This window comes from Vibrio sp. T9 (assembly GCF_003123985.1).
GTDB classification, from domain to species: Bacteria; Pseudomonadota; Gammaproteobacteria; order Enterobacterales; family Vibrionaceae; genus Vibrio; species Vibrio diabolicus.
In genome coordinates this window covers 115,344-230,686 of record NZ_NIGY01000002.1, presented here as the reverse complement: position 1 = coordinate 230,686, position 115,343 = coordinate 115,344, and the positions used below count along the sequence as shown (strand labels likewise).

Genomic DNA, 115,343 nt, shown 5'->3' with positions numbered 1-115,343 from the left:
ATAAAGCCGCGGGGATCATCATTGGTACGCGCTCAGCCCTACTGACACCTTTTGCTGATTTGGGGATTATTATCGTTGATGAAGAGCATGACTCCTCTTATAAGCAACAAGACAGCTTGCGTTACCACGCTCGTGATGTTGCTGTCATGCGCGCCCATAAAGAGCAAGTGCCGATTGTCCTTGGCTCAGCGACGCCAGCGTTAGAAACCCTACATAATGCGCTGTCTGGTAAATATCACCATTTAACACTCACCCAACGAGCTGGCTCTGCCGTGCCAACCACCAATAAAGTGTTAGATGTAAAAGGTCAGTATTTAGAAAGTGGCTTATCCGCCCAACTGATTGCCGAAATGCGCAAACACTTAAAAATGGGCAATCAGGTTATGTTGTTTCTTAACCGCCGAGGTTTCTCGCCCGCTTTGATGTGCCATGAATGTGGTTGGATTGCAGAATGTAAACGCTGTGATGCGTACTATACGTTCCACCATTACAGCAACGAAATACGCTGCCATCACTGCGGCTCACAACAACCTGTCATTCATCAGTGTCAGGGATGTGGTTCAACTCAACTGGTTACCGTCGGCGTAGGAACGGAACAGCTCGAACAACAATTGGCTCAGTTGTTTCCAGAATACAAAGCCATTCGCATCGACAGAGACAGCACACGTCGCAAAGGTAGCTTGGAAGATGCCCTTGAGTCGATTCGTAAAGGTGAATACCAAATACTGATAGGCACTCAAATGCTGGCTAAGGGGCACCACTTTCCAAATGTAACGCTCGTTGCTCTTTTGGATGTTGATGGCTCTCTATATAGTAGTGACTTCCGCGCTTCGGAGCGATTAGCTCAGCTGTTTATTCAGGTCGCAGGTCGTGCTGGCCGAGCAAGTAAACCTGGCGAAGTGATCCTGCAAACTCACCATCCTGAGCACAGCTTGCTGCAAGCCCTACTTCAAAAAGACTATCGTCACTTTGCTATGACAGCTCTGGAAGAACGTAAGCTCGCCCAGCTTCCGCCTTATAGTTTCTTGACTCTGTTTAAAGCAGAAGCAAACCAAAGTGAAGTGGTTGAAGACTTCTTACGTCAGGTTCGCTTTACCTTAGAATCGCATCCTTTATTTGACGACACTTGCATGGTGCTGGGTCCAACACCATCACCTCTCGCCAAACGTGCAGGCAAATACCGCTGGCAGCTGTTACTTCAAACCCAGCATCGTTCATTGATGCAAAAGTTATTAACCAGTGCCAAACCTGCTATTGAGTTGTTGCCAAATGCCAAGAAAGTTCGCTGGAATTTAGACATAGAGCCACAAGATCTCAGCTAGCAAACGTTTAACTATGTAATGAATTACCATTTAATGTGACAAACATCACAACGGGATTGCAATTTTTGTTAAACAGACCGTAACTTTCACTTTAGAAATGAATAGACTATCCAAATTAGAAAAGTCTAAAGTGACTTGTTCGCACAGGCTTAGATTAAAACAATGACTATTCCCACAAATTGATGTCGCAGTGAAGAATCCATTTTTCCACTTGTTAACACGAACTGAGCGAAGAGCAAACGATGCTCTAACTCAGCGTGATTATTATGATTTCAAACAGGAATAACGTCATCTTGGCAAAAAAATAAACGAGAGGTTAAAAACTATGGCGACAATGAAGGATGTTGCCCAGCTTGCGGGAGTGTCTACGGCTACGGTATCTCGAGCATTAATGAACCCAGAGAAGGTCTCTTCTTCAACGAGAAAAAGAGTAGAAGATGCCGTACTTGAAGCGGGTTATTCTCCAAACTCATTAGCGCGTAACTTACGTAGAAACGAATCAAAAACCATTGTCACTATCGTTCCCGACATCTGTGATCCTTATTTTTCTGAAATTATTCGCGGTATTGAAGATGCTGCCATGGAACATGGCTATCTAGTCCTGCTGGGCGATAGCGGACAACAGAAGAAACGTGAAAGTTCTTTCGTTAACCTCGTATTTACTAAGCAGGCAGATGGAATGCTACTGCTTGGCACAGATCTACCGTTCGATGTCAGTAAGCCAGAGCAAAAGAACTTACCTCCGATGGTAATGGCGTGTGAATTTGCGCCTGAACTCGAGCTTCCGACAGTACATATTGATAACCTGACCTCAGCATTTGAAGCGGTGAATTACCTAACCCAATTAGGTCATAAACGCATTGCTCAAATCTCTGGACCAGATACAGCAATATTGTGTCAGTTCCGCCAGCAAGGCTACCAACAAGCCCTGCGCCGTGCCGGCATCAATAAAGATCCACAATATAGTGTCATTACTGAGTTCTCTTTTGATGGCGGAGCAAAAGCCGTTCGTAAACTGCTCGAATTGCCAGAGCCACCAACGGCTATTTTCTGCCACTGTGACACAATGGCCATCGGCGCAATTCAAGAAGCGAAAAAGCTTGGCTTACGAGTACCGCAAGATCTCTCTGTTGTGGGCTTTGATGACATTAACTTCGCTCAGTACTGCGATCCACCGTTGACCACTATCTCTCAGCCTCGCTATGAGATTGGTCGACAAGCGATGCTAATGATGCTTGAGATGTTAAAAGGACACGACGTGCATTCAGGCTCGCGCCTACTTGAAACTAACCTCGTCATTCGCGGAAGTGCAGCGCCACCACAGCGCCCTTAACCTAAAAATTAGGTATTCATACCCAAAGCGGTGCTAAGGCGCCGCTTTTTATTTGCCCCTCCTGCTTTTTGTGTATCCCCGAATAAATATAAGCAAGAACGGAAACACACTCCTACACTCGGGCGTTGTCGCGCTTTAGCTATCAAGATTCTATCAATAGGGTGTTTTCTCAACTCGTTCTGGATTAACATATTTGCAAGAATCCTTGATGACCAGAAATAACCGTGGCAAATAGAGATTATGTAAGACGGGGGCGAGGCGCCCCAAAAAAGTCGACAAAAAAACAGCCGCCGAGAAGAAAAAAACCTTGGCGTAGTGGCCTGCTCGCTATCTTGCTCGTGGGTGGTTTTGGCTATGGTCTTTACCTTTTGAGTAGCGACCCAGAACCCAAACAACCTGTCGTGAAGCAGCCAACAACCACTGTAAGCAAACCAAAGCCGAAAAAAGACTTGCCGCCACCACCAGAAGAAAAGTGGGAATATGTTGAGTCACTACCGAAACGTGAAGTTGAAGTTGTGGCCAAAGAAATTGAAGTTTCTAAAATTCCTTACATCATGCAGTGTGGCGCGTACAAAACCCAGGCACAAGCGGAAGAGCGCAAGCTTGCAATCGCGTTCCAAGGGATGTCGAGCAAGATTCGTAAGAAAGAAGGCAGTTCATGGTATCGCGTGGTGCTAGGTCCGTATAAGTTCAAACGTGATGCAGAACGTGACCGTCATAAACTGCAACGCGCGAAAATCGAGCCATGTGCGATTTGGAAAGAAAATCTTTAAACTCAGGCCCTAGGAGCTAAGATCCTAGGGCCTTTCTTTTTGCCCCCTTGAATCCCTATTTCCCCTCCCCCATATACTGAATTAAATCCAAAGAGAAATAATCAAGAGGTCGACTGTGACTACCATTGTATCTGTACGTCGAAATAATAAAGTCGTCATCGCGGGTGATGGCCAAGTATCTCTAGGCAATACCGTAATGAAAGGTAATGCGCGCAAAGTTCGCCGCTTATATAACAACCAAGTACTAGCGGGCTTTGCTGGCGGCACTGCGGATGCCTTCACCCTTTTTGAGCGCTTCGAAAGCAAGCTGCAAATGCACCAAGGCCACCTAACTAAGGCTGCGGTTGAGCTAGCCAAAGACTGGCGTAGCGATCGTGCTCTGCGCAAGCTCGAAGCCTTGCTTGCCGTTGCCGACGAAACCGCATCGTTAATCATTACCGGTAATGGTGATGTCGTACAGCCAGAACACGACCTGATTGCGATTGGCTCTGGTGGTGCTTACGCACAAGCTGCAGCAACCGCCCTACTAGAAAACACAGATCTAGATGCTCGTGAGATCGCGGAAAAAGCCCTCAACATCGCGGGTGATATTTGTGTCTTCACCAACCACCACCACACAGTAGAAGAGCTAGACTCAACGGTAGAGCCTGAAAAACCAACCGCGTAATCGTAACGAAGTAAGGAAAGAATATGTCTGAAATGACGCCTCGCGAAATCGTTCATGAATTGAACCGCCACATTATCGGTCAAGAAAAAGCCAAGCGTTCGGTTGCGATTGCACTTCGTAACCGCTGGCGCCGTATGCAGCTTGAAGAAAGTTTGCGTGCCGAAGTGACGCCAAAAAACATTTTGATGATTGGTCCTACTGGTGTTGGTAAGACTGAAATAGCACGCCGCCTCGCAAAACTGGCAAATGCACCATTCATCAAAGTTGAAGCGACGAAATTCACCGAAGTGGGTTACGTTGGTAAAGAAGTTGAAACCATCATCCGTGACCTGACTGATGTCGCGGTAAAAATGACGCATCAACAAGCGATGGAAAAAGTAAAATTCCGCGCTGAAGAGCAAGCGGAAGAACGCATTCTTGATGCGCTACTGCCACCAGCACGTGATAGCTGGGGTCAAGCAGAGCAAACGGAAGAGTCTTCTCACACTCGCCAGATCTTCCGTAAGAAACTGCGTGAAGGCCAACTAGACGATAAAGAAATTGAAATCGACGTAGCCACACCACAAATGGGCGTAGAGATCATGGCGCCCCCAGGTATGGAAGAGATGACTAACCAGCTGCAAGGCATGTTCCAAAACCTGGCAGGCGACACTAAGAAAAAGCGTAAGCTGAAAATCAAAGACGCAATGAAAGCGTTAGCGGAAGAAGAAGCGGCGAAACTGGTAAACCAAGAAGAGCTAAAAGAAGCTGCGATTTTCAACGTTGAAAACAACGGCATCGTATTTATCGATGAGATCGACAAGATCTGTAAACGCGGTGAGAGCTCAGGCCCAGACGTTTCACGCGAAGGTGTTCAGCGCGATCTACTTCCATTGATTGAAGGCAGCACGGTATCAACCAAGCACGGCATGGTAAAAACAGACCACATTCTGTTTGTTGCATCTGGTGCATTCCAAGTGGCAAAACCATCTGACTTGATCCCAGAATTGCAAGGTCGTCTACCAATTCGTGTTGAGCTAGAAGCACTAAGCAGCAACGACTTCAAACGCATTCTGACAGAGCCAAAAGCCTCTCTAACAGAGCAGTACGTTGCGTTGATGAAAACGGAAGATGTGGACATCGAGTTCACAGAAGATGGCATCACGCAAATCGCGGAAGCGGCATGGACGGTCAACGAAAGCACAGAAAACATCGGTGCTCGTCGCTTACACACCGTTATGGAACGCTTAATGGATGAAATCTCTTACGACGCGGCGGAGCAATCTGGCGCGAAGTTTGTTATCGATGCCGCTTATGTGAAAGAGCGCCTAGGCGACACGATTGAAGATGAAGATCTAAGCCGCTTTATTCTTTAATCGCAATCTATCCCACCAAAGCCCAGAACCTTGTTTCTGGGCTTTTTGTTTAGAATGACGATTACTGTGACAACACCTAAATCAAAAGATCTGGTCATTCTAGCGAGCTCAAGCGAGACTAGAATCTGCTAACAGCAGACGCCTACTCTTCATCTCTCACCTTAACCACCGCACAACCAGACGATAGATTCTGAATCACACTCGTTCCTCGTTATTCAGAATGGCGGTGACTTTGACAACATCTAAATCAAAAGATCTCGTCATTCTAGCGAGCTCAAGCGAGACTAAGAATCTAATAGCGGCGTTATCCGTATCCTTCACTTTCCAAAAAGAGGGCTATTTTATCGCCTCAAATATCGAAACTGTTTTCCTTCTTCATCACCCTTTGACTTTTAGTTGAGTTGTTTTAGGTCAATAGCGTATCTGCCTCTTTGTGCTTATACTGGGCACATTGGTTACTAGCACGAAATTTCCATGAAACAATCTTTACAGATCTGGCTTGAAGCCGCTCGCCCAAAAACACTACCTCTGGCGTTAGTCTCTATCTTAACGGGTAGCGTACTCGCCTACTCGGCGGGTCATTTTTCACTGACAATTGCTATCATGGCTTTCGTAACCGCGACGTTGCTGCAAATTCTATCCAACCTTGCGAACGACTATGGCGATGCCGTTCAAGGTACAGATAACGACAAACGCCTTGGCCCATTACGAGCGATGCAGTCTGGCGCGGTAAGTGCGAAACAGATGAAACAGGCGATTATCTTTAACATCGTTCTGACCGCTATTTCAGGCTTGGTGTTAGTTTTCTATTCACTAAGTTCACTGGAAAGCATCGTGACGTTTATCGGGCTGGGAATTTTAGCCATCCTCGCGGCGATTGCTTACACCATGGGTAGCAAACCATACGGTTACGTGGGGCTTGGCGATATTTCAGTTTTCTTGTTTTTTGGTTTACTCGGCGTATCCGGTACCTATTTCTTGCATACTGGTCACGTAGATACCACGCTATTCTTACCTGCTCTAGGCTGCGGTTTACTCGCCGTTGCAGTACTCAACATCAACAATATGCGTGATATCGAAAACGACCGAGAGTGTGGTAAACGCACGGTCGCAGTGCGTTTGGGTCAACGCAAAGCCAAGCAGTACCACTTTGTTTTACTTGGCGGTGCTATTCTTGCCTTTGCGGCTTACTTGTTAATTCAAGACAAACCCGTTTGGATTAGCTTGCCATTTTTACTTAGTATTTATTTCGTGGCCGATCATGGTAAAGCGGTTTGGCATACACAAAAGCCCGCTCAGATAGCACCAATGATGCCAGTCATCGTGAAATGCTCTTTAGTCACCAACGTTTTGTTTGCAACAATTGTGGTAGCTCAAACTCTAGTAAGTTAAAAAAGGATTGTCATTGCATTGACTTAATGCCTAGATATACTCAAAGACAACCAATTTCTGTTTAGAAAGGTACGCTATGGAATACAATACCTCAGCACTCTGTGATATCTACCTCGATCAGGTAGATGTGGTTGAACCAATGTTCAGTAATTTTGGCGGTCGCGCTTCATTTGCCGGGCAAATCACCACCATCAAGTGTTTTGAAGATAATTCGTTGATCCGCGAGACATTAGAGCAAGATGGACTTGGTCGCGTTTTGTTAATTGACGGTGGCGGTTCCCTACGTAAAGCCCTTATCGATGCAGAAATCGCAACCATTGCGGAAGAAAACGAGTGGGAAGGCATTGTCGTTTACGGCTGTGTTCGTGAAGTAGATGAACTCGAAGATATGAACTTAGGCATTCAAGCCCTCGCCTCTATTCCTGTTGGAGCGACCAGCCAGGGTATCGGCGAATTAGATGTACCAGTCAACTTTGGCGGCGTCAGCTTTCTACCTGAAGATTATATTTATGCCGATAGCACCGGAATTATCCTGTCGCCTGAGCCATTGAATATTGATTTAGAGTTGGATGAAGAATAACGAGTCTTAGGTACCTAAGTTATAGGACCTTCTCTTGGCTATCAGAATCGAGCTTGTCCTAACGATTTTCAACTTGCCCAAAACACAAACACCCGCTTAACGCGGGTGTTTTTAATTTGGAATGAAGAAGCCGAATTATTCCACTTCGTCCATTTTGCCAAGTAGTGCACGAATGCGCTCTTGCCATTGTGCGTGCTCTTGTTGTGCTTGCTGTGCTTTTTGCTCTAGCTCTTCACGTTGAGAGCGAAGCTCGTTCGCTTCTTCCGCAAGTTTTGCTTTATCTTCTTTCAGCTCTTCGACTTCCATCTGAAGAAGAGTGATTGTGTCAACTGCAGTTTGAATTTTAGATTCTAGTTGTTCTAGTACTTCAAAAGACATCTTGGCCTACCTATGTTATTCCGTTGGGACGATGTGCGAGATTGATGCACACCTAACCTATATAAGGTTCATTCTACTCAGCGTCGCGATGAGAAACACTCACTATATTCGATATTTCGCATCATTCGGTCAAAAAATCGGCGCAATCTCACTAAACACTGACTTTTCTTATCGCCGAAGCATTTTTGAGCAAGGATTTTGCCTCCCGCCACGCTGAAAATCGCCCTAAGTATTGATCAAATTCAAGTTAGATAAAGTAAAAGCTCCGCAAAAAGGCAAACGTTTACCCTACGTTGTGATAGAATCGCCGCGCAAATTCTTCTTCCCTCTTGCTTACTTGGAGACATCATGAAACGCGATTTAGCAATGGCATTTTCCCGTGTGACTGAAGGTGCAGCTTTGGCTGGTTACAAATGGCTTGGCCGTGGCGATAAAAATGCAGCCGATGGCGCAGCTGTTGAAGTTATGCGCACCCTACTGAACAAAACAGATATCAGTGGTGAAATTGTCATTGGTGAGGGTGAAATCGATGATGCGCCAATGCTATACATTGGTGAGCAAGTGGGTATTGGTGGTGATGAAGTAGATATTGCAGTCGACCCGATTGAAGGGACGCGCATGACGGCAATGGGGCAATCTAACGCACTAGCCGTACTTGCCGCAGGTGAGAAAGGCAGCTTTCTTAAAGCGCCAGATATGTACATGGAAAAACTGGTTGTTGGCCCTGGTGCAAAAGGCGTGATTGACTTAGAAAAGCCGTTAAAAGAGAACCTAGAAAACGTAGCAAAAGCTCTGAGCAAACCACTTGATACCCTCGTCGTTATTACCCTTGCGAAACCTCGCCACGATGACGTTATTGCAGAAATGCAAGCAATGGGCGTACGTGTCTTTGCGGTGCCTGATGGTGACGTGGCTGCCTCTATTCTGACTTGTATGCCAGACAGTGAAGTGGACATGATGTACTGTATTGGCGGCGCGCCAGAAGGGGTCGTCTCAGCCGCGGTGATTCGAGCGCTAGACGGTGACATGCACGGTCGTCTACTTCCGCGTCACGAAGTAAAAGGCGATACTGAAGAAAACCGCATTTACGGCGCAGACGAACTAAAACGCTGCGATGAAATGGGCGTAAAAGCGAATGTTGTCCTCAAAATGGAAGACATGGCTCGTAGCGACAATGTGGTATTTTCAGCTACAGGCATCACTAAAGGTGACTTGCTGGAAGGCATCTCTCGCCAAGGCAATATCGCAACCACAGAAACGCTGCTCGTGCGTGGTCGATGCCGTACTATTCGTCGCATTAAGTCGACTCACTACCTAGATCGTAAAGATCCAGAAGTGCGTGATATTATTCTTTAAGCATTTCTCGAGGCTCTCGTTCAATCTGAGTGTGAGCCTTTCTTTCCGCACAACCAAGCAATAGATTCTGAAGCACACTCGTCCCTCGCTGTTCAGAATGACGACGTATATTGGCTCATATGAACATAGCCCCTACAAATCCACACTCAAATTAAGTCAACACTTTTCTTTACTAACCCTATCGCGCATAATATGTACTGACGTATAAATGGTGGGTATATGAAGACCGTAGATAGGATATTGCAAATCGTTAAGCGTGATGGTTCCGTCACTGCAAAACAACTCTCTTCTGAGCTGGGTATGACAACTATGGGAGCGCGTCAGCACCTGCAGAGTTTAGAAGATGATGGCATCCTGTCTATTCATGACGTCAAAGTAAAAGTTGGTCGCCCTGCTCGTCATTGGTCTCTCACTCAAAAAGGTCATGAGCAATTTGCTGACCGTCACGGTGAGTTGACCATTCAGTTTATAGAAGCTGTCGAACATATTTTTGGCAAAGATGGACTGGAAAAAGTCACATCAGAAAGGGAAAAACTCACGTTACAAAGTTATCGTCAGCATCTTGAGCAATGTAACTCTCTGCAAAGCAAACTAGAAACTCTTGTGACACTAAGAGAACAAGAAGGCTATATGGCCGAGCTTGAGCAAGATGAGAACGGATTTATCTTGATCGAAAATCACTGCCCGATTTGTAAAGCCGCAACTCGCTGCCCAAGCTTGTGCCAATCGGAATTGAGCGTCTTTCAGTCTTTGCTTGGACGTGACACCAAAATAGAGCGCACCGAGCATATCATCAGCGGTCAAAGACGCTGTGTGTACCGCATCCAACAACTGCAGTAACCACCACAACCAAACATCGACATGCCGCACTTATTCAATCTCAAGCTTAAAAGCTTCTCTTATAAGTGAGACGGCTGAAGAATTCATCCTCTCTCCTCTTTCTAGTGGTATAGGCTTTTAGTAACTAAAGGCAATTTCCATAAGGATTTGGAGAGCATCAATGTCTACTCTACGTCACTACTCTTCTCAAACGCTTCCGCCATTCGATGAAATGGTTCGAATGGCAGAGCGAGACCCAGAAGCTTTTGAGCAATTTCGTCATGAAATGGCAAAAGAGATGATCGAAAGCGCATCAGAAAACATGCAAGAAAGACTGTGGGCTCAGCAAAGCCACATCGATAGGGTCATCAGCACGTGTAAAAACCCTCATCACACCAATGTGGTATTGATGAACGAATTACAAAAACAGGTCGTGAAGTTCAGAGCGGCGCTACAAGGGGAAACGGCACCGACTAAAAAAGCGGATGTGGTTAGTTTAGAGGCATTTAAAGGTAGGGATGATTTTTACTGATACTCAGTAGATAGATCGAGAAAGTTAGGGTTCGTTTCTCTTACCAAGGCTAACTTCCACTCACGCTTCCACTGCTTGAGCTGCTTTTCTCGGTTTATAGCAGTAGCCATATCGTCGAATAACTCAACGTAAACGAGCTTATGAACGTTGGTTGTATTTCTTGGTAAATCCCTCAACTACTCCGTTTTTATGCTGCCATATTCTTTGAGGCAGCTGACTGGTAACACCAATGTAAAGAACGGCGTTGTTGTTTGACGTTAGGATATAAACGCAAGGTGTCCTATCGATGATTCATTCTCCTTCATGATTCGCTGTTACTTTTCCATTGTAATTCAATCGCTCAGTTCAAACTCGGAGCGCTCTGTGCGTAGATTCTGAATCACACTCGTTCCTCGTTGTTCAGAATGACAGTGGCTTTAACAGTCTCTAAATCAAAAGAGTTCGTCATTCTAGCGAGCTTTAGCGAGACTAAGAATCTGGTAACAGCAAGCTCCTATTCTCTCCCGCTCACCTTAGCCACAGCTCAAGCGGACGATAGATTCTGAATCACACTCGTCCCTCGCTGTTCAGAATGACGGTGAGTTTAACAGCCTCTAAATCAAAAGAGCTCGTCACTCTATCGAGCCTTAGCGAGACTAAGAATCTGGTAACAGCAAGCTCCTATTCTCTCCCGCCCACCTTAGCCACAGCTCAAGCGGACGATAGATTCTGAATCATGCTCGTCCCTCACTGTTCAGAATGACGGTTAAAATAGCAAGCTCTAGATCAAAAAAGCTCGTCATTCTAGCGAGCCTCAGCGAGACTAAGAATCTACTTTCAGCGCGCACGTTACTTAAAGCGATTACTCCGGCTCAGGGCCATATTGGTTTGGTCCTGATGTCCCCTTTAAGAAGCCACATTCAATTAGAATCCATAAACCACAAATTAGAGAAATGGAAGCAACGAACATTTGCGGTGTCGACGGCTCTTGTGCGACAGGGCTGGTCATTGGCGTGGCGATTCGCCCGATAATCAACGGAATATTAAGTGCTAGCCAATAGATTGATTTGTTGCGGTCATGCCAACGCTTGGTGGTGATCGCCAAATCAGGGATTAACAAAATCACCAAGAAAATGGGGAGAAGTAAATAGGAGAAAGTAGGAAATAGCTTACTGATTCCAGCACCAAAACCTAGAATAGAGACATAGTAAATGACGTTCCAAATCCAGTAGGTTTTACGGTTTATACGTCCTTGAAAAGAAAACAGTAACTCTTTAGTCGACATCAAATTTTACCCCAAAATAGAAAGGTTATAGATTAGCCGAGTCGATATGGTTTGGAAAGTACACCTGCAGTGTAAGCGCCAATAGTGCCGTTATAACAAGCAGAGCGAGACTAAGCTGAAGCAACGATAAACGCTCGATAAGGCCTATTAGCTTTCAGTTCCCTTGTACCTCACGATGCGTAACCCTGCTCACTGCTCTCAAGAAACTCTGTTCAACCTAATTCACTACCTTCTGGAAGCTTTCTACGTCCATGTCTCGGATATTGATCGTTAAGCTGTACACGTGACTGGCTTGCTCTTGAAGTGTCGCCATCAAGGCTCGTGACAGTTCTCGCTTCTGCTCTTGGGAACGGCCAGATAGCAAATCAAAGTTGATATGGATAAAGTCGAGGCTATCGCCCTCTTCTCCAATTAACCAATTGTGGCACCGGAGCGTTCTAGATTTCACTGACGCGAGCTCAAAAAGGCCACTCTCTAACGCCGTTTTATGTAAATCCTCCAGCAACCCCTGAACATTGACACGTTCTTCAACCGAGTTTGAATACTCTAAAACGAGATTTGGCATTTTGATTCCTTTCTACAACAATTAATTCCAGCGCGTAGTAATACCAATCTCAGCAGCAATTTCCGAGGAATGAACTATCATTCTGTCTACGTGATCACCAATCGATTGCTTTTGACAAAAATAACAGGATCGCTGCTTGGTCGAATCAGTAAAGAAAGCCGGACAAGACATGACGCCAATCATGATCTGTTTACATTATTCTGTTATATTCCTACGTAGATTTTTTACATTAATTGACTATTTACATTAAAGATAAGGGAGATATTCCTATGCGTCGTCCTGTAGTGATGGGTAACTGGAAACTAAACGGCAGCAAAGCAATGGTAACTGAGCTGCTAACTGGTCTTAACGCTGAGCTTGAAGGCGTTGAAGGTGTTGACGTAGCCGTCGCTCCACCAGCACTTTACATCGACCTAGCAGAGCGCGTAATCGCTGAAGGCGGTAACAAGATCATCCTAGGTGCTCAAAACACTGACCTAAACAACAGCGGTGCGTTCACTGGCGATATGTCTCCAGAAATGCTGAAAGATTTCGGTGCTACTCACATCATCATCGGTCACTCAGAGCGTCGTGAATACCACAACGAATCTGACGAGTTTATCGCTAAGAAATTCAACTTCCTAAAAGAAAACGGCCTAACACCTGTTTTCTGTATCGGTGAATCTGAAGCGCAAAACGAAGCTGGCGAAACTGAAGCTGTATGTGCACGTCAAATCAACGCAGTTATCGACACTTACGGTGTTGAAGCTCTAAACGGCGCAATCATCGCTTACGAACCAATCTGGGCTATCGGTACTGGTAAAGCAGCAACCGCTGAAGATGCACAACGCATCCACGCTTCTATCCGCGCACTTATCGCTGCGAAAGACGAAGCAGTTGCAGCACAAGTAATCATCCAATACGGTGGTTCTGTTAAGCCAGAAAACGCTGAAGCTTACTTCTCACAACCAGACATCGACGGTGCTCTAGTTGGCGGCGCTTCTCTAGACGCGAAAAGCTTCGCGGCAATCGCTAAAGCAGCGGCAAAAGCAAAAGCTTAATCTCGTTTTTACTCAGAGTCGAAATAACAAAGGGATGCATCATGCATCCCTTTTTGTTTGCGTGTTATCCACTCGGAGTACACCGATAGGAAGTTCTGAATTATGCTGGCTCGGCAATTTTCACGGTTGGTTTTTTCGCGAGCTCCGCACTGGAATCCTTCTTATAAAGGTTCTCGTAGCAGTAATTTGTTGCTTCAATATAGCCTTCTACACTACCGCAATCAAAGCGCTGACCTTTAAATTTGTATGCCAAAACACAACCAGATTGAGCTTGTTGCATCAGCGCATCGGTGATTTGAATCTCGCCACCTTTGCCCGGCTCTGTATTTTCAATCAGTTCAAAGATATCAGGTGTCAGAATGTAGCGACCAATAATCGCTAGATTGCTAGGTGCAGTGCCTGGCTCTGGCTTTTCAACCATGTTATCAATGCGGAAGATATCATCTTTGATCATCTCGCCAGCAATCACACCGTATTTATGCGTTTCTGATTCCGGAACTTCTTGTACCGCAACGATTGAACAGCGGAACTGTTTGTACAGCTCAACCATTTGCGCTAGAACGCCTTTGTCCTCATTCACACAAAGGTCATCCGCAAGCACTACAGCAAACGGTTCATCACCGACCAATTCACGTCCCGTAAGAATAGCGTGACCTAAGCCTTTCATTTCACGCTGACGGATGTAAGTGTAACTCGCAGAATCAATCAAAGAACGAATATCATCAAGCAGCGCTTCTTTACTTGTACCGCTAATTTGATGCTCTAGCTCGTAGTTTTTATCAAAGTGATCCATTAACGAGTGCTTACCACGACCAGTGACGATGCACATACCGTCCATACCGGCTTCAATCGCTTCTTCAACACCGTATTCAATTAATGGTTTGTTCACCACTGGCATCATTTCTTTCGGCATCGACTTGGTTGCAGGAAGGAAACGTGTACCGTAACCCGCCGCCGGGAATAAACATTTTTTAATCATAACCATTACCAACTAAAAAAGGCTCCTCTGTGGGAGCCTATTACATTATTTGAATATAAAGACTAATTAATCGCTACCAAACAGGTCACGGGTGTAAACTTTATCAGCCACATCAGCAAGTTCTTCAACCATGCGGTTAGAAACAATGACATCAGACATTTGTTTGAACTCTTCAATATCGCGGATAACAGCAGAATGGAAGAACTCTTCTTCCTGAAGTACTGGCTCATACACCACGACTTCGATGCCTTTTGCCTTTATACGCTTCATAATACCTTGAATAGACGAAGCGCGGAAGTTGTCGGAGCCAGCCTTCATAATTAAGCGGTAAATGCCCACAACTTTTGGTTCTCGCTTGAGAATAGACTCTGCGACAAAATCTTTACGAGTGCGGTTTGCATCAACAATAGCTCCGATAATGTTATTTGGAACATCTTGGTAGTTTGCTAGCAATTGCTTTGTATCTTTCGGTAAGCAGTAACCACCATAACCGAATGAAGGGTTGTTGTAGTGATTGCCAATACGAGGGTCTAAGCCGACACCTTCAATAATTTGGCGAGCATCAAGGTTATGTGCTTCAGCATAAGAATCTAATTCATTGAAATAAGCCACGCGCATCGCAAGATACGTGTTTGAAAACAGCTTAACCGCTTCCGCTTCTGTAGAGTCAGTAAACAGAACCGAGATTTCTTCTTTTACCGCGCCTTCAACCAAAAGGTTAGCGAACTTCTCTGCACGTTCGCTGCGTTCCCCAACGATGATGCGAGACGGGTGTAGGTTATCGTAAAGTGCTTTACCTTCGCGAAGAAACTCTGGAGAGAACATGACATTCTGACAACCGAGTTCTTCTTTAATACGCGCTGTGTAACCTACTGGTACAGTCGACTTAATAACCATAACCGCATCTGGGTTAATTGACATCACATCTTTAATCACTGCTTCAACTGAAGAAGTATTAAAGTAGTTCGTTTGAGGGTCATAATCCGTTGGTGTGGCAATAACAACAAACTCTGCGCCTTTGTAAGCCAGCTCTTTATCTAGAGTCGCGACAAAGTTGAGCTCTTTGTTTGCAAGGAAATGTTCGATTTCCGCATCAACAATTGGAGACTTCTTGTCGTTCAACAAGTCCACTTTTTCTTGGATAATATCAACCGCCACAACCTCATGGTTTTGTGACAATAACATGGCATTGGACAAACCGACGTAGCCCGTGCCTGCTACAGCAATTTTCATTTTTGTTTCCTATTATTTAACTGACGCTAGCATATCAAAACACCTGCACTCTCGGTAGAGTACAGTGATTAACTCAAAGCCTAACTAGCAACACAACTTAATTCAATTGAGTACCCAAGTAACGCAAATAAGCGTTGCGGATGCGCTGCCTGTTCTGCTCAAAGTACTCTTGACCATAACGGCCTCGGTTAAAGTAGCGACGAAGCATGCTATTATCCATCACAAGTTCATCCCCTTGGCCTGCCGCTAAGTAATTATAATCATTGCCAACTCGTGTCGTAACGTTGAAATCATAAGCCTCGTTACCACGAACTTGTATCACACTCGGCGACATATCACGCCATGGCGTTAATGGCAGCTTTACCGACACTGTGACAAACTGCTCTTCGTCTGTATCGTTAAACTTCGTCACCTGATAACTTGCGGATACTTCTATATCTTCAAACCAATGTGATGTCGTGAATTTTGCGCCAACATCCCCTTTCCAAAACTCGCCAGCAGTTGCGTTAAACTGCCAATCCCACTCTGGCATAGAGAATGTGTAACGAGTTAAAAAGGTTTGGCGATCTGGGTTCGCATAACCATTTTTGTCTTTTTCGTCTTGATGTTGGAAATAGCTCATCTCTAATCCCAACCAATGGTTGCCCGATTGAGAGAACCAAGCTGATTCACTACGCGCACCGATATAGTCCGATTTAACCAAGCCTAGAGATACTTGGTTGGCTATATCGACATATGGCAAACGGAAGAACTGATGTACCATTGCACGCTCAATCTCGTTCTCGTATACGCTGTCTTCGAAATACCCACCCTCTTCAAAATCATCACTTTCTGCTAAAGGTAAAATATGACGAACATCTATTGCCGCGCCAGACCATAGGTAGGTGTATAAGTTGCTGGACATGGCAAAAGAGTAATCATACACACCGTACTCGGTTGCTACGCCATGCCTTACCATAGGGGAAAATACGATCTGCGAATCTAAAGTGCCTGAATTGACTCGTTCCGTTTTCCAATCAACCATGTCTAATCTTTCCGACAAGTCGCGCGTGATAAACTGAATGTCATCACAAGATGCGCTACCATTGACAAAACTTTGATAACAGTTAGCGTCAGACAAAACGCTGACCACTGGTTTTTGGTTGGCAAGCATCACAAGTTCAAATTGATCCGATACAGCGCCAATATCTTGCGCTGCATTTTGACCAAAATGACTCGATACAATCCCCAGAGCTACACCTAATCCATCTGCTTGATTATGGTTGTATCGACGGTTCTCTAAAGCCACCACGACTCTACCATTGACTAACCCCACTTGAACATTAACGAAACCTTCGTTTTTTAACGCACTCACCAAAGTTGAGATCGAAGCATCTTGAAACTTCTTCTGTTCTACAAAAAGCTTATCTCTCAAAGACATATCGTTTTGAGAAAAGCTAACTGAGCGTGTGTAATCAGATATCAGAGGGATTGAAAAAGCGGCATTCCATACATTTTTAGTATCAGTGTCATGGCCTGAATAGACCTGATAACTAAGAGAAGCTGTTATATCATACGGGAGCAGCTCTTTTGGCGTAAAAATTTTTACTGAAGAATTAAACTCTTCTGAGTCGTACTCACCTACCAACTGAATAAAATTAAATGGTTGGTACTCAACACCACCAAATGGGCCATCCATAACACCAAGCGGAATATCTGACTGACCATACCCCAACGACATTCGAACTGGAGCAAAATCGAAAGAGTAGTCAGCAACTATATAATTCGTATTAAAGTAGTTTAACTCTCCTCCAAGATCTTGCACGCCAACTGCCAACTTGAGTTTATTAAAATCTTTAAAAAAAGGAAGTTGATACTTAAAAGAGGCTGATAGGTCTCTAACACTCCCCACAACAAACCCATTAGAACTATAGTCTTCAGTCACGATTCGGCCTTGTGCCTCTAACCCTTCGATTAGTCCGAGAGAAAACGTTAAAGACTCTATATCAGAGACGTTATTCCTAAGCGGTAACCCATGTGCAAAGTCAAAGCCAAAGCTCCCGTAGTTTTGAACTTGGGCATTGGGTATAAAAGTCAAACCAGTAAAACTTTGGTTAGAAGGTAATTCTTTTACTAAGATAGCTGGAGTTTCTGCATATGCACATTGAGAGAAAGAAAATAAAGTCCCACTTACCAATGTAGCTGCTATAATTTTATTTATCATTGTTTCATTCAAATATTTCACGTTTTCACTTAAGTAAAGTTACAATTTCAATAGCTTATCTTACTTTTAGCATGTGGTACTTCCAAATCACTTTAATAAAATACCGAGTAGAGCACTAAGCAAGTTCATCGTCCATAATGAGTATCTTTATAAGTTTTAGTTAATAGCAATATCTAAGCACTTATAATTTTGGTTAAATCATTAGCCATATATAAACACTGGCATCACCATATGATATGCTTTAATGATACATCTTAGTTGGAATTGTCTTCGTTATTAGTTAACCCCTTATAATAACTAAAGCCTAATAAAGCCCAAAAATAATAAAATATAGGTAAACTATATACCACATTAGCAGAGAGCATGGCGATTAGACTAGCACACAATGAGTAAAAAACACCCTTCGATAGAGGATCTTTATTAGAAAGATAAAATGTAAACTGTAGTAATCTCCATAAGAAATAAATAAAAAATAGAAAACCCAAAAAGCCGAACTCCAACAAAAATTTAATCCAATCATTATGAGGATCAAAAGTAATACCAGATTGAGTTGTTAAAGCATCCAAAACCACATAATGCCCTAAACCAGTTCCAAACCAGAAATGTTCATTAAACCAGTCAGACAATAGCAACCGCCAATGCATCAACCTCCAGTTAAAAGAGTTCCCTACTTTTTCTCCTTGTTCAATATTAATACTTATTCCTGTTTCCACAAATTCAGACACTCTAGCGGAGATAGAAGTATGTTGAAATATATATATACCGATAGGGACAATAATAATAAAAAATAAAGGAATGATAATGATTTTTCGATTAGACTTTACCAAAGACAAGTAACTTATAAATAATATAAGAATAATAGCATTCTTTACTGTTCCTGTAACGAACACAACAAAAACAGACAATAAGAATGCTAACAGGGTCAAATTACTTTTTGATGAATCATAATAAACATAAAATAAAACAGCAAAAAATAGAGCAAAATTGGCCAAAATATTTATTTTCCCAGCCAACCCGGAATACCTTACCACACCATCAATTTCTTCTGCTCCTAGAGCAAGTACAGGCCCAAGAGCACCAGCAATTAAGTGTATAAATACTGATAAAAAAACGACTACAAAAAACCATTTTCTAACTCTGGGAATAGAGTATGATAGGCAACCGAATATAAATATACATTGACAAGTAACAAGCCTAATATAAGTAGAAACAGACGTAAGTAAAGAATATCCTTGAATAACACCAATAGCAGTAGAAAAAATCAAAAAAATGTTTACACAAATTAAAACCTTAAAAATCCCACCTTTATTTAACGTGTTTCTAAAATGGTCACCTCCAACCAAAAACAATATCACAAGAATATCAATTATTAATGGAACAATAATACCAATCGCAACAGAATCATATGATACTAATATAGTTTTTAATAACCATAAAAGAGAGAGCAAACCCCATAAAACTGTTGTCATTTTAACTTCTGCCTTTCTATATACTTAAGGTAAATGAAGTTACAAAACACATCAACAATCCCAGAAAAACTCTGCCGCTGAGCTTTTGAATATATTTCATCATATTTTTTTGGTGCCGACAATATATCAAAATATTCATTAAATATATTTTGATAGAAAAATCTCTCTTTATTAAAATCAGACTTCGTAAATAAATTAGATATCTTGGTCAATGCTTCTGACTCAGAGAGGGTTGAAACAGATCTTTCAGAGAAATTCTTTTCAAATAAAGAACCAAAAGTATTGTCATCAACAAAAATTGGTATATCCAAGTTGGAGACTGGAGCTAGTGTGAGAACACCTAAGCACATGGCTTCCATAGCACCTCGTCCTGTACCAATTGAAAAGTCAAAATCAGGTAACCAGCGTACAGCATCCGTCGTAACTTTTTTATCAGTATGGAAAAATATTCGATCTTGTATAGATAAATAATTACACAAGTCTTTTAATTCACTTAAGACATGCCCATCCTCCAATACACCAACAACATCTACACTAAGATCATGTCCTAATTTTTTCAGTTTATAACTTAGATTAATTGCCGATAATATTTTTTTACGATACTTTCTTCCAACTCGGGCAATGCATATTGCTCTTCTTTCAAAGGAACGCTCGAAAAACAAATTATCCTTCGTTCTTCCATTTACAAGAGCCATAATTTCGTTTCTATTGATTCTATTAGGTATCAAATAACTTGAAACGTTCTTATTATGAAAATGCTCTTGGTCTTCTTTTGAAAACACTGATATAGAATAGCACCTTGGATAGTAACGTAAAGGTTTACCTCCACACTTAGTAAGGACTAAAGGATTATTTTTAAAGATAGATACGACTCTAGCAAAGCTAAATGAATGCTCATCAAAACAATGTAATGTATCGTTTACATTTATTATTTTATATAATAAACTAAAGGCACCACAATATCCATTATCTCTTATTGATATAAAAGTAAGATTATCATATTTCACCCTTGGTTTTGTATGACCAATAATTACTACCTTTGAGTCAACATACTGTTCAGAAAGAGCTTTTAAACTATAATAGTGTCCTCCAATTCCCTGGTCCATAGTGAAAGCTAAAAATGTCAACATTGTTTATATAACTCCATTATTTTTCCAGATATTATCTTATTTGAATAAGTGTTTAAAAATACACTTTCTGTCTCATCACTTTTCATGCCTTCCAATTCATAAGCTTTTAATACTTCGCCAACCTTAATTATCATTTCTTCTTTTGAATTAACCACATAAACTCCTGTACAAATATGGCTTAACCTCTCGACATCACCTACATTTCGGCTAATTACAGGCAATCCGGATGCATAGGCCTCCTTAACAACTTGTGGTGAGCCTTCTCTATCCGATGTGAGAAGCATTAAAGATGAAATACTATACAATTCCTTGACTTCTTTCCTCGACAAGTTTTCAAGTGCTCTATATTTAACATTGTGGGATTTTGATATATTAGTAAATACATCTAGAAAATAATCAAAGTTCTTCTCAGGCCTATCAGGGCTACTGGGAAATATAATAATTTTTTCGTTAGTTTGTATGTTCCTGTTATTAGGATTGAAAAAATCAGTATCTACACCACATGGTATAACAGAAAGCTTATTTGAGCTTTCTGTTAGCTTATTAGTTAGAACACCGTTTAATTCATCACTAACTGCAATTGATTTATTAGAAAGATAAAACGCTAACTGGCTGATTAGCTTTACTAAGCTTGAACCACCTAAAACATCTGAGCCATGAAATGTAACAATTACTTTAATACCTTTAAGTTTAATAATTGGCAGTAGAAGTAAAACAGGGAAAAATGATAGTCCATAGTGTATATGAATAATGTTAGGATTATATTTAAATATTTTTTTGACAAGAGGGAAAATATTACATATATACTTTCTAAAAAAACCAAATTTAGGTTTATCCAAGTTGAATACATCAACGTTTAAACCATGAAACCTTATTAAGCTTTCAACTTGTTCCTTTACAAATATACCTTTATTTCCTCTTGAGTCTGGATACATGTTAGTTATTACTAATATTTTCATTTACTATACCAGTTTAGAAATAATTTCATCTGTAGAGAAAAACTCTTCTTTATTATATTTGCTAGGATTCCAAGAATTGGCTATAGCCTTATTAATAGCACTTTTAAGTTCTAGCAAGTCATAACAAACCACAGCATAATTTTTCTTATCAAAATATCCAGCCAAATCTAATTGATGTTTATCTGAACGCTCTAAGTTAGGTACAACAATAAATCTTTTTCCTAATTCGGCCAACTTATAACATGTGCCAGCCCCAGCATGACAAATCACTAAGTCCGCAGTATTATATAGTTCATTAATATCACTAACGAAAGAATTAAACTCTATAGATTGAACATTATTATTGGAATCATATCCCGGCGCCTGGATAACAGCCTTCCAATTATTTCTAACAATTATATCCTTACAATGTTCGACCAAAGATGGAAATGGAGTTGTACCTACCGTAACAAATATGTTAAAGCCTTCCACAATATTTAGCCCTCGGGTATAATTCAGATAATGATTCATTCTGAATATAAAAGTCTGTTGATAAATAGTACATCAAGGCACCAGCCATTGACTTAGTTGTAAACCTAGACCATGTTTCTATATGAATAACTTTTTTCCCAAATAGCCTAAAGACTAAAGCTGGGATAACAGCGATACCTGGACCACATGATATTATCCCTGTTGTATTATTTTTTCTAACAAGATACCAAGAAATTTTAATATTTTTTATAGATGCATTAATCATATTCATTAATTTCGCATCATATTTATCTCGAACTTCAGTAGCTAAATAACATTTATCAAAAATATCAGCACTAATATTTTCCGAATCAGTAAAGGCAAAAAATTTTAGTCTACCATCTCGTTCTTTTAATTTTTTTACGAGGCGTAGTGCTTGAGCTTCATGTCCACCTTTACCAAAACAAACTATCACTCGACCTTTCTTTTCCAAAACAAAACCTCAAAGAATAAAAATTACTGATTATCTATAAGTTTTATATCCCAACCGACCAATAAGAGTAAGTATGCATATAGATTGTATAATATAATATAATGCTACTGATATAGATAAGAAAACCAGCGTATCTATCTCAGACAAAGAAAATAAAGATGAAAAAAACAATGAAGTAGCTACAAGTATCAGTTTAAAGAGATTAAAATAGAAATAATACCTTACCTTACCTATAACATTAAATGCATCTACAATTGGACCAGCGACAAAGTTGGCTGCGACTTGAATTGATAAAACCTTAGAATAAAGCCCAGCCTCAATCCAATTATCACCAAATAATACGGAAAATGCTTGCTCCGCAAACAAAAATAAAATCAATGAAAAAACTATAGCTAAACCTAGCATTTTCATTATTATACTCAATGTCAAAGACATAATTCTTTGTGATTCAGACAATCCTATCTTAGATATTTCCCCGTAATAAACTTTTCTTACATTGCCTATAATCATAGTAGCAGGGATAGATATCATTGACATTGCCAACCCTAAAAAACCTACTGATTCATTACCATATTCCTTCGTAAAGTATATTATTGGTAATGCTTGAGATATAGCAAGAACAGTTCTAGATGGTAACCTAAAACGAGGATACTCTTTATACTTCCTAAATATTGCATAATTTAACAGCAGTCTTTTTCGACAAAACACATCTAAACTACTGTTAAATAATTTATATTTTTTTAGCATATATACTATGCCAAAGCCTTGTTGAAACGCAGAGCCGAAAATAAGGCCAATACTGCTAGCTCCAATCAAGCCACCTAGTACTTTAACTCCTCCACCAGCAACTGACTGTTGCAGCTGAGTTATGGAAATGACTTTATATTCAGCCTTTCTAACGGAGTAAAAGGTTAGAGTTTCATATACAGAAATCAATATAGCACCAAATATGATAATTGATATTTCCATATATTTAAACGTGACTTCACTTGAATTATAGAAAGGTGAAACAAAAAAATATGAAACTGGAGCCAAAAAAAAACTAATTAAAATAGATAGCTCTGTAATTCCTCTTGCTTGTCTTTTGGACTTTGCAATGGGTATAGCATCACAAAGCCGAAGTGATATTAATCCTCCACATACTGTCATGATTGACATCGCTGCTGTATAAACTCCAAAATCTTCTGGTTCGTACAGTCTGGTTAATATTGGAGTTAAAGATATTGATATCACTTTTGCAAGGAACGAACTACCGATCAATCTAGCTATACTTTTCCTAAAACTATCGGTGCCCATAACTATAGCTCCACAAATCTCTTTAGATTATTAGCAACTATATCTGCTCTATATTGCTCTCCACTTCTAGTTATATAGATAGCTTCTGACTTAAGTCTAAATCCGGTCTTCTGATAAACTTCATTATATGCTAAGTTAATTAAGGTTAGAACATCTATTGCACTAGCTTTTCCTCGGTTAACTATGAAGTTTGCGTGCATGGCCGAAATCTGAGCTCCACCAAACTCATATCCTTTTAGACCAACATCTTCTATAACTTTTCCTGGAGGACCAATAGTTTCATACATTTTCGGATTACTAACAAATACGGAACCACAACTAGGCTCTTTACGAGGGAACTTCATTCGCCTTTCTTTAAGAATTTCGAGACACTTCCTTCTCAACTCGATTTTGCATCCAGGCTGTAACTTCAATTTACAACTTAATATAATTTCATTCAATGACTGATAACAGCTTTCTCTATAATCAAAAGCACATTTATCTACTCTTCTCTCTATAATATTTCCACTTTCATCAATAGATAATACCGAGAGTACATTACTCGAAATAGACTTTCTTTGGCTACCAGCATTCATATAGATCACTCCACCAAATGAGGCAGGTATGCCAATTAAGTGTTCCAATCCAGAAAAACCTTTAGCAATTAATTTCCTTACAGTAGTTGGGGTAAAGCATGCAGATCCAATGTTTACAACCCCATCGTTGGAAAGACTTATATCTTTAAACTTTCCATCTAGTTTAATTAAGACACCATCAAATCCAGAATCCGAAAACAATAAATTTGATGTATTTCCAACAACTAACCAAGGTAAATTTCTCACCTTAGCGAACTCTATCGCCTCTAAAATTTCTTTTTCATTGTTTACTATTGATAAATACTTTGCTTTACCACCAATTTTCCAATGAGAAAAAGAACTAAGACTAACATTTTCTTTTATATTCATTTTTAAGGAGAAAATTCTCGACACCTAATCCATGTGAAAGATAATTTATTAAGTTCCCCCTTAATAGTTAAAGTCCGTCAAGGGAAAACTTATATTTACTTTTAATAACTAAGAACAAGAAATTATTTAGAATATTTCACTTTCACACCCAAACCATCTAATTTAATAATGAGATCATTATATCCACGTAGTGCCATTGAAACTCCTGTAATTCTGGAGACTCCAGAAGGAGCACATAATGCAGCTAAAACCGCAGCCATAGTACCGCGTAAGTCAGTTGCTGAAGCATCGGATGCATTAAATATCACAGGGCCATTCGTTGTTATCTGTCCAACAGATGCCTCTAGTTCTAAGTTTATAAATTTCTGTAACTCGGACAAGTAGCTAATTCTCTCTGGATATCTATAATCATGAATTCTAGATTTACCTACAGACATTAACCCTAACATCACGTAAAAAGGCTGCATATCCGAAATAATTCCAGGGTGGGTGCCACATGCGACTTCGAATGAATGAGCATGCCCATCCACCATACAAGAAGGACCAATATAAATACTATCGCTATTTTGAAAAAAATCGACCCCAGCATTCTTAAGGTACATTAATGGAATTTCCATAGAGGAAAAAGGAACATTTTTTATTAAAATATCCCCTCCGGATATTGCACCATATACTAGCCATGTTAATGCTTCTATCCTATCCGGTAATACGTGATAAGTATGCCCTTTTAATAAATTGCAGCCTGTGACTTTAATATAACTTTGTCCAATTACATTTATTTCCACACCACTTCTTTTTAAAAACTCTATTAGATCTTCTATTTCCGGAGTTATATAGGCATTAGATAATACAGAGGTGCCCTTGGCTATAGAGGCCATTAAGAGAGCGTTTTCTGTTCCTCCAACAGTCGAGATAGGAAACTCGAATTGACAACACTCTATCGTTTCAGGAGCAGTTACAACTATACAATTTTCCTTTTCCTCGACATTACAACCGAACTCTTCCCAAATAGATATATGTACATCATATTTTCTCGCGCCTATATTACACCCTCCAGGATACGGTATGTAAGCTTTTCTAGATCGCTTGAGTTGTCCTGCAACTAACAGATATGTTGTTCGAATTGGGTAGAAATAATCATCTAGTTTACGTGGCTCATAAGCTTCAGAATTAATATATAGAGAGTCTCCATCAATTTTAGTCTTTACGCCATTATTATTAAGGAATCTTTCTTTATGCTTTGAGTCAACTAAGTTTGTCGGATACCCGGTTAAAGTCACAGGTTCGTCACAAATAGTGGCAGCAGCTAAAAGACGTGTGGCAGAATTTTTAGCTCCAGATACAGTTACAATACCTTTAGGGACCTGTCCACCCTCAACTTCAAGTATATCTTTATATAAAGTCATCTCAATTTTTCCAAAAAATTAAATTATAAAATAATAATAACGCTAGCCTAAAATCAAACCGTTACTTTAGTTCCGTTCTTATATGGAGGTTTTTATTAAACACTTTATTAAAATATGTTAAGAACTTCCAAATATGAGAGATTAAAAAGAAATAGCAGCCAAATAGAACCAAAAAAGTAATAAACATTATTGATTCACTGACATCAGTAAAGTCAGCCCACAAGCCGATAGCGGCACAAATCGATGCCATCGAACAGATGAAAATTAACGTTGCACCTGGTGAAAGCCCAATACGTTGGCAAATATGGTGTAGATGTTCTCTGTCTGGTTGGAATGGTGACTGACCTTTACGAACGCGACGAATCATAATGGTTGCCATGTCCATCAATGGTAAGGCAATTAACCACAGCGCTGTAACTGGCTTGAAAGCTACAGCTCCTGGCTCTTGTGTGCCGCGAATCAGCATCCAGACCACGGTAAAGCCGATAAACATACTGCCTGCATCGCCCATGAAGATCTTAAAGCGACGACCTAGTGGGAAACCTAAGTTCAGGAAGATATAAGGGAGCATCGCAGTCACGATCAATAAACAGATCGTGGCTAAGTATTCGTTTCCGTTGTAGGCAAACACAATACCTAATGCTGTAAAGGTGACCGAGGCTAACCCGCCCAGCAAGCCGTCTATACCATCAACCATATTAAATGCGTTAATGGCACCTATTACCGCAATCACGGTGATCACCGCGCCAGTAACTTCATTCAGGGCAATGGTTTCGCTTCCCATTAGATAACCTAAATCGTGTAAGCTGTGGCCCCCGATGTAAATCATCGCAAGGGATATTCCCGCTTGAATAATAAGGCGAATTTTGAAACTTACATCGTAATAGTCATCTAATGCGCCGAGCACGATGAGTACAGCCGAACAAGATAAGTAGAGTGATAGGTTGTCATTCATTGGTAAGAACAGAAGGAACCCCACCAGTATAGTAGAGAAAATGGAGATCCCTCCTACAAGTGGCACCACACCTTGGTGAAGCTTTCTTGCATTGGGTTTATCTACTAGACCTACGCGCTTGGCGACCTTGCGCATAACAAAAAGTAGAACGAACGACAAAATAAATACAAATAAATATGCATTATTCATGATAGCCAACTGTGTTATTAAATAAGTTTGAAGTAAATCTATAACGCATCCGACTGATTCCCTTTACGGATTCCATTGCATCACAGGTCCGATACTGCTGATTCTTTTTCGCTCATATCTGAATAAGCCGAACCTAAGAACAAGCAGGTGATTTTTTGGCGTGACAAAACCACATTAGACAACATGGGTTGTAACGCACAGCAAACGCTAATTTTTAATATTGAATATGTAAGTAACTGAATCACCCCGATACTCGCTCACGGCGGTCACGGGTTCACAGCTTTTTATAGGCAGGCCAAATACAAAGCTTGTATATGCTAACTGACGGTTTGAGTCGATAGTTAACTACTTCTACACGCTTAGTGCTTGGTTTTGATAGGTATGAGAAATGGAGATTTAAATTGTAACCTATGCCTAACCAACATTCGCTCGCCACTTTGTTAGCTTTGAGCATCCCTCTGACAAAAGGGAATTACATAAATTTGTAATAGTTCTCGTTTTTTATAAATCAATCTTGCCAGAAATGCACTTAGGTGCTTATTATTATTGAAAATTCTTTAGTTTGACCTCTTTCTTTTATTAGGAAGGAGGCTTCAACGGTGATTTGGGCACGCTACCGCCCCTAGGTCTGGCTCCTAGAAGCAAGTTTTTGCACGTAATGTGAACGGTTGCATTTCCAAACAGGAGACGAATTGTATAGTAAACACGTTGCAACTAAAAGTAGAACGTGTAAAAAGCTTACAAAAAAATGTCTTTTTTCTGACACTTATGCCGTCATAAATGTGGCGTGTTTTATAAAATTATAATTATCAGACACCCATTTACCCAACGAGCACTAAACAGCCAGTGACGCTGATTCCAAAAGCTTAAATGAAAATAGTTGCAATAATATGAATTGCATCACAAGCGGTTGCAATGAAACGTAGTCAAATTTATGACGAATATCTAAGTCTCTCTAAACTTTCAGTTTTGCCATTTTCTTTCTCCTATTTTGCTTGCCTACAATACGCTCACTTATTCACTATCTGCCTGCTTACCATACCTACTGAGCGATTTACCGAATCACTGCCAAATAGTGAGGTTTGGCTATGTGTAAAATAGATACTCTCAAGCGTAAGCTAGCAAAGGTAAAAGCGTCGTTTTGTTATGAAAGTACTGCACCACGGTGGGAAAAATACGGTTACTGGCTCTTGTCACGAGCTCGTGTTACAAAATGGAAGTGTGCTGATCGACTGTGGTTTGCTACAAGGCCAAGACCATGCTCAGCAGCAGAGTTGGGATATCGATTTTTCTATCGCTCATCTCAAAGCGGTAGTGCTGACCCATTCTCATATCGATCATATTGGTAGGCTGCCTTGGCTATTAGCAGCTGGCTATAAGGGCCCTATCTACTGTACGGAAGCCACCGCTGAGCTCGTGCCGCTTATGTTAGAAGATGGTTTAAAGCTCCAATTGGGTATGCAGCGTCATCAAAGAGAGAAAGTGCTCGATTTTATTCGAGCGCTTATTCGTCCTTGTCCTTACTCAGTGTGGGTAGAAATAGAAGAGAGTACTTCTCTTCGCTTTCAACCTGCTGGGCACATTTTAGGCTCAGCATATGTTGAATTTCATTTATCAAACCAAGAGGTTGTTGTTTTCTCCGGGGATTTGGGACCTCGCAACACACCTCTCCTACCGGATCCCTTATCACCGGAAAAAGCTGACTACCTGTTTATCGAGTCGACTTACGGCAATAAAACTCACGAGGATGTAGAGTCTCGCAGCAGGCGATTACTTTCTATTATTGAGCACGCACTTAGGGATGGTGGCGTAATTGTGATACCAGCTTTTAGTGTCGGGAGAACCCAAGAGTTACTCTTTGATATAGAGCAGCTTATGCATGAGCACGCTTTGCAAGATTCACTGCCTATTATTCTCGACTCTCCTTTGGCTAAAAAGGTGACCAATACCTATCGCCAATTTAAAAAACTTTGGGGATCTGAAGCGAAAGAGTGACTCGATCATCATCGACACCCTCTCGCGTTTGACCAATGCATTACGCTCGAAAGCCACGCAGACCATTTACAGCTCGTTAACCGTCTCGCAAGTACATCAGAAGCCGCTATCGTGGTTGCAGCCTCCGGAATGTGTGAAGGTGGCCGTGTCGTCAATTATTTGGAAGCCTTACTACCTGATGAAAGAAATGATGTTCTATTTGCTGGCTATCAAGCGGAAGGGACTTTAGGTCGGCGTATCCAGGATGGAGAAGAAAGTGTATTGATTGAAGGTAAGCGCGTGAAAGTGAAAGCTCAAGTTCATACGATGTCAGGCTACTCTGCGCATGCCGATATGAACGACTTAATACAATTTGTAACTGCCATTCCTACTCCTCCTAAAGAGGTTCACCTTATACATGGTGAGGAAGATTCGAAAAAAGCGCTTTATCAAAAACTAATCAACCTCGGATATAACTGCGTAATATAGTGAATTAGATAATCATTTAATTTCGAGGCAACATAATATATCGCAAACATAGTTTGTCGAATTCATTGATATAGTTACGTCAAGATTCAAAAACAAGCCATAAGTAAGGACTCAGGTTCAAGAAAATTAACAAAGTTACAAGCATGTTCTGGATTAAGGGATATAATTTCTATACGAATTAAATTATAATCGCCGACTTGTAAGCAATTGGCTAGTCGAAAACAACTTATTCCATTCCTATGACAGACAGTATGAGCGACACGCTTCAAGAACGAGAAGCTTCTGAATTAACTAAAAATAATTCTATCAGCATAACATCAGCATTGGACGAGTTATCCGCAAGTGAAGCAGACGCTTGCCTTTATATCTACTGTCCGAAAGAAGACGAAGCAAAGATTGCTCAAGTACTTAAGAGACACCCTGAGATTAACGCACAAGTTAATAACTATGCCCTTAGGGATTTCAAGAGTAAAACCCTTTGCCACTTCAAAAGCTCACACCTAAACCCTGAGCAACAAGCGTTTCTTGTAGCTGCGACAGAACTAGGTGCTTGGGTTGAGCCTTTAGTGAGCTACTTTGATCGTTCACTTGGCTACACTGAAACTGAGCTCTTGCATAGCGGCTACTTCTTACACCAAAAAGCTTTTTCTATCCTCTCTAATCGTAAGAACAGCTGGCAAAAGCGCTTCATCGATCTCTTGTTTGTTTTTATGCTATCGTGGGTTGCTATCCCAGTAGGGCTTATTACGGCACTGCTCATTAAGCTGGAGTCACCAGGCCCGGTATTCTTTAAGCAGCGTCGTACTGGCCAATATAATGAAGAGTTTGAAGTGATCAAGTTTCGCTCGATGCGAAACGATGCGGAAAAGAACGGTGCCCAATGGGCGACTAAGAATGACGCTCGCGTAACGAAAGTCGGCTGTTTTATTCGTAAAACTCGCATAGATGAGCTCCCTCAGTTAATCAATGTACTAAAGGGAGAGATGTCGATGGTTGGTCCTCGCCCAGAACGCGAGGTGTTCATCTCTGAATTGGAAAAAGCCATTCCTTACTACCGCTTTCGTCACGCCGTTAAACCTGGGGTAACTGGTCTAGCCCAAGTAAAATACCCTTACGGCGCATCGGTAGAAGATGCTATTTGGAAGCATAAATACGATATCTACTACATCAAACACCAAAACTGGATGATGGAAGTGAAGATTCTTTTCCTTACGGTTAAAACAGTGTTGTTTGGGATGGGGCGCTAGAAAACGGCGAATTCAACCGAACGGATCGTAGGTATAAAAAAGAGCAGCGCCTTACGGTAGCTGCTCTTTTTGTATGCGTATTTTGTGGTTACTAGGTTCTACGGAGATTTGCGAGACTAAGACTTGCGCTTAGTTCGGTGTTTCATCGTACCTTTAACGGCATAGACAGAAAATGTAAATAGGCTTCTTGGCAAACTCAAACCTACTACGTCTCTATAGAACTTCCATTGATATGACAAAACGCTAAATTTGTTAGCTGTCATACCACTATCCATCCGATACTTTGCTAATGGCTTAGGTAGACAGTAAGCTTTGGGAGTATCTTTCAGTATATCTAACCACAGTCCCATATCCTGACGTTTACGAATAAGCGGCATATAGCGCTTACCTAGTGCCTGTGTGTCATAAACGGCGGTCAGGCACCCGATAACGTTACTGTACATGAGTTTTTTGTACGTTGTATATTCTGGCGCAGTTACAACACTTAGCTCTTCTTCATTATTAAAACGGCTATAGTGGGTGTATGTGAGTGGATAGTTATTCTCAAGCATGAATGGGATCTGCTCTGCTAGTTTGTTTTCCATCCATAAGTCATCAGAATCTAAAAATGCAATAAAGCGACCTTTTGCTTTTTTTATCGCAAAATTTCGGCTCGCTCCCGCACCTAGATTTTCTTTATTCTGATATGCATGAATATTGTCGTACTTATCAGCGTATGTTTGAATGACTTTCCAAGTATTATCGGTAGATCTGTCATCTACGATTATAAGTTCCCAATTTTTATACGTTTGGGATAGTACACTTTGAATGCTTTCTACAACCGTTTGCTCAGAGTTGTAAGTTGGCATGATAATAGAAACTACATCTTCGTTATTCTGCATCTATTCAAACCGTTTTACTAGTTAGCTAAAATTTTTCGTTAGTCTCTCGAACAACCTTATCTTCTAGCTTGTATTTTTGTTCCTAATCTCTGATAGAGTCTAAAAACATAGGTTGCTATATTTGGTATATGTCGGGTTCTGTATAAGATCGCTTGAACTCGATGCGCATTGGGGTAAAGATTCCAGGAACATACGATAAGATCTTTTACATATTCATACTCTTTATTTATCACAAGAGTAAAAGCTGCGTTATATAAGTTAACTGAAAGTGCATATTTGAGATCACTCTCATCTTGCCAATCACATAGACAGCCTCGAATTGCATTCTCCTGTCTGGCCATATTATCTAGAGTATTCGAAACAGATATTTTACTTCGCTCAGAAGACCAAGAACCAACTGCATTAATACGATAGCAAACTGTTTGATCAGGTAAAAATAGAGCCCCTTCAGGCTTAGAACCAACAATTTGCATATAAAAGTCCCCTACCGGCGCAGCTTCTTGAAACCAGGTTGGCATGGATTCGATAACCTCTCGCTTCATTAATAAAGATGGCGTCGGCATACCCGCGCCTCCCATCCTAATTACGCTAGAGGTGTCAACAATACATTCTGTATTACTAAATTTGGATATGTCTTTGTAGCTACCATCTCCATACAGCCCATAACCTGCCGTATAGCAAAGTTGAAACTTTGGCTCTTCAATCATTCTGCATAACTGCTTTTGCAGTTTTAATTCATCGACCCAAAAATCATCGCCTTCGCATAAGGCTATGTATTCACCTTTTGAATGAGAGACGCCTATCGTCGAGATCTGCTTTCGCTGTGAGTACTGATTTTCTGTTTGTAAGATTAACCGAATTATTGAAGGATACTTTTTCCGATAAGCCTTTAAAATTTCGGGTGTACCGTCTGTAGAAGCATCATCGTGGACTACTATTTCAAACTTGTAGTCCAATTGTTGGGCCAGAAAACTATCCAAGGCATCAGCAATGTAATTTTCCTGATTAAAGCAAGGACAAACAACACTGACATATACTTTATCGGTGTGCTTCCAATAGCGAGTGATTTTTTCTTCAGATGCTGGTGCACTTAGTTTCTTAAACAAGATAAACCTCTAATCATATCAACAGAGAAGCACGGGATACCCAATCGACTCGAAACATCTTTACGCTCACGGAAAGAGTCATCAATAAAAATTGCTTTTTCATCTGAGATAAAGTTAGATTTCAACGCATCATTATCCTTAATGTGAATAACCTCATCGAATAACTCTGTTAATCGATATTTTTCTAGTGACTCTTTGAGGTTTCCAGCGTGGCGAGTGATAAGTTTTACTTTTTTACCTGCATTAATCGCTTCGAAAATAACTTTCACTAACTCCGCATTTATAAATCGTTCCTCTAGAAGAAGACAGTCATCATAGTCAGTGTAAATCACATCAAAATCTAAGTTAGTTTCAAACTGAAAATTAAGATTCCTATATACTTTTACATTGAGGTTATTGTTAGATACGGAGATCGGAATGTCGTTTGAAGCAAGTAACGATAATTCAGTGAAGTTGATTCCATTGAATCGACTAGTAATCATTGACCCCGCAATTCGGGTCGCAACCTCTAAAAGGCAAAGCTCGCCATCTTTTGCTTCTTTTACCTGAAAAAACCACCCACCACGAAGATCTAGTGTAGAGCTGATTTTAATAGCCAATTCTCTAAAGCGCTCTTGATCTTGTACAAGTTCTGTTTCTACAGCAATGCCGTTTCTAGTTTGATTGCGCTTACGAGCACTTGCAAAGATAAGTTCCCCTAGATGATTAGAAACACAATCGACTGTAAACTCTTCGCCTGGCAGGTACTCACATAACAGTTCATCATCATTGAGTTCTAAAGCGTTCTCTTCTCTAACAAGTCTTGTCCCAACACTTCCTTGACCGACATCCGGTTTAACAAAAAGTGGAAACTCTAATTCATCAGTCTGCTGAAACAACTTTGGCGTTTTAACAACATTTGTAAGTCTCTCATATGTCAACTTTTTAGAACGACACACCATATTCGTCTCATAAGGAGAGCTTACAATTTTCGCAGATAGTGTTGGAGCAGACTCTGATAATTTGAGTGCTGCAGAGTCGTGTGCTGGAATAATATGCGTGATCCCCCATTCTTTAATGAGGCTAGCAATAGATTCAATAAACCCTTCATCATCAATAAAAGGAATGTTATTTGAAACACGCTCACTCGGAATTTCTGTATAGGCTTTGATGCCATTTGCACCAAAAACAACGGTATTTTTCACATCTTTGAGAGAACGTACAATTTCGTGCGCAATTTCAGTACCACAAGGTACAACTAAAACATTCATCATAATCAAAGTCTATCGTATTTAATCTTGGAAATGAGTAGAAAAGAATTCAATTCTTTTGTCCGCAAGTTTATCTTTATTGGAAGAAAATTCACTTGATGCGTATAATGAACTTTGATAACTAACGATATGTTCATAATTATCAATGACATGTTGAATAGCACCAGATAAGGACTCTTGCATATACTCATTATAATTAAAGTACACTCCTTCAAATGCATTATCTAGCAATCCTGCATTTTTATTATAATAATATCTTAGATCAAAAACTGGTTTTACTACATTAATTACGGGTATCTGATTAGTAACGGATAAAACTAACGCATGATATCTATTACAAAGTACTAACTCAGAGTTTTTAATTAACTCAATCGCTTCATCAATTTTCAAATACCCAGTTTCAAAATCATAGATAAAGAAGTTATCTTCCTTTACTTCTTCTTTTAAATAGCTTATTGTTTTTTCATCGACATCAAAAGTAAGAAAAACAACATTTATTCCTTTGTTTTTAAAGAATGTAACCAATGTGCGAATTGACTCAATATTTTCTTTAAATTTATTGATGTTTCCGTACTGCTCAAAAATTACATATTTACCATATTTAGATGATTTAGATTGTTCTCTTGGGTTAATTCCATCATTGATTATGTATAGGTCATCAGGTAGATAGGTAATGTCTTTAACCCCGATATCAGATAGATAAGTAGGAGATAACTTACGGTCTCGGCTAGTGATGATCGCATCTTTAGCCTCGGCAAAAATCATTTCATAGAAGTGTTTACTGCTGTCAAATGGCCCAAATCCATTTGCGGTAAAGACAATTTTTTTATTCATCTTCGCAGCGATCAAAATAGGAACAATGATTCTAAAGAGATCGTCATTTCGTGTCCACTCAAACCATAAATCATTAAAGTAGCCGCCTCCAGAAACAAGTAATACATCTGAACTTTCAATCTCTTTTTCGATCGCAGAGATATTGGTACAACGATTCAAAAGTTCTAGTGGTGTTGGATAGTAAGATTTTTCTTTACCCAATAGAACTCTTCTTAATTTTTTTAGTTGCTCAATCGGATCGAGGTTATCTTTTTTCTTCTCTGACAGTTCAACGTCGACAAAATCAATACTAAACTCTTTCAGATAATCATTCTTTAGTTGCTCAACAAACGAACTATTGTAAGAAAAAACCACAAATTCATTTTTTGGTGAAATATCGTAAAGGTTGTTAATAAACATCCCATAATCACCAAGATTTCTATCTGCTAGTGGGCCTGTGATTGCAATTTTCATTTTTTATTTTCACTTTTACAAATTTCAACAATTTTATTAATGTCAGCTATCGACAGCTCATGATGTAATGGTAGGCAAATTACTTTTTTTGAAATGCCTCGAGATACCTCATCACTCACAATTTCAATTTCAGGATTGTTCTTATAAGCAGCATAATCAGTAATTATTGGATAAAAGTAACGTCTAGCTAATACATTACTATCTTTAAGCTTTGAAAATAGAGAATCTCTAGATTCTCCATACTCTTGTTCATCAATAAAAACTGGAAAGTATGAGTAGTTGTATTTAACATCTGGCAGCTCTTTAGGAAAACTGATGCCTTTAACACCTCGTAGCTGACTACGATATTCGTTTGCAACGAACTTTCGTTGGGCAATGGCATCATCTATGATGTTCAGGGTTGCTAAACCAAAAGCTGCTTGCACTTCGTTCATTTTTGCATTGTGCGCAATTAGAGATACTTCAATATCAGAGTCAAAACCAAAGCTCTTAAGCTTGTCTAACTTCTCTTTCATCTCTTTTGTATGGCAAATGACAGCTCCCCCTTCTATTGTTGAGTAAGCCTTAGTAGCATGGAAGCTCAAGATAGAAAGGTCACCATAATTTAGGACAGAGCAACCTTTCTCTTCAACACCAAACGCATGAGCAGCATCATATATGATCTTTAGATCATGCTTATCAGCAACCTGCTGTAAGCGAGAGTGATCACATGGGGTGCCGTAAACATGCACTGGCAGAATGCCAACAGTTTTATCTGTGATTGCTGCTTCAACTTTGGCTGGGTCAAGGTTTAATGTATCTGGGTCAACATCTACAAATACAGGTTTAAGTTTGTTCAGTAATAGCGCATGACTGGTAGCAACAAAACTATAAGGCGTTGTGATGACCTCACCCTCTAACTCTAGAGCCTGTAATGCGATCACTAACGCTAATGTACCATTTGAAAAAAGGCTGATATATTCAACCCCTAGATACTCACAAAGTGCTTGCTCTAACTGTTGATGATAAGTCCCATTATTTGTAAGCCACTTCCGTTCCCAGATGTCTTCTAAGCTTGCAGTAAAGTCTTCTAAAGGTGGTAAAAGTGGAGAGGTGACGGTAATTGGTTTCATTTAATTTTTCCTAAAAATGTTGTTCACCACATACAAGTAAAGGTCTTTTTGTATAACTATAATACTGATAATGTATAGAAATAGTGCTGAACTTAAAACAATGATAATTTGAAAAATATCACTATCTAAAAAGTTGAACCATACAGATGATATTAAAGCACTAAATATGGCTATACTCCAAATTGGAAAGAGAAATCTAAGCTGCTTTGAGGAACTCAAAGATGTTAGCTTCCCTGTATAATATGTATTAATACATAAAGAAACGTATGACTGAACGACCATTCCAATGGTAATAGCCTTAATTCCTAACGGTATTGTTACAAACAAAATAATCGTTATTAAAGTTTTCTTTATAATTTCCAATTTCAAAAAAAGATCTGAACGTCCTTTCACTTGAAGTAAGTTGAGGTTAATTGCATGGATGGGGTATAGCATATATCCAAAACACAATATTGAGATTAGTTCAGATGTAGGGCCCCAAGCAGAACCGAGTAATATATTGACTAAAGGAGTGGATATTAACCCTATACCTAAGATGATAGGAAATATAAAAAGGGAAGATAGTCTTAGCGTTAACACATAAGCACTCTCTAACTTCTCATTATCATCTTGTATTTTACTTAATAAAGGATAATTAACTCTTTGAATAATAGTTGTAAGAGTTAGTGATGGAATATGAGATAAATTCTTTGCTTGAGAGAAGTAACCAAGTTGGCTTGCAGTAAAGAACTTACCAATCACTAACTGATAGATATTGTTATAAATAGTATCTATTAGACTTGAAAGTAAAAGCTTTGACCCAAAGCCAAATAACTCAGTGAAAGATTCTTTTGAGAAGCCAGTTTTAGGTATCCATGGCGAAAGTATATTAAGTGTAATGGCACTGACAGCATAAAAAGAAAGCGTTTGAGCGACTAGAGCCCAAACCCCATAGCCTAAATAAGCCATAGTTATAGCAATTGCAGCACTAAATACTACGGCCAGAAAAGATGCCTTCGCTTGAGTCTTAAAATCCACCTCTATGGTCAACTTTGCTCTTTGTACGACAGCAAGAGCATTGATAACCACACCAATGCCCAATACTCTAAGTAATAAAGTGAGCGTAGGTTGCTCATAAAAAGATGCTATATAAGGAGCACTACCAAAGAGCAGTATATAACAGGAAATTGAAACCAAGATATTGAAGTAGAAAGTAGTCGAAAAATCGACCTCTTTTCTATCTTGTTTGCGTATCAGCGCACTGCTAAAACCACTATCAACCATTGTTTGAGAAATGGCGATAAATATTGTTAACATAGCTATGAGACCAAATGCTGAAGGCCCTAACATTCGGCCTAATATCAACATCACTATCAATTGTATAGCTTGTGTTAAAATCCTTTCTACAGCGCTCCACTTTAAGCCGGCTTTGGCTTTACTTTGAGTATCACTCACAAACGGTTAACCAGCTAAAGTTTTCAAGTACTGACCATAACTATTCTTGGCCATTAACTCTGCTCGTTGCAGAAGTTCATTTCTTGTTAACCAACCATTTGAAAAAGCAATCTCTTCCAAACAAGCAACTTTGAAGCCCTGTCTCTTTTCAATCGTTTCAACAAACTGAGCAGCTTCAAGTAAACTTTCATGAGTGCCAGTATCTAGCCATGCGAAACCACGCCCTAACATTTCTACGTTCAATTGACCTTTCTTTAGGTAAGCTTCATTCAAAGAGGTAATTTCGAGTTCACCTCTGTCAGAAGGTTTAACTTCTTTCGCAAGCTTGACAACGTCATTGTCATAGAAGTAAAGCCCTGTAACCGCATAATTAGATTTAGGTTTTTCAGGCTTTTCTTCAATTGAAACCGCCTTTTGGGTGTCATCAAATTCTACAACACCAAACCTTTCTGGATCTTTCACTTGATAGCCAAACACCGTAGCTCCCTGAGAGCGACTAGCAGCAAGTTTCAACTTCGGGCTAAACGCCTGTCCGTAGAAAATATTATCACCTAAAACAAGGCACACACTACTATCACCAATAAACTCTTCACCTATAATAAAGGCTTGTGCTAATCCTTCAGGCCTCGGTTGAACTTCATAATTTAGTGATATCCCAAACTGGCTACCATCTCCCAGTAGACGTACGAAGCTGTCTTTATCTTCAGGTGTCGTTATGATTAGAACATCCTTAATACCAGCAAGCATTAATACCGATAAAGGATAATAAATCATAGGCTTATCATAAACCGGAAGCAATTGCTTAGATACACCCATCGTAATAGGAAACAATCGAGTGCCAGAGCCTCCCGCAAGAATAATGCCTTTCATTAATTTGTCCCCTTTTTGATAACACCTAAACGCTCACCGGCATATGAACCATCTAAAACACGTGACCACCAAACTTTGTTTTCCAAGTACCACTCCACCGTTTTTCTGATACCTGAATCAAAAGTTTCTTCCGGTTTCCACCCAAGTTCACGCTCAATCTTTGTCGCATCTATCGCGTAACGAACATCATGACCCGGACGATCAGAGACGTAAGTTATAAGATCTACATATTCTTTAACACCACTTGGTTTATTTGGTACGAGCTCTTCTAAAATAGTACAAATGGTTTTGACAACCTCAATGTTAGCTTTCTCATTGTGACCACCTATATTGTAAGTTTCGCCCACCAAGCCTTCTCTTACCACTTTATACAGTGCACGGGCATGGTCTTCTACATATAGCCAATCTCTAATTTGCATCCCATCGCCATATACGGGCAAAGACTTACCCTCTAAGGCATTGAGGATCATCAATGGAATAAGCTTTTCTGGAAAATGATAAGGGCCGTAGTTATTAGAGCAATTGGTAATGATTGTGGGTAAACCATAGGTACGTAGCCATGCTCGAACTAGATGATCACTTGATGCCTTTGAAGCGGAATAAGGACTCGATGGAGAATAAGGCGTTGTTTCAGTGAATAAATCATCAGTTCCCTCTAGATCACCATACACTTCATCTGTTGAGATATGATGAAAACGGAATTGTTCTTTAAATTCCTGCTCCAAGCCATTCCAGTAATTACGTGCAGCTTCAAGTAATACGTAAGTTCCTACGATATTAGTTTCAATGAAAGCAGACGGGCCATCGATAGATCTATCTACATGAGACTCCGCAGCTAAGTGCATTACCGCATCAGGTTTATGCTTTGAAAATACTGTCTCTAATGACTCTCTATCGCAGATATCAACTTTCTCAAAAACATAACGCTCGCTATCCATAACATCAGACAAAGACTCAAGGTTTCCTGCGTATGTCAGCTTGTCTACATTAACAACGGAGTCTTCCGTGTTGTTGATTATGTGGCGAATAACAGCTGAACCAATAAATCCAGCGCCACCCGTTACCAAAATTTTCATAATTTACCCTTAATTGAAACTTACAGATGTTAACGTCTATTTTTTATTTCTATAGTATTTAAAAAACACATCTATATTTTCTTTACAAAATGAAAAAAAGCTGACTGATTTTCTATACTCAGGATATTTTTTCATAGCAAACAATAAAAATATAAAAAATCCAATAACATTAAAACATCTATACATAAACGATAACTTACTTGAACGCATTCTTTTATTTCCCCAATCTCTACCAGAACTTTCTATTGGATGTAAGTTGATAGTTTTTGGGAAATACTTTAAGTTTAAACCTTTGTTAAAACAATCCAATAAAAATATATTTTCTTCCGATGCTGGAAGTTGAGTCCCCAAACCAAAGCGTTCATCAAATTTCACTTCTTTTTTCATGATAGATTCTCGCTTGGCAGCAACTTCAATTGATGACACTTTAAATATTGTCTTGTTTGTATGTACAAACGCGTTACTATTATATTTTTTGAAGTCTAACCCATCCGGAGTTTTTACTTTAAATGTTGCTATATCAACATTCCCATCAAAGCTACTTTTTATTATATCGAAAGCTTCATTTACATAGCTAACATCATCATCACAAAATACCACCACATCTGAGAATGACTTACTCAGAGCTAAGTTTCTACTTTTAGATAGCCCACTATCACTTGAACTGTAATATAAAAAGTCAACTCGACTCTCTAACCATTCCTTGATAGATTCCGTTAAAACATAGCTATCTTTTATCTGATGAACAACAATATATGTCACCGCTTCATCTTCAGGAAAATTCCCAAACATCAAGCGTTCAATCCCATCATTTAAAGTGCTTATTAGAACATTAATTGTTAACATTATTACTCTGGAATTCTGCTAGTTTATATATGGAAAAGATCATTAGTAACACCCATAAAAAATGAGTACTTAGATATTCTGAACGGTATGTGGAAGTTACTAGGAAGTGGAATGACATTATAGCACCTATAAGGTAAGTGTTATTCTTAAAACCATACTTCAAGCCTGGGTAAATCAGTTTAAAGTAAAAAATCAAGATCAAACCAACGCCAACAACACCTCCCTCCCAAAACATATCCAATGTATAGTTATTCGTAATTCTGAATAAATAATCCTCACTTCGCATACCAAAGCTATCTAAAACAGACATGGTACCAAGTCCATGACCAAAAATTAGTTGAGCTAGGTTAGACTCTGCTAATAAAGTAGTAAATGAAACCATAAATTGGCTACGAGAAGAGCCGCCAGTTGCTTCGTGCTGTAGCTTGTAATAGATAAAATCTAAAAGCAACGTACCTAAATACGTCAGCACCAACAATAAACAAAAAACCAGCAATAGCACAAAAAAGTGACTGATTCTTGTTTTTCCAGTTAATACTGTCTTCAAGGCAATCAAAGAAAATACAAAAGCACAAATTAAAGCAAAGTTAACATAGGCTCCGCCAGAAAAAGAAAGTACGACGATAACAACAGTCATTCCCAACATTGCTAGTCTTATAGCTTTCTTTGCAACTAATACTGTAATAAGCAGCATACACTCCATCAAAACCGGGGAAAGGAAATTCGGCTCTTCCGCTATCGAGGTCACTCGAGAAGGAAAAATTGAGCGTAAAGCTGCAGGCACACCATGCATCCAGTCTCTAGTTTCTACGAAAAATGGGATACCAATAAAATTGCAAATAACTTGCCAATACCCAAGCAAAATAAAATTAAATACAGTGAGCAAGCCAAGCTTAAGGATAAGTTTCACACGTTTTTCATCAGCTACTGCCAACCAAATTGTAAATAGCACCAAATTAAGTGTTAGTGCTATTAGTGTAAACATCCTGCCTATAACTACTGACTTTAAGTAATCAGCAACAAGGTAATCTCGATTTATCAAAATACTAAATAATGAGACAAGAAAGACAGACAAAAATATAAGAATTACACCAAAGGAATATTTATCAAACGTGAGTTTCTTGGAAATAGTGATGTAGTAGAAAAATGTAATTAATGCTGATAGGAATAAGAGGACTAAAACTATCTTATTCCATTTTGTTACTGAAAGGGGGGCCAATATAGCAAAGAGGTACATATGTACCCCTAAGAGTTTATTTGGATCAAGGCTCAAATTAAACATTTTTTCTTGATAGTGCAATACGGAACAACGCAATAACCATTGCCAAAATACCACCGATCAAAGTACCAAGAACGCAAATAATAGCTCGACTTGGGCTATCTTTTTCTTCCGGAACCACTGGTGGATCGATAATATCGAAGATGTAGTTCTCTTGTGCCTCAGCAAGCATTAATTTCTTAGTTTGCTCTTCAACTAATTGATAAAAAACATTCTGCATTTCAGAGAGGTTTGTAAGATTCAGCTGCTTCTCTAAGTATTGAATATTATTCTTAGCTTGGTTGATGTCCTTGTTCTTCATCCATTCGTTCAGGTCTGAGATCAGCCAATCAAGCCATTGTTTTGCTAAAACTGGCGATTGGTTCGTCAAAGAAACAATAGTTGAACCACTCGTTTTATTTGAATCGATAACGAGTAACTCATTAAGAACTTTCGTGGCCTCTAAAATGGTTGGCTTTGGTGTTTTTCCGTCACTAACAACTCTTGTCCAAGTGCTTGTACTTTCGTCATAAATCTCCGGGTCAATATATACTTTTCCAGTAGCTGCATCCCAATGCTCGATTGCCATTAATGGGATCAAAATATCTCTACGTTCAATGAATGCTCCTAAGAATACTCTTGAGCGTAGGGACTCTAAAGCAATAGCTTGTTTGGAACTGTCTTGGCTACCAAACCCCGCTAACGCAGCTAAACCACCCAATTGCCCCACGGTTGAGCTAGGCGCATTGTCTGTTACCGGAAAAAGTACAGCTTCAGATTTGTAGAGATTTGGCTTTGACATAGCAAAAAGCACTGACGCAACCGCAAATATAAATGTGATAGCAACGATCATTATTTTTTGTTGCCAAAGTGAGCGTATGAGCTCACCAATATCTAGTTCAAGTTGATTATTTTCCATTAATATTAAAGGAGGTATTTCTCCCCCTTTCTCTTGTTAAGTGGCTTAAGTCATTACTTCAGTGCGTTGATAGCAACACCCGTTTGGTAGAGGATCTGCGTTGCTGCAGTCCACGTACTTAATGCATCACGGTAGTCGGTATCAATTGGTACAACGATAGTATCGCCGGCTTTTAACCCTTCTTTATTATTTCCGAACCAATAACCTGATGAAGGCTTGTAAACAGAACCATCCGCTCGCACTACAAAAATGCGATCTTCGTCCGCTTGCTTTTTAGCACCACCCGCTTTGTTCAGATAATCATCGACGTCAAGTTTATTGTCCAACAAGTAGGTAATTGGAACCTGAACTTCTCCCATAATTGATACTGTGTTTCGGAAAGTTGGAACGAAGAGGAAATCACCGTCCTCAAGCATAAAGTCTGCTGAGCGCTCGCCTTTTAAAATACGGTTTAACTGTACCACCATACGGCCAAGTGCTTTGCTTCGGCTTGCTTCCTCTACAAACGCTAACGTTTTCTCTGGGTCTGAAATTACGGAAGCCATATTACTATCGGCTCGGAACGTCTTCTTCGCGGTTTCTTTGCGCATATCTGCGGCATATTGGTTTAAAAGCTTCTGCTCTTGTAAACGCAATGCTTCACGCGTAAATATTGCTCCTTGAGGATGAGCAAACTCTGTGAGACCACCTGCTCGGCCCAATAACTCACTTAGAGTCTCCCCTTGACGCACGGTATAAGTGCCAGGGAAACGAACTTCACCCTGTAAAGTGACTGTGCTTTGTAGCTTCACGTTTGGCTTTTCTAGGATGTTCAAACGATCTCGGCCTACAATAATTGCATCGTCTGAAGCACTACCTTGGATTGCTTTACGTAAATCAATACGCTCAACATCAATATACGCACGCTCATCCACATTATTAATAGCGGTTCGTGCTAGTTCGGCATTAATTGTGAATGCGTTGTAAGTCAAACCGCCAGCTGCTTCAATAAGCGTTGATACCGTCATTCTTGGAGTGATCGGGTAGCGTCCTGGGTGCTTCACTTCACCAAAGACTTCAGCAATTTGAGGGGCTAGCCCCAAACGAGACTGTTGCTGAAGTTGTAACAAGACTGGTGCAAGTAAAGTGCGACGAGTATTTTGCTTCAGCTTTTCAAAGTCTTCCTCTGTAATCTCTTTACCACGGAAAATTATTTTAGCTGGTTTAGTCTGCTCTGTGACGTTCTGGTTGTTCAGCATACCGTTTTCTGGATGCGAAACCGCAACAGAAGAGCTCATCACTTCTTGTTCTTTCTGTTGTTCCAACTCAGCTTGCTCTTGCGCTTGCTCCAATGTTTTTGCTTTTGAAACAGCATCTTGTGTTGCCAATATATCCAAGTCTTCGTTATTAAAGCGGTTGAAAACCAATATACGGTCTCGTGATTGTAACTGGAGGTTGTCTTGGCTACTTGGTGATAAAATCGCGTTGGCTAAACTTAGTTGGAACACTTCAATATCACGCTGTGGATTAATCTCTCTTACCACAACGGCATAGTTAACATCAGCTGTAGAATTAAAAGCGGAGTCAACAGATTTGAAAAGATCGGCAACACGAAGACCATTGCGCCATTCCACATAGCCAGGATGACGAACATCCCCCTCTATCTGCACGTAACGAGTAAGCTCTTCACTTTTTTTCAAGATCTTGATGGCGTCGCCATTTTTAACTTTACTCTGTCGATCTTGCGTTTTATTGAAATCAAGCGTCAAAGCCTCACGAGCGCCATGTGAAGCGTAGCGTTTTATCTCCAACTGCTCTACATGAGCATTCGCAGTAAAACCACCAGCCATCTGAATAAGTTGCTGGTATGTTTCACCTTGCTTGACTTCATAAATTGCAGGACGGTTGATCTCGCCTTCTATAGACACTGTATCGTTAACAGAACCAATTAAAACAACATCATCCGGTAGTAAGCGCACATCATTACTTGCATCACCTTTTAGTAACAGGTCATACATATCCAACTTACGAATGATTTTACCATCACGCTTTAGCTGAATATCTCGCAACGCTCCACTTTCACCAAAACCGCCACTGTAATAGATAGCTTGTGATATTGTCGTTAATGCGCTAACCGTGTAGGCACCAGGCTTATATGCATCCCCCATTACAAACACTTGCATGGTGCGTAGTTCACCTAATGAGATATCACTACGAACACCTATCATTTGTTCTTTTACACGTTGTGTCAGAGAATCTCTAACATCGGAAAAGTGCATACCTGCAACATTTACCGGCCCAAGAGAAGGAAAGTTGATTGTACCTGCACGATTTACACGTAAACGATGTGTTTCATTCTCCTTACCAAACAACTGTACAATGATTTCATCGCCTGCTCCCACGGTATAATTTGCTGGTACAGGTACATCACTGATCGGAGCAAAAGTACTTGGAGAACCAGCAAAAAGATCTAAACCAAAACGTTTTAACTCTTCCTGCTCACCTTTTTTTAGCCATTGTTCTTCTATATTGGAAGATAAGGCACCACTAGCTTCAGCTCTAGGTTTGATTACTTGCGGGTTTTCGTAAGGAGATTTGTTTGAGGACGAACTAGAGGGAATTGAGAAACCATATTTACTCGCCAGTGCCTGCTGTTGGTCGGCGGGTAAGTTTTGAAACATTTTTATTTGTTCTGGAGTAGGTGTTTGTGCCATCGAATAAGACGCAAACGTACTTGCTAGTATAAAAGCGGCAACAGAAAGAAATCCTTTAAACATGGTATGTCACTATAATAATTGAATAAAAAATCCTAGCCCCAAATTTGAGCTCTAGGTATTTAAATTAGAATCGGTGCTGAAAGCCCAGTGTAATCGAGTTAAGGCGAACCTGATCTTCCGATACGTTATCAACAAACTCAAATATCACTGCACTTTGGTTGTTCAACGCATAGTGCATACCAAGCCCAAAACTAAATCCTTGTTCTTTATGTGAGCCTACATTTTGCAGATCGAGCTGAACGCTTGAATACCCAGCTAAACCATAAAGTGCAATTTGCCCTGAAACCGGCATATTCAGCTTAACAAAGCCACTCATCGCACTATCAACCGCAAGACCACTGTCGCGTTGAACCGACGTCCCATAACGCCCTTCTAAGCCAATATAGTCATTAAAGAAATAACCAGCTTGCGCACTAAGAAGGAAAGGACTTCCCTCTTTCACGGACCCGGAAGACGAGCTTTTCAATTCTGCATTTGAGTAGCTCACTAGAGCGCCCGCGTAAAAATCGGCTGACGCTGAAAAAGAAGTCAGGCTCAAGCCCAGTGCACTAAGTATTCCCAAACAATGCTGATTTCTTATCACGTAAAAGTTCCTAGTACTGGTAATAATTATGGACTGCTAGGCAAAGTTAAGCTTGCTATGCAGATCATTAAATGCTGTCGTCATAAATGGCACGCTACCGCCCCGAGGCGTTGAGCGTAAGCCACTGTATCGCTCTTTATATGGTATAAGTGAAACGGCCTGTTTACCCCAAATAATCTAATACTGAACGAAACGAGCCGACAAATTATGCACTCTTGGTAGTTTATCAGCAAGCAACGGAGCAAGATAACCGCGTAATGTCACGTTGGTGTTAGAAATGAGAACGACAGACATGGCAAAATAAGAAACTATTTACATGCCAATGCTTTTTTATCTAGAATATAATTTGGTGCATATTTTATGCTACCAAACATCGATGTTTTTATACCGGATACACAAGGATTAATAATGAAGAATACAGCTCTAGCTATTCTTATGGCTCTAAGCGCATCAACTGCATTTGCAGCAGAAGAAGCAGGTTCAGCAGGTGCAGCTTCTGCTTCTGCAACAGGCACAACAGCTGTAGCAGTAGGTGCGGCAGCAGCAGTGACTGTAGTAGCAGTTGCAGCGTCAGATAGCGATTCGACTACGACGTCTACTTCAGCATCAGCTCCTACTACTAACTAATTTTGTTTTGTTTTGTAGTTTGTAGATAGAAGACAATCGCCCTGATTCACTCAGGGCGATTTTATTTGATAAGAGGGATCAATGAATATCTTCCGAACGTCTAAATGGCTACGCACAGTTCTCACTCTTCCGCTATTCTCCTTACTCTTTGGTTGCACACAAAAGTTCAATGATGTATCAGCCACAGTCCAAGAAGCATATGGTAACTACATCGATGTAGAGATGACCCCAGAAGAAATAAATGCCGTTCCTTATGCCAGTGCCTATTTGAAACTTGGGAATCAAAAACAGGTCTTTGTTGTTTTAGCTTTTGCAGAACGAAACTCTCTCAATGGAAAAATACAACTGAAATGGGTAAGTGCTGACAAAGCTATGCTCGTTACAGAGAATGGGCATATCGTCAAAACGATTGGACTACAGAATGGAGACTTAGCGGGCGTTTATGGTGATGTGCCAGACTTTTCTTCAAACTCGGCTTCTGTCAACTACACGCTCTCATACGATTGGACAAAACAATATCGTTATGGCTTTCCTGCAAATGTGAATCGCTTTTATGCAGGCAAAGAAACGTTGACGACACCTATTTCTAACGCCATGACCGACGTATATAAAGAAGTCGTTGAGTTTAGCAGCCTTTCTCAGTCGGTCGAAAACTACTATTGGGTAGATGAACAAGGTCAGGTTGTCAAAACCTTACAACATTTAGGGCCAAATATGATTCCGGTTGAGTTAACCATTTTAAAGGGGTATAGCAAATCATGAGCAAGCGACTACTCACATTATTCGGTTTGGCCATGCCGCTTTTGAGCATACATAGCTTCGCTCAAACAGAAACCTCTACTACACAGTCATTAAATGTTGAGTTGCTAGAAGTAGGAAAACAGCTGCAATTTCAAGGGCCGACTCGTTTAGAAAGTGTGCTAGCACTTGCTAAGGAGCAAAGCTTCTCGCAGCAATATCCTCTGGGTACGACTTTGTTTGATAAATCGGAACGCGCCGAGAAAACCTCTACCGCTTTAAAGAACTCGGTGCTCAATCAAATGATTCAACACAATTTGGTTGCACATCCATTCTACAAATTCATTCAGAAGCAAAGCTTTGCACCACGAGTACTGTCTGCAATCGATGTTGATAAAGTTCGACTAAATAAATTCGACAATCCGCTTTTGCACGGCAATTACGTTCTAGTAAGCCCTCTACGCGAAGAAAAAGTATTTTACTTAGGAAACCTAAATAGCGTTTATTCCGTTAAGGAGCAGGCAGGCATCCCTTTGCAGAGACAAATAGAGAATTTGAAAAGTAATATTGGTACGTTATCAACGCCGCCAGTGTTGATCTACCCAGATGGTAATGTAGTTAAGCCGCATCACGGAGCTTGGTTAACAACACAATATTACTTACCACCTCTGACATTGGTATATGTCCCATTTGATGATCTTGAATACTCCGAAATGGACCAAGATATTGTCCGCCTACTCACTCAACTGATACCAAATTCCACAAAGAGACCACAATGATGCCAATTAGAAAAAGCTTAACCCTTTCTTTAATGGGTCCAGCATTGGTTTGGGCTCAAGAAATACCCTTTGAGGCTCCCTCGTTACAGCCTTCTCAATCTGACTTTGGTGGTGTTGGCTTAATGCAGATGCCAACCGGACGTATGGCTCCTGAAGGGGAGTTCAACTTTTCTGTTACTGGGAGTAACGAATACCTTTTTTACAATGTAACCTTGCAGGTACTACCTTGGCTAGAAACAACTATTCGGTATACTCGAGTTCAAGACTTGCCATACTCCACATCACTTCCTGATGTAGACAATGAGTACACAGACAAAGGAATAGATTTTAAGTTTAGAATATGGGAAGAATCCCAATATGCGCCTGAAATTGCCATTGGGGTAAGAGACTTCGCTGGTACTGGCCTGTTTGATGCAGAATATATTGCCGCGACCAAACGATACTCAACTCCTCAGCTTGGAACATTCGACTTTACTCTCGGTATGGGCTGGGGCTACTTAGGAACCAGAGACAATATAACCAATCCATTTTGTAAAGCTTCAGAGAGATTTTGTGATCGGTCTGAAGAGTTTCTTGACTCTGGAGGAACAACTAATTTTGACAGAGCTTTCAAAGGGCCCGCGGCTTTATTTGGTGGCGTAGAATTCCAGACTTTGCATACTCCTTTACGATTTAAAGTTGAGTACGACAGCAATGATTATTCTACAGACTATGCAGTTGTGGGCGCAGACGTTGATATGACCCCCCATACACCATGGAACTTTGGTGTGCTCTATCGTCTAGGAATAGCTGATTTTCGTTTAAGTTATGAACGTGGAGACACGTTGGTCGCGGGCTTAACGCTAAACACTAATTTCAATGACATGCCATCATTCTGGCGAGACACACCAACACCAGAAGTAGAAAGCAATCAGCCAGAAGAACTGTCTGATGTTGACTGGGAACGTGTAACAGAAGATTTAGACAAAATTGCAGGTTACCAAAACACGCGCATTTATGTTGATGACAACACCGTAACTGTCGTTGGTGAGCAAAAGAAATATCGTGACCGTATAGAGGCACATGAAAAAGCGGCGGCTGTACTTCATAATGAAATGCCTGACGATATTGATACCTATGCGATCAATGAACGCAGCCGAGGCTTAGTCGGCGAACAAACGATTATTTCCAAGGAGAAATATCGCGACTTTGCCCAAGTTAATTACATCAACCCCAAAATAGAAGATGCAACCGCAAAAGCTAGCAATAAGCCAAGTGGAGAATCTGTCTATGATGGTTTTGAACGTTTTGATTGGGGCTTTGCACCGAAGCTTGTTCAAACTCTCGGAAACGCTGAAGATTTCTATCTCTTTAGTGTAGGGCTAAGCGGCAATGCCTCATACTGGCTAACGGACAACCTTGAAATTGGCGGTTCGTTATACTGGGATTGGTATAACAACTACGATAAGTTTATCTATGTCACTCCACCTGATGGCACTACCGTTCCTCGTGTTCGCACCATGTTCCGCGCTTACCAAAATGAACATGCTGTAACTATGTCAAACCTACAATTGACTTGGTTCCAAGAGTATTCCAATACCATGGATCAGCAATTCTACGCGGGTTATCTGGAGAGCATGTTTGCTGGAGTCGGTACCGAGTTTCTTTACCGACCACAAGGAGCTAACTGGGCGATTGGCGCTGACGTCAACGTAATTTCTCAACGTGATCCACAAAGTTACTTCGGTGTTTACGATGAGAAATGGCAAAACGTGCCAGAATATGGACGTCCGTTCCAAGTTATTGATAAAGGCTTCACTGGTTTTGTATCTGGTTACTACTACCCTCAATGGGAATTCCTGCAAGATTTGATGATCCAAGTCGATGTTGGTCAGTTCCTAGCTGGCGATGTTGGTACACAAATCAATGTTTCTAAGCAGTTCAAGAGTGGCGTAATTGCTGGCGCCTTTGCCTCATTTACAGACTTGTCTGCGGACGAATTTGGTGAAGGTAGCTTTACTAAAGGTTTCTACTTGTCGATTCCGTTTGACATCATGACCGTTAAGCCAAGTAACAATCGTGCGAACTTTAGTTGGCAGCCTCTTACTCGTGACGGAGGGCAGAAGCTCGGCCGCAAATACAGCTTAATTGAGTTAACCGACGAACGAAACCCTTGGTATCAAAGGCCTAACCGTTCGGATGTGGAATAATAAAGTAATCAAGGGAGCTGCGGCTCCCTTTCTCTTTCTCGTATCTAGATATCGAGTCATAGAAGACTAAAACCTATCTTCCTGCTTCCAATAGCGCTACTTTTCGTTTCTTGCTAGAATTCCTGAGAAAATTTTAATCTATGGTGGAAGTTCTATGATCATCGTAACTGGTGGCGCTGGCATGATCGGCAGCAACATTGTTAAAGCACTAAACGAAGCTGGTATTAACGATATCCTGGTTGTCGACAACCTAAAAAATGGCAAAAAGTTTAAGAACTTAGTTGATCTGGACATCACAGATTACATGGATCGTGACGACTTTCTGACCCAAATTATGGCAGGCGATGATTTTGGTCCGATTGAGGCAATTTTCCACGAAGGTGCTTGCTCTGCAACGACTGAGTGGGATGGTAAGTACATGATGCTAAACAACTACGAGTACTCTAAAGAGCTGCTTCATTACTGTTTAGATCGCGAGATTCCATTCCTATACGCTTCTTCAGCAGCCACTTACGGCGATACAGATACTTTCGTTGAAGAACGCGAATACGAAGGCGCACTGAATGTATACGGTTACTCGAAACAGCAGTTTGATAACTACGTTCGTCGCCTATGGCAAGACGCTGAAGAACATGGTGAGACCCTTTCTCAAATCACCGGCTTCCGCTACTTCAACGTATATGGCCCACGTGAAGACCACAAAGGTAGCATGGCATCAGTTGCGTTCCACCTAAACAACCAACTTAACGCAGGTGAAAATCCTAAATTGTTCGCGGGCAGCGAATCATTCAAACGCGACTTCGTTTACGTTGGTGATGTATGCAAAGTGAACCTATGGTTCTTAGAAAACGGCGTATCAGGCATTTTTAACTGCGGTACTGGCCATGCTGAATCTTTTGAAGAGGTAGCAAAAGCGGTTATCAAGCATCATGGCAAAGGCCAAATTGAAACCATCCCATTCCCTGAGCATCTAAAAGGCGCTTACCAAGAATTCACACAAGCCGATCTGACCAAACTGCGCGCCGCAGGCTGTGATGTTGAGTTCAAGACGGTTGCAGAAGGCGTTGCCGAATACTTAACTATCCAAAACCGTTAAGCACCACAAGGTGGCAGAACCATAACCTGCCACCTTTACTCAAGTGCAATAGCCTGTATCATTCCTTAATATCTTTTTTCTCATTTAAACCACTTCGCCAGTACACGAATAGGTAACTAGACACGCCATGACCATAAAACGTGATGACTTCGACCATAAAGCATATAACCCTGAGTTTAAGCGCCACTTCCTGTCGCCTAAGTACTGGGGCACGTGGTTAGGTGTTCTCTTATTTTTACCTTTATCATTAATGCCACTGGGTTTACAAAAGTGGTTGGCGAAAACCATAGCCAAAAAACTGTCGAGATCCCACAAAGGGCCAGCTCACCGAGCGAGGGTTAACTTTGAGCTGTGTTTTCCAGAAAAGTCGTTCCAAGAACGTGAAGCTTTAATAGAAAAAACACTCTACACAGCAGCCATGTTCTTTTTTCGCTTCGGGTTACTAAGTTTACGCTCACCAAAGTGGCTTCAGAACCGTTGCCAAATTCGCGGCCTAGACATTTTACGACAGCACATTGATAACAACGAAAATGTGATTTTAATGGTTCCCCACTCTTGGGCTATTGATGTGCCTGCTATCTTGCTCGCTTCAATGGGAATGCCAGTTTCTGCAATGGCGAAAAAGCAAAAGAATGATGTTGCCGACTGGCTGATGCACAAGCAAAGAGTTCAATACGGTGGCCGTGTTTATGAACGCTCAGGTGGCATTAAGCCTTTTCTGAAATCCATTCGAGATGGCTATGTAGGGTATTATCTACCCGATCAAGATCACGGCCCAGAGCATAGTGTATTTGTCGATTTTTTTGCCACACGTAAAGCAACGCTACCTGGTTTAGGCAAAATTGCAAAACTATCACGCTCAAAAGTATTGCCTCTATTTGCGTCGATGAACACAGAAGACGGTACGTTTGATATTGAGATTTTACCGGCGTTTGAGCTGGATAAAGGCGAAGAGCAAGACGCTCGTACCTGTAATGAAGCCATTGAATATTTTGTCGGTGATAAGCCCGAACAATATATGTGGGTACTGCAGTTGCTGCACTCTCAAGAAGACGGCAATAACTATTACAATATCTTTAAGCCTAGATATGATACTGATTGGCAAGTAAATAAATGAAAAAGATTTTAATTATTGGCCCTGCGTGGGTCGGCGATATGGTAATGTCGCAATCGTTATATATCGTATTAAAGCAACGTCATCCAGATAGCCAAATTGACGTTATCGCTCCAGGATGGTGTAAACCGATTCTTGAGCGTATGCCTGAAATCCACCAAGCGATTGAAATGCCTATCGGTCATGGTGAATTTAACTTATTAGGCCGCAGGGAAATTGGTAAATCATTACGTGAAAAGCAATATGACCACGCCTATATCTTGCCTAAATCGGCGAAATCAGCACTGATCCCATGGTTTGCCAACATTCCTCTTCGTACTGGCTGGAAGGGAGAAATGCGCTATGGTTTATTGAATGACTTACGCCCCAACATGAAGTCTTTTCAATACATGGTAGAACGCTATGTAGCATTAGCTTATCCAAAAGCAGAGATGGTGGACTCCAACTCCCTTGGCGGGCTTGAAACCTTGCCCCGCCCACGCCTTGCAATCAACGCGGCTGAGCAACTAGCCACGATCAAAAAGTTCAGCTTAGCCCAAGACCAACCAATGATTGGACTGTGCCCAGGAGCAGAGTTTGGTCCTGCCAAAAAATGGCCCGAAACACACTACGCTGAAGTTGCGACGCAAATGGCTCGATCTGGGCATCAAATCTGGTTGTTTGGTTCTCAAAAAGACTTAGAGACTTGTAACAATATCCGCGCACTTGTCCCGACGCAATTCCATGAGAACATTCATGTTCTAGCCGGCCAAACCAGCTTAATTGAAGCGGTCGATCTACTTGCTGCATGCAAGACTGTTGTCGCGAATGACTCAGGCTTAATGCATGTGGCTGCTGCGGTTGGTTGTAATGTTGTTGCCGTGTATGGCTCAACTTCACCGAAGTACACCCCCCCACTCGCAGAAAAAGTGGAGATTGTTCATACCGATATTGATTGTCGCCCTTGTTTCCAGCGTGAATGTCAATACAAACACCTTAAGTGCTTGACAGAACTTTCGCCTAAGCAAGTGCTAGATAGTATCCAAAAACTTGACGCCATTACGATAAGCTCATGTTAGTTCGTATTATTTATACCTTACTGCTCGCTCTCGCGTCACCGCTGCTTTTATTTGGTTTGTACAAGAGCAAACCAAATAAGCCTAAGTTCGGCTCTCGCTGGAAAGAGCACTTCGGCATAACTCCCAAGCTAAAAAGCAACGACAAACCTATTTGGATACATGCCGTATCTGTTGGTGAAAGCATAGCAGCAACACCTTTAATCAAAGCCCTTAAGGAACAAAACCCCGAACAATCTATTCTAGTTACTACAACAACGAGTACGGGAGCTGAACAGATTGCTAAGTTGGGTGATTTAGTTGAACACCGCTATATGCCAATTGACTTTGGGTTCGCTATCAAAGGTTTTCTTAAAGCAGTACAACCAAAACAGATGTTGATCATTGAGACTGAGCTGTGGCCAAACACGCTTCACAATGTTCACAAAGCGGGTATCCCTATAACTGTCGTGAATGCGCGCCTATCTGAAAAATCATGCTGTAACTACACCAAAGTTCAACCTTTGTTTAACGTTATGTTGCCATGCCTAGCTCAAATCCTTTGTCAGACGGAGTCAGACGCAAACCGGTTTGAACGACTGGGTGTTGATAAAGACAAATTAGCCGTAACTGGCTCTATTAAGTTTGATATTCAAATATCAGAGCAAGTGAAACAGCAAGGACAGCAGCTTCGTGCTCAGCTTGGAAACGATCGTCCGATTTGGATTGCAGCTAGCACCCACAAAGGCGAGGACGAACAGGTATTAGATGCACATAAACAAGTTTTAAAGTCTCATCCAAATGCTTTACTCGTTTTGGTTCCTCGCCATCCAGAACGATTTGATGATGTATTCACGCTTTGCCAACAGCAAGGCTTTAGCACTGTTCGCCGTACTTCAATGCATGCAGTAGAGACAAATACTCAAGTCTATCTCGGCGATACAATGGGTGAGATGCTAACTTTGATGGGTGCAGCGGACATCTGCTTTATGGGGGGTAGCCTAGTTGGAGATAAGGTTGGTGGGCACAATGTTTTAGAGCCCGCAGCACTGGGAGTACCTGTAATCACGGGACCAAGCTATTACAACTTCCAAGATCTGGTTGCGAAAATGCTTCATAAGAAAGTTATCAAACTGATTGAGTCACCTAACGAGATGAGTCTAAAGGTTGAAGCTATGTTTCAAGATGCGTTAGCAAAAAGTGTAGTTCAAGAAAACCTCCTTAACTTTGTCAAAGATAATGTTGGTGCGCTAACTAAGACAATTAGATGTATTGAGAGTATAAAATGAAAGTTTTTGTTATTAACTTGAAACGCTCAGTTGATAGAAGAGTTCGCATGGAAAATGCACTCAACAAAGCCAACATACCATTCGAATTTATAGAAGCGATAGATTCCTCTGCGCCAGACTTTCTATACTCTGAACGTAGCAATGATGACCTTACTCGAAAACGATTTGGCTATAGGCTAGTTGAGAACGAAATTGCTTGCTTCTCTAGTCACCACCTAGCCTGGGAAAAGTGCTTGGAGGTAAACGAACCAATACTGGTTCTAGAAGATAACTGCGACTTATTACCTGAGTTTTTTGACGTGTTTTCACATTTCGACACATTAGCGGAACAATACGACTTTCTAAAACTTGCTGCAACCAAGCCTAAATCATTTAAAGTTATATCTTCAGTTAATAACAAACTTAATATTGTACGCTTCAACAAACGCACATGCGGTATTATGGGATATATTCTAACTCCACATGCAGCTTCCAAATTCATAAAAAACGCAACTCAGTTTATAGAACCTGTAGATGACTACATGGAAAAACCGTATAAACATGGTGTATCCACGTATGTTTTAAGGCCAGATATTGTCAAAAGAGCCGATATTCCATCAACAATTGGCAGTTCTCGAAAAGATAAATCTGGTATCACCGCATGGAATAAGCTCTATATAGAAATATTTAGGTTATACGAGCAACTTTCTGATTTTCTATATAACCTTGAGAATAAAAAATGAGTAATAACAATCCATTAGTCAGTATTATAGTTCCTATATATAATGTAGAAGAGTATTTACCTGAATGTCTAGATTCCGTTGTACAACAAACATATAGAAATATAGAAATAATTGCTATTATTGATGGTTCTCAAGATAATAGCATAAACATTGCTAAGCAATATCGAGATGAGGATCCTCGAATAAAAGTCATAGAGCAAACTAACCAAGGGCTATCAGCAGCGAGGAATACAGGGATAAAAAACTCTCGTGGAGATTTTTTGTTTTTTCTAGACTCAGACGACTGGTTAGAAAAAGATGCAATTGAAAAATTATTGTTGCATTCTACTGGATACGATATTGTTTCAGGAAGAGTAACTAAGTTTTATCAAGAAGATAAAAGATATGAAGACTATAGAAAGAGAAGAATTACAGGAAAATTAGATTTAGACAAAAAATTTTTCTCCCTAGAGTTCGTAGTTTGGAATAAATTGTATCGAAAAGAAGTGCTTGACAACATATGGTTCGTACCCGGATTAATTCATGAAGATGAAGAGTTTTATTGGCAGGTATTTACTAAAAAATTAAGAATCTACTCTATCTGTGACAATATCATATTTTATAGAATTAGAAAAAATTCTATCATGAATAGTAAAGTTAATGATGTTAATTACCAAAATAATTTTGTGAAAATCATTGACTCTGCATATTCTACTATGAAAGGCAGTAACAAACTCAAGTATAGTTTTTACAAAACAGCCATTAAATATTTAAGAAAGCTAAAAAATGAATCAATACCATATGAAAAATATGAAAAACATATAAAGTCAATGTACAACATTAGTGATTCATTTTTATTCAGAATAAAAATGAAAATATACAAAGTGTTTAGTGGTTAATTATCGTTTCATATAGCCGGAGGAGCTATGAGTAGAAGTAGAAGAGAAAACAAGTGGCTTGAGATTATGGATAGCGCAAAATCTCAGCATAACCTTATTGCATCTCTGATAAACGGAAAGTCTATTGCTTATATAGACATACCGATACATTTTAATGTTGGGGATCTTCTTATATACCTTGGAACGGAAGAATTTTTTAAAGAACATGATATTAACGTTATATATCGTAGTGGTTGTGAAAACTTAGATTTTAAGAAGATTAAAGAAGCTGATGTCATAGTTTTACACGGTGGCGGTAACTTTGGAGATCTTTATAAAGTTCACCAAAATCTAAGAGAAAATATCATATCTAAATTCCCTACCAAAAGAATTATATGTCTTCCACAAACAATTTTTTTTGAAGATATATCAAATGAGGAGGCTAGCGCCAAACTTTTTTCTAAACATAAAGATTTCCACTTTATTACTCGCGATGAAAGAAGTTACGAAATATCGAAAAAATTCACGAATAACTATCATTTGCTTCCTGATATGGCTCATAGTCTTCATCCGATGATCGAAAAAGAAGAACTTTGTGATGAACTTCCTCAACAACGACGAATTTTAAATCTGATTAGAAAAGATATTGAGTCACAAAATAATGACTTGAGACTACAAAAAAAAGGTTTTGACTGGGATGACCTTATTTCAATTTCAGATATTAATATCAAGAAAAAGTATTCATCGCTAGAAAAGTGGAAATTTAAACAAAAGAAAGCTAATGACCTTTGGTATAGACTATCAAAAGAGATAGTATTTCGTTCAGAGAATTACTTTCATATGCATAATGAAGTTCATACTGATAGACTACACGGACTGATTTTTTCATGCTTATTAGGAAAGAATATACATCTCTTTGATAATTCCTATGGTAAAAACACCTCTTATTACAATAAGTGGCTTTTTGGCCTCCCTAATATAACCGTTTGTTCTAATAGTAAATAGAATTAAGGAGTATAGTTAATTACTTGATCAACTATACTCCTACATTTAATTTTTATCAGAATATATATCATAGTATTCTTTCAAAAATTTAAAATCCTTCTCGTTCCAATTAATACTCTTACGAGAAAGCTCTTTATTAAATGAACGCAGAAGTCTATTTAGATTTTGGTGCTTCCAGTCACCAGAAGTTTCAAAACGGCACTTATCAAAATCGATAATCCATACCTTATCTTTGTCGTCGATCAAGATATTGTGGATATTCAGGTCAGTGTGATTAACGCCAGCGTTGTGCATCTTGGCAATTTCTTGCCCTATTTTCTGATATATTTCTGCGGATAAGGATTGTTCTTGCAAGATACTGACCAGATCTCTGGCGTTTGGGATTCGCTCACTTAATAAATCAGCTTGATAGAAGAGCCCTGACTTTACGGCTCTTGCTGCAATTGGACGAGGAACGTGCACCTCAGCCTCGATTAGCGCCAACAAAAGCTGAAACTCTTGCGCACAACGGGTGTTATCCCAGCCAGAGAACCAATAATGATCGTTAACCAACTTCCCAAACAAACCGCCACGACGGTAATGACGCAGTGCTACTTGCATGTTCTCTAGTTGAATAAACCATGTCGTGCCTCGCCCCGTCGCACTGCCAACCACCTTGTCTAAGGACTGCCAGTATTCCGCATCAAATATCGGTTGGCTAGGGTCTGTAACGATCTCGTCATCAAACCAGATCATTTGGTTGTTGTTTTGATACTGTTGAGTCACGCGCTTACCCCCTAGCCTAAATATCGGCTGGTTAATATATACAACCAAGTAAATCCGGCGAACGCCAATGCAACCATAACGGCAGCAGAGCCTATGTCTTTAGCTCGACCACTGAGTTCATGCCGCTCAATACCGATACGATCAACCACAGCCTCAATAGCTGAATTCACAAGCTCTACAATCAAGACTAACACCACGACCCCGATCATTAAGATACGCTCAACCATGCCGACATCCACTAGCCAAGCCAAAATCACAGCGAAACTCAACAGAGCCAACTCTTGTCGAATGGCGGCTTCATGCTTAAAAGCCGCTTTTAATCCTTGGATCGAATAACCCGTCGCTTTAACGATGCGCTTTAGCCCGGTATTACCCGGCTTGCCAGATTCTTGCGATTGATGCGGTGTTATCTTTGACATTGCAGAACACTTATCAGTACTTAGCTATATTCGAGCCGTGTATTTTACATTTATTGGGGATGTCTGCATAATTTACCTGCTTCTATTCATCGAATCAGACAATAATTATGTTCACTTCTGCCCCATCGTCATTATGCATCTTGCGTTTGTCCGCTATTGGAGACGTTTGCAATACCATCGCCACCGTTCAAGCTATTCAGAAACACTGGCCCTCGACCCAGATTACTTGGATAACGGGTAAACTTGAAGCCCAGTTATTAGCCGCCATTGATGGCGTAGAAGTGATTGTTTTTGATAAAAAAGCAGGACTCGATGGCTACAAATCGCTTTGGCGACAGCTGAAAGGCAGAGAGTTTGATGCGCTATTGCATATGCAGTACGCGATTCGAGCGAGTGTCGCGACGTTGGGCATTAAAGCAAAATACAAACTTGGTTTCTCTTCTGATAGAAGCCAAGATTTTCAGACGCTATTTACCAATGTCAAAGTGCCTTCCCCGCAATCTCTGCATGTCGCAGATGGCTTAATGGCCTTTGCCCATCAAATTGGGGTACCAAAGGCAGAACTGGACTGGGTACTTTCTTATTCAGACCACGACCAAGCTTGGGCAGAGTCTCATATTTCTCGTAGTAAACCTAACCTGCTGATTGTGCCTGGTGCGAGCAAAGCTTATAAAAACTGGAACGCGGAAGGTTATGTGGATGTGATTCATCACGCCAGAGCAAAAGGCTGGAACGTGATTCTGGCAGGCAGCCCTGCTCAGGTAGAATTGGACCTGGCAGAGACCATTCAATCTCGCTTGGAAGAACCGTGTCTAAATTTAGTTGGACAAAGTTCAATTCTGCAAATGCTTGCGTTAATAGATAAGGTTGAAATGGTCATCGCCCCCGATACCGGACCAGCACACATGGCGAATGCAATGAAAACGCCAATCATCGGGCTCTATGCACACCATAATCCGCTGCGAGTAGGACCTTACCGTTATCTAAAATACGTTGTCTCAGTGTATGAAGAAACGATCTTTGCGGAAACAGGCAAAAACAGTCACGAGTTAAGCTGGCGAACTCGCGCTAAAGATGAAACGGCAATGAACCGCATTACTAACACTCAAGTAATGAGCATGTTCGATCAAGTCTTAGAAGATTTGTATCCTCAATACCAGTAAACTTACTGTCTTGATTTGTTAAGAAGGAAATGACCTTGTCCAAACCAACCTTAGCCGTTGCCTTAATTGTAAAAAATGAAGAGAAGCACTTACAAGCTTGTCTAGACACAGTAAAAGATTGGGTCGATGAGATTGTCCTTCTAGATTCGGGCAGCACTGATCGTACCGAAGAAATCGCCCGACAATACACAGATAAGTTTTACACCAACCTAGATTGGCCAGGATTCGGTAAACAGCGCCAACTTGCGCAGCAATACGTTACGGCAGACTACGTTTTATGGCTTGATGCAGACGAACAAGTCACTCCAGAGCTAAAAGAAAGTATCTTACACGCGGTATCAGCCAATAAGCCGAACGTTTTATACAAGCTTAACCGACTAAGCTCAGCGTTTGGTAAGTTCATCTACCATTCTGGTTGGTCTCCAGACTGGATTGTGCGCTTATATCGCACCGAATATACGCAATATAATGATTCGCTCGTTCATGAAAAAGTTGATGAGAAAAACTATCAAACTGAAAAACTGGATGGTCGACTGCATCACTACACTTACGAGCACCTTCATCATTACATCAATAAAACCACTGGCTACCTCAAGGCCTGGACGGATGAACGTGAAGGTAAAAAGAAATCCGGCTTAACCACTGCAATTGTTCACGCTCTTGCTAGCTTTTTGAAGATGTATGTTCTCAAACGAGGCTTCCTTGATGGCAAACATGGTTTCATTCTAGCTTGGCTAAGCATGCACTCTACTTTTGTAAAATATATCGATCTCTACTTACGTGAACAGGCAAAAAAATCATGAAAACGACTTTAATTATCACCACTTACAACTGGAAAGAAGCATTAAAAGCGGTGTTAGAAAGCGTGAAACGTCAAACCGTTTTGCCTGATGAAGTCATTGTTGCAGATGACGGTTCTCGAGACGATACCAAAGCAATGATCGACCAACTTCGTGACGGCTTTCCCGTGCCACTTATCCATAGCTGGCACGAAGATAATGGCTTTCAACTTTCGATGAGCCGCAACCGTGCTATCGCAAAAGCATCAGGTGACTACCTCATCATGATTGATGGCGACATGGTATTGTCTCAAACGTTTATTGAATCACATAAGCAAGTCGCAAAGCCAAATTGGTTTGTACAGGGTGGACGTGTGTTAACGGATGAAAACTGCAGCAAGGCCATCATGGAAAACGGCTTAGTACCTTCTATCTTCAGCAAAGGCATTCGCAATCGTAAAAACTGCATCACCAACGCTTTGCTATCGAAATGGTTCTCTTACGAGCGCAATAACGATAAAGCCACTCGCGGTTGCAACATGGCGTTTTGGCGACAAGATGTCATCGAGGTGAATGGCTTCAACCAAGATTTTGTTGGATGGGGACGCGAAGACAGCGAGTTTGTTCATCGCATGTTGAATGCGGGTAAGTCACGTCTTTACCTAAAATTCGCAGGTGTAGGCTACCACTTGTACCACGTAGAAAACTCTCGTGCGTCACTCGGACAAAATGACGAGATTTTAGAGAACACCATTAAAAACAAGCTTAAACGCTGTGAGAATGGTGTTGATCAATTTCTAGAAGCTTAAGATTATAAAAAGGGGCGTTTCGCCCCTTTTTTATTGTTGCTGAGATAAAGCGAAGTACTTATCGGCAACCATCAATGAGATCAAACGCTCTTTACGTTTATCTTTGAACTGCTCAACCCACTGGTGCGCATTTTCAATGATCGCTAATGCTTCTTGCTCATTCGCTAGATAATAGTCCATCTTTTCGGGCAAATCCGAATAGTCATCCTTCACTTCAACATAGTGGACACCAGCCTCTAACTTACCTTCCATAAACCAAGTCTCATATTTTGGCTTTGACATAATAACCAAGGAGTTAGACGACATAGCCCACTTAAGGTTGGTGGCCACATCATTGCCTTCTATACACAACAAGAACTTGTATTGAAGTTGCTCCTCAATGCTCATAAAGCCTTTTTCCCAAGGCTGCCCTTCTACCGGGCGGGTCTGGCCAATGTTGCATTGCGGATGGTTGTAGAACGCATGAATCACCTTTTGACGATGAGGCTGAAAGCCCACACCACGCCAAGCGACCATGTCCTTTTTATCTTGATAGCGAACAGGATCATCAACAAATTTAAAATGACGAACTTGGTTAAGTTTCAATACCACTGAATTTTGGTTGTTACCAAAAATAGGGCGGCTTTTTATAAAGCTCGGTACATTGGGAATGTGTGTAACATCACCGTTGATGTAGTTAAACGCAAAACTGGAAGGGAAATAGCGTACAACTTGTCGAAGATCGAAAAAATACGTCCAACCTTTCGTTTTTTTAAATGTATCGACAGTCGCGTAACTTTGTTCTCGGCTATCGACTGAAAACGGCGTTTCACACTTGTTGTAATAGTTCACCCGCTCAAGGCAGAGTTGCTTCTCGGCTTCAGTTAAATTCGAAAGTAAACGCTTTGCTTGTGCTCGATATAAAAAACGAGGGATAAGTATCGAGAGAGCGTTTGAGAAATAATAAGGGAACTTACTGTCTTTCATTCAGTTTTTCCCCAATCGCGATGGCTACTGGCTTGGGAACGAACTGATCGATACTTCCGCCATGAATGGCCACTTCTCTCACGATAGTCGACGATAGAAACGCAAACTCTTCTTCAGGTGTCAAAAATACACTTTCGATACCTGGTAATAGCTTTCGGTACATGTTGGTCAGTCCAAACTCGTATTCAAAGTCTACCGTTGTTCGCAAACCACGAATAAGAACCTTAGCTTGCTCATCTCTCGCGAAATCCACTAATAACCCAGAGAACCCCTTTACCGTCACACCAGGTAAATGCGCTACAACGTCCTGCATCAGTGCAACGCGCTCTTCCAATGAAAACATGGTGTTCTTCGATGGGCTTGCGGCTACGCCAATCACAACCTCATCAAACATTTCGTGAGTACGTTCTATTAGATTGAGGTGACCATTAGTCACTGGATCAAAAGTGCCCGGATAAATGACTTTCATATAATTTACTAAGTTATTCGAAACTGATTGAATTATTGAGGCTCTAGCGCAAGATTACAACAACTTAAGCTCGATATTAGCTCGTCTTACTTCTGACACTCACTACAAAAGAAGGTATTACGCTGCCCTATTTTTAGCTCTTGAAGTCGTTCGCCGCATTCTGGGCATGGCTCTCCGGCTTTTCCGTAAACTAATAACTCTTGTGCGAAGTAACCCGGCTTTCCATCGGCTTGCGCAAAGTCTTTCAGCGTAGTCCCACCTTGCGTAATGGCAATCTCAAGTGTCATTTTGATATTTTCAACAAGTAACCCCCACTCTTGAGAAGTTAGCTTACCTGCAGGCCTTGAAGGGTGAATTCGAGATTTAAACAACGACTCATTCGCGTAGATGTTCCCGACACCAACCACGACTTTGTTGTCCATGATGAACTGCTTGACGGCAACACGCTTATTTTTAGCTTTCTCCGCTACATATTCCGCATTGAACTCTTTAGTTAATGGCTCAGGCCCCATGTTTGCTAGTACAGCATGTGACTCGCCAGGAGCACACCATAACCATGCCCCAAAACGACGCGGATCGTTATAACGCAGTATTTTTCCACTGCTTAGTTTGAGATCCACATGATCGTGCTTTGCTGGCGGAAAGTCGGCATCTAGAACACGTAAAGACCCCGACATGCCCAAGTGAACAATGGCTGTACCCGTGTTTGTCTCAATCAGTAAGTATTTCGCACGACGGCTAATCGCACGGATCACCTGCCCTTCCAATTTTTTAAGCTCTATAGGAATATCCCAGCGCAATTTAGGCGTTCGAAAAGTAAACGACTGGATCGTTTGTCCAACCATGTGGGGGCTAATCCCCATACGACTGACTTCAACTTCTGGCAACTCAGGCATTAGATTCTCCAATTCACCGGCTAATAGTTCTCGCTGCTAGCATAATCGAAAAGAAAAACGATAAATAGGGAAGCTTGTTAGGGGTATAGGCGCAAAAAGGCTCTACTCTGGCATAAGGTAGTTTTCATCGACGGAGATAGCGACCCATTTGTCTTGCCAGGTTTTAAATAGCCAGAAATCAGGTAAACGAAAGAAAGTCACCCGCTGCGGCTCTTCGAGATCTTGATACCAGACTTCTACCGTTTCAGGTGCCGTCAGGTTAGGTTTTAAATGATCGAACTGTTCCGAGGTAAGCTCGGTCCCTTCCAATGATTGCCAGCGTGATACAAGTTCACTGATCGGTGCATCGACTTTGATATTGGATTGCCATCGTCCATCATGCAGTTCGAACTCCCAGCCACTATAGTACAAAGACTCAACCGTATAGTCGGAGCGAAGTACATTTGGGTAAGGGTCTGCTTGGTCTGTTAATAGGTAAGTTTTGATCCACATCGGCGCATTTAAGATCACTATAAACGCGATAATGCCCAGAATAAGAATATTGTTCCATCGGCGGCGACGAGCCGGACTCACACGCATAACCATCTCTACTCTCTTATAGTTATGAGTAAACTACCAAAGACTATTGATCTTGACTAGAACAACGGTGTGCAAGTGTGTAGAGAAGTGGTGACTAGGCGACAGAGAGCGAACAATCAAAAATTCAAGTATAGAGTCGGACCAGTAAAATGACTTCAGCAGTGCTTTATAATCCGATGACGTACTGAACATTTTTCTTCAAGTAATAAAAAACCCAACTCGAAAGTTGGGTTTTTCAATTCATCAAAGAGACTGAAACCAATTATTTGATTTTTGCTTCTTTGTACATAACGTGCTGGCGAACTACTGGATCAAACTTTTTGATCTCAAATTTGCCTGGCATGTTACGCTTGTTCTTATCAGTTGTGTAGAAGTGGCCTGTACCTGCAGAAGATACTAGACGGATTTTCTCACGAACGCCTTTCTTTGCCATTGCTTATTTCCTCTTAAACGTTTTCGCCACGTGCACGCATGTCTGCAAGAACAGTATCAATACCTTTCTTGTCGATGATGCGCATACCTTTAGCAGATAGACGTAGTTTAACAAAACGTTTTTCGCTCTCTACCCAGAAACGATGAGTTTGTAGGTTCGGCAGAAAACGACGCTTAGTAGCATTTCGTGCGTGTGAACGGTTGTTACCCGTTACTGGACGCTTACCAGTTACTTGGCATACTCGTGACATGAATGTCTTCTCCAAAATCGTTTCAGCTCGATATCAACCTTGGTGGCCGAACCTCTCTATCTCTCGAAAAGAAGTTAGAGGTTAAGAACCGCTATGGAAAATCCATACAAGGCTATCAAAGGTCGCGCATTATACTAACTTGATATGCATTGCTCAAGACCCGAACAGATCCTTTTTACAGGTTTTCGTGATCTTTTTTTAGACAGCAGATTTTTTTAGCAGTCCAAGCTGAATTCAGTTAAAAATTTAGTGGCGTGGATGATAGCAGATTTTTAGCAACTAACAACCTAAAAAACGCACAGTTATATCCAGCCTCTTTCAGCAAAAGAGACACTTTCCCCATCTCCGATGACGAAATGGTCCAAAATACGAATATCCACCAATGCTAATGCGTCGGTGAGACGCCTTGTAATCCTTCTGTCAGCTTGGCTCGGCTCAGCGACGCCTGAAGGATGATTGTGCGCTAAAATCAAAGCCGCCGCGTTATGATGCAGTGCACGCTTAACAACTTCTCTCGGATACACCGACGCAGCATCCAACGTTCCTTCAAATAAAATTTCATCTTTTATCACTCGGTGCTGGTTATCGAGAAAAAGAATATAAAAAGCCTCTCTTTGCCGATCCCTTAAAATAGAAGACAGATATAACTTAGTTTGGTCGGGGCTGGTTAAGGCGTCACCACGCTTCAGCGTTTCCGCTAAATAGCGCTGCGTCATTTCTAGTACCGCTTGCAACTGAACATACTTGGCTTGTCCCAACCCTTTATGACGACAAAACTCTTGCTCTGATGCTGAAAATAGTTGTCTTAGCGAACCAAAGTCTTGAATAAGGAAGTCTGCAAGTTCAATTACGTTCATTCCGTGGGTGCCTGTGCGCAAGAAAATAGCCAGTAGCTCAGCATCGGTTAATGCTTGCGATCCTCGTTGCAGCAGCTTCTCCCTGGGCATGGACTCAGTTGGCATAGCTTTCAGTATCATCTGATGTCTCTTTATATGGAAAGTACCCCTATTCCACAAAACAAAAAGCGAAAGTCGAGTGTGACTTTCGCTTTCTTCGTACCATCAGTGCTTTCAATGCAACTTAACAGTTCATCAGAGTTTAAAGTTGCCAACCAAGCCGTGAATTTCTGTTCCAGACTGTGATAGCTGCGTGCTGATTGACTCGGCATGCTGCAACGTCTCATTAATGTTGTTCACGATCTGTTGAATAGCCACTAAGTTTTGGTTGATGTCTTCTGCAACCGCACTTTGCTCTTCGGCGGCAGACGCGGTTTGAATACCCATATCTCGAATCGTACCGATAGAATGATGAACACCAGAAAGAGATTGCTGAATGAGCGCGGACTCTTCCGCCGTTTTTACACCTCGTTTTTGGCTCACCGACATCGTACTGACCGCTCTTGATACACCATTTTGCAGCTGCTTAAGCATGTCACCAATTTCATGAGTACTATTTTGCGTACGACTAGCTAACGAGCGAACTTCATCCGCAACGACGGCAAACCCTCGGCCTTGCTCACCCGCTCTAGCCGCTTCAATCGCCGCATTTAGGGCCAACAAATTCGTTTGCTCGGCTATCTCGCCAATCACATCCAGCACTTTGGTTATTTTTTCGGTTTGTAAACTCAACTCAGAAATTGCATCTGACGTACTATCTATTTCCCTCACTAGCTCGGTAATGCCTTCAATTGCTTGTTCCACTTCACGCTGAGCTTCGGTAACTTGACTGTTGGCATCCTCAATCGCCTGTGCAGTCGCATTGGTATTGCTGGCTACTTCTTTGGCTGTCATGCTCATTTGTGTCACCGCAGTCACGACTTTGTCCGTCTCTAAACAGTGGTCCTGCATTTGACCGCTCGCTTGGCTGGTCTGAGTGTTCAAATCTTGAGAAACGGTTTGTACTGTCGTCGCAGAGCGGTGGATATCCTGCATCAGTGGGTGCAGCTTATCCATAAACTCATTAAACGCGGCCGCCACTTCACCGACTTCATCCTGACTTTCGACTTTTAAACGAGCCGTTAAGTCACCGCCGCCTGCAGCTACATCTTTCAATGACGCCGCGACATGTTGTAATGGCTGAATGCCTTTCGACACCACGATACTGGTGAGAACACTGGTAATGATCAACCCAACAACGGAAATCAACACGGCAGATAACGTATGCTCTTTTAGCTCTTGAGTCTTTAACTCTCTGTGCATCGCAACTTGCTGGTCGATGTCATCAATATAAACACCAGTGCCTAAAACCCAGTCCCATTTCGATAAATATTCTGCATAGCCTAGCTTAGGCGCTTGTGCGTCAATGGTCGGTTTGTGCCACGAGAAATAGAGGAACCCATCCCCTTTTTGAGAAGCATCAATCAAGCCCGCGATAACTGCGACCCCATTTTCATCTTTTAAGTCGTAAAGGTTTTTACCCTCTAAAGAAGGTTTGATGGCATGTAACGTATTCACACCTTGAGAGTCGTAGGCAAAAAAGTAACCATCGCTTTCAAAGCGCATGGCTTTCAGAATTTCTTTTGCTGCCTCTTTATTACTTCCATTTACATCCGTGTCGTATAACGGTTTTATCGCCGTCACACCCATCATCATGTAGGCTTGTAGCTCTTTCTTCTTCGTTTCGATGAGCTCTTGCCTGTCTCTTGCCAGCTCCGCTTCCAAACTTTTACTGCTGTTGATGTAATACACCACTGAGATCAACGTAGTGATCAACAACAACGGAATTAGGGTTATCAGCAGCAACTTGTTTCGACTTTTCAACACCATGGTTTCCAGTACCTCTTTTTCTTTTCAGACTTGCAAACTCCGCGCAACTTGTCTGTGAGGTAGGCGAGAATTTTCCCTTCCTCGGTCAGATTAATACTCTGGAGTTTGATGTGAATTATCTTCTCGTTATATATGCTCGGGCGGTCAGACTTTGAATTGTGTTAAAATCCGGTCATCAAATTGGAGATCTCACATGCAAACACTAGCAGGAAAGAAAATTCTACTCGGCATCAGTGGCGGTATTGCCGCGTATAAATGTGCGGAGCTAACCCGTCGCCTCATAGAGAGAGGAGCGCAAGTTCAAGTTGTAATGACGAAAGCAGCAAAAGAGTTCATTACCCCTTTAACCATGCAAGCAGTTTCGGGCCGTCCTGTCTCGGACAGCTTATTAGACCCAGCAGCGGAAGCCTCTATGGGCCATATTGAATTGGCCAAGTGGGCAGATTTAGTGCTATTAGCGCCAGCGACTGCGGACTTAATCGCGCGCATGTCTGCAGGTATGGGGAACGATTTGCTTACCACGCTTGTGCTCGCGACGGATTCTCCTGTTGCAGTTTCTCCTGCGATGAATCAACAAATGTATCGCAATATCGCAACCCAAGAGAACATCGCAACATTAGCGCGTCGCGGTATGCACATCTGGGGCCCTGCTGCAGGAGAGCAAGCCTGTGGCGATGTGGGCCCAGGTCGAATGCTGGAACCAATGCAGCTAGTGCATCTATGTGAACAGTTCTTTCAGCCAAAATTGCTAGAAGGTAAGTCGATACTCATCACCGCAGGCCCAACTCGCGAAGCGATTGACCCAGTGCGTTACATTACGAATCATAGCTCCGGGAAAATGGGCTATGCATTGGCGAGTGCCGCAGCGCAGATGGGAGCCAAAGTCACCCTCGTGAGCGGTCCTGTCAGTTTAAATACGCCCGTAGGTGTTGAGCGCATCAATGTTTCCAGTGCACAAGAGATGCACGAAGCCGTTATGACACAAGCAAACAAGCATGATGCGTTTATTAGCTGCGCTGCCGTTGCCGACTACCGCCCACAAACGATCGCGTCTCAAAAGTTGAAAAAGACAGAAGACAACGACGAAATGGTCATTAATATGGTTAAAAATCCTGATATTGTTGCATCTGTAGCAGCAATGACGGAGAAGCGTCCGTTTACTGTCGGTTTTGCGGCTGAAACCAATGATGTAGAGACCTATGCTCGAGGCAAGTTGACAAAGAAAAACCTCGATATGATCTGTGCGAATGACGTTTCGGTTGCAGGGCAAGGATTTAACAGCAACGACAACGCGATTACCCTGTACTGGCCTGAGGGTGAACTTGCGCTCGCTTTAGAATCAAAAGAAGCATTGAGCTTTAAAATTCTCGAAAAAATGCATCACTTGATGTAACTAACGTTTGAAAACCCTGCCAACTTTTCACAAAAGCTGGCATAAATTTGGTACAAACATGACAACTAAGGGTGTTAAATCTCCCATTCCACCCTTAGTGGTCTAGTTTGAGGCGAAATAGCGTCTTATAATCCCCTCCGCTCAACTTTGTATTTTGAAAGGAAGTAACTAATGGCCGGCAGTAAAAAATCCAACCGTCGTGAAGAGATCTTACAAGCATTGGCAGAAATGCTTGAATCAACAGAAGGCGCTTCACGCATTACTACGGCAAAACTGGCCAAGCAAGTCGGCGTTTCAGAAGCCGCGCTGTATCGTCATTTCCCAAGTAAAGCGCGCATGTTCGAAGGGTTGATTGAGTTCATTGAAGAAGCCTTGATGACACGTATCAACCGTATTCTAGACGACGAAAAAGATACACTAGAGCGTATTCGTATGGTGATGCACCTTATTTTGGCGTTCTCTGAACGTAACCCAGGTCTGACACGCATTTTGTCGGGCCATGCTCTAATGTTTGAAAATGAACGCCTACGTGAACGCATCAATCAACTCTTTGAGCGCATAGAAACACAATTGCGCCAGATCCTGCGTGAACGTAAGATTCGTGAAGGGAAGTCTTTCCCTGTCGAAGAGCGCATCCTAGCCGCGCAAATTCTGGGACAAGTTGAGGGTAGCCTAAACCGCTTTGTGCGTAGCGACTTTAAATACCAGCCGACTGCAAACTTTGACGAGTACTGGGCGCTTTTGAGTGCACAAATAAAGTAAAAGACTATGAGTAAAGACAAATACACGCAGCCCGAGTTTTCTCTTTCACTTCTTCACCCTCGTAACTGGGGCGTATGGCTTGGGTTTGGTCTGTTGGCCATCCTGGTCAATATTCTTCCTTATCGGCTGCTGCTTTCATTAGGTCGCTCACTCGGCAAACTTGGCATGCGCTACGGTAAAAAGCGTGTCCACGTTGCTCAACGTAACTTAGAATTGGCCTTTCCAGACAAAACACCTGAAGAGATTCAACATATTGTTGAAGAGAACTTCAAAAATACCGGTATGGCACTCATAGAAACCGGGATCACTTGGTTCTGGCCGACTTGGCGCTTTAAAAAACTTATCGTCGAGAAAGATCTCGGCGCACTGCGTGAAAAAGCCAAAGAAGGTAAAGGCGTCCTACTTTGTTGTGTCCATGCTCTTAATCTAGAGATCACTGCACGTGCTTTCGCCGTGCTCGGCGTGGCCGGGTACGGCGCGTTTCGTCCGCATAATAATCCTGCTTATAACTTTATCCAGTATTGGGGACGGACACATAACGGCAATAAACTGATTGATCGCAAAGATGTGAAAAAGATGATTCGTGTATTACGCAGTGGTGAGCGTCTGTTCTATCTGCCGGATCACGATTACGGCCGCAAAAAATCAGTATTTGTGCCCTTCTTTGCCGTAGACGATGCGTGTACGACAACAGGCACGAGCATTCTGGCGTATACCTCAAAATGTGCGATCATCCCAGGCTCAGGGTTTCGCAATGACGAAGGAAAATACGACATCATCGCCGATAAGTGCATTGAAGCCGACTATCCACAAAAAGACGAAGTCGCCGCGGCCGCTTATATGAACAAGTATGTGGAAGAGGTCATTCTGCGCGCTCCAGAGCAATGGATGTGGCTCCATAAACGCTACAAAACCATGCAAGATGAGCATGTCGAGAAAGGCATTCGCTATAAGTAAGCGGTCAAGGCGATAAATCCAACAACAAAAAAGGGCAGATGGATATCCATCTGCCCTTTTTACTTTTTCAGAAAAAGTAAAAAATTAAATGCCGTATTCCGAGCGATAGGCTTTCACTGCCTCCAAGTGCTCAGCAGCGTCACCTTTCTCTTCTAGGTAAGTCACAAGATCACCCAAGCTTACAATTGAAATCACAGCACAACCAAAGTCACGCTCAACTTCTTGAATCGCAGAAAGTTCGCCCTTGCCCTTCTCTTGGCGGTCGATAGCAACCAACACACCCGCAAGATCAGCGCCATTTGCTTGAATGATTTCCATCGATTCACGAATCGCAGTACCTGCTGTGATTACGTCATCCACTAGCATGATTCGACCTTCAAGCGCAGAGCCTACAAGGTTACCGCCTTCGCCGTGATCTTTCGCTTCTTTACGGTTGAAGCAGTAAGGCGTGTCGATATCGTGGTGATCCGCCAGCGCGACTGCTGTTGTCGTTGCAATAGGAATACCTTTGTACGCAGGGCCAAACAGCACATCAAACTCAATGCCTGAATCTGCAAGCGCTGCTGCGTAAAAACGACCAAGACGCGCTAGATCACGACCAGTATTGAAAAGACCAGCGTTAAAGAAGTACGGGCTTTTACGGCCAGATTTCAAAGTAAACTCACCAAACTTAAGAACTTCTTTCTCAAGTGCAAACTCAATAAACTCACGCTGGTATGCTTTCATGGATTTCTCTCAATTTTCTTTTCGTGTGGGGATCAGGTCCTAGGACCTAGTAATATGCAAAAAAATAGCTTCCTTTCGGGGAAGCTATTTAAATAAATCATTAATTTTCTAACGCTGCCTTCTGCGCTGCGACAATTTCCGTAATGCCGATTTTCGCCGACTCGAGCAATGCCATCAGCTGTTCGTGACTGAACGGTTCACCTTCTGCGGTGCCCTGAATTTCAATCATCTTACCTTCTTCGGTCATTACCACGTTCATGTCTGTGTCTGCCGCTGAATCTTCAACATATTCAAGATCACACAATACTTCATCGCCTAGCAAACCAACTGAAACTGCCGCTACGTGGCCTTTCATTGGATTCGCTTTTAGCTTACCGCTATCCACTAGGTGTTGGAATGCATCGGCCATTGCAACACTTGCGCCGCTGATAGATGCAGTACGCGTACCACCGTCAGCTTGGATAACGTCACAGTCAACGGTGATCATGAACTCACCCATAGCTTTTAGATCGACAACGGCACGTAAGCTTCGCGCAATAAGACGCTGAATTTCCATCGTACGGCCGCCTTGTTTGCCACTTGCCGCTTCACGACGAGTACGAGAATGTGTTGCTCGAGGTAGCATGCCGTATTCAGCTGTAACCCAGCCTTTACCTTGACCTTTTAGCCAACGTGGCACAGATTCTTCGACGGTCGCATTACACAACACTTTGGTGTTACCGAACTCAACTAGCACTGACCCTTCAGCGTAAGCTGTGTAGTTACGAGTAATTTTGATAGGGCGAACTTGATCCGCCTTGCGATCGTTTGGACGCATGGGCATCTACCTTAAATATGAGGAGAAGACGATTTGGTTGGGCGAAGATTATAACGGAATCGATTCCGGATTCATAGGTTACGCCGCTGGCACAACATAAACAATCCATACATCCCGCGCACCTATCGACGCAGCGTGATACACTCTTGAAGTAATTTTCAAAAAATGAAGACAGGAAAATTCGATGATTTACAGTATGACAGCGTATGCACGCAAAGAAGTAAAAGGCGACTGGGGTTCTGCGGTATGGGAAATCCGCAGCGTGAACCAGCGTTATTTAGAAACATACTTCCGCATGCCAGAACAATTTCGTGGATTAGAGCCCGTTTTACGCGAGCGTTTTCGTAAGCGCTTAGCGCGAGGCAAAGTGGAATGTAATCTGCGTTTTGAAGCAAACCCTGCCGCAAAAGGTGAGCTTAGCATCAACGAAGCGCTTGCTAGCCAGGTAATTAAGGCCGCAGAACAAGTCATGCACATGACTGGTGAACTGAGCCGAATCAATCCATTTCAAGTCATGCAATGGCCGGGGGTAATGGAAACGCCAGAGCAAGACATGGATGCGGTAAATAAAGTGCTACTAGAAGCGTTTGATGGCGCAATGGATGAATTTATTGAAGCGCGCGCTCGTGAAGGCGAGAACATGAAGGCGCTGATTGAACAGCGTTTAGACGCCATCTCTGCAGAAGTCGTAAAAGTGCGTGCCCGCATGCCAGAAATACTAGAGTGGCAACGTGAGCGTCTGTTCTCTAAATTTGAAGATGCGAAAGTAGAGCTAGACCCATCTCGCGTTGAGCAAGAGCTTATCCTTCTGGCACAGAAATCAGACGTAGCAGAAGAGCTAGACCGTCTTGATTCTCACGTAAAAGAAACCACGAACATTCTGAAAAAAGGTGGCGCAGTGGGTCGTCGTCTGGACTTCATGATGCAAGAGTTCAACCGTGAATCGAACACGCTAGCGTCGAAATCCATCAGCACAGACATCACCGCATCGGGCGTTGAACTGAAAGTACTGATTGAACAGATGCGTGAGCAGATCCAGAATATAGAATAGATTCCAACCAGTTCCATGCCCATGTATAAAGCCCTTAATTAAAAGGGCTTTCTTATTTCGCTCTTCTATACACATCCATGGAATTCGTCATCAACCACGAATCTGCGGGGGGTAATCAGGCGCAGGCAAGTGGCAATATATCAATGATGTGCCAGTGTGAATCGACATGTGAGATCTCCGTTCGACGTGCTTTTTTATCACGCTACTATCTGCTGTCTTCGGGCCTTAGAATCGGTCTACCCGATACGACTGCACGTCAAACTCAGGCTCCACTTGGCGCAATAGGCTAATAACCAACTCAGCACTAATGGCGGCTTGAGTCAGCCCCAAGTGCTGATTTCCAAAAGCAAACAATAACCGTGGATGACGCGGGTGCTGGTCTATCACCGGCAACGAATCCGCCAGAGTCGGTCTATGTCCCATCCATTTACTCACTTTAAGAGCAGGGTTGTTTAATCGTGGCAATAGTTGCCTACTGTGATGGCGCAGCACATTAAACCTGCGAGCAAACTCAGGTAAACGCAAACCACCTATTTCAGTGATCCCAACCACCCTTAAACCAGACGCCAAAGGGCTCATCACAAATTTACGCTCCGCAGAGCCAATCGGATGATGAAGTGGCGGCGTCTCCATGTCGGCAGTCTCTATCGTCAAGTGGTATCCGCGTTCCGCTTCAAGTGGGACAGATATCCCAGTTTGTTCTAACAGAGACTTACCCCAAGCGCCGGTGCAAAGCACCACATGCTCGAACCTACTTTGACTCGTCGCCGTAACCACCCCAACGGCGTTCTCTTGCGGAAGAATTTCACTCACTTCTGTTTGTTCAAAACACCCACCGCGCGCTTGAAAAACCGCAAACAGTTGCTTCGACAGTAAGTAAGGATCTTTCACTCGACACGCATTAGGGAAAAACAGAGCGTGACTGACAGTCTCAGCCAGCTCTGGCTCTTTTTCCCTCAGTTGTGCGCCTTGCAGTAGGACACTTTCTATGTCCCATTGAGCAAGGTAAGCAGCATGCGTTTTGGCCTCGTCTAACTTATTTTCTGACTCCCATACCAACAGATAACCTGACGGAACGAGATATTCTTCGGCCCCTATATCAGCCAAGCAGCGTTGCCAAGCAGGAACGGCCGCTTGATTGAGATGGGAGAGCGCTTGTCGACTGGCCTCCACTCGTGCAGAAGAAGCCGAGCGAACAAAACGCGCCAACCAAGGTAGGGCTTGAGGTAAATACTTCCAAGGAAGGGCCAACGGCCCCTTGGGATCCATCCACATCCTTGGCGCGGCAGCCAGTGTCTTTTTCGTTGCCAGAGGATCAATCAGTTCTGTTGCTAAATAGCCAGCATTACCAAACGAAGCGCCTTCCCCCGGCAAACCCTTATCAAACAAAGTGACTTGAAAGCCATGGCGCTGCGCTTCTAGGGCGGTACAAAGCCCCACCACTCCAGCCCCCACAACCGCAACGGTGGGCTTGTCGTTAAAAGGGGTATGTTTCGTGGATTGTGTCATGTTCTACCTACTGGCTTAGCTAAAGAATGATTGGATACGGTTTAATGGGTACTGCTACTCGCTGGTGAGACAGCCTCTGTGCTTGCCGTCGCCTCTTGCTCCACACGCTTTGAGAACCACCCTGTCTGGGCGTATAAGATGCCAATCGCTGGTGATAACCAACAAGCAAACGCCAACGGAGCATACAACAAAGCACTGTAATCGCCTGGTGCGACAATCAGCCCCAAGGTTCCCATCACAAATGCACCACCCGCATTCCAAGGGATCAATGGCGAGACTAAGGTCCCTCCTTCTTCTATCGCTCTGGAAAGGTTGAGTCGGCTATAGCCCAACTTGTCATATTGCGGACCAAACATACGCCCAGGTAAAGCAATCGAGAGGTACACATCACCCGACACGGCGTTGGTCGCAACGGAAGTAAGAATGGCATTCGTTTGTAACCCTTTGAAACCTCGTGTCGACTTCATCACGGCATTCACGACCGACTCCAAACACCCAGTTCGCTCCAGTGCACCACCAAATGCCAACGCAAACATCATCAAAGTGATCACCCAAGTCATAGAAGTAACGCCACCGCGATTTAGCAAATTATCCAGCGCGTCCGATCCGGTTTCTATCTTGTACCCACTGTGGGCAAACGTGAGAATGTCATTCAGGTTGTAATCGTAATTATGAACCGCGACACCAGCGCCGAGAACAAAGCCAATAAACAGGGCTGGGATCGGTGCTATTTTGTAAAACGCCAATAGCATCACCACAAAGAGCGGCAGTAAAGGCAACAAACCGAGTAAGAAATGACTCTCCATGCCCGATTGAATCGCGGTGATTTGTTGTAGCTGTTGTTGAGCGTCAGAGGTCGCATCCCCCATCACTACACCACCAAGAATCGAGTACAGCGTCAAAGCGATCAGCATAGCTGGAATGGTTGTCGGCATCATATTACGAATATGAGCGAATACATTGGTTTCGGTTACGGCGGCAGCAAGGTTAGTGGTATCCGATAACGGTGAGATCTTGTCGCCAAAAAAAGCGCCTGAGACAACGGCACCCGCCGTCCAATATGCTGGAATACCAAACGCAAAACCGATTCCAACCAACGCCAGGCCGACCGTGCCCACGGTTGTCCAACTCGAACCAATCGAAAGAGATACCAAAGAGCACAACAGCATGGTGGCTGCCAAAAACCACTCCGGCTCAATCAAGACTAAGCCGTAATAAATGAGGGTTGGCACGGTGCCACTGGCTATCCACGTACTTACCAGCATCCCTACCACAATAAGGGTTGCAATGGAGGGCATCGCCACATGTAAGACACGAAATGCGCCGGATTCGATGTCCTGCCAACGCAGCCCTTGGTACCAGCCAACTAAAGCGGTAATAGCAAAACCAATCGCTAACGCGATATGTGGAGTAAAGTCGTCATAATAAAAAATCTGTGTCGCTAACAAGCCAATGGTGAGGATAATCGGTACGACCGCCAAGCCTAGTGGTGGCGGCGCCGTATAATCTGAGTTCTTTTTAGTCATAGGTCTGTTTCCAAATCACGTCGCGAGGGACCGCACCTGAAAAGGTGCGGCGCGCATGGAAAGCCTGATAGCGGATAACAAAGCCGCAAGCAGGGCAAAAGAAAAGCCAAGATATGCGTCGGCCTGATTACGATTTACGCACCCTGCACTGACTGATAAGCCAGAATCGCGCCCGCCAGATCTTCACGAGAGTCGCCAACCGATTTAAACAACGTGATCGCCGTTTCTGGTTCGTCGAGTTCTGCACGTCCTGCATGTTGGCCACGACATAACACCGAAAAGTCCGCTAAAATCTTCTCTTCGGTAATCGCTCCGTCACGGATAGGCATGATCAACTCGCCCGTTTCAACCAGTGCCGCCGCCTTCACATCCACGAATACATTCGCTCTCTGTAACGCTTCGTTGTCGGTCTCGCGCATTGTCGGCGTAAAGCTCCCCACCAAATCTAAATGCGCGCCCGGCTTCAGCCACTCACCTTTAATGAGGGGCTCGGTTGAAAGCGTGGCACAGCTAATGAGATCGGCTTCGCGCGCGACCGTTTCCAGTTGCTCATCGGAGCATGCAATGGCATCAACGCCCTCATCACGCAATTCTGTAGCCAATTGCTCTGCCGCAGCCGGATTAATATCCCACACATGAACAGTTTCAATTGGACGTACACTCATATGAGCTGGTACTAGGCGTCGTGCAACGCGTCCTGCACCAACCATCAACATTTTGCTGGCCGTTTCACGCGAGAGGTAACGAGAAGCCAGTGCCGAGGCCGCCGCAGTTCTGCGCGCGGTGAGCTCATTGCCATCGATCTGAGCCAGCATTTGCCCTGTCTGACCACAACTCAGTAAATAGTGACTGCTGAGTCCAGGTTGATTACGCGCAGAATTCCCCGGAAAGACATTCACCTGTTTTACGCCCAAGTACTCGCCTTCAATCCATGCCGGCATTAATAACAAGGTCGCGCTAGGGTCTTGCGGCACATTCATCGTGTGATGGTGACGAATAGGCGCCGTTACATCACGGGTAAAAATATCTTTTAAAGCGTCGACCAATGGTAGCCAAGCTAGTGCGTCGCGAACCTGTTGCTGGTTAAGTTGCATGTCATTCTTCCTTCCTTGTTAATATATTGTTATTTTATCTATTAATAGCGCCATTCATTTGCCTGAGACTCTGCGGTATTTAACCCAGACTCCGGAACTGAAAAACTTTGGGAAAGGAAAAGCTACATTGGGGAAACTAAGCGCGCGGATACAAGTAGGAAACTCACTGTGAATCAAACTCAGATAAGAAGAAATGTTATTGCCAGACGCCAGGGCCAACACCTGCACAGCTACGCTCAGGTATTGTTAGGCTGGCGAGGCACAATGGCGTGCGAGTTTGAACGCGAAAGTGGAAATATAGGCCATGGCACAGTGGCGATAGTGCCCGATAATGCCCCCCATTTTTATAATGGCTTAAGTGAAGATAGTGAGTTATTAGTCATCGACTTAGCGCCGGCTGACCCTTACATCCAAGCGCTGGAACAAGCGTGTAACTTGTCATTAAAGGAATCGGTGTTTCAGCAGCCTTACTTCCTAGACTTGGGTACAGAAAGTCAGATATTGCTGGACTTTGCTGCGCAGAAAGTCAGTCAGGGGCAAATGTCACCACAGATAAACTGCCAGCTCGTGTCATTATTTTTAACGCAGCTTGGGCAAATGTCATCCAGTGTCACACCACCAGCCCCGCATCGTCGCTTAGAAGCCAGCCATTTGAATACGTATATCGATCAAAACATTTCGACGGCGTTAACCAATGCTCAGCTAGCTCAGGCGATGCACCTCAGCGAAAGCCATTTTTACTGCTTATGCCAAAGGCAGTTTGGAGTGACACCACAAAAATACGTGATGCAGAGACGCATGCAAAAAGCACAATTTTTGCTGCGTAACAGCCATATGCCTATGACAGAACTTGCCGCCGAAGTCGGGTTTGCGCAGCTATCGAGTTTTTCTCGTGCCTACAAACGCAGCTTTCAGCATTCGCCTAGTGACGTACGCCGAAAGTCGCGCTAAACGTATGACTAGGCCTAACTACAGGCTGAACAACGTCATTTATGAGTAGCGAATGGCGTTCACAAACCACTCTTTGTAACCTTCTGAGGTTTTGACGCTAAACTCCTCGTCGACTTCTTTTTTAGTCTTAGACCCCTCATGGGCATTGCCCCTGTGTATCTATCCATGAACAGGCCACCAGCGTTAACAAACAGTTTTCTCGTCTCACTTTTCTAGTATCTAAACTGATTCAAAAAGTCTTCAAATATGAATAAAAAGCTTAATATTTTGTTTTTTTAATAAAAACACACGCTCAGAAAGACAGTTCCAAAACATTGAATGATCTAAAAGTCATCGAGTATTGAAACAAAAAAGCCCCGCTAGTGCGGGGCTTTCTTTTATTCATCTTTTTCCAAGGTTCTGTTATCAACGTAGGGCCAATAATGATGCCCGACTCTGATGAGCAAGGTTGCCGCAGCTAAGATAAACGCTGCCAGAGATAACCACACAACCAAAACCGCATCCAGTTCTTTCATTCCTAGTGTGATATAGCGGGCGATCGCCATCATCGCGATATAGATAGGATAGCGTACCGGAATTTTTCCGTTCATCACGAACTGCTGCACCATGGCGAGCACTTCCAGATAGATAAACATCAAAAGAATATCCGTGAGTAAGACACGCTTCTCGACAAATACGTGTACAAACTCTTGCATCATGGCGTACAGCGTCGCCAAGGTAATAGAGACTAATAATACCGCCTCCAAAATATGGAAGATTTTCAGGAACGGTCGACTAAAGGATTTCGGTAAATTCGACGGCATGGTCCATTATCCAGACAAAGAAGATAGGCCTTGAGTTTAGCATGCAACGATCTTCAATCAATCATAATACTCAGGCGTCAATCAACACCAAGACCTAACATAGACCTATAAAAATGCTCCGCTTATTTGGCGGAGCGTTTTTGTGTTATAGGACCTGTGGCATCACTTACGCCACTTGCTGCTTTTTTTCAGCCAGGCGCTTTTTCTTCCGATATTTAGGGTGGGTGATCGGAATCGCAGATAGGAGTTTCTTGGTGTACTCGTTTTGCGGGTTTGCATAAATTTCTTTCGCGCTGCCTGCTTCTACCACTTTACCAAAATACATCACGGCAACTTTGTCAGAGACGTGTTTCACCACAGAGAGATCGTGAGAGATAAAGATGATCGCCAAGTTCATCTCTTGTTGCAGTTGTAGTAATAGGTTCAAGATTTGTGCCTGTACCGACACATCTAACGCAGATACCGATTCATCACAAATCAGTAATTTAGGCTTTAATGCAATCGCGCGAGCAATACCGATACGCTGACGTTGGCCGCCTGAAAACTCATGTGGATAGCGGTTGACTGCCGTTTCTGGTAAGCCCACTTTGATTAAAAGCTCTTTTACCCACTGTTTGCGCTCGGCTGGCGTACCGATTTTATGAATAACAAACGGTTCTTCTAGAATCATACCGATGGTATGACGCTGATTGAGTGATTCCATTGGGTCTTGAAAGACGATTTGCATGTCTTTACGCAGCGATCGCATCTCTTTGACAGACAGTTTAGTGATGTCTTTACCTTCAAAGAAAATCTTACCTTCCGTTGGCTCGTATAACTTTAAGATCGTGCGACCAAGGGTGCTTTTACCACAACCTGACTCACCCACTAGCCCCAGTGTTTCACCTTCAGAAACAGACAGTGAAACCCCGTCTACCGCTTTGATGGTGTAGCCTTTCTTGAACAGCCCTTTACCAGAAACAAAGTGCTGCTTAAGATTTTCAATTCTTAATACTTCTTTTGCCATAACATCCTCTTTTATGACTCGTTCACTTTGCCCAGTTAACTGGCAAACATACTGGCATCAATAGGCTTGATATCGATCATCTGCTTCGGCTCATTATCTAAGCTCGGCATCAACCCCATCAAACGCTCTGTATATGGGTGCTGCGGGTTATCAAACAACTCAAAAATTTCTGCTTTTTCGACAATACGCCCACCATACATCACGGCAACATCATCACACACTTCTGCCACAACCCCGAGGTCGTGAGTAATGAAGATCATCGCCATGCCCGTTTCTTCCTGAAGCTCGTTCATCAGTTCAAGGATAGACGCCTGAACCGTAACATCCAACGCCGTAGTCGGTTCATCACAAATCAGAATATCCGGCTTACAGGCCAACGCCATCGCGATCATGACACGCTGGCGCATACCGCCAGATAGGTTATGGGGATACTCATTCAATCGCTTCTCTGGCATTGGGATTTTGACTTTTGCCAGCATCTCAATCGAGAAAGCCTCCCGCTCCTTTTTGTCGAGCTCTGGTCGATGGAGTTCAAGCACTTCACATATTTGACGACCAATAGTGTGTACTGGATTGAGCGCCGTCATCGGGTCTTGGAAGATGATCGAAATGCGATCGCCACGCATGGCATACATCTCTTCCGCAGGCAAATCAACTAGGTTGGTGCCGCGATAATTCACTTCACCTTTGATGATGTTGCCATATGGCTTAGGTAAAAGACCCATGATCGACATTGAGGTTACGCTCTTACCACTGCCTGACTCTCCCACCAGACCGAGTGTACGTCCAGCTCTCACATCAAAGTTCACACCATGCAGCACCTTCACTGGTCCATCATCGGTGGTGAATTCAACTTCGAGATCTTTAACACTTAGGATTACATCGTTTTCCATAACCAATCCTTACAGCTTATAAGTGTCATCTACGACAACAACAGGTTCAAAAGCTTTGCCTGACTTCATCGCTTGTTTCGTTTCTTTCTTGATATCACTATCAATCCAGTAAGTGCCATCGCCTATGATTGCACCACTGAACAGCGCCTCTGTCATGCGATTCATTGGCTTATCTGGAAACTTTAACCAGCGCCAATGACCATAGCGGACATAAGGAACCATGTAGCCTGGGACGATAACGTGAGCATCAATGATGTCACGCTGAATCTCATGACCTAGCTGGATCTTTTTATCCATATCCATGCCAAAGCGATACTCGATGATCTTTTCATCCAGTTCTGGCGTGCTGTAGTTTGTGAAAGAGTTAGTTTGCGGCTTGTTCGCATTGACTGAATGGAAGTACTCCCAATACGTTGGGATCTCAGACGTACCCATATCTAAGAAAGCCAAATCGTGCTTTTTCTCACGTACGTATTTGAACATGGATGAGCCATCAACCAACTTGAGCTCAATATCCAGCCCTGCTAGCTTGGCTTGCTCACGCAAAAAGGCAATACGAGGAGTATGAACAGGTGTTCCGTAGGTCAGCTCGAAGCTTAAGCGCTCACCTTTATCATTGACACGAATACCATCGGAACCAATTTTGTTAAAGCCTGCGGCTTCGAATGCCTCGGCCGCTTTTGCGGGGTCAAATTTCGGTGCTTTCGCGTCTGGTAGGGTGTATTTACCATGGCCATAACCCGTCGGGTTTGGCTTACGGGAGTAGTCACCACGCATGATGTTCTCAATCATGCCATCAAAATCAATTGCGTAAGTAATGCCCTTGCGAACGTTTAAATCATCCAGTAAAGGCATCGCGGTGTTCATCCATACGCCGCCCGCACCGACTGGAAATTGGTTGTAACCCCAGAACTTTTGAATGTAGCCTTTTTGGTACGGTTCTGTGTTCGATTTATCGTGCCATAGACTTGGCAGAACCAGACCAAATGCATCCAACTTACCCTTTTCAAAATGCTTCATCGCAATATCGCTATCGCGGATCACCGTGATGCGAATCTTGTCGACATTGTAGCGATTTTGGTAGTACTTATTGCTGTAACCCCACCAATCTTCGCCAACATGTTTGAAAGTCACGCTTCTACCTTTTTTGATATCATCTAGGTAGTACGCACTGGTCGTTGGTTCACTCTTAAAGTTGTAGTAACGGACAAAGTTGTCGTGAATACCATCACCATTTTCATCCTTTGAAGGGTTGGCATAAAAGTGTGCGGGACGTGGGCGTAAAGCCCCCATTCTTAGCAACAATTCTTCCGGATTGAACTCTTTCGCGGCCTTAACAGCAAACGTATAAGCGTCGTACTTAATAACATCCGCAATGGTTTTGTTGTAATAATCGTTGTACCAAGGTTCTAGGATATCCTTAGAACGATAAAACTTAAGCATGAATACAAAATCGTCGGCAGTCACAGGCTTGCCGTCCGACCATTTGGCTTCTGGATTGAGTTTGAAATAAACGGTTTTATTGTCGCCAGCTAACGCCCACTCATTAGCAAGTTCAGGGATGAACTCTAAAGTGTCTGGGTGGCGAACCACCAATCCAGGGGTTTCATCCAAGATAAAGGAACGCAACCCCGCATTGGCGTCTGGGCCAACACTACGTAACGTCTGTGGAAAACTTGACATGAAGGTGCGATAGGTCCCTCCACGTTTCGCTTCAGGCGAACCATATTGAGGCTCATCCCAGTTTGTTTGCCAGTTTAAGTCAGTCGGAAGCGTTGCTGACATTGCACCAAAACTCAGGGCGCTCAGCGTGGACGCTAAAAATAATTTCTTCATAAAACTTCCCTTTTTTATGTTTTGCTCACAATGCTCGCTTAAACATAGCGTGTGAATTTTTTCGGGTCGAAGGCTGCTCGAATGGCTTCACCAATAAAGGTCACCATTACCAACACGAGTACAATTGACGTCACCACTGAGGCAACAATCCATGGCGAGTCTAGGTTAGATTTACCTTGTTGTAGCAGCTCACCCCAACTTGGCGTTGGTGGCATAAGACCTAAACCTAGATAATCCAAAGCGGTCAGCGCAGTGATGTTTGCTGCAATAGTGAACGGTGCCAATGTCACGATCATCACCATCGTATTCGGTAGGATGTGATTAAACAAAATACGTCCCGTCGATGCCCCTAAAGCACGTGCCGCCATTACGTATTCTCGTGCCGCTTCTTTATAAGTCATGGTCCGCATGTACCATGTCATACCCATCCAGGTGAAAAGCACGTTAATAGCGACAAAGAGAGCGAACGTCGGTTGAACGATTGAGACAAGAATCATAATGACGTACAAAAACGGTACCATTGACCAGATTTCGATAAGTCGCTGTACAAACAAGTCAAATTTACCGCCCCAAAAACCCATAGCACAACCAACTGCGGTGCCGATCGCGTAGGAAATTGCCATGGTGAGCAACGCAAATCCCATTGCCGTTCTGAATCCGTAGACAAGTCGTGCCAAAATATCGCGACCTATAACATCTGTACCTAAATAATGCTTGTTTTCGGCACTAGGCGCTGTTGGCGGGAAATCACCACTAAAATCCTGTTCATATGGGTTCCATGGCACAAGCGGCAAAATAACAAAGTTGTCGCTCCCTTCGGCCTCAAACGCTTTTTGCAGTACGCGATAATCCGCTTCGCTGGATGACTCTTGGCCAAATTCACTGCCTAAACGGACATCACTGACAACAGGAAAATAGTAGCTACCATCGTACTTGACGACTAGCGCTTTACTATTAATCAGAAGTTCAGCAAAGAGCGACAAGATCAACATGATTGAGAGAATGACAAACGACCAATAGCCTCGTTTGATCTCTTTAAAGTGGCGAATTTTCTTTTGAGTTAATGGACTAACTTTAATCATGTTACGCTCCAAACTTCACACGTGGGTCGACTAAAGCAACACAAATATCTGAAATAATGTTACCAATGAGCAGCAACAGCGCATTAATGGCGACAATACCCATAACAACAGGGTAGTCACGCTCCATGATTGATTCGTAACCCAATAAGCCAATGCCATCAATATTGAAGATAACTTCAATCAGGAAGGCACCAGTCATGAAGAACAACAAAGAGTTACCAAAGTGACTCGCGATTGGGATTAAGCTGTTACGCAACGCGTGCTTACGAACCGCCTTTTTGAAAGGTAAGCCCTTCGCGATAGCTGTACGGATATAGTCTGAAGAAAGGTTTTCCATCAGGTTGTTTTTCATCGTCATTGTCAGTGTTGCAAAGTCGCCAATGAGGTAACAGATTAAAGGCAACACCGCGTGCCACATGATGTCCTTGGCGCGTTCAAAGAAAGTTTCGTAATCGTCGAAGTCATCGCCGACAAAGCCTCCCATAGGAAACCATTCCAAGTGATAACTAAATAGCGTGATGAGCAATACACCCACCACATAGCCAGGCAATGCATAGCCCACAAAGATGAGTATTGAAGAAGCGGAATCAAACACAGAGCCGTGCTTGAGCGCCTTGTAATAACCAAGAGGGATCGAGATAAAATAACTGATAAAAAAGGTCATGCCGCCATAAAATAACGACACAGGTAAACGCTCTGCAATCATGTCAGAGACAGGTTCGTAGTAACGTGTTGACTCACCAAGGTCTAGCACGACCAAGCGACTTAGCCACTCCACATACGCTTCTGTCACTGGCTTATCCAGACCGTAAAACGCATTTAGCTCAGCGATTTGATCATCAGAAAGGGCGGTATTGCCACCAGCAGACGTCATTGATGCGGCACCATCCCCTTGAGACTGCATTTGTGACAACATGCGTTCAACAGGTCCGCCCGGCACGAAACGAGTGATAGCAAAGATAAGAATAGTTATCCCGAGAAACGTTGGTATCACCAACGCCAAACGGCGTAAAAAGTACGACAGCATATACAACTTGCTCCTTGTCTACTGTCCAATTCAGGCGGAGTGAAAGAGGAAGTTCCCCGCCTAAAGTGGTGCATATTTATCTCGTAGTAACTAAAACTGTTGAAACACACTCCCTGCGTTTCAAGAACCAGACTTTTCTACTACTGCAATAATTTCAGCGTCATATTTATCTTGAATCCACATCAGCTTCAAGTGTTTGAAACCAAAACATGACAAACTTCCTCCGAAGTCGAAAAACAGAAATGTTTTTGTAAAAAATTATAAAAAACCACAAAAATAATTCACACAGAATATCAATCTAGGCTGTTTAGAGCCAAAACCCTACATAAAAATGCAAATACATGGAATAAATAGACATATCCACCACATGTATATTTGACCTAAAAATACGAGTGAGCCCTTTTACAGCAATGGGTATCATATTTTGATACCACCCTATAAGTTCGAGTCACCAAAGTATGGATTCGATATAAAACTCATCTCAGAACAATTCACTGGAAAAATATCTTTTTTCAGATTCAATTACCCACTAAAAAACCATAGGCAAGATAAGTCATTAAAGTTTATAAGAAACACAAAATACGGTGTTTTATTGAAATTTGATGTCGCCTTGGTAAGGCTATTTAGTTTTTTATTCCGCGTTTTAAACCAACCCTGGTTATTTACATCTTTTTTACATTTAAGCATCCCCGTTTACCACTGGTTTGACTTCCTTTTTTCATCTCGGTTATACATTGGCCGAACGTTAACGAAATATTAACGTCACAATTGGCCGCTATGCGGCCAGACATAGGAAATAATAATAATCGGAGCAACAAGGATGTATAAAAACACAACCGCTTTATCTGTTGCGATAAGCCTTGCGTTGGGGACAGCAGCAGTCGTAGCCCCAGCAACAGCACTGGCAGAAGAGCAACAAGTTGAAAAACTTCAAAAGATGAAAGTTACTGGTTCGCGCCTAACGCGCGCATCTATGGAAGGAAGCACACCAGTAGCTGTAATTGGCAGAGCCGAGATTGAACGCGCTGGTGATGTGTCTATTGCAGATGTATTACGCAAGTCCTCTTTCAACTCATTCGGTTCATACAGTGAGAGCTCTGGAAGCTCATGGCAAAGCCAAGCAACCGTATCTCTCCGCGGTTTAGGCGCATCACGGACATTAGTTCTGGTCAATGGCAAGCGCCTACCCGGCTCTGCAACAATGGGTGGTGGTGCTGCAAACATTAACGCAATCCCGTCAGCAATTGTAGAACGTGTAGAAGTCATGGCAGACGGTGGCTCTGCAGTATACGGTTCTGATGCAGTTGCAGGTGTTGTAAACATCATTCTAAAAGAAGAATTTGACGGTATTAATGTAACCGTTGGTTCTGGTATCCCAAGCCAAGAGGGTGGTGATGAGCAAAACGTTGCTCTCGTAATGGGCACTAGCGGAGAGAAAGGAAACATCATGTTCTCATTTGAGCATGACAGTAAAGATGAGATTTACCAACGAGATCGTGATTACCTCAGCTCAAAAAACACCGAATCAGCAAACTACTTCGATATGTCTGGCGTTAGTATCTACGGTCGTAACGTCTACCATGATGGTCAGTTAAAAGCACTAAACGGCTATAATACTGACGCATCATGTGACCCATCTAAAGGGTTTGTTGGTCTCACAAACTACCCTGGTCTTGGGGATATCTGCGGTTATGACTACACGTCAGAAGCTGCTCAAACAGCTTCTCTAGAACGAAATACTGTATTCGTAAACGGCAATATTTTCGTAACTGAAGATACTACCTTCAATGCTCAAATGCTTTTAAACCGTAACGAAAGTTTCAGTCGTTTCGCTCCAGCAGCAGGCATCTTCTCTGTAGATCCGAATACAGATGGCGGCGCAGATTTCTTTGCGGAGAATGGCTTAGATCCAACGGCAGGCCCAGCATCTGTATACTACCGTTTCAACAATGTAGGAACGCGTGACAACAACGTTAAAGACTTCCAAGCAGATTTCAAAGCAGGCCTAGATGGCACACTTTACACTGATTCTTTAGGTGATGTGATTTGGGAGACGGGGTATCACCTAAACTTCTCTAACAGTACAGAGTCAGGTACTGGCTATGTATTTGGTTCTGCAGCATCACAACTGGTTGAGTCTGGTCAGTTTGCAAACGGTGAGTTTAGTTCAGACGCGACAAGTCAACTTTCTGCTGGTACAAGCCGCGAAACTCAAATGGAAATGCACCAATTCTTTGGTGGTCTTCAATTTGATGTAGCCGAAGTTGGTGATGTGCTAATTCCTCTCTATGTCGGTGCAGAATTTACTACCTACGATTACTTCGATAAATATGACCCTCAAAGTGAGGCAGGTAATATTATTGGTAGTGCAGGTAACTCTGCTGGTGGAGATCGTGAAACATACGCTCTTTATGCTGAATCTTTGATCGCGTTTACTGACGAGCTGGAAATGAACCTAGCGGCTCGTTACGACCACTACAGCGACTTCGGGCACGAAGTATCACCAAAAGTATCTTTCCGTTACCAACCACTCGATAACTTGATGTTCCGAGCAGGCGCTGGCCTTGGCTTCCGAGCTCCGACACTATCAGATCTTTATGCTGCAGACAGCTACTCTTCAGACTTTGCGAAAGATTACACCTACTGTGCGCAAAATGGCATTTCATATGCAGATTGTCCAGAAACACAATACGATGTGACTCGAACATCAAATGAAGATCTTGATGCAGAAAAATCTGTATCATTTAACTTCGGTGTAAGTTTCTCACCAATAGAAGATCTAGATGTAACAATGGATTATTACAACATTAGTATTGATGATGTAATTACTCTGAACACACTACAAAGCATGATCGACGAAGAGCGTAGCTCTGGCAATAAAAACCCAAATATTGTTCGTGATGCTAATGATCGGATTATCGAAGCGACAGCAGGCCTTCAGAACCTTGGAACGCTTGATACATCGGGCATAGACTTGAAATTGGGATATCGCTATGACTTTAATTATGCAACTGTTAGATACGATTTCATGGGAAGCTACGTTTTAGACTTTAGCCAGCCTGAATATGTGGGTGGTCCTGTTAACAACCAAGTAGGTCGTAACGGCATGCCTGAGTACCGCTTCAATACAGGTGTTGGCTTGAGCTTCCTAGAAGATCATGACATCTATCTATCTGCAGACCACATTGCAGATCAGGCACAAGATGTTGACGATGACTACAAAAAAATCGGCCATATATCTTCACAAACCACATGGAACATTGCATATAACTACTTAGCCCCATGGGATGCTAAGTTTACTGCAGGTGTGCGTAACCTAACAGACGAAGACCCTGCTTTTGAAGCTGACGGTGTGACTTACGATGAAGAGTTATACAGCATTCAAGGCCGCGTTTACTTCTTGAAATACTCTCAAAACTTTTAATCAAAACCTTTGGCGCAGGTATCTTTCCTGCGCCCTATTCGACTGACTTTATACACTAACAAGGATGCTACTATGACGTTAAAGGAATTTGGCGTAAGTGCAGTAACTGCCGCGATTCTCACGGTAAGTGGAGCAGCGGCGGCTGCTGACTCTGGAACCGTCGTCGCCAACCAAGCAAAAGCAACGAAGTCTTCACAGGCTTCGCAACAAAAAATCGACAACTATGCCGAAAGCACCGAAGGCATGTTGGCAGAATACAAAGGCTTACTTCGTCAAATCGACAGTATGAAAGTCTACAACGAGCAAATTAACCGTATGGTTCAATCGCAGCAAGGCGAGTTGGACTCATTAAATAACCAAATTGCTCAAATCGATCAAACGGCAACAGAAGTGGTGCCACTTACATTAAAAATGATCGATGCACTCGACGAATTTGTGACTCTCGATCTGCCTTTCCAGAAAAAAGAGCGTAATAAACGTGTCCAAGAACTGCGTCGTCTCATGGATCGCGCCGACGTAACAACTTCAGAAAAATTCCGTAAAGTGATGGAAGCGTACCAAATTGAAGAAGGCTTCTCTCGCTCAATCGAATCTTACAAAGCTAGCCTAGACCGAAATGGTGAAATCGTGACTTACGATTTCCTACGTATTGGTCGCACAGCACTTCTATTCCAATCTCCAGACGGTGGTGAGACAGGTATGTGGAACCAACAAACACGTCAATGGGAAACATTACCAGAAAGCTACCGCATCGCGGTACAGCAAGGCCTTCGTATCGCGAAGAAGCAAGCGCCACCAGCGCTAATCAAACTGCCTGTATTTGCTGGGGAGGAATAAGAGATGAAAGGATTCAAAACTCTAGCCGCTGGCCTACTAGCGAGCTTATTTATGGTTTCTGGCGTACAAGCAGAAGCGCCTAAAAACTTATCTGAACTACTTAAAAACGTAAAATCAGAAAGCATCGTTGAGTCGAAAGAGAACAAAGCCCGTGAAGCTGAGTTCAAGAACAATCGCGATAAGCAAGCGGCATTATTGCAACAAGCTCGCGAAGAGTTAGCTGCGCAGCAAGCTCTGGGCGATCAACTTAAATCAACCTTTGATGAAAACGATAAGCAGCTAACTGAACTAACAGAAACCCTACGTGTTCGCTCTGGTACTTTGGGCGAAATGTTTGGTGTGGTCCGCCAGTATGCGGGAGAGTTTAAGGGCTTATTTGCAGCCTCTCAAAACGCTGTTCAGTTCCCAGAGCGTGACGCTCTACTAACGAAACTGGCTGAAAGTAAAGAACTGCCGTCAACACAAGAGCTAGAAGCTTTCTGGCATACCATTCTTCAACAAGTGGTTGCTTCTGGCGAAACTGCAACAACCCAAGCAACGGTTGTTTATGGCGAAGGTAAAGAAGCGGTTCGCGATGTCACTCTTGTCGGTGAGTTTAACGCGATTGCCGATGGTAAGTACGTCACTTATGTACCTCAAACAGGTAAGTTCGAAGAACTCTCTCGACAGCCTCGCACCAATATTACACGTCATGTTGCAGGCTTTGAGTCAGCGTCAAACAGCTATGAGCCACTGTTTATTGACCCATCCCGCGGTGTAATTTTGTCTCTACTTGTACAAAGCCCAACCGTTCAAGAACGTATTGATCAAGGTGGCATTGTAGGTTACGTCATCCTTGGTATGGGTGCAGTTGGCGCTATTATTGCTCTAATTTGCTTCCTACGCCTTCAAGTGATTGGCGGCAAAATGCGTAAGCAAGCGAAATCAGAAACCGTGATTCCTGGCAACCCATTGGGTGAAGTTATCCAAGCTTACCAAGAGCACAAAGGTGACAACCTTGAAGATCTGGAAGCGAAGCTGGACGAAATCATTCTACGTAATGCTCCAAGCATTGAGCGCTTCATCAGCTCAATCAAGCTTTTTGCTTCTGTAGCGCCTCTACTTGGTCTACTGGGTACGGTAATGGGTATGATCGGCACATTCCAAGCCATTACTCTGTTCGGTACCGGCGACCCTAAACTGATGGCTGGCGGTATTTCTGAAGCTCTTGTTACCACTATGCTAGGTCTGGTTGTCGCAATTCCATTGCTGTTCCTTTACACCATCGTACACAGCAAAGGTCGTCGTTTGGTTCAAACTCTTGAAGAACAGAGTGCAGGCTTCATCGCTCGCTATCAGGAAAAACTGCATAAAGCCGAAAGCTAAGGAGGCGTTATGTGGTGGTTAGTTGGAGAACTTGAATCAATTAGGCGCTTCTTGGGAATGGGTGGCGATGTACTCGTCGCCATCTTCATCCTCAGCTTTATGCTGTGGGCAGTATTGTTAGAACGCTGGTTCTATTTTGCTGCCGTCGCTCCAAAAGCCATGAAAAAAGCCGTTGGCTCATGGCAAGGGCGCTCAGAGCATCAAAGTTGGAACGCTAAGATGATCCGACAAGAAATCGTTTCTCGTCAGGATATTGAGAATAAAAAGGGACTACCAATCGTCAAAGTATTGATTGCACTTTGTCCCCTACTGGGTCTACTCGGCACCGTTGTCGGCATGATCCAAGTATTCGACATCTTAGCGGTAACAGGAACAGGAAGCCCTCGAGCAATGGCCTCGGGGATCTCAAAGGCAACAATCCCAACTTTAGCCGGGATGGTGGCTTCTCTATCAGGACTGTTCTTTAGTTCACGTCTTGATCATTTAGCCAAAGTCACAACGCAAAAGCTGGAAGATAAGCTAAAACATATTGCCTGAGTAAATGGAATTAGAGGTATAGGTCATGAAAAGACGCTATAGCAGTGATAGCAGTGATGAAACCGCTATCGATATGACACCGATGCTCGACATCGTATTTATCATGTTGATCTTCTTTATCGTAACAACATCGTTCGTAAAAGAAGCAGGTCTAGAAGTAAACCGTCCGACGGCAAGCTCAGCGCAAACCGTTAAGAAAGGTAACATCATGGTCGCAGTTGGTGCGGCGGGTGATGTTTGGGTTGATAAACGCCGCATCGAAGTGGACGCGGTTCGCGCGAATATTGAACGTCTTCGTGCAGAAAGTCCTGATGGCGCAGTTGTTATCCAAGCCGACACTGAAGCAAATGCTGGCGTAGTCGTGAAGGTTATGGACCAGATCAAAATGGCAGGTGTAGAAAGCATCTCCATTGCCGCAACCAATAAGGATTAAGCTTATGCGGTATCTGGCCTCAATTGCACTGGCGCTCATTGTCTCCCTCGGGTTGTTCTGGGGGATGGACAAGCTAGTAAACAAAGAGCGCCACGAGTTAGTGTCGAATGATGACCTACGTATGGTCGAGTTTATTCGCATTAAACCGGACGAAAAAATACAGGAGAAAAAACGCGAACTTCCGAAACCGCCACCACCGAAGCGTCCGCCACCACCGCCAGAAATGAAGGTAACGGCAACGGTAAAACCGGTGATGGATCAAATCCCAATGGACATGCCAAAACTTGATCTTCCAGTTAACGTAACCGGTGGTTCAGTGCTTGGACACTACACCCAAGGTGGTGGTGCTAAGTTGGCAGGTAGCGGAGGCCCAGTTCCTCTTGCGACATTCCAGCCTCAAATGCCTCGTAAAGCAGCGAGATCGGGATTAGAAAAAGGTATCGTACTCGTAGAGTTTACGGTTAACGAACGTGGTGGCGTACAAGACGTCAAAGTCTTAAAAGAATCTCCACGTAAGTTGGGCTTGGGTAAAGCGGCGAAGAAAACTGTATCAAAGTGGACTTTCAAACCAAAAATGGTTGATGGCCAAGCGGTTAGCTCTCGTCTTTCTCAGGAAATCGAGTTCTCTACGAACTAAGGAGTCGCAATATGAAAGCATATACTAAGTTGTTGGCTTCTCTGGTGTTTATCTCAGGCGCGTATGGCGCGCCTGCTTTTGCCAATACTCCTGAGTTGTCTGACAGAACATTCCGAACCGTGAACAAAGTTCAGGAACTGATTGCAACTGAAAAATACTCGGATGCTATCTCTAAGCTGAACTCTGCCTTGGGAAGTACCAAGAAAAAGAAATACGACCGCGCTGTGTTACTGCAACAGATGGGCTTTCTGTATTCTTTAAAGGACGACTACCCAAAAGCAGCGAAATACTTTGCTGAAGCACTCAAGTTAGATGCTTTACCAGTACCCGTAGCTCAACAGGTTCGTTACAGCCTTGCACAGCTTTATCTAGCAGAAGGCAAATTTAAGCAATCCGTTAATACAATGAACGAGTGGTTCAAGATTGCTGAAACAACAGAGGAAAAACCTCAAGCACATGCTTACATCACATTAGCAAGTGCTTACATTCAACTAGAAGATTACCGCAACGCAATTCCGCCAACCAAAAAGGCAATTGCAATGACGAAGAATCCTAGTGAATCTTGGTATCAACTGTTGATGTCTGCTCACTATGAATTAAAGCAATTCAAAAGTGTCGCTAGCGTGCTAAAAATTTTAACGACTAAGTATCCGCAAAATAAGCGTTACTGGACCCAGTTGTCTGGCATCTACATGGAATTAAAGCAAGAGCGCAATGCCCTTTCAACTTTAGAGATGGCCTATAAAATGGGACTTCTTGATGGTGAAAAAGAATACTTACGCCTAGTTAATTTCCAAGCTTATCAAGGGGTGCCTTTTAGAGCAGCGAAAACACTTCAAAACTTGATCGATGAAGGGCATGTAGAACGAAATGCTACAAATCTGGAAAAGTTAGGTTCGTTTTGGCAGCAAGCACAGGAGTTAGGTCACGCTATTGATGTTTACCAGCAGGCTTATAATCTTGCTCCTGCAGCAAAAACTCAAATAAAAATTGCTCGTTTAATGATTTTAGATAAGCAATATACAGAAGCGACGAAGTTTGCTCAAAACAGTGCTCCAGACGCAAAGCGCGATCAAAAGGCGGAGCTGTCTTACATTCGTGGAATGGCATATTTTGAATTAAATCAGCCAACCAACGCTCTTAAGGCAATGAAGAGTGCTGCTCAATCTCCTGATATGAAGGCGGTCGCAAGCCCTTGGATAAATTTCCTAGAATCCCAAGGATAATTTGAAGATTAAGTGTGAGTCAGTCGCACGCCTGGGGAAGTGAAAGCTTCCCCTTTTTTCGTTTGTTTGTGCGCACGCGAGCTCTTTTCAACATTTAAGTAAGACGAAAAGATCAACTGGTAACAAAATAGAGATCATGATACTCTTCGCCTCCATTTTTCTGGCGGGATTATCACCAATATCCATCCCTTTGGTGGTTGATTTATCATTGCCAGTGCTATCGTTATAAGAATGTCGGACTTTCCTTCGGCACTCAATCAATCCAATCAAAAGTGGAACAGTACAATGGGCAAAGGTACTCTCTATATCGTATCTGCACCTAGCGGCGCAGGTAAATCTAGCTTGATCTCAGCGATGTTGGAACGCAATCCAACCTACGCAATGAAAGTGTCTGTGTCTCATACCACGCGTAACATGCGACCTGGTGAAGAAAATGGTGTCCACTACCATTTTGTAGCGAAAGATGAGTTTGAAGCCCTGATCGCTAAAGGTGATTTCCTAGAATACGCTGAAGTGTTTGGTAATTATTACGGCACCTCTCGTGTGTGGATTGAAGAAACGCTAAATAAAGGTATCGACGTTTTTCTAGATATCGACTGGCAAGGCGCACGTCAAATCCGTGAGCAAATGCCTGAAGCCAAAAGCATCTTCATCCTGCCACCATCAAACGGTGAGCTAGAGCGTCGCTTGAACACTCGTGGTCAAGATAGCGATGAAGTGATCGCAAAACGTATGGCTGAAGCCAAGTCAGAAATCTCTCATTACAGCGAATACGACTACGTGATCGTAAACGACGATTTTGATACCGCTTTGATGGACTTTAAAGCCATCTTGCGTGCAGAGAGATTGAAGGAAGAAAAGCAAGCTGCTAAATATAAAGGTATGCTTGACGCGTTGTTAGCAGAGTAACTTCAAAAAAGTCACGCTGTAAAACATAAAGAATTTCTCGTTTTTTGCTCAGTGCGAAAAACACAATAAACTACCTGAGAAAGTCCACAAACGGTGGCTTGTCTAATTGCTAGTAAATAAAGTAGTTAGGTTGTATACTTTCTCGTCATTCTAAAATTTTAGTTAACTATTTGGAGTCCTCATGGCACGCGTAACTGTTCAAGACGCTGTTGAAAAAGTTGGCAACCGTTTCGACCTAGTACTGATTGCGGCTCGCCGCGCTCGTCAAATGCAAACTGGCGGTAAAGATGCACTAGTGCCAGAAGAGAACGATAAGCCAACGGTTATCGCTCTACGCGAAATCGAAGAAGGTTTAATTACTAAAGAAGTTCTAGACGCTCGTGAACGTCAAGAACAGCAAGAGCAAGAAGCGGCAGAGCTAGCGGCAGTAAGCAGCATCGCTCACAACCGTTAATTCTGACTTTAGAATTCAACAACCTCCCGGGCCTATAATTTGTATCTATTCGATAGCCTCAAAGACGTTGCCCAAGAATACCTAACAGAGCCTCAGATTGAGGCTCTGCGTCAATCTTATGTGGTAGCGAGAGATGCCCATGAAGGGCAAACCCGCTCTAGCGGTGAACCATACATCATCCACCCTGTCGCTGTGGCTCGTATCTTGGCCGAAATGCGCCTTGATATCGAAACCCTCCAAGCTGCTTTGCTACATGACGTCATTGAAGACTGTGATGTAACTAAAGAAGATCTCGAAGAGAAATTCGGCAACACTGTCGCAGAATTGGTTGATGGTGTATCTAAACTGGACAAACTCAAATTCCGCGATCGCAAAGAGGCTCAGGCTGAGAACTTTCGTAAGATGGTTCTGGCCATGGTGCAAGATATCCGCGTCATTCTGATCAAACTGGCTGACCGCACGCACAACATGCGTACGCTTGGCGCGCTTCGACCAGATAAAAAACGTCGTATTGCTCGTGAAACGTTAGAGATTTACGCGCCACTCGCTCATCGTCTTGGTATTCACAATATCAAAACCGAACTCGAAGAGCTGGGCTTTGAAGCGCTATATCCCAACCGCTACCGCGTACTAAAAGAAGTGGTAAAAGCGGCACGCGGCAATCGTAAAGAGATGATCCAACGTATTCACAGCGAAATAGAAGGCCGTCTGCAAGATTTCGGCTTGAATGCTCGCGTCGTTGGTCGTGAGAAAAACCTGTTCTCTATCTACAACAAGATGAAAACCAAAGAACAGCGCTTTCACACCATCATGGATATCTATGCGTTCCGAGTCGTTGTTGATACCGCTGATACTTGTTATCGCGTTTTAGGCCAAGTACACAGCTTGTATAAGCCACGTCCTGGTCGCATGAAAGATTACATCGCGGTACCAAAGGCGAACGGCTACCAATCGCTACACACTTCCATGGTTGGCCCACATGGCGTACCTGTTGAAGTTCAGATCCGTACTGAAGATATGGATCAAATGGCGGACAAAGGTGTCGCGGCACACTGGTCTTACAAAGACAAAGGCGACAAGTCTGGCACCACTGCGCAAGTGAAAGCTCAGCGTTGGATGCAAAGCCTGTTAGAGCTACAACAAAGCGCGGGTAACTCATTCGAATTCATTGAAAACGTAAAATCCGATCTTTTCCCAGATGAGATTTACGTCTTCACACCAAAAGGTCGTATCGTTGAATTGCCTTTAGGCGCAACGGCTGTTGACTTTGCCTATGCCGTACATACCGATGTAGGCAACTCTTGTGTTGGTGCTCGTGTTGATCGTAACCCTTACCCATTGAGTAAGGCATTGAAAAACGGTCAGACGGTGGAAATTATCAGTGCCCCTGGTGCGCGTCCGAATGCGGCATGGCTAAACTATGTCGTGACTTCTCGTGCCCGCACTAAGATTCGACAAGTACTGAAAACGATGCGTCGTGAAGAGTCGATTACTTTAGGTCGTCGCCTACTTAATCACGCACTTGGCCGCCACTCGATTGATTCAATTTATCCAGAAAATATCCAAGAAGTCTTGAATGATCTTCGCCTAGAAAGCATCGATGATTTATTGGCTGCTATTGGATTGGGTGAGTTGATGAGCATTGTGATCGCACGTCGTCTCCTTGGTGATACCGAAGAGCTCACGACAACAAGCTCAATCCCAACGGACTCGAAGAAGAAGCTTCCGATTCGCGGTGCAGAGGGCTTATTGCTGACGTTTGCAAATTGTTGTCATCCTATCCCAGATGATCACATTATTGCTCACGTATCGCCTGGTCGTGGTTTGGTTGTTCACCGAGAAACATGTCCGAACGTTCGTGGTTATCAGAAAGAGCCAGACCGTTATATGGCTGTTGCTTGGTCTGACGACTACGACAAAGAGTTTATTGCTGAACTTAAAGTCGACATGCTGAACAACCAAGGTGCTCTTGCAGAACTGACCAACGTGATCTCGAAAACAGGATCAAACATTCATGGTCTTTCGACGGAAGAGCGTGATGGTCGTTTATACACTGTGACTGTGCTGTTGACGACGAAAGATCGTGTCCACCTTGCTGGTATCATGCGTAAGATTAAGGCAATGCCTCAAGCAACCCGAGTCAGACGCAGAAAGAACTAACCTCTATCGCCACCTACTCTGTTAGGTGGCGATTTTTTATACCTCAATAAATATGAACCTAGAACGTTACAACCGTATTCACCAAGTCCTAAAAACTCGCCAAACTGATCTGACACTTTGTCTCGAAGAAGTACATAAGCCAAACAACGTCTCTGCCGTGATCCGCACCGCTGACGCGACAGGCTTACACAAAGTTCATGCCATTTGGCCTGATAAAATGCGTACGCTGAGCCATACCTCAGCTGGCGCGCGTAACTGGGTTGAAGTGGATACTCACGACTCCATTGAAACTGCGATTACCGAACTCAAAGCGCAAGGTATGCAGGTTTTGGTGACCAATCTTTCGGACACCGCCGTCGATTTTCGCGAGATCGACTACACCAAACCAACTGCCATCATTTTAGGCAGTGAAAAAGTTGGCGCTTCAGAGCAAGCCAAACAACTTGCCGATCAAGACATTATTATCCCGATGGTGGGCATGGTGCAGTCACTAAACGTATCGGTTGCTAGTGCCGTAATTTTGTATGAAGCGCAACGTCAACGTGAAGCCGCAGGCATGTACGACCGAGAAGAAAGCGCTCTGCCTAAAGAGACAATCAACCGTATTCTCTTTGAACGTGGTCACCCAGTGCTGGCAAAGGTCGCGAAACGAAAAGGACTCGCTTACCCGCCACTCGATGACGAAGGCCAAATCATCGCCGATAACGCGTGGTGGCAAGAGATGCAAAGCAAGTAACAGACTTTCGTCATCCTGAACAGCGACGAAGGAGTGTGATTTAGGATCTAATTCCCGAGTGTGCTGATGCTGATAGTGTTAACTTCAACGACATACTTGTTGGAAATAGATTCCTGATGTCGCTAGGCTCCTCGGAATGACAGGTTATCAGTCAGATCATGACACTAACTAAAGCATGACTATTTTTTCCTGTACAAAAACACAGCTCCATGGTTAACATACTGCTATGTTAACCATTTTCTTGAGCCCTCTATGTCCGCCCAAATGTTATCTGCCGTCCCATTAACCTCCCTTTCTGGGGTTGGCGCGAAAGTCGCAGAAAAACTCGCCAAAGTTGGCTTACATAGCGTTCAAGATTTGCTGTTTCATCTTCCACTGCGCTACGAAGATCGTACCCGTATTTACCCTATTGCCAAACTGCATGCTGGCCTTTGGGCGGCCGTGCAAGGCAAGGTCATGGCAGTCGATACCATCTTCGGTAAGCGCAAAATGTTAACGGTAAAAATCAGCGACGGTAATGGCACTATCACGCTGCGCTTTTTCAACTTTACCGCGGCCATGAAGAACAATTTCACACAAGGTAAGTTAGTACATGCTTACGGTGAAATTAAGCGCGGTGGCATGGGCTTGGAAATTGTTCATCCTGACTACAAGTTTTACGTCAGCGATCAAAAGCCCGATGTAGAACAGAACTTAACCCCTGTTTATCCCACTACAGATGGTTTACGCCAAATCACATTGCGCAACCTTACCGAACAAGCTTTAGCCCTGCTTGATAAAACCGCAGTGCAGGAATTACTTCCAGCCGGGCTGTATAACCATCAAATCACGATGTCGCAAGCGCTGCACACCATTCATCGCCCACCACCAACCATTAATTTAGATGAGTTTGACGAAGGCAAACATCCTGCTCAAATCCGCTTGATCATGGAAGAGTTGCTCGCACAAAACTTATCGATGCTGGCGGTGCGTAGCAAAGGCCAGAAGGATTCAGCGTTACCTCTCGGTCCTTGCAATAAACTAAAAACGCAGCTTTTAGCCCAACTGCCTTTCTCTCCTACGAACGCTCAAACCCGAGTAGTACAAGAGATTGAAGCCGATTTAGAAAAACCCCACCCAATGATGCGCCTAGTGCAAGGTGATGTGGGATCGGGGAAGACGTTGGTTGCCGCTCTGGCCGCCGTTCGTGCCATTGCGCACGGCTATCAGGTGGCACTCATGGCACCAACCGAACTATTGGCTGAGCAACACGCGATCAACTTCGCCAACTGGTTTGAAACAATGGGCATTCAAGTCGGTTGGTTAGCGGGCAAACTCAAAGGTAAGGCAAAGGAAGCCGAGCTGGCTCGCATTGCCAGTGGTGAAGCACAAATGGTAGTGGGTACTCACGCGCTATTCCAAGAGCACGTTGAATTTCATCACCTTGCTTTGGTCATCATTGATGAACAGCACCGCTTCGGTGTCCATCAGCGATTAGAGTTACGTGAAAAAGGCGCAAAACAAGGCGCCTACCCACATCAGTTGATCATGACGGCAACGCCTATTCCTCGCACGTTAGCGATGACCGCATACGCTGACCTGGAAACTTCCGTGATTGACGAACTGCCTCCGGGTCGAACGCCGATTCAAACCGTCGCCATTCCTGACACAAAACGTGACGACATCGTCGAGCGTGTCCGAAATGCCTGTTTAAACGAAGGTAAGCAGGCATATTGGGTGTGTACTCTGATTGATGAGTCGGAAGTATTAGAAGCACAAGCCGCGGCTGATACCGCTGAAGAGCTTCAACGTAAGCTACCGGACGTAAAAATTGGTCTAGTACACGGCCGAATGAAGCCGGCAGAGAAACAAGCGGTGATGCAAGATTTCAAAGACAATAAACTGCATTTGCTGGTCGCAACAACAGTGATAGAAGTGGGCGTAGACGTGCCAAACTCTAGCTTGATGATCATCGAAAACCCCGAACGTCTCGGTTTAGCACAATTACACCAGCTAAGAGGTCGCGTGGGCCGAGGTTCCGTTGCTAGCCATTGTGTGCTGCTGTACCACTCTCCACTGTCGAAAACCGCGCAAAAACGTCTCGGAGTACTACGTGAAAGTAACGATGGCTTCGTCATTGCACAGAAAGACCTAGAAATTCGTGGCCCGGGCGAACTATTGGGTACAAAACAGACTGGTCTTGCTGATTTCAAAATCGCAGACTTAGTTCGAGATCAACGTCTGATTCCCGAAGTTCAGCGCATTGCGCGTCATATTCATGACAATTACCCGAATAACGCAACAGCAATTATTGATCGCTGGTTGGGTGAGCGGGATATTTACTCCAAAGCATAGTGATTAAAAGCGAGCCAAATGGCTCGTTTTTTAATACGCTAAAAACCAAAGCAATCGTTTGCTTTTTAGGTAGATCTCTCTATAATCGCGCACAAATTTTTAAGTGTGTTGCATCACACTCCACCAACCTGAGTTGACTCTGATTAACAGCAATCACAGGTAACGACGTCAACTCCACCCTGCTCTCCCATTCAGCGAGATCTGGGAATATATTGCGACTAGCGAGACAAACAATGACAACTTCAAACCGATCTTCGGAACTGGTCTATCAACTCAATGATCGACCACCTTTGCCTCAAACCATTTTTGCCGCACTTCAGCACTTATTGGCGATGTTCGTCGCGGTTATCACTCCGTCACTGATCATCTGTCAGTCTTTGGGTGTACCAGCAGACCAAACGAATACCATCATCAGCATGTCTTTATTTGCGTCAGGCGTGTCTTCGTTTATTCAAATTCGCACCTTTGGCCCAATTGGCTCTGGTTTACTCTCTGTTCAAGGCACCAGCTTTAACTTTTTAGGTCCTATTATTGGTGCAGGCCTATCGCTGAAAGCAGGTGGAGCAGACATCAGCACCATGATGGCAGCCATTTTTGGTACGATTTTAGTGGCATCATTTGCAGAGATTTTCCTATCTCGCGTATTAGAGCATGCCCGTCGCATTATCACTCCGCTCGTTTCAGGCATTGTCGTCACTCTTATCGGCCTCACACTGATTCAGGTCGGCTTAGTATCAATGGGCGGTGGCTACGCAGCATTAAATGAAGGCACATTCGGCAGCTTAGACAAACTGGCGCTCGCTGGAACGGTACTTGGCTTAATTGTGATATTAAACCGCTCTAAAAACCCATACATCCGTGTGGCTTCGATTGTGATTGCGATGCTAGTAGGCTACATCATGGCGTATTTTATGGGGATGGTAGATACTTCTCAGCTAGGCACAACCGAGATCGTAGCACTGCCCGTACCAATGCAATATGGCTTATCGTTTGACTGGTCTCTGTTCATTCCGCTGGTGCTGATTTTCTTTATTACCGCACTAGAAGCCATCGGCGATATTACCGCCACATCCGAAGTGTCTGGCGAGCCAGTCAAAGGCCCAGTGTACATGAAACGCATTAAGGGTGGTGTGTTAGCAGACGGCTTAAACTCTGCAATCGCAGCCGTGTTTAACAGTTTCCCGAACTCCACCTTTAGCCAGAATAACGGCATCATTATGCTAACAGGGGTTGCGAGCCGTTACGTGGGTTACTTTATTTCTGGCATGTTAGTGATTCTTGGCTTGTTTCCTGGTGTCGCTAGCTTTGTTCAGCTGATTCCTGAGCCAGTACTTGGTGGCGCAACGATTGTCATGTTTGGTACGATTGCTGCCGCTGGTGTACGTATTATCTCTCGTGTTGAGCTCGATCGCCGCGCAATTCTGATCATGGCCTTATCCTTCTCAATGGGGCTTGGTATCGCGCAAAAACCAGAGATTCTGCAATTCATGCCAGAATTTATTAAGAGTATTTTCTCCACTGGCGTTGCTGCAGGTGGTATCACAGCGATCATTTTAAACCTACTTCTGCCAGAGAAACTGGAAGACGAAGATGAACTTCCTCAAGAAGTGAAAGAGTCTTAATAAGATTGTACAGAAAAGCAAAGCCCAACCTGTTTAGGTTGGGCTTTTTGTTTTAAATGGTACAGTCATCGACTTACTTGGTAGGAAAGCTGATTTGAGCGATTAAACCGCCTTCACTGCGATTACGCATCACCACAGAGCCTGAGTGCTGGCTGATTATACGCTTCACTATCGCCAGCCCAAGCCCTGTACCTTCACTTCCGCGAGCTGTATCACCACGCGTAAAGGGTTCAAATAATTTTGCGATTTGAGAATGCTCGATACCCGGTCCGTTGTCTTCTACCGATATCCACACTAGCTGCTTATCTGCCGTCACACCGGTACTGATTTTGACCCAGCCATTCCCGTAACGCAGTGCATTGACAACTAAATTACTGATCGCCCGTTTAATCGCAATAGCGCTTCCTTTGGCTGGTGGCAGGTTAGGATTAAGATCCGTTTCAATTTCAGCCTCATAACCACCTTCCGAACTGGCGACATCACTGGCAATCGTACTGATATCCACAGGTTCAAACGATTCTTTGTTCACCGGTTTGAGGTAGTCCATAAACTGACTAATTATCTCATTACATTCTTCCGTATCGCTAATGATCCCTTCAGCAAGGTAGCTGTCCTCGGGAGACATCATTTCTGTCGCTAAGCGAATGCGCGTCAGCGGTGTTCGCAAGTCATGGCTAATCCCCGCCATTAATAGGGCGCGATCTTCTTCGAGCTCCTGAATGCCTTTGGACATTTGATTAAACGCTCGGGTTACAGAGCGAATTTCCGATGCGCCTTTTTCTGCCAACGGTGGCGGGATTTCACCTCGACCGACGTCTTTAGCGGCTCTCTCTAAAGCCAAAAGTGGGCGGTTTTGTAAACGAATAAACAACCAACCACCAGCAATGATCAGCAGCGCCATAATCAAGCTGTTACGAAACAGCGGTGCAAAATCTTCTTCTTGCAGCTCAGATAAAGGAATACGAATGATGGAGTTCGGCAACTTTTCGATGTGCATCCACAAGATGTAACTTTCATCGCCAAGAAATAAGCGCACTTCGGTGGGCGAACCTAGCTCTTGGCTCATTTCTTCAGACATCAAATCAATCGACATCGCGTGATGAAATTCAACCGCTTTATCGCTGTCGAGGCTGTGAACTGTCACCCCCAGCCTTTCTAATAATTGACGTCTCAGCGGTGCATCAGATTTTAATGGCCCTTCATCATCAAGCACCAAATTGAGCTCATGGGCGAGAATTTTATTGAACTGCTGCAAACTCGGCATCAACGCGTAGTTAAAAACGGCGTAGTAAGAGAAAACTTGGCTAGCGAGGAGCAAAGAGATGAACAGTAGGATAGATTGTGTCAGTGAACTTCGGATGCGCATGGAACGTTCCTGGTGGTCCTAATCGCGAAATTTCAGCCTTCGAAGGGAAGGACTTGAAGGCTGAAGTTGCTATAGCCAAGTGCTGGCTATGGAGTGAGGAGATTACACCTCTTTGCCGTCTGGGACGAAAACGTAACCTAACCCCCACACGGTTTGAATGTAGCGTGGCTTGCTTGGATCGTCTTCTAACATGCGACGCAAACGTGAGATTTGCACGTCAATAGAACGTTCCATCGCAGAATATTCACGGCCACGTGCCATGTTCATCAATTTGTCTCGTGACATCGGCTCTCGCGCATTCGTCACGAGCGCTTTCAGGACAGCAAACTCTCCTGAGGTCAGTGGCATTGCCTCGTCACCGCGGAACATCTCGCGAGTGCCTAGATTGAGTCGGAACTCGCCAAACTCCACTACTTTTTCTTCGGTGCTTGGCGCGCCCGGCAACTCTACGGTTTGACGGCGTAGTACGGCTTTAATGCGAGCGAGTAATTCACGTGGGTTAAATGGTTTTGGCAAATAATCATCCGCCCCCACTTCCAGACCCACAATACGGTCCACTTCATCACCTTTCGCGGTGAGCATTAAGATTGGCAGCATGTTGTTCGCGTGGCGTAGACGACGACAAATCGACAAACCGTCTTCACCTGGCAACATTAGGTCCAGCACCATTAAATGAAAGTTTTCGCGCGTTAGTAGGCGATCCATCTGTTCGCCATTAGCGACACTTCGGACCTGAAAACCTTGCTCAGAAAGGTAACGCTCCAATAGAGCACGTAAACGAGCATCGTCATCAACCACTAAAATTTTATGATTTTCTTGCATTGAAACATCCTTTCAGAAGCATCTATTGTCGAAAATGTATCACTGTTTTTCCTAACGTGCTCAAGCAAATTGTTACTCTTTTTATCTTAAGCGCTTTATTTTCTCTCTAGCAGGTATTTTCAGCACCTACTATTGGCCATAATTCCATTCCAGTTCACGTTTGGCCTCAAGCAACTCTTGTTGTGCTTCTGCCAATTTGTGACGTTTTTTCTCGATTTTGTCTGCTTTCCCTGAACGCTGCGCTTCCGCTAGTTCTTGCTCACGCACCTCAACGTCTCGCGCCTTTTCGTCCACTTCCGCTTGCAGTTCTTGACGCAGTTCACCTTCCGAACATTCATTCTGGATAGCGGTAAGTGCCTGTTCTAAGCCTTTAATTCGATGTTCATTACCTTGTGCTTTCGCATACTCAAGCTGCTGTTCTACCGCTAACTCTTTGGCGTCACAGCCTTTCACTTCATCTTGAGCAAAAACTGAGAGTGAGAATCCTATTGTTAGTGCAGCACCACACATGACTGCTTTGTTCATTTTACTTCTCCGATAAAGGCACCATGCCTTTGTATCCAATAAGCTGACGTTGAGACTCAAGTCACTTCTAGTGAACTTCAAGAGACTTGAATCGGTGATAAAGCCTCAGTCTTCCAAGGCTGGTTTGTTGTATTCAATCGAGTTAATGAACCACTCTTTTTCACCTTCTGGGGTTCGCACCGTGAACTCTTCATCCACTTGTTTTTTCAACATCGCTCGCGCCATAGGTGAATCGATAGAGATGTAGTCTTTCGCATCTCCATAAATCTCTTCAGGCCCAACTATGCGGAACTTCTTCACCTCTCCTGCCTCATTTTCTATTTCAACCCAAGCACCAAAAAAGACTTTGCCTTCTTGCTGTGGAGAATAGTCAACGATCGTGACTTCAGGCAGAAACTTGCGAAGAAATCGAACACGACGATCGATCTGACGAAGCAGACGTTTATTGAAGGTGTAATCCGCATTTTCTGAGCGATCGCCCAGGCTCGCCGCCCAAGTGACGATTTTGGTGATTTCAGGACGCTTTTCATTCCAAAGGTAATCATGCTCTTGTTTGAGTTTGTTATAACCTTCACGGGTAATCAGCTTAGTTTTCAAGTTAACTCCTATCTCAACTAAAAAATGCCGCTCTTGAGCAGCATTAAGGAGATGATATACCCAAAGCACTGGCTTCGTTCGGGCTTTGGGTATCAAGATAATAAGGCGGCCAGAGTGCTACTTTTCGTAATCTGGTTTTTGCGTCACGATGTAATTCGTATCACTCGAAACAACCGCGCCATGTTTTAGGAAGTTTTTACCTAAAATCATGCTGTAATGGAAGCGACCTCGGTCTTGCAAATTGACTCGGATCTTCTTCTCTAACTCGCCAAGCTTAACGTGCATTTCTACTACAGGCCGTTCATTGGCCTTTTCTCCTTTTTTGGCCGTTATACGCATGACATCCACCACCTCACGGGTAAACGCCTTGGTCATGCCTAGATCGTTTTCATAAGTAAAGCTCACCATATCTTTACCGTCTTTTTGAAAGCGCTTGATGTCCTTGGCATTAATCGAGCTCACGTCAGCACCAGTGTCCAATTTAACAGGGAAAGACATCCCTTCCACTTCAGCCACTTCGATATGACCAGCTTTGAAAAGTGGCCTTGCATCTAGTAAATGGTCGGCGCGAGTATTCAGCAGCACACCGCCTTTGGCGATGTCATGACCAAAAACGAAAAATGGTTGCGTCTCGTCTTCATCTAGCACATCGAGTGCAAATTCCATTGATGTCTCTTTGCTACCGAAAAGGAAATCGCCATCAACAACGGGACGCACAGTGCTACCCACTTTGAGCTTTTTCACCACGGGCTTGGTAATTTTTTCTTCTTTACCCTCATCGTTCATTAAATAAAACGTGACGGATTCATCCTTACCTTTTTCTGTTACTTCAAAGCCATTTACACGCAGTAATGGCGTTTTCACCGTAAACGTGGGGTAAGCAGGAACGGTATAACCATCAATGGTGACTTGTTCTTCCGGTGAAATCACAAGGGGCTTTGACTTGAGTGCGCTCTTGAACGTTTTTTCAACACCGCCCAATAGGTTTTCTCTGTCGGTATCAATCACAAAGTGTTGGCTCGCGACATCCTGACCCAAACGAATTTGTGAACTGAACTTACTGCGGTCACGCAAATAGACTAACCAACGTTGAGTTTCGTTTTCGTCGATTTTCACTGGTAAGTAGACCAACGGACGCTCGCTCTTAGTGGTTTTCAGCATGCGTACCAAAGGTAACGTCATTGGGTGGCGCTTGCCGTTTTCACCTTCTAGCGTGAAAGAAACTGCATTGTTCTTTTTATCAACCTTGATATCCAGTGCGTGAACGTTGGTGTAGCGGCTGGTGGTTGATATGCTGATCTTGTATGGCACGCCCTCGACTTCCACCGTCTCTTTTTTGCCGATCATTTTTGCGCTTGGTTGCTCTTGAAGATAGTCGTAGCCAGCGAATACCCACGCATTGTTATCGAGATAGGTTTTACCAATCAAGATAGGAGAAGAGAATTGCGTGCGCTTGGTCAGATTCACTTCTGTATCAACGGTGTGGCCTGCAATCGTCATCGGCATTTTTATCGTCGGGCGTAAAATAGGCTTTTTGCTTGTTCGACTACGAATGGCGCTCACTCGCTCCAGATCATCGGTAATCTGTATTTCTTTTCCTGTGTAAGGATGAGGAACCGTAAAGCTCACCTTCACTTGATATGGTTTAAAAGTATCGGCATCCCACTTCGCCTTCGTCCCACCTAAATCATCGACAATCGCCCACAACAACTCGTTGTCTTTCAAGTTCTGGTAGTCAGGATGAGAGCTACTGACATGGATGTTCTCTGCATGCATAGACGTGGTGTCAGCACCAGTATCAATCTTGCCAATAAATGGTACCGCTTTTAGCTCTGGAATATCACTGTAGTAAACGCTCTCCACTCGTCCAAGCACCAACTTGTCATCAAGCTGATATACAGGGTCTTGTGTGGTTGCTGATATGGATTGTGCCCAACTAAGCGGGGCGACAAGTAAGGCACTCGTAAGCGCTAACGCCAAAGACATTTTTTTCATCATGATTATCCGAATAAGCCGAGGTACATTTAGTTATATCAATAACCGTGGATATAGGTTAGTCGATAGTTGCGGATATAAGTTCTCAATTTAATTACAGTTTTGACACAAATCTGACTGATGTCCACCAGCGCCCGGTAAATTTTTGTCTCGTTAATTTAAAACATTGCAAATTCTTCGAACGACCCCAATGTTCTATACAACCCAAACCGAATTGAAAGAGAAAACACGGATGAGCCAAGCTATCTGTCGTATGATTGCTCAAGAACTGAATGTTCGCCCAGAGCAAGTCAACGCCGCTGTCACCCTAATTGATGACGGTAACACCGTCCCTTTTATTGCACGTTACCGCAAAGAGGTGACGGGTGGCCTTGATGATACCCAACTGCGTACTCTGGACAGCCGTCTGTCTTACCTTCGTGAAATGGATGACCGCCGTCAAACCATTCTCAAATCGATCCAAGAGCAAGGCAAACTGACGCCTGAGCTTGAGCAAGAAATTATTCAAGCCGATAGCAAGACTCGTCTTGAAGACCTTTACTTACCTTACAAACCTAAACGCCGCACTAAAGGCCAAATCGCCATTGAAGCCGGCCTAGAACCGCTAGCTGACATGCTGTGGAATCATCCGCAAACCGAGCCAGAAAGCGAAGCAAGTAAATATCTTGATGCCGACAAAGGCATCATAGATATCAAAGCCGCCCTAGACGGTGCCCGTGCGATCATCATGGAACGCATTGCTGAAGACGCAAACTTACTGGAAAAAATCCGTAACCACTTAAATCGTAATGCGGAACTTGTCTCACGAGTCGTTGAAGGAAAAGAGCAAGAAGGTGAGAAGTTCAAAGATTACTTCAATCACAACGAACCGCTGAGCAAAGTCCCTTCTCACCGTGCACTTGCGATGTTGCGCGGCCGCAATGAAGGCTTCCTGACTTTAGCCATGAACGCTGACCCAGAGCAGGAAGAAGGCGCTCGCCAATCTTACTGTGAAAGCATCATTGCTGACCATTATGGTGTGACGTTAAGTAGCGCACCAGCAGATGCATGGCGCAAACAAGTGATCAGCTGGGCATGGCGCATCAAAGTATCGATGCACATGGAAACCGAGCTAATGGGCGCAATGAAAGAGCGTGCTGAAATTGAAGCGATTGAAGTATTTGCGACCAACCTAAAAGATTTGTTGATGGCGGCGCCGGCAGGCCCTCGTGCAACACTTGGTCTCGATCCTGGTCTGCGTACCGGTTCAAAAATCGCGGTTGTCGATTCAACGGGTAAAGTTCTGGCTACGGAAACCATCTACCCTCACCCTCCGCAAAAACAATACGACAAATCAGCGCAAATCGTTGACCAGTTAGTGCGTAAGTACAACGTGGATTTAATTGCGATTGGTAATGGCACGGCTTCTCGTGAAACCGATGGCTTTGTCGCAGACGTAATCAAACGCGGCAACCTAAAAGTTCAGAAAATCATCGTCAGCGAAGCAGGCGCATCGGTGTACTCGGCCTCTGAACTCGCAGCGAAAGAGTTCCCGAATATGGACGTATCACTGCGTGGTGCAGTGTCGATTGCGCGTCGTTTGCAAGATCCATTGGCTGAGCTCGTGAAAATCGATCCGAAATCGATCGGTGTGGGTCAATACCAGCACGATGTAAGCCAATCTATGTTGGCAAAACGCCTAGATGCGATTGTGGAAGACTGTGTAAACGCGGTTGGCGTTGATGTTAACACGGCTTCTGCCGCACTATTAACGCGCGTAGCAGGCTTATCAAGCACCATCGCGCAGAACATTGTCGACTTCCGCGACGAAAATGGCCGCTTCGAAGCACGTACGACGTTGAAGAAAGTACCTCGCTTGGGTCCTAAAGCGTTCGAACAGTGTGCGGGCTTCCTACGTATTATGGACGGCAAGAACCCACTTGATGCTTCAGCAGTCCACCCGGAAGCATACCCAGTAGTCAAAGCAATTGCTGAGAAAAACAGCAAAGACATCAAGGCACTGATTGGTGACTCAGCATTCCTCAAAGGCTTACACGCTGTGGACTATACCGATGAACACTTTGGTGTCCCAACGGTTACCGATATCATCAAAGAGCTGGATAAACCGGGTCGTGACCCACGTCCTGAATTCAAGACCGCTACGTTTGCAGAAGGCGTAAACTCAGTTTCTGATCTAGAACCGGGCATGATCCTAGAAGGCGTGGTCTCGAACGTAGCCAACTTTGGTGCCTTCGTCGATATCGGTGTTCACCAAGATGGTCTGGTCCACATTTCTGCGCTGACTGACCGCTATGTTTCTGATCCACGTGAAGTCGTGAAAGCAGGTGACATCGTCAAAGTAAAAGTGATGGAAGTGGACGTACAGCGTAAGCGTATTGGTCTATCGATGCGTATGAAAGACGAACCGGGTCAAGATAACCGAAGCCAACGCTCTTCAGCCGCACCGCGTCGTAATGACCAAGCACAACGTCGTCAGCCTCGCCGCGATGAGTCTTCATCGAACAGTGCAATGGGCGGTGCTTTTGCGGCAGCGTTTGCTAAAGCGAAAAAGTAATCTCGCCTAGGCTTACCGCTAACGAGCTTTCATAGCTAAAAAGAAAACGCTCCAATCAGTTCAATCTGCTTGGAGCGTTTTTGTTTGAGTAGGATATTGAGTCGTCATAATACTGCTATCACTTCTGACGGGGTATGGGGAGCGACTGCATGACCATAATGAAACTTGATCACCTTCCTGCGCTTTTCCATTAATCCTTCATTGATCGCAGCATCCAAAATGCGCTTTGGTAAGCGAAAACGAATTGCGTAGCCCTTACCTTGGTCTTCACTGTACGACTTGAGCGCAAGCAAACTAAAAAGCCGTTCTAGTGTATCTTCCGGCTCTTCTTGATAACGCGTGTCGACTTCTGTTTCCATGTCATAATCAGGATGCTCTGAAGGATCCCAAGAAGACTGACGTCGGCGCTTGTCATCACCTTTTACTTTTCGCTCTGCATTGGTTTTGGCCAATGCGACCGTTGGCGTCACAGGCTCTCGGACTTTATTGTCGCGAGCTGCTTGTTCCGTCTGCACATTCACGGATGGGGCGATCAGTGGCACACTTACGTTGGTCGGTGACACAATCATTGCGAACCCTCCTCAGAGTCGCCCAACTCGTCAATATGGCTTAGCTTTATTGGCTAATAAAACCTCACCAACCTTTATATCGACCACTTTTTAAACAGCTTGAGCTTTTTCCGCTTGTATTTGACTAATCGTGAGCAAACTCTCGAATTTGGGCACAAAACTCGTCATGTTCGGTCATAAAGGGCGCATGAGAGGACTGATTGAAAACAAACTGCTGAGTATGAGGTAACTGTTCACTTAAATCATTCGCCACTTTAATCGGCACCAATCCATCCAAACGACCATAAAGACGCAGCATTGGTACAGAAAGAGACGTCAATGCATCGCGCAGATCCACATCAGCAAGGATGTTTAGCCCAACCAACAGCGACTCAGGGTTTGGCTGAGGGCGCGACAGTACCGCTTGCTTGAGTTGTTTCACATCTTTGCGTGCAGATGGACTGCCCATCGCTTGCAACGCCATAAAGCGCTCAATGGTCAGTGAAAAATCTTCTAACAACTGAGAGGTGAACGCGCTCAGTACATTCGGTTGAATACCGCGCCAAGGCTTCTCTGCGGCAAATTTTGGTGAACTGGCTACGGTGATCAACTTAGTCACACGCTCGGGCATGTTTAATGCGACATGCGTCGCCACTAAGCCTCCGAGGGACCAGCCAAGCCAAATCGCTTTCTTTGGCGCACTTTGCGCGACCAAGTTAGCAATATGGTCTAAATCTTCACCATGATGCTCGGCACTGTGTCCATAGCCCGGAAGGTCAACAACATGAACACGGAAATCGGTTTGAAGTGATTCGACGGTTTGCTGCCAAACCGCGCCATTCATACCCCAACCATGTAACAACACCAGATCAGGTCCTTCACCAAACGACTGCCAATGTAATTTCGTGCTCATGCTCTCAATCTCTCCCACTTATTTTATTCCCTACGCCATCAGCCAAGCGTTAGGCTGAGTAAAATATCACCATGAATAAGCGCTATGTTATCTCATCACTGGCAAAACATCATGCATCGCGTGTTGAGCAGTCAATGCGGTCTGTGTCGGTTCCCTATTCACACACCAAGCCACACAAATACTCTGCGCTGGTGCGAGCACTGTTTAAAATACCTAACTCCGGTAAAACGATGTCAACGCTGCGGTTTATCATTACAGAAAGAAGAAATGAGTACGGATAGTATTTGTGGTGAATGTCTTTCAGAGCCACCGCCATGGCAAAGGCTATACACGTTAGGCGATTACGACTTTCCCCTTTCACGGGAAGTACAACGCTTTAAAGATCACGGAGAGTCTTGGCATGTAAAAGCATTAACCGAGCAACTGGCACAGCGCATCACCACGCCAGCTCCAATCATTACCAGTGTGCCATTGCACTGGCAGCGTTACCTGCGCCGGGGCTTTAATCAAAGTGATATTTTAGCCCGACACCTCGCCAAGCAATTGCAGACCAATTTTGATGCGAAGGTCTTTCGTCGAGTAAAGCTCGCTCAATCACAGCGTGGTAATACCAAAGCAAGCCGTGAACAAAACTTAAAAGGCGCGTTTATTCTCAATAAGCGACCGCAATCTTCCCATGTTGCCATCGTCGATGATGTAGTCACCACAGGCAGTACCGTCCGACAATTATGTCATTTACTACTTGAAGTTGGCGTAGAAAGCATCGATATTTACTGCATCTGCAGAACACCTGCTCCTCGTTCTCTCTAGATCGCTTCGCCATGCCTTAGCATCAAAAAGACTAGACCCATACGTCAACAAGAGTAGAATAGCAGCAGTAACCTACAAATTTACTCGGGTATTCGTCGTGTCAAATATTACTATTACAGAAACTGCGCAAACGCATTTCGCTAACCTTTTAGGTCAACAGCCTGAAGGGACTAACATTCGTATTTTCGTTGTGAACCCAGGTACACAAAACGCTGAGTGTGGCGTGTCTTACTGCCCACCAGAAGCAGTAGAAGCGACCGACACTGAAATCCCTTACAGCGGTTTTTCAGCTTACGTGGATGAGCTAAGCCTGCCATTCCTTGAAGACGCTGAAATCGATTTTGTTACCGATAAAATGGGCTCTCAGCTAACGCTAAAAGCTCCGAACGCTAAAATGCGTAAAGTTGCGGACGACGCGCCACTGGTTGAGCGCGTTGAATACGTTATCCAAACTCAAGTCAACCCACAGCTTGCTGGCCACGGTGGTCACGTAAACTTGGTTGAGATCACTGAAGACGGCATTGCTATTGTTGCATTTGGTGGCGGCTGTAATGGCTGTTCTATGGTTGACGTAACACTAAAAGAAGGCATCGAGAAAGAACTGCTAAACCAGTTCATTGGTGAACTCACCGCAGTTCGTGATGCTACAGAACATGACCGTGGTGATCACTCTTACTACTAAGAGTAAATACGGTCAGAAAATGGGAGGCTTCGGTCTCCCATTTTTGTATCGATACTGAGGTAACCTTGAGATGCTTAGTTCTGCCCGCAAAATCCGCTAGAAACTCGGGCGGAGTTCTCATATATTAAGAATCTTACGCATCTCGTAAACGCCAACGACACCAAGGAGCCAGCGCCATGTCGAAACGGACCCCACCAGAGATACTCTCATGCCAAACGGTCGCAAAATCCAAACTGTTTGCCGTGGAAGCGCTCGACCTTCGTTTTTCCAATGGTGAACACCGTACTTATGAACGCATGAAGCCAAGTGGACGCGATGCGGTGATGGTGGTTCCTGTGACTGAGCAAGGTGATTTATTACTGGTACGTGAATACGCCGCTGGGACTGAACGCTACGAGTTGGGCTTCCCGAAGGGGTTGATTGATCCAGGTGAAACCCCACACCAAGCTGCGGATCGAGAGTTAAAAGAAGAAATCGGCTTTGGCTGCAATCAGCTGACTCCGTTGAAACAAGTTATCCTCGCGCCGTCTTACTTTTCGAGCAAAATGACTCTATTTTTAGGACAGGCGCTTTATCCAGAGAAGCAAGAAGGCGATGAGCCTGAGCCACTGGAAATTGTGCGTTGGCCACTTGCGCAAGCCGAAGAGTTATTAACTCACATGGATTTCTGTGAAGCACGAAGCATCACCGCGCTAATGTTGGCACTGAAACACTTACCAAACACCACTCACAAACATAACCAATAACGGTCATGAGAACCGAATAATACTGTGAGTAAGGACTATCACTTATGCCAATGACAAAAGATCTATCTCACCTGCTTCCTCAAGTCATCGAAATTGCCCGTAGTGCCGGGCAAATGATCCTCGAAATATATGAAAAAAAACAGTACGAGGCCTACACAAAAAGTGACGAGACTCCGGTAACGAGCGCAGATATCGCGGCTCACAAGCTCATCACAGAACGCTTGAGTGAACTCACACCCGACATTCCCGTATTGTCAGAAGAAGACGCAGACATCAGCCTCGAGCAACGAGCTCAGTGGGAACGGTATTGGTTAGTCGACCCTCTTGACGGTACTCAAGAATTCATCGCTCGCAGCGGCGACTTTGCGACTATTATTGCACTGGTCGACAACAACAAACCAACCATGGGGGTCGTTTATGGCCCTGTCTCTGGCGTGACTTATTACGCTTATAGTGGCAAAGGTGCTTGGAAAATTCCCGACATGTCGGACAGCGTAAAAATCCATACGCACAAACACGAGCAGCCAGGGCAAAGCATCGCGATTGCTATTAGCCGCCGTCAAGATATCAATCGCATCACTAGCCGCATGAGCAGTGCTTGGAATTACGATTTAATTCCGCTCGGCTCTGCGGCATTAAAAGCGTGTCTTGTTGCAGAAGGCGCGGTAGATTGCTATCTCAGACTAGGCCCAACAGGTGAGTGGGACACCGCTGCGACACAATGCATTGTTGAAGAAGCGGGCGGTCGCATTCTCAGCACGCAATTGGAGCCGCTGTCATATAACGAGCGGGAAACGCTAGAGAACCCAAACTTTATTGTGCTTGGTGATGCGGATTTACCTTGGAATGAGATTTTACAACGCAAAGATTAAGCCCCTATCGGTAAAATTTAGAACACAAAATTCTAGCAATAGAAAGGCCACGAATATGTTCGTGGCCTTTTCTTTTTGACCTGTTTGTACAGCGTTAGGAGCATTTGGCCTACTATGTTCCAATCGCTTAAAGCGCTGAACACAAGAAAAACATCCCTTTAAAATCAAGATCTTATAATTACATCCTATTATCACCACGATCTTTGTACAGCGAATAGAGGGTTTCGCCTACTATGTTCCAAAAGCAAAAAGAGCTGCACAATCGCAGCTCTTTGAGAATTTTGGTTTTTGTCATGATAGGTTAGAAGCGACCTTGGTAATTAAACTCGTATTGACCTTGAGGGTTCGGCTTGCCCAACCATTTCAGTTGCTCACTCATGCTGGATGGGAACTCAGCTCCTGGCTTAAACCAGGCTTTGGTTGAGTATCGCTGATTAGGCATCAGCTCTGCCGAGAACGCCGCTGAGACTTGTTTACTGCTTTGCTCACCTGCAGCCGTCAACACACTGTCCTGACAGTTTAGATCGGCAATCACAGGACCGAGTTCTAGACTACCAACAGGGCTTTGAATACCACTGGCATTCCATACTAAAGTGCCTTCACCATTCTTACACCAAGGCGCGGCATAAGTCGCATGACGAATATTTAACTCAAGTTGCCCATCAACGCCGACGGGAACAGGGAGACGTGCTTGCTCAACAACTTTTACTGCCGGGATCGAGGCAACTAAGTTTTTGGCATAAGGGCCATCACTCAAGCTATAGCCAACAAAACCGCGACCACGAACGTCCATTTCACTACCACGACCAAAGCGTACGGCAAACTCAGCTTTACCAGTTAGTAGACTCGACCACTGGAAATCCCAATTAACTTCTCCAAGGTTCTGGCGCTGC

General features: G+C 43.2%; 107 protein-coding genes and 2 pseudogenes (2 of these 109 cut by a window edge). 50 read left to right on the top strand and 59 right to left on the bottom strand.

The features are described 5' to 3' along the window. From priA to rraA, 7 genes are all read left to right on the top strand, one after another. A protein-coding gene (priA, locus tag CBX98_RS05315) for a primosomal protein N' (RefSeq protein WP_109168734.1) crosses the window boundary here: on the top strand, window positions 1–1,322 show its 3' portion. Its footprint begins 880 nt before the window's first position; the window shows 1,322 of its 2,202 coding nt (coding positions 881–2,202); its start codon lies off the left edge, out of view; it ends in the stop codon at window positions 1,320–1,322. Window positions 1,323–1,626: 304 nt separating this feature from the next. Beyond that, window positions 1,627–2,655, top strand: coding sequence for a DNA-binding transcriptional regulator CytR (cytR, locus tag CBX98_RS05310; RefSeq protein WP_254901949.1), 1,029 nt, complete (start codon window positions 1,627–1,629; stop codon window positions 2,653–2,655). 224 nt (window positions 2,656–2,879) lie between these two features. Continuing rightward, on the top strand, window positions 2,880–3,428 hold the full coding sequence (ftsN, locus tag CBX98_RS05305; RefSeq protein ID WP_017820300.1) for a cell division protein FtsN: 549 nt from the start codon (window positions 2,880–2,882) through the stop codon (window positions 3,426–3,428). A 115-nt stretch (window positions 3,429–3,543) separates the two neighbouring features. Next, the gene (gene hslV, locus CBX98_RS05300) at window positions 3,544–4,095 is read left to right on the top strand and encodes an ATP-dependent protease subunit HslV (protein ID WP_005383176.1); all 552 of its coding nucleotides are present in this window, start codon (window positions 3,544–3,546) and stop codon (window positions 4,093–4,095) included. Between the two features lie 23 nt (window positions 4,096–4,118). Continuing rightward, on the top strand, window positions 4,119–5,450 hold the full coding sequence (gene hslU / locus CBX98_RS05295; protein WP_109168733.1) for an HslU--HslV peptidase ATPase subunit: 1,332 nt from the start codon (window positions 4,119–4,121) through the stop codon (window positions 5,448–5,450). 474 nt (window positions 5,451–5,924) lie between these two features. Then, on the top strand, window positions 5,925–6,842 hold the full coding sequence (locus CBX98_RS05290; RefSeq protein WP_005397953.1) for a 1,4-dihydroxy-2-naphthoate polyprenyltransferase: 918 nt from the start codon (window positions 5,925–5,927) through the stop codon (window positions 6,840–6,842). 76 nt (window positions 6,843–6,918) lie between these two features. Continuing rightward, a complete protein-coding gene (gene rraA, locus CBX98_RS05285; protein ID WP_025631518.1) occupies window positions 6,919–7,422 on the top strand; it encodes a ribonuclease E activity regulator RraA in 504 nt (167 codons plus the stop codon). A 135-nt stretch (window positions 7,423–7,557) separates the two neighbouring features. Here the strand turns inward: rraA and zapB are convergent, their stop codons facing one another. Next, window positions 7,558–7,800, bottom strand: a complete 243-nt coding sequence (gene zapB, locus CBX98_RS05280) for a cell division protein ZapB (protein WP_005379536.1) — start codon at window positions 7,798–7,800, stop codon at window positions 7,558–7,560. A 348-nt stretch (window positions 7,801–8,148) separates the two neighbouring features. On the opposite strand from zapB, the gene glpX reads away from it, so the two are divergent. The 3 genes from glpX to CBX98_RS05260 all read left to right on the top strand — a co-directional run bounded on the left by glpX (window position 8,149) and on the right by CBX98_RS05260 (window position 10,507). Further along, complete coding sequence (gene glpX / locus CBX98_RS05270) at window positions 8,149–9,156, top strand: class II fructose-bisphosphatase (RefSeq protein WP_109168732.1); 1,008 nt, start codon at window positions 8,149–8,151, stop codon at window positions 9,154–9,156. Between the two features lie 219 nt (window positions 9,157–9,375). After that, complete coding sequence (locus tag CBX98_RS05265; protein ID WP_109168731.1) at window positions 9,376–9,996, top strand: metalloregulator ArsR/SmtB family transcription factor; 621 nt, start codon at window positions 9,376–9,378, stop codon at window positions 9,994–9,996. Between the two features lie 160 nt (window positions 9,997–10,156). Continuing rightward, window positions 10,157–10,507 (top strand): DUF3135 domain-containing protein, encoded by a 351-nt coding sequence (locus CBX98_RS05260; protein ID WP_109168730.1) that lies wholly within the window; start codon window positions 10,157–10,159, stop codon window positions 10,505–10,507. Window positions 10,508–10,645: 138 nt separating this feature from the next. Here CBX98_RS05260 and CBX98_RS26805 read toward each other — a convergent pair whose 3' ends face one another. From CBX98_RS26805 to CBX98_RS05245, 3 genes are all read right to left on the bottom strand, one after another. Beyond that, window positions 10,646–10,738, bottom strand: coding sequence for a hypothetical protein (locus CBX98_RS26805; protein WP_309475467.1), 93 nt, complete (start codon window positions 10,736–10,738; stop codon window positions 10,646–10,648). Window positions 10,739–11,348: 610 nt separating this feature from the next. Then, a complete protein-coding gene (locus CBX98_RS05250) occupies window positions 11,349–11,771 on the bottom strand; it encodes a DUF805 domain-containing protein (protein ID WP_012841178.1) in 423 nt (140 codons plus the stop codon). 217 nt (window positions 11,772–11,988) lie between these two features. Next, a complete protein-coding gene (locus tag CBX98_RS05245; RefSeq protein ID WP_109168729.1) occupies window positions 11,989–12,336 on the bottom strand; it encodes a 5-carboxymethyl-2-hydroxymuconate Delta-isomerase in 348 nt (115 codons plus the stop codon). A 269-nt stretch (window positions 12,337–12,605) separates the two neighbouring features. On the opposite strand from CBX98_RS05245, the gene tpiA reads away from it, so the two are divergent. Beyond that, a complete protein-coding gene (gene tpiA, locus CBX98_RS05240; protein ID WP_005384863.1) occupies window positions 12,606–13,376 on the top strand; it encodes a triose-phosphate isomerase in 771 nt (256 codons plus the stop codon). Between the two features lie 100 nt (window positions 13,377–13,476). On the opposite strand, the gene galU is transcribed toward tpiA, so the two are convergent. From galU to wecA, 12 genes are all read right to left on the bottom strand, one after another. After that, complete coding sequence (galU, locus tag CBX98_RS05235; protein WP_005397961.1) at window positions 13,477–14,355, bottom strand: UTP--glucose-1-phosphate uridylyltransferase GalU; 879 nt, start codon at window positions 14,353–14,355, stop codon at window positions 13,477–13,479. 66 nt (window positions 14,356–14,421) lie between these two features. Beyond that, the gene (locus CBX98_RS05230) at window positions 14,422–15,588 is read right to left on the bottom strand and encodes a nucleotide sugar dehydrogenase (RefSeq protein WP_109168728.1); all 1,167 of its coding nucleotides are present in this window, start codon (window positions 15,586–15,588) and stop codon (window positions 14,422–14,424) included. A 97-nt stretch (window positions 15,589–15,685) separates the two neighbouring features. Then, entirely contained in the window at window positions 15,686–17,791 is a 2,106-nt protein-coding gene (locus tag CBX98_RS05225) for a YjbH domain-containing protein (RefSeq protein WP_109168727.1), read from the bottom strand. A 254-nt stretch (window positions 17,792–18,045) separates the two neighbouring features. Beyond that, a complete protein-coding gene (locus CBX98_RS05220) occupies window positions 18,046–19,260 on the bottom strand; it encodes an O-antigen ligase family protein (RefSeq protein ID WP_109168726.1) in 1,215 nt (404 codons plus the stop codon). After that, window positions 19,257–20,390, bottom strand: a complete 1,134-nt coding sequence (locus CBX98_RS05215) for a hypothetical protein (protein ID WP_109168725.1) — start codon at window positions 20,388–20,390, stop codon at window positions 19,257–19,259. Before CBX98_RS05215 ends, CBX98_RS05220 begins: the two co-directional genes overlap by 4 nt. Continuing rightward, window positions 20,384–21,349: a glycosyltransferase family 4 protein gene (locus CBX98_RS05210; protein ID WP_109168724.1), complete on the bottom strand. Its 966-nt coding sequence runs from the start codon at window positions 21,347–21,349 to the stop codon at window positions 20,384–20,386. Before CBX98_RS05210 ends, CBX98_RS05215 begins: the two co-directional genes overlap by 7 nt. A 3-nt stretch (window positions 21,350–21,352) precedes the next feature. Next, window positions 21,353–21,820 (bottom strand): PssE/Cps14G family polysaccharide biosynthesis glycosyltransferase, encoded by a 468-nt coding sequence (gene pssE / locus CBX98_RS05205; protein ID WP_172605927.1) that lies wholly within the window; start codon window positions 21,818–21,820, stop codon window positions 21,353–21,355. Continuing rightward, window positions 21,807–22,292, bottom strand: a complete 486-nt coding sequence (gene pssD / locus CBX98_RS05200; RefSeq protein WP_109168722.1) for a PssD/Cps14F family polysaccharide biosynthesis glycosyltransferase — start codon at window positions 22,290–22,292, stop codon at window positions 21,807–21,809. The genes pssE and pssD overlap by 14 nt, the downstream gene beginning before the upstream one ends. A gap of 30 nt (window positions 22,293–22,322) precedes the next feature. Continuing rightward, entirely contained in the window at window positions 22,323–23,588 is a 1,266-nt protein-coding gene (locus CBX98_RS05195) for an oligosaccharide flippase family protein (protein ID WP_109168721.1), read from the bottom strand. A gap of 2 nt (window positions 23,589–23,590) precedes the next feature. Continuing rightward, window positions 23,591–24,532 (bottom strand): UDP-N-acetylmuramate dehydrogenase, encoded by a 942-nt coding sequence (gene murB, locus CBX98_RS05190; RefSeq protein ID WP_109168720.1) that lies wholly within the window; start codon window positions 24,530–24,532, stop codon window positions 23,591–23,593. 122 nt (window positions 24,533–24,654) lie between these two features. Beyond that, window positions 24,655–25,938 carry a UDP-N-acetylglucosamine 1-carboxyvinyltransferase gene (locus CBX98_RS05185; protein WP_109168719.1) on the bottom strand — a complete coding sequence of 428 codons (1,284 nt, stop codon included), beginning with the start codon at window positions 25,936–25,938 and terminating at the stop codon, window positions 24,655–24,657. Between the two features lie 61 nt (window positions 25,939–25,999). Further along, entirely contained in the window at window positions 26,000–27,082 is a 1,083-nt protein-coding gene (wecA, locus tag CBX98_RS05180; protein ID WP_109168718.1) for a UDP-N-acetylglucosamine--undecaprenyl-phosphate N-acetylglucosaminephosphotransferase, read from the bottom strand. Between the two features lie 1,146 nt (window positions 27,083–28,228). On the opposite strand from wecA, the pseudogene CBX98_RS05175 reads away from it, so the two are divergent. Both CBX98_RS05175 and CBX98_RS26775 read left to right on the top strand, forming a co-directional pair. Further along, window positions 28,229–29,545: pseudogene (locus CBX98_RS05175) on the top strand (MBL fold metallo-hydrolase). A gap of 239 nt (window positions 29,546–29,784) precedes the next feature. Further along, the gene (locus CBX98_RS26775; RefSeq protein WP_053807672.1) at window positions 29,785–30,792 is read left to right on the top strand and encodes a sugar transferase; all 1,008 of its coding nucleotides are present in this window, start codon (window positions 29,785–29,787) and stop codon (window positions 30,790–30,792) included. Window positions 30,793–30,908: 116 nt separating this feature from the next. Here the strand turns inward: CBX98_RS26775 and CBX98_RS05165 are convergent, their stop codons facing one another. The 13 genes from CBX98_RS05165 to CBX98_RS05105 all read right to left on the bottom strand — a co-directional run bounded on the left by CBX98_RS05165 (window position 30,909) and on the right by CBX98_RS05105 (window position 46,170). After that, window positions 30,909–31,673, bottom strand: coding sequence for a glycosyltransferase family 2 protein (locus tag CBX98_RS05165; protein ID WP_053807671.1), 765 nt, complete (start codon window positions 31,671–31,673; stop codon window positions 30,909–30,911). Between the two features lie 56 nt (window positions 31,674–31,729). Next, entirely contained in the window at window positions 31,730–32,779 is a 1,050-nt protein-coding gene (locus CBX98_RS05160) for a glycosyltransferase family 2 protein (RefSeq protein ID WP_172605926.1), read from the bottom strand. Next, window positions 32,764–34,032: an ATP-grasp domain-containing protein gene (locus tag CBX98_RS05155; RefSeq protein ID WP_109168716.1), complete on the bottom strand. Its 1,269-nt coding sequence runs from the start codon at window positions 34,030–34,032 to the stop codon at window positions 32,764–32,766. The genes CBX98_RS05160 and CBX98_RS05155 overlap by 16 nt, the downstream gene beginning before the upstream one ends. Before the next feature lie 18 nt (window positions 34,033–34,050). Continuing rightward, window positions 34,051–35,316 carry a polysaccharide pyruvyl transferase family protein gene (locus tag CBX98_RS05150; RefSeq protein ID WP_109168715.1) on the bottom strand — a complete coding sequence of 422 codons (1,266 nt, stop codon included), beginning with the start codon at window positions 35,314–35,316 and terminating at the stop codon, window positions 34,051–34,053. Continuing rightward, window positions 35,313–36,428: a DegT/DnrJ/EryC1/StrS family aminotransferase gene (locus CBX98_RS05145; protein WP_109168714.1), complete on the bottom strand. Its 1,116-nt coding sequence runs from the start codon at window positions 36,426–36,428 to the stop codon at window positions 35,313–35,315. Before CBX98_RS05145 ends, CBX98_RS05150 begins: the two co-directional genes overlap by 4 nt. Then, complete coding sequence (locus CBX98_RS05140; protein WP_109168713.1) at window positions 36,429–37,862, bottom strand: lipopolysaccharide biosynthesis protein; 1,434 nt, start codon at window positions 37,860–37,862, stop codon at window positions 36,429–36,431. A 6-nt stretch (window positions 37,863–37,868) separates the two neighbouring features. Next, on the bottom strand, window positions 37,869–38,732 hold the full coding sequence (gene rfbA / locus CBX98_RS05135) for a glucose-1-phosphate thymidylyltransferase RfbA (protein ID WP_109168712.1): 864 nt from the start codon (window positions 38,730–38,732) through the stop codon (window positions 37,869–37,871). After that, window positions 38,732–39,808, bottom strand: a complete 1,077-nt coding sequence (gene rfbB / locus CBX98_RS05130) for a dTDP-glucose 4,6-dehydratase (protein ID WP_109168711.1) — start codon at window positions 39,806–39,808, stop codon at window positions 38,732–38,734. The genes rfbA and rfbB overlap by 1 nt, the downstream gene beginning before the upstream one ends. Window positions 39,809–39,844: 36 nt before the next feature. After that, the gene (locus CBX98_RS05125; protein WP_053807663.1) at window positions 39,845–40,654 is read right to left on the bottom strand and encodes a glycosyltransferase; all 810 of its coding nucleotides are present in this window, start codon (window positions 40,652–40,654) and stop codon (window positions 39,845–39,847) included. Next, window positions 40,641–41,891 (bottom strand): hypothetical protein, encoded by a 1,251-nt coding sequence (locus tag CBX98_RS05120; protein ID WP_225461848.1) that lies wholly within the window; start codon window positions 41,889–41,891, stop codon window positions 40,641–40,643. The genes CBX98_RS05125 and CBX98_RS05120 overlap by 14 nt, the downstream gene beginning before the upstream one ends. Before the next feature lie 37 nt (window positions 41,892–41,928). Continuing rightward, on the bottom strand, window positions 41,929–42,831 hold the full coding sequence (locus CBX98_RS05115; protein ID WP_109168709.1) for a Wzz/FepE/Etk N-terminal domain-containing protein: 903 nt from the start codon (window positions 42,829–42,831) through the stop codon (window positions 41,929–41,931). Between the two features lie 53 nt (window positions 42,832–42,884). Continuing rightward, on the bottom strand, window positions 42,885–45,587 hold the full coding sequence (locus tag CBX98_RS05110) for an SLBB domain-containing protein (RefSeq protein ID WP_109168708.1): 2,703 nt from the start codon (window positions 45,585–45,587) through the stop codon (window positions 42,885–42,887). Between the two features lie 64 nt (window positions 45,588–45,651). Then, window positions 45,652–46,170, bottom strand: coding sequence for a porin family protein (locus CBX98_RS05105; RefSeq protein WP_172605925.1), 519 nt, complete (start codon window positions 46,168–46,170; stop codon window positions 45,652–45,654). A 408-nt stretch (window positions 46,171–46,578) separates the two neighbouring features. Between CBX98_RS05105 and CBX98_RS05100 the strand changes: the two genes are divergently transcribed. The 11 genes from CBX98_RS05100 to CBX98_RS05050 all read left to right on the top strand — a co-directional run bounded on the left by CBX98_RS05100 (window position 46,579) and on the right by CBX98_RS05050 (window position 57,620). Continuing rightward, a complete protein-coding gene (locus CBX98_RS05100) occupies window positions 46,579–46,797 on the top strand; it encodes a hypothetical protein (RefSeq protein ID WP_025520696.1) in 219 nt (72 codons plus the stop codon). Window positions 46,798–46,878: 81 nt separating this feature from the next. Then, window positions 46,879–47,559, top strand: a complete 681-nt coding sequence (locus CBX98_RS05095) for a YjbF family lipoprotein (protein WP_109168706.1) — start codon at window positions 46,879–46,881, stop codon at window positions 47,557–47,559. Next, complete coding sequence (locus tag CBX98_RS05090) at window positions 47,556–48,314, top strand: capsule biosynthesis GfcC family protein (RefSeq protein WP_109168705.1); 759 nt, start codon at window positions 47,556–47,558, stop codon at window positions 48,312–48,314. The genes CBX98_RS05095 and CBX98_RS05090 overlap by 4 nt, the downstream gene beginning before the upstream one ends. Beyond that, complete coding sequence (locus tag CBX98_RS05085) at window positions 48,311–50,503, top strand: YjbH domain-containing protein (RefSeq protein ID WP_109168704.1); 2,193 nt, start codon at window positions 48,311–48,313, stop codon at window positions 50,501–50,503. Before CBX98_RS05090 ends, CBX98_RS05085 begins: the two co-directional genes overlap by 4 nt. A 154-nt stretch (window positions 50,504–50,657) precedes the next feature. Continuing rightward, on the top strand, window positions 50,658–51,599 hold the full coding sequence (rfaD, locus tag CBX98_RS05080) for an ADP-glyceromanno-heptose 6-epimerase (RefSeq protein WP_109168703.1): 942 nt from the start codon (window positions 50,658–50,660) through the stop codon (window positions 51,597–51,599). 127 nt (window positions 51,600–51,726) lie between these two features. After that, window positions 51,727–52,716 carry a lauroyl-Kdo(2)-lipid IV(A) myristoyltransferase gene (gene lpxM, locus CBX98_RS05075; RefSeq protein WP_109168702.1) on the top strand — a complete coding sequence of 330 codons (990 nt, stop codon included), beginning with the start codon at window positions 51,727–51,729 and terminating at the stop codon, window positions 52,714–52,716. Beyond that, entirely contained in the window at window positions 52,713–53,771 is a 1,059-nt protein-coding gene (gene waaF, locus CBX98_RS05070; RefSeq protein ID WP_109168701.1) for a lipopolysaccharide heptosyltransferase II, read from the top strand. The genes lpxM and waaF overlap by 4 nt, the downstream gene beginning before the upstream one ends. After that, complete coding sequence (waaA, locus tag CBX98_RS05065) at window positions 53,765–55,036, top strand: lipid IV(A) 3-deoxy-D-manno-octulosonic acid transferase (RefSeq protein WP_109168700.1); 1,272 nt, start codon at window positions 53,765–53,767, stop codon at window positions 55,034–55,036. The genes waaF and waaA overlap by 7 nt, the downstream gene beginning before the upstream one ends. Further along, complete coding sequence (locus CBX98_RS05060; protein ID WP_109168699.1) at window positions 55,033–55,758, top strand: glycosyltransferase family 25 protein; 726 nt, start codon at window positions 55,033–55,035, stop codon at window positions 55,756–55,758. Before waaA ends, CBX98_RS05060 begins: the two co-directional genes overlap by 4 nt. Next, window positions 55,755–56,636 carry a glycosyltransferase gene (locus tag CBX98_RS05055; RefSeq protein WP_053807582.1) on the top strand — a complete coding sequence of 294 codons (882 nt, stop codon included), beginning with the start codon at window positions 55,755–55,757 and terminating at the stop codon, window positions 56,634–56,636. The genes CBX98_RS05060 and CBX98_RS05055 overlap by 4 nt, the downstream gene beginning before the upstream one ends. A 27-nt stretch (window positions 56,637–56,663) precedes the next feature. Next, window positions 56,664–57,620 carry a polysaccharide pyruvyl transferase family protein gene (locus CBX98_RS05050; protein WP_053807583.1) on the top strand — a complete coding sequence of 319 codons (957 nt, stop codon included), beginning with the start codon at window positions 56,664–56,666 and terminating at the stop codon, window positions 57,618–57,620. Between the two features lie 45 nt (window positions 57,621–57,665). On the opposite strand, the gene CBX98_RS05045 is transcribed toward CBX98_RS05050, so the two are convergent. Continuing rightward, window positions 57,666–58,385, bottom strand: coding sequence for a 3-deoxy-D-manno-octulosonic acid kinase (locus CBX98_RS05045; protein ID WP_109168698.1), 720 nt, complete (start codon window positions 58,383–58,385; stop codon window positions 57,666–57,668). 11 nt (window positions 58,386–58,396) lie between these two features. Beyond that, window positions 58,397–58,804, bottom strand: a complete 408-nt coding sequence (locus CBX98_RS05040; protein WP_074191922.1) for a diacylglycerol kinase — start codon at window positions 58,802–58,804, stop codon at window positions 58,397–58,399. 107 nt (window positions 58,805–58,911) lie between these two features. On the opposite strand from CBX98_RS05040, the gene CBX98_RS05035 reads away from it, so the two are divergent. From CBX98_RS05035 to CBX98_RS05025, 3 genes are read left to right on the top strand one after another with little or no spacing between them, the layout of a single operon-like run. Further along, complete coding sequence (locus CBX98_RS05035) at window positions 58,912–59,967, top strand: glycosyltransferase family 9 protein (protein WP_109168697.1); 1,056 nt, start codon at window positions 58,912–58,914, stop codon at window positions 59,965–59,967. Between the two features lie 35 nt (window positions 59,968–60,002). Further along, window positions 60,003–60,770, top strand: coding sequence for a glycosyltransferase family 2 protein (locus CBX98_RS05030; RefSeq protein WP_054867810.1), 768 nt, complete (start codon window positions 60,003–60,005; stop codon window positions 60,768–60,770). Continuing rightward, on the top strand, window positions 60,767–61,555 hold the full coding sequence (locus CBX98_RS05025) for a glycosyltransferase family 2 protein (RefSeq protein ID WP_053808663.1): 789 nt from the start codon (window positions 60,767–60,769) through the stop codon (window positions 61,553–61,555). The genes CBX98_RS05030 and CBX98_RS05025 overlap by 4 nt, the downstream gene beginning before the upstream one ends. 30 nt (window positions 61,556–61,585) lie before the next feature. Here CBX98_RS05025 and CBX98_RS05020 read toward each other — a convergent pair whose 3' ends face one another. From CBX98_RS05020 to CBX98_RS04985, 8 genes are all read right to left on the bottom strand, one after another. Continuing rightward, a complete protein-coding gene (locus CBX98_RS05020; RefSeq protein WP_109168696.1) occupies window positions 61,586–62,521 on the bottom strand; it encodes a glycosyl transferase family 90 in 936 nt (311 codons plus the stop codon). Beyond that, complete coding sequence (gene coaD / locus CBX98_RS05015) at window positions 62,508–62,990, bottom strand: pantetheine-phosphate adenylyltransferase (RefSeq protein WP_005395788.1); 483 nt, start codon at window positions 62,988–62,990, stop codon at window positions 62,508–62,510. Before coaD ends, CBX98_RS05020 begins: the two co-directional genes overlap by 14 nt. Window positions 62,991–63,076: 86 nt before the next feature. After that, window positions 63,077–63,886, bottom strand: coding sequence for a bifunctional DNA-formamidopyrimidine glycosylase/DNA-(apurinic or apyrimidinic site) lyase (gene mutM, locus CBX98_RS05010; protein ID WP_109168695.1), 810 nt, complete (start codon window positions 63,884–63,886; stop codon window positions 63,077–63,079). Window positions 63,887–63,988: 102 nt separating this feature from the next. Next, complete coding sequence (locus CBX98_RS05005; protein WP_170902458.1) at window positions 63,989–64,465, bottom strand: hypothetical protein; 477 nt, start codon at window positions 64,463–64,465, stop codon at window positions 63,989–63,991. 262 nt (window positions 64,466–64,727) lie between these two features. Further along, on the bottom strand, window positions 64,728–64,898 hold the full coding sequence (rpmG, locus tag CBX98_RS05000) for a 50S ribosomal protein L33 (RefSeq protein ID WP_004410866.1): 171 nt from the start codon (window positions 64,896–64,898) through the stop codon (window positions 64,728–64,730). Window positions 64,899–64,911: 13 nt separating this feature from the next. Next, entirely contained in the window at window positions 64,912–65,148 is a 237-nt protein-coding gene (gene rpmB / locus CBX98_RS04995; RefSeq protein WP_005384783.1) for a 50S ribosomal protein L28, read from the bottom strand. Window positions 65,149–65,450: 302 nt separating this feature from the next. Further along, a complete protein-coding gene (radC, locus tag CBX98_RS04990; RefSeq protein WP_046874107.1) occupies window positions 65,451–66,125 on the bottom strand; it encodes a DNA repair protein RadC in 675 nt (224 codons plus the stop codon). A 114-nt stretch (window positions 66,126–66,239) separates the two neighbouring features. Continuing rightward, window positions 66,240–67,913: a methyl-accepting chemotaxis protein gene (locus CBX98_RS04985; RefSeq protein WP_109168693.1), complete on the bottom strand. Its 1,674-nt coding sequence runs from the start codon at window positions 67,911–67,913 to the stop codon at window positions 66,240–66,242. 193 nt (window positions 67,914–68,106) lie between these two features. On the opposite strand from CBX98_RS04985, the gene coaBC reads away from it, so the two are divergent. The 3 genes from coaBC to CBX98_RS04970 all read left to right on the top strand — a co-directional run bounded on the left by coaBC (window position 68,107) and on the right by CBX98_RS04970 (window position 71,025). Continuing rightward, window positions 68,107–69,306, top strand: coding sequence for a bifunctional phosphopantothenoylcysteine decarboxylase/phosphopantothenate--cysteine ligase CoaBC (gene coaBC, locus CBX98_RS04980; protein WP_086046440.1), 1,200 nt, complete (start codon window positions 68,107–68,109; stop codon window positions 69,304–69,306). A gap of 171 nt (window positions 69,307–69,477) precedes the next feature. After that, window positions 69,478–70,068, top strand: a complete 591-nt coding sequence (gene slmA / locus CBX98_RS04975) for a nucleoid occlusion factor SlmA (protein ID WP_005395778.1) — start codon at window positions 69,478–69,480, stop codon at window positions 70,066–70,068. 6 nt (window positions 70,069–70,074) lie between these two features. Further along, window positions 70,075–71,025, top strand: coding sequence for a Kdo(2)-lipid IV(A) acyltransferase (locus tag CBX98_RS04970; protein WP_047009418.1), 951 nt, complete (start codon window positions 70,075–70,077; stop codon window positions 71,023–71,025). An 84-nt stretch (window positions 71,026–71,109) separates the two neighbouring features. Here CBX98_RS04970 and pyrE read toward each other — a convergent pair whose 3' ends face one another. Beyond that, a complete protein-coding gene (gene pyrE, locus CBX98_RS04965; protein WP_005395770.1) occupies window positions 71,110–71,751 on the bottom strand; it encodes an orotate phosphoribosyltransferase in 642 nt (213 codons plus the stop codon). 100 nt (window positions 71,752–71,851) lie between these two features. Next, the gene (rph, locus tag CBX98_RS04960; protein WP_005395768.1) at window positions 71,852–72,568 is read right to left on the bottom strand and encodes a ribonuclease PH; all 717 of its coding nucleotides are present in this window, start codon (window positions 72,566–72,568) and stop codon (window positions 71,852–71,854) included. Between the two features lie 184 nt (window positions 72,569–72,752). Between rph and CBX98_RS04950 the strand changes: the two genes are divergently transcribed. Further along, window positions 72,753–73,619: a YicC/YloC family endoribonuclease gene (locus tag CBX98_RS04950; protein ID WP_109168692.1), complete on the top strand. Its 867-nt coding sequence runs from the start codon at window positions 72,753–72,755 to the stop codon at window positions 73,617–73,619. A gap of 225 nt (window positions 73,620–73,844) precedes the next feature. Here the strand turns inward: CBX98_RS04950 and CBX98_RS04945 are convergent, their stop codons facing one another. The 3 genes from CBX98_RS04945 to CBX98_RS04935 form a co-directional block, all read right to left on the bottom strand. Next, window positions 73,845–75,128, bottom strand: a complete 1,284-nt coding sequence (locus tag CBX98_RS04945) for an FAD-dependent oxidoreductase (RefSeq protein ID WP_109168691.1) — start codon at window positions 75,126–75,128, stop codon at window positions 73,845–73,847. Between the two features lie 41 nt (window positions 75,129–75,169). Continuing rightward, window positions 75,170–76,654: a Na+/H+ antiporter NhaC gene (nhaC, locus tag CBX98_RS04940; RefSeq protein WP_109168690.1), complete on the bottom strand. Its 1,485-nt coding sequence runs from the start codon at window positions 76,652–76,654 to the stop codon at window positions 75,170–75,172. Window positions 76,655–76,788: 134 nt separating this feature from the next. After that, complete coding sequence (locus tag CBX98_RS04935; RefSeq protein ID WP_109168689.1) at window positions 76,789–77,748, bottom strand: ornithine cyclodeaminase family protein; 960 nt, start codon at window positions 77,746–77,748, stop codon at window positions 76,789–76,791. A gap of 168 nt (window positions 77,749–77,916) precedes the next feature. Between CBX98_RS04935 and CBX98_RS04930 the strand changes: the two genes are divergently transcribed. Then, complete coding sequence (locus CBX98_RS04930) at window positions 77,917–78,699, top strand: AraC family transcriptional regulator (RefSeq protein WP_109168688.1); 783 nt, start codon at window positions 77,917–77,919, stop codon at window positions 78,697–78,699. Between the two features lie 39 nt (window positions 78,700–78,738). On the opposite strand, the pseudogene CBX98_RS26555 reads toward CBX98_RS04930, so the two are convergent. The 7 genes and pseudogenes from CBX98_RS26555 to CBX98_RS04895 form a co-directional block, all read right to left on the bottom strand. Continuing rightward, a pseudogene (locus tag CBX98_RS26555) lies at window positions 78,739–78,822 on the bottom strand (transcription elongation factor GreB); the annotation flags it as partial. 254 nt (window positions 78,823–79,076) lie between these two features. Continuing rightward, complete coding sequence (locus CBX98_RS04920; protein ID WP_012841209.1) at window positions 79,077–79,502, bottom strand: phosphate-starvation-inducible PsiE family protein; 426 nt, start codon at window positions 79,500–79,502, stop codon at window positions 79,077–79,079. A 166-nt stretch (window positions 79,503–79,668) separates the two neighbouring features. Then, on the bottom strand, window positions 79,669–80,508 hold the full coding sequence (locus CBX98_RS04915; RefSeq protein ID WP_005394930.1) for an ABC transporter ATP-binding protein: 840 nt from the start codon (window positions 80,506–80,508) through the stop codon (window positions 79,669–79,671). A gap of 35 nt (window positions 80,509–80,543) precedes the next feature. Then, window positions 80,544–81,401, bottom strand: coding sequence for an ABC transporter ATP-binding protein (locus tag CBX98_RS04910; protein ID WP_005394932.1), 858 nt, complete (start codon window positions 81,399–81,401; stop codon window positions 80,544–80,546). Window positions 81,402–81,410: 9 nt separating this feature from the next. Further along, window positions 81,411–83,237 (bottom strand): extracellular solute-binding protein, encoded by a 1,827-nt coding sequence (locus CBX98_RS04905; protein WP_109168687.1) that lies wholly within the window; start codon window positions 83,235–83,237, stop codon window positions 81,411–81,413. A gap of 38 nt (window positions 83,238–83,275) precedes the next feature. Beyond that, window positions 83,276–84,319 (bottom strand): ABC transporter permease subunit, encoded by a 1,044-nt coding sequence (locus tag CBX98_RS04900; protein WP_005394934.1) that lies wholly within the window; start codon window positions 84,317–84,319, stop codon window positions 83,276–83,278. Between the two features lies 1 nt (window position 84,320). Next, a complete protein-coding gene (locus tag CBX98_RS04895; RefSeq protein ID WP_005394935.1) occupies window positions 84,321–85,346 on the bottom strand; it encodes an ABC transporter permease subunit in 1,026 nt (341 codons plus the stop codon). An 820-nt stretch (window positions 85,347–86,166) separates the two neighbouring features. Between CBX98_RS04895 and CBX98_RS04885 the strand changes: the two genes are divergently transcribed. The 13 genes from CBX98_RS04885 to CBX98_RS04825 all read left to right on the top strand — a co-directional run bounded on the left by CBX98_RS04885 (window position 86,167) and on the right by CBX98_RS04825 (window position 102,020). After that, entirely contained in the window at window positions 86,167–88,770 is a 2,604-nt protein-coding gene (locus CBX98_RS04885) for a TonB-dependent receptor (protein WP_074191906.1), read from the top strand. A 72-nt stretch (window positions 88,771–88,842) separates the two neighbouring features. After that, window positions 88,843–89,607 carry a DUF3450 domain-containing protein gene (locus CBX98_RS04880; RefSeq protein WP_074191905.1) on the top strand — a complete coding sequence of 255 codons (765 nt, stop codon included), beginning with the start codon at window positions 88,843–88,845 and terminating at the stop codon, window positions 89,605–89,607. A 3-nt stretch (window positions 89,608–89,610) separates the two neighbouring features. Next, complete coding sequence (locus CBX98_RS04875) at window positions 89,611–90,972, top strand: MotA/TolQ/ExbB proton channel family protein (protein WP_109168686.1); 1,362 nt, start codon at window positions 89,611–89,613, stop codon at window positions 90,970–90,972. 9 nt (window positions 90,973–90,981) lie between these two features. Then, window positions 90,982–91,509, top strand: a complete 528-nt coding sequence (locus CBX98_RS04870) for a MotA/TolQ/ExbB proton channel family protein (RefSeq protein WP_005379363.1) — start codon at window positions 90,982–90,984, stop codon at window positions 91,507–91,509. A gap of 25 nt (window positions 91,510–91,534) precedes the next feature. Then, complete coding sequence (locus tag CBX98_RS04865) at window positions 91,535–91,942, top strand: biopolymer transporter ExbD (protein WP_005379359.1); 408 nt, start codon at window positions 91,535–91,537, stop codon at window positions 91,940–91,942. Between the two features lie 4 nt (window positions 91,943–91,946). Next, window positions 91,947–92,579: an energy transducer TonB gene (locus CBX98_RS04860; RefSeq protein ID WP_005394943.1), complete on the top strand. Its 633-nt coding sequence runs from the start codon at window positions 91,947–91,949 to the stop codon at window positions 92,577–92,579. A gap of 11 nt (window positions 92,580–92,590) precedes the next feature. Further along, window positions 92,591–93,805 carry a hypothetical protein gene (locus CBX98_RS04855; RefSeq protein ID WP_109168685.1) on the top strand — a complete coding sequence of 405 codons (1,215 nt, stop codon included), beginning with the start codon at window positions 92,591–92,593 and terminating at the stop codon, window positions 93,803–93,805. 285 nt (window positions 93,806–94,090) lie between these two features. Continuing rightward, entirely contained in the window at window positions 94,091–94,714 is a 624-nt protein-coding gene (gmk, locus tag CBX98_RS04850) for a guanylate kinase (protein WP_005394946.1), read from the top strand. Between the two features lie 181 nt (window positions 94,715–94,895). Next, complete coding sequence (gene rpoZ, locus CBX98_RS04845) at window positions 94,896–95,168, top strand: DNA-directed RNA polymerase subunit omega (RefSeq protein WP_005379346.1); 273 nt, start codon at window positions 94,896–94,898, stop codon at window positions 95,166–95,168. Window positions 95,169–95,207: 39 nt separating this feature from the next. After that, window positions 95,208–97,328 (top strand): bifunctional GTP diphosphokinase/guanosine-3',5'-bis pyrophosphate 3'-pyrophosphohydrolase, encoded by a 2,121-nt coding sequence (gene spoT, locus CBX98_RS04840; protein WP_005394948.1) that lies wholly within the window; start codon window positions 95,208–95,210, stop codon window positions 97,326–97,328. Window positions 97,329–97,380: 52 nt separating this feature from the next. After that, window positions 97,381–98,064 carry a tRNA (guanosine(18)-2'-O)-methyltransferase TrmH gene (trmH, locus tag CBX98_RS04835; protein ID WP_109168684.1) on the top strand — a complete coding sequence of 228 codons (684 nt, stop codon included), beginning with the start codon at window positions 97,381–97,383 and terminating at the stop codon, window positions 98,062–98,064. Window positions 98,065–98,316: 252 nt separating this feature from the next. After that, complete coding sequence (gene recG, locus CBX98_RS04830; RefSeq protein WP_109168683.1) at window positions 98,317–100,398, top strand: ATP-dependent DNA helicase RecG; 2,082 nt, start codon at window positions 98,317–98,319, stop codon at window positions 100,396–100,398. 233 nt (window positions 100,399–100,631) lie between these two features. Further along, complete coding sequence (locus CBX98_RS04825; protein ID WP_046874138.1) at window positions 100,632–102,020, top strand: uracil-xanthine permease family protein; 1,389 nt, start codon at window positions 100,632–100,634, stop codon at window positions 102,018–102,020. Window positions 102,021–102,093: 73 nt separating this feature from the next. Here CBX98_RS04825 and envZ read toward each other — a convergent pair whose 3' ends face one another. The 5 genes from envZ to CBX98_RS04800 form a co-directional block, all read right to left on the bottom strand. Continuing rightward, window positions 102,094–103,386: a two-component system sensor histidine kinase EnvZ gene (gene envZ / locus CBX98_RS04820; RefSeq protein WP_109168681.1), complete on the bottom strand. Its 1,293-nt coding sequence runs from the start codon at window positions 103,384–103,386 to the stop codon at window positions 102,094–102,096. 102 nt (window positions 103,387–103,488) lie between these two features. After that, window positions 103,489–104,208 (bottom strand): two-component system response regulator OmpR, encoded by a 720-nt coding sequence (gene ompR, locus CBX98_RS04815; RefSeq protein WP_005394960.1) that lies wholly within the window; start codon window positions 104,206–104,208, stop codon window positions 103,489–103,491. A 129-nt stretch (window positions 104,209–104,337) separates the two neighbouring features. After that, entirely contained in the window at window positions 104,338–104,733 is a 396-nt protein-coding gene (locus tag CBX98_RS04810; RefSeq protein ID WP_052708167.1) for a DUF1090 domain-containing protein, read from the bottom strand. Between the two features lie 105 nt (window positions 104,734–104,838). Further along, window positions 104,839–105,330 (bottom strand): transcription elongation factor GreB, encoded by a 492-nt coding sequence (gene greB, locus CBX98_RS04805; RefSeq protein ID WP_005394962.1) that lies wholly within the window; start codon window positions 105,328–105,330, stop codon window positions 104,839–104,841. Window positions 105,331–105,447: 117 nt separating this feature from the next. Further along, window positions 105,448–107,328 (bottom strand): RimK/LysX family protein, encoded by a 1,881-nt coding sequence (locus CBX98_RS04800; protein WP_104971142.1) that lies wholly within the window; start codon window positions 107,326–107,328, stop codon window positions 105,448–105,450. A 229-nt stretch (window positions 107,329–107,557) separates the two neighbouring features. Here CBX98_RS04800 and CBX98_RS04795 point away from each other — a divergent pair, with 229 nt between their 5' ends. After that, window positions 107,558–109,879 (top strand): Tex family protein, encoded by a 2,322-nt coding sequence (locus CBX98_RS04795; RefSeq protein WP_109168680.1) that lies wholly within the window; start codon window positions 107,558–107,560, stop codon window positions 109,877–109,879. Between the two features lie 104 nt (window positions 109,880–109,983). On the opposite strand, the gene CBX98_RS04790 is transcribed toward CBX98_RS04795, so the two are convergent. Together CBX98_RS04790 and bioH are read right to left on the bottom strand one after the other, a co-directional pair. Then, entirely contained in the window at window positions 109,984–110,448 is a 465-nt protein-coding gene (locus CBX98_RS04790; RefSeq protein WP_005379316.1) for a hypothetical protein, read from the bottom strand. 124 nt (window positions 110,449–110,572) lie between these two features. Next, window positions 110,573–111,340: a pimeloyl-ACP methyl ester esterase BioH gene (gene bioH, locus CBX98_RS04785; protein WP_006741796.1), complete on the bottom strand. Its 768-nt coding sequence runs from the start codon at window positions 111,338–111,340 to the stop codon at window positions 110,573–110,575. An 84-nt stretch (window positions 111,341–111,424) separates the two neighbouring features. Here bioH and CBX98_RS04780 point away from each other — a divergent pair, with 84 nt between their 5' ends. The 4 genes from CBX98_RS04780 (at window position 111,425) to cysQ (ending at window position 114,450) form a co-directional block, all read left to right on the top strand. Then, the gene (locus CBX98_RS04780; protein WP_109168679.1) at window positions 111,425–112,150 is read left to right on the top strand and encodes a phosphoribosyltransferase family protein; all 726 of its coding nucleotides are present in this window, start codon (window positions 111,425–111,427) and stop codon (window positions 112,148–112,150) included. 97 nt (window positions 112,151–112,247) lie between these two features. Then, the gene (gene nfuA, locus CBX98_RS04775) at window positions 112,248–112,832 is read left to right on the top strand and encodes a Fe-S biogenesis protein NfuA (RefSeq protein ID WP_006741794.1); all 585 of its coding nucleotides are present in this window, start codon (window positions 112,248–112,250) and stop codon (window positions 112,830–112,832) included. Window positions 112,833–113,008: 176 nt separating this feature from the next. Beyond that, on the top strand, window positions 113,009–113,578 hold the full coding sequence (gene nudE, locus CBX98_RS04770; protein ID WP_005394971.1) for an ADP compounds hydrolase NudE: 570 nt from the start codon (window positions 113,009–113,011) through the stop codon (window positions 113,576–113,578). Window positions 113,579–113,622: 44 nt separating this feature from the next. Further along, window positions 113,623–114,450 carry a 3'(2'),5'-bisphosphate nucleotidase CysQ gene (cysQ, locus tag CBX98_RS04765; RefSeq protein ID WP_005394972.1) on the top strand — a complete coding sequence of 276 codons (828 nt, stop codon included), beginning with the start codon at window positions 113,623–113,625 and terminating at the stop codon, window positions 114,448–114,450. A gap of 301 nt (window positions 114,451–114,751) precedes the next feature. On the opposite strand, the gene CBX98_RS04760 is transcribed toward cysQ, so the two are convergent. Further along, window positions 114,752–115,343 carry the 3' portion of a type II secretion system protein N gene (locus CBX98_RS04760; protein WP_104971139.1) on the bottom strand. It continues 170 nt past the right edge of the window, so 592 of the gene's 762 nt are visible here — the last part of the coding sequence; the start codon falls outside the window, past its right edge; it ends in the stop codon at window positions 114,752–114,754.

Coding starts and splice junctions, on each gene's coding strand:
- CBX98_RS04915 (WP_005394930.1), bottom strand. CDS start 80,508: ATGGCAAAAGAAGTATTAAGAATTGAAAATCTTAAGCAGCACTTTGTT.
- zapB (WP_005379536.1), bottom strand. CDS start 7,800: ATGTCTTTTGAAGTACTAGAACAACTAGAATCTAAAATTCAAACTGCA.
- CBX98_RS04860 (WP_005394943.1), top strand. CDS start 91,947: ATGCGGTATCTGGCCTCAATTGCACTGGCGCTCATTGTCTCCCTCGGG.
- CBX98_RS05155 (WP_109168716.1), bottom strand. CDS start 34,032: ATGATGAATGTTTTAGTTGTACCTTGTGGTACTGAAATTGCGCACGAA.
- rpoZ (WP_005379346.1), top strand. CDS start 94,896: ATGGCACGCGTAACTGTTCAAGACGCTGTTGAAAAAGTTGGCAACCGT.
- nhaC (WP_109168690.1), bottom strand. CDS start 76,654: ATGACTAAAAAGAACTCAGATTATACGGCGCCGCCACCACTAGGCTTG.
- rph (WP_005395768.1), bottom strand. CDS start 72,568: ATGCGTCCAAACGATCGCAAGGCGGATCAAGTTCGCCCTATCAAAATT.
- CBX98_RS05150 (WP_109168715.1), bottom strand. CDS start 35,316: ATGAAAATTGCAATCACAGGCCCACTAGCAGATAGAAATCTTGGTGAT.
- coaBC (WP_086046440.1), top strand. CDS start 68,107: ATGCAAACACTAGCAGGAAAGAAAATTCTACTCGGCATCAGTGGCGGT.
- CBX98_RS05225 (WP_109168727.1), bottom strand. CDS start 17,791: ATGATAAATAAAATTATAGCAGCTACATTGGTAAGTGGGACTTTATTT.
- glpX (WP_109168732.1), top strand. CDS start 8,149: ATGAAACGCGATTTAGCAATGGCATTTTCCCGTGTGACTGAAGGTGCA.
- CBX98_RS05040 (WP_074191922.1), bottom strand. CDS start 58,804: ATGTCAAAGATAACACCGCATCAATCGCAAGAATCTGGCAAGCCGGGT.
- CBX98_RS05020 (WP_109168696.1), bottom strand. CDS start 62,521: ATGAAAGACAGTAAGTTCCCTTATTATTTCTCAAACGCTCTCTCGATA.
- CBX98_RS05145 (WP_109168714.1), bottom strand. CDS start 36,428: ATGAAACCAATTACCGTCACCTCTCCACTTTTACCACCTTTAGAAGAC.
- CBX98_RS04790 (WP_005379316.1), bottom strand. CDS start 110,448: ATGATTGTGTCACCGACCAACGTAAGTGTGCCACTGATCGCCCCATCC.
- CBX98_RS05055 (WP_053807582.1), top strand. CDS start 55,755: ATGAGTAATAACAATCCATTAGTCAGTATTATAGTTCCTATATATAAT.
- CBX98_RS05060 (WP_109168699.1), top strand. CDS start 55,033: ATGAAAGTTTTTGTTATTAACTTGAAACGCTCAGTTGATAGAAGAGTT.
- CBX98_RS04810 (WP_052708167.1), bottom strand. CDS start 104,733: ATGAACAAAGCAGTCATGTGTGGTGCTGCACTAACAATAGGATTCTCA.
- waaF (WP_109168701.1), top strand. CDS start 52,713: ATGAAAAAGATTTTAATTATTGGCCCTGCGTGGGTCGGCGATATGGTA.
- CBX98_RS04875 (WP_109168686.1), top strand. CDS start 89,611: ATGAAAGGATTCAAAACTCTAGCCGCTGGCCTACTAGCGAGCTTATTT.
- CBX98_RS05035 (WP_109168697.1), top strand. CDS start 58,912: ATGTTCACTTCTGCCCCATCGTCATTATGCATCTTGCGTTTGTCCGCT.
- CBX98_RS04970 (WP_047009418.1), top strand. CDS start 70,075: ATGAGTAAAGACAAATACACGCAGCCCGAGTTTTCTCTTTCACTTCTT.
- waaA (WP_109168700.1), top strand. CDS start 53,765: ATGTTAGTTCGTATTATTTATACCTTACTGCTCGCTCTCGCGTCACCG.
- recG (WP_109168683.1), top strand. CDS start 98,317: ATGTCCGCCCAAATGTTATCTGCCGTCCCATTAACCTCCCTTTCTGGG.
- CBX98_RS26775 (WP_053807672.1), top strand. CDS start 29,785: ATGACAGACAGTATGAGCGACACGCTTCAAGAACGAGAAGCTTCTGAA.
- cysQ (WP_005394972.1), top strand. CDS start 113,623: ATGCCAATGACAAAAGATCTATCTCACCTGCTTCCTCAAGTCATCGAA.
- mutM (WP_109168695.1), bottom strand. CDS start 63,886: ATGCCTGAGTTGCCAGAAGTTGAAGTCAGTCGTATGGGGATTAGCCCC.
- bioH (WP_006741796.1), bottom strand. CDS start 111,340: ATGAGCACGAAATTACATTGGCAGTCGTTTGGTGAAGGACCTGATCTG.
- CBX98_RS05125 (WP_053807663.1), bottom strand. CDS start 40,654: ATGTTAACAATTAATGTTCTAATAAGCACTTTAAATGATGGGATTGAA.
- coaD (WP_005395788.1), bottom strand. CDS start 62,990: ATGAAAGTCATTTATCCGGGCACTTTTGATCCAGTGACTAATGGTCAC.
- trmH (WP_109168684.1), top strand. CDS start 97,381: ATGAACCTAGAACGTTACAACCGTATTCACCAAGTCCTAAAAACTCGC.
- CBX98_RS04895 (WP_005394935.1), bottom strand. CDS start 85,346: ATGCTGTCGTACTTTTTACGCCGTTTGGCGTTGGTGATACCAACGTTT.
- CBX98_RS05260 (WP_109168730.1), top strand. CDS start 10,157: ATGTCTACTCTACGTCACTACTCTTCTCAAACGCTTCCGCCATTCGAT.
- CBX98_RS05050 (WP_053807583.1), top strand. CDS start 56,664: ATGAGTAGAAGTAGAAGAGAAAACAAGTGGCTTGAGATTATGGATAGC.
- CBX98_RS04935 (WP_109168689.1), bottom strand. CDS start 77,748: ATGCAACTTAACCAGCAACAGGTTCGCGACGCACTAGCTTGGCTACCA.
- CBX98_RS05215 (WP_109168725.1), bottom strand. CDS start 20,390: ATGTTGACATTTTTAGCTTTCACTATGGACCAGGGAATTGGAGGACAC.
- CBX98_RS04900 (WP_005394934.1), bottom strand. CDS start 84,319: ATGATTAAAGTTAGTCCATTAACTCAAAAGAAAATTCGCCACTTTAAA.
- CBX98_RS04985 (WP_109168693.1), bottom strand. CDS start 67,913: ATGGTGTTGAAAAGTCGAAACAAGTTGCTGCTGATAACCCTAATTCCG.
- nudE (WP_005394971.1), top strand. CDS start 113,009: ATGTCGAAACGGACCCCACCAGAGATACTCTCATGCCAAACGGTCGCA.
- rpmG (WP_004410866.1), bottom strand. CDS start 64,898: ATGGCAAAGAAAGGCGTTCGTGAGAAAATCCGTCTAGTATCTTCTGCA.
- CBX98_RS04945 (WP_109168691.1), bottom strand. CDS start 75,128: ATGACACAATCCACGAAACATACCCCTTTTAACGACAAGCCCACCGTT.
- CBX98_RS05115 (WP_109168709.1), bottom strand. CDS start 42,831: ATGGAAAATAATCAACTTGAACTAGATATTGGTGAGCTCATACGCTCA.
- CBX98_RS04855 (WP_109168685.1), top strand. CDS start 92,591: ATGAAAGCATATACTAAGTTGTTGGCTTCTCTGGTGTTTATCTCAGGC.
- CBX98_RS05245 (WP_109168729.1), bottom strand. CDS start 12,336: ATGCCAAATCTCGTTTTAGAGTATTCAAACTCGGTTGAAGAACGTGTC.
- radC (WP_046874107.1), bottom strand. CDS start 66,125: ATGATACTGAAAGCTATGCCAACTGAGTCCATGCCCAGGGAGAAGCTG.
- CBX98_RS04905 (WP_109168687.1), bottom strand. CDS start 83,237: ATGAAGAAATTATTTTTAGCGTCCACGCTGAGCGCCCTGAGTTTTGGT.
- CBX98_RS05265 (WP_109168731.1), top strand. CDS start 9,376: ATGAAGACCGTAGATAGGATATTGCAAATCGTTAAGCGTGATGGTTCC.
- CBX98_RS05185 (WP_109168719.1), bottom strand. CDS start 25,938: ATGACTTTATATAAAGATATACTTGAAGTTGAGGGTGGACAGGTCCCT.
- CBX98_RS04885 (WP_074191906.1), top strand. CDS start 86,167: ATGTATAAAAACACAACCGCTTTATCTGTTGCGATAAGCCTTGCGTTG.
- CBX98_RS05090 (WP_109168705.1), top strand. CDS start 47,556: ATGAGCAAGCGACTACTCACATTATTCGGTTTGGCCATGCCGCTTTTG.
- CBX98_RS04870 (WP_005379363.1), top strand. CDS start 90,982: ATGTGGTGGTTAGTTGGAGAACTTGAATCAATTAGGCGCTTCTTGGGA.
- rfaD (WP_109168703.1), top strand. CDS start 50,658: ATGATCATCGTAACTGGTGGCGCTGGCATGATCGGCAGCAACATTGTT.
- CBX98_RS05210 (WP_109168724.1), bottom strand. CDS start 21,349: ATGAAAATATTAGTAATAACTAACATGTATCCAGACTCAAGAGGAAAT.
- CBX98_RS04880 (WP_074191905.1), top strand. CDS start 88,843: ATGACGTTAAAGGAATTTGGCGTAAGTGCAGTAACTGCCGCGATTCTC.
- CBX98_RS04950 (WP_109168692.1), top strand. CDS start 72,753: ATGATTTACAGTATGACAGCGTATGCACGCAAAGAAGTAAAAGGCGAC.
- tpiA (WP_005384863.1), top strand. CDS start 12,606: ATGCGTCGTCCTGTAGTGATGGGTAACTGGAAACTAAACGGCAGCAAA.
- CBX98_RS05250 (WP_012841178.1), bottom strand. CDS start 11,771: ATGTCGACTAAAGAGTTACTGTTTTCTTTTCAAGGACGTATAAACCGT.
- CBX98_RS05120 (WP_225461848.1), bottom strand. CDS start 41,891: ATGTACCTCTTTGCTATATTGGCCCCCCTTTCAGTAACAAAATGGAAT.
- rfbA (WP_109168712.1), bottom strand. CDS start 38,732: ATGAAAGGCATTATTCTTGCGGGAGGCTCTGGCACTCGATTGTTTCCT.
- CBX98_RS04825 (WP_046874138.1), top strand. CDS start 100,632: ATGACAACTTCAAACCGATCTTCGGAACTGGTCTATCAACTCAATGAT.
- murB (WP_109168720.1), bottom strand. CDS start 24,532: ATGAATATAAAAGAAAATGTTAGTCTTAGTTCTTTTTCTCATTGGAAA.
- CBX98_RS05230 (WP_109168728.1), bottom strand. CDS start 15,588: ATGAAAATTGCTGTAGCAGGCACGGGCTACGTCGGTTTGTCCAATGCC.
- CBX98_RS05290 (WP_005397953.1), top strand. CDS start 5,925: ATGAAACAATCTTTACAGATCTGGCTTGAAGCCGCTCGCCCAAAAACA.
- wecA (WP_109168718.1), bottom strand. CDS start 27,082: ATGAATAATGCATATTTATTTGTATTTATTTTGTCGTTCGTTCTACTT.
- slmA (WP_005395778.1), top strand. CDS start 69,478: ATGGCCGGCAGTAAAAAATCCAACCGTCGTGAAGAGATCTTACAAGCA.
- gmk (WP_005394946.1), top strand. CDS start 94,091: ATGGGCAAAGGTACTCTCTATATCGTATCTGCACCTAGCGGCGCAGGT.
- CBX98_RS04795 (WP_109168680.1), top strand. CDS start 107,558: ATGAGCCAAGCTATCTGTCGTATGATTGCTCAAGAACTGAATGTTCGC.
- CBX98_RS05220 (WP_109168726.1), bottom strand. CDS start 19,260: ATGACAACAGTTTTATGGGGTTTGCTCTCTCTTTTATGGTTATTAAAA.
- rpmB (WP_005384783.1), bottom strand. CDS start 65,148: ATGTCACGAGTATGCCAAGTAACTGGTAAGCGTCCAGTAACGGGTAAC.
- hslU (WP_109168733.1), top strand. CDS start 4,119: ATGTCTGAAATGACGCCTCGCGAAATCGTTCATGAATTGAACCGCCAC.
- CBX98_RS05085 (WP_109168704.1), top strand. CDS start 48,311: ATGATGCCAATTAGAAAAAGCTTAACCCTTTCTTTAATGGGTCCAGCA.
- envZ (WP_109168681.1), bottom strand. CDS start 103,386: ATGCGCATCCGAAGTTCACTGACACAATCTATCCTACTGTTCATCTCT.
- CBX98_RS05165 (WP_053807671.1), bottom strand. CDS start 31,673: ATGCAGAATAACGAAGATGTAGTTTCTATTATCATGCCAACTTACAAC.
- CBX98_RS05005 (WP_170902458.1), bottom strand. CDS start 64,465: ATGCGTGTGAGTCCGGCTCGTCGCCGCCGATGGAACAATATTCTTATT.
- rfbB (WP_109168711.1), bottom strand. CDS start 39,808: ATGAAAATTTTGGTAACGGGTGGCGCTGGATTTATTGGTTCAGCTGTT.
- CBX98_RS04920 (WP_012841209.1), bottom strand. CDS start 79,502: ATGCCGTCGAATTTACCGAAATCCTTTAGTCGACCGTTCCTGAAAATC.
- galU (WP_005397961.1), bottom strand. CDS start 14,355: ATGATTAAAAAATGTTTATTCCCGGCGGCGGGTTACGGTACACGTTTC.
- CBX98_RS05100 (WP_025520696.1), top strand. CDS start 46,579: ATGAAGAATACAGCTCTAGCTATTCTTATGGCTCTAAGCGCATCAACT.
- lpxM (WP_109168702.1), top strand. CDS start 51,727: ATGACCATAAAACGTGATGACTTCGACCATAAAGCATATAACCCTGAG.
- ompR (WP_005394960.1), bottom strand. CDS start 104,208: ATGCAAGAAAATCATAAAATTTTAGTGGTTGATGACGATGCTCGTTTA.
- rraA (WP_025631518.1), top strand. CDS start 6,919: ATGGAATACAATACCTCAGCACTCTGTGATATCTACCTCGATCAGGTA.
- CBX98_RS05025 (WP_053808663.1), top strand. CDS start 60,767: ATGAAAACGACTTTAATTATCACCACTTACAACTGGAAAGAAGCATTA.
- CBX98_RS04865 (WP_005379359.1), top strand. CDS start 91,535: ATGAAAAGACGCTATAGCAGTGATAGCAGTGATGAAACCGCTATCGAT.
- pyrE (WP_005395770.1), bottom strand. CDS start 71,751: ATGAAAGCATACCAGCGTGAGTTTATTGAGTTTGCACTTGAGAAAGAA.
- CBX98_RS04800 (WP_104971142.1), bottom strand. CDS start 107,328: ATGATGAAAAAAATGTCTTTGGCGTTAGCGCTTACGAGTGCCTTACTT.
- CBX98_RS04910 (WP_005394932.1), bottom strand. CDS start 81,401: ATGGAAAACGATGTAATCCTAAGTGTTAAAGATCTCGAAGTTGAATTC.
- CBX98_RS05195 (WP_109168721.1), bottom strand. CDS start 23,588: ATGGGCACCGATAGTTTTAGGAAAAGTATAGCTAGATTGATCGGTAGT.
- CBX98_RS05110 (WP_109168708.1), bottom strand. CDS start 45,587: ATGTTTAAAGGATTTCTTTCTGTTGCCGCTTTTATACTAGCAAGTACG.
- CBX98_RS04780 (WP_109168679.1), top strand. CDS start 111,425: ATGTTATCTCATCACTGGCAAAACATCATGCATCGCGTGTTGAGCAGT.
- CBX98_RS05095 (WP_109168706.1), top strand. CDS start 46,879: ATGAATATCTTCCGAACGTCTAAATGGCTACGCACAGTTCTCACTCTT.